At 30.1% G+C, this 107,620-nt stretch carries 89 protein-coding genes; 43 read left to right on the top strand and 46 right to left on the bottom strand.

The annotated features are described in order from the left end of the window. Nucleotides 1-260: 260 nt before the first annotated feature. The 12 genes from FP421_RS00035 to FP421_RS00090 all read right to left on the bottom strand — a co-directional run bounded on the left by FP421_RS00035 (nt 261) and on the right by FP421_RS00090 (nt 12,625). The gene (locus tag FP421_RS00035; protein ID WP_159946304.1) at nt 261-1,124 is read right to left on the bottom strand and encodes a hypothetical protein; all 864 of its coding nucleotides are present in this window, start codon (nt 1,122-1,124) and stop codon (nt 261-263) included. Nucleotides 1,125-1,238: 114 nt separating this feature from the next. After that, the gene (locus tag FP421_RS00040) at nt 1,239-1,700 is read right to left on the bottom strand and encodes a phage tail protein (protein WP_159946306.1); all 462 of its coding nucleotides are present in this window, start codon (nt 1,698-1,700) and stop codon (nt 1,239-1,241) included. Nucleotides 1,701-1,837: 137 nt separating this feature from the next. Then, nucleotides 1,838-2,701 (bottom strand): sigma-70 family RNA polymerase sigma factor, encoded by an 864-nt coding sequence (locus FP421_RS00045; protein WP_159946309.1) that lies wholly within the window; start codon nt 2,699-2,701, stop codon nt 1,838-1,840. A 21-nt stretch (nt 2,702-2,722) separates the two neighbouring features. Continuing rightward, on the bottom strand, nt 2,723-2,914 hold the full coding sequence (locus tag FP421_RS00050; RefSeq protein WP_159946311.1) for a hypothetical protein: 192 nt from the start codon (nt 2,912-2,914) through the stop codon (nt 2,723-2,725). A gap of 291 nt (nt 2,915-3,205) precedes the next feature. Next, nucleotides 3,206-5,629, bottom strand: a complete 2,424-nt coding sequence (locus FP421_RS00055; protein ID WP_159946313.1) for a TonB-dependent receptor — start codon at nt 5,627-5,629, stop codon at nt 3,206-3,208. Between the two features lie 206 nt (nt 5,630-5,835). Beyond that, nucleotides 5,836-8,598, bottom strand: a complete 2,763-nt coding sequence (locus FP421_RS00060; protein WP_159946315.1) for a S9 family peptidase — start codon at nt 8,596-8,598, stop codon at nt 5,836-5,838. A gap of 57 nt (nt 8,599-8,655) precedes the next feature. Continuing rightward, nucleotides 8,656-9,054: an alternative ribosome rescue aminoacyl-tRNA hydrolase ArfB gene (gene arfB, locus FP421_RS00065; RefSeq protein WP_159946317.1), complete on the bottom strand. Its 399-nt coding sequence runs from the start codon at nt 9,052-9,054 to the stop codon at nt 8,656-8,658. Between the two features lie 2 nt (nt 9,055-9,056). Next, on the bottom strand, nt 9,057-9,983 hold the full coding sequence (locus FP421_RS00070) for a phosphatase PAP2 family protein (protein ID WP_159946319.1): 927 nt from the start codon (nt 9,981-9,983) through the stop codon (nt 9,057-9,059). Nucleotides 9,984-10,022: 39 nt separating this feature from the next. Next, complete coding sequence (locus FP421_RS00075; protein ID WP_159946321.1) at nt 10,023-10,625, bottom strand: AAA family ATPase; 603 nt, start codon at nt 10,623-10,625, stop codon at nt 10,023-10,025. Beyond that, nucleotides 10,586-11,218 (bottom strand): nicotinamide riboside transporter PnuC, encoded by a 633-nt coding sequence (pnuC, locus tag FP421_RS00080; protein WP_159946323.1) that lies wholly within the window; start codon nt 11,216-11,218, stop codon nt 10,586-10,588. The genes FP421_RS00075 and pnuC overlap by 40 nt, the downstream gene beginning before the upstream one ends. Next, the gene (locus tag FP421_RS00085) at nt 11,219-11,944 is read right to left on the bottom strand and encodes a geranylgeranylglyceryl/heptaprenylglyceryl phosphate synthase (RefSeq protein ID WP_159946325.1); all 726 of its coding nucleotides are present in this window, start codon (nt 11,942-11,944) and stop codon (nt 11,219-11,221) included. A gap of 54 nt (nt 11,945-11,998) precedes the next feature. Beyond that, nucleotides 11,999-12,625, bottom strand: coding sequence for a 4'-phosphopantetheinyl transferase family protein (locus FP421_RS00090; protein ID WP_159946327.1), 627 nt, complete (start codon nt 12,623-12,625; stop codon nt 11,999-12,001). Between the two features lie 64 nt (nt 12,626-12,689). Between FP421_RS00090 and ahcY the strand changes: the two genes are divergently transcribed. Continuing rightward, nucleotides 12,690-14,003, top strand: coding sequence for an adenosylhomocysteinase (gene ahcY, locus FP421_RS00095; protein WP_159946329.1), 1,314 nt, complete (start codon nt 12,690-12,692; stop codon nt 14,001-14,003). A 336-nt stretch (nt 14,004-14,339) separates the two neighbouring features. Continuing rightward, nucleotides 14,340-15,770, top strand: coding sequence for an SLC13 family permease (locus FP421_RS00100; protein ID WP_159946331.1), 1,431 nt, complete (start codon nt 14,340-14,342; stop codon nt 15,768-15,770). Nucleotides 15,771-15,773: 3 nt separating this feature from the next. On the opposite strand, the gene FP421_RS00105 is transcribed toward FP421_RS00100, so the two are convergent. From FP421_RS00105 to FP421_RS00145, 9 genes are all read right to left on the bottom strand, one after another. Beyond that, nucleotides 15,774-16,916, bottom strand: a complete 1,143-nt coding sequence (locus FP421_RS00105; RefSeq protein WP_159946333.1) for an AEC family transporter — start codon at nt 16,914-16,916, stop codon at nt 15,774-15,776. A 3-nt stretch (nt 16,917-16,919) separates the two neighbouring features. Beyond that, nucleotides 16,920-18,110, bottom strand: coding sequence for a pyridoxal phosphate-dependent aminotransferase (locus FP421_RS00110; RefSeq protein WP_159946335.1), 1,191 nt, complete (start codon nt 18,108-18,110; stop codon nt 16,920-16,922). 181 nt (nt 18,111-18,291) lie between these two features. Next, nucleotides 18,292-19,827, bottom strand: coding sequence for a YifB family Mg chelatase-like AAA ATPase (locus FP421_RS00115; RefSeq protein WP_159946337.1), 1,536 nt, complete (start codon nt 19,825-19,827; stop codon nt 18,292-18,294). Between the two features lie 50 nt (nt 19,828-19,877). Beyond that, a complete protein-coding gene (locus tag FP421_RS00120; RefSeq protein WP_159946339.1) occupies nt 19,878-22,457 on the bottom strand; it encodes a phosphoenolpyruvate carboxylase in 2,580 nt (859 codons plus the stop codon). 216 nt (nt 22,458-22,673) lie between these two features. Next, nucleotides 22,674-24,050, bottom strand: a complete 1,377-nt coding sequence (locus FP421_RS00125) for a TlpA family protein disulfide reductase (RefSeq protein ID WP_159946341.1) — start codon at nt 24,048-24,050, stop codon at nt 22,674-22,676. Nucleotides 24,051-24,100: 50 nt separating this feature from the next. Next, nucleotides 24,101-25,429 carry a tRNA lysidine(34) synthetase TilS gene (tilS, locus tag FP421_RS00130; protein ID WP_159946350.1) on the bottom strand — a complete coding sequence of 443 codons (1,329 nt, stop codon included), beginning with the start codon at nt 25,427-25,429 and terminating at the stop codon, nt 24,101-24,103. A gap of 22 nt (nt 25,430-25,451) precedes the next feature. Further along, nucleotides 25,452-25,691: a hypothetical protein gene (locus FP421_RS00135; RefSeq protein ID WP_317163302.1), complete on the bottom strand. Its 240-nt coding sequence runs from the start codon at nt 25,689-25,691 to the stop codon at nt 25,452-25,454. A 1-nt stretch (nt 25,692) separates the two neighbouring features. Then, nucleotides 25,693-27,009 (bottom strand): anthranilate synthase component I family protein, encoded by a 1,317-nt coding sequence (locus FP421_RS00140; RefSeq protein WP_159946352.1) that lies wholly within the window; start codon nt 27,007-27,009, stop codon nt 25,693-25,695. 29 nt (nt 27,010-27,038) lie between these two features. After that, entirely contained in the window at nt 27,039-28,265 is a 1,227-nt protein-coding gene (locus FP421_RS00145; RefSeq protein ID WP_159946354.1) for an acyloxyacyl hydrolase, read from the bottom strand. Nucleotides 28,266-28,356: 91 nt separating this feature from the next. On the opposite strand from FP421_RS00145, the gene FP421_RS00150 reads away from it, so the two are divergent. Continuing rightward, nucleotides 28,357-29,073 (top strand): 3'-5' exonuclease, encoded by a 717-nt coding sequence (locus FP421_RS00150; RefSeq protein WP_159946356.1) that lies wholly within the window; start codon nt 28,357-28,359, stop codon nt 29,071-29,073. On the opposite strand, the gene FP421_RS00155 is transcribed toward FP421_RS00150, so the two are convergent. Further along, entirely contained in the window at nt 29,074-30,936 is a 1,863-nt protein-coding gene (locus FP421_RS00155; RefSeq protein WP_159946358.1) for an ABC-F family ATP-binding cassette domain-containing protein, read from the bottom strand. 290 nt (nt 30,937-31,226) lie between these two features. Between FP421_RS00155 and FP421_RS00160 the strand changes: the two genes are divergently transcribed. From FP421_RS00160 to FP421_RS00175, 4 genes are read left to right on the top strand one after another with little or no spacing between them, the layout of a single operon-like run. Continuing rightward, nucleotides 31,227-32,243 (top strand): sugar phosphate nucleotidyltransferase, encoded by a 1,017-nt coding sequence (locus tag FP421_RS00160; RefSeq protein WP_159946360.1) that lies wholly within the window; start codon nt 31,227-31,229, stop codon nt 32,241-32,243. Between the two features lie 2 nt (nt 32,244-32,245). Beyond that, nucleotides 32,246-33,226, top strand: coding sequence for a tetratricopeptide repeat protein (locus FP421_RS00165; protein WP_159946362.1), 981 nt, complete (start codon nt 32,246-32,248; stop codon nt 33,224-33,226). A 2-nt stretch (nt 33,227-33,228) separates the two neighbouring features. Further along, nucleotides 33,229-33,999, top strand: coding sequence for a DUF4292 domain-containing protein (locus tag FP421_RS00170; protein ID WP_159946364.1), 771 nt, complete (start codon nt 33,229-33,231; stop codon nt 33,997-33,999). After that, entirely contained in the window at nt 33,999-35,234 is a 1,236-nt protein-coding gene (locus tag FP421_RS00175) for a murein hydrolase activator EnvC family protein (RefSeq protein WP_201288770.1), read from the top strand. The genes FP421_RS00170 and FP421_RS00175 overlap by 1 nt, the downstream gene beginning before the upstream one ends. A 1-nt stretch (nt 35,235) precedes the next feature. On the opposite strand, the gene FP421_RS00180 is transcribed toward FP421_RS00175, so the two are convergent. The 3 genes from FP421_RS00180 to FP421_RS00190 all read right to left on the bottom strand — a co-directional run bounded on the left by FP421_RS00180 (nt 35,236) and on the right by FP421_RS00190 (nt 37,299). Further along, nucleotides 35,236-35,739 carry a mechanosensitive ion channel domain-containing protein gene (locus FP421_RS00180; protein ID WP_159946366.1) on the bottom strand — a complete coding sequence of 168 codons (504 nt, stop codon included), beginning with the start codon at nt 35,737-35,739 and terminating at the stop codon, nt 35,236-35,238. Nucleotides 35,740-35,804: 65 nt separating this feature from the next. Next, nucleotides 35,805-36,314 (bottom strand): acyl-CoA thioesterase, encoded by a 510-nt coding sequence (locus tag FP421_RS00185; protein WP_159946368.1) that lies wholly within the window; start codon nt 36,312-36,314, stop codon nt 35,805-35,807. A gap of 73 nt (nt 36,315-36,387) precedes the next feature. Further along, nucleotides 36,388-37,299 (bottom strand): HU domain-containing protein, encoded by a 912-nt coding sequence (locus tag FP421_RS00190; protein WP_159946370.1) that lies wholly within the window; start codon nt 37,297-37,299, stop codon nt 36,388-36,390. Nucleotides 37,300-37,479: 180 nt separating this feature from the next. Between FP421_RS00190 and dprA the strand changes: the two genes are divergently transcribed. Further along, a complete protein-coding gene (dprA, locus tag FP421_RS00195) occupies nt 37,480-38,580 on the top strand; it encodes a DNA-processing protein DprA (RefSeq protein WP_159946381.1) in 1,101 nt (366 codons plus the stop codon). Nucleotides 38,581-38,613: 33 nt separating this feature from the next. Continuing rightward, nucleotides 38,614-39,681 (top strand): hypothetical protein, encoded by a 1,068-nt coding sequence (locus FP421_RS00200; RefSeq protein ID WP_159946383.1) that lies wholly within the window; start codon nt 38,614-38,616, stop codon nt 39,679-39,681. Between the two features lie 122 nt (nt 39,682-39,803). Here the strand turns inward: FP421_RS00200 and FP421_RS00205 are convergent, their stop codons facing one another. From FP421_RS00205 to mutY, 6 genes are all read right to left on the bottom strand, one after another. Beyond that, on the bottom strand, nt 39,804-40,661 hold the full coding sequence (locus FP421_RS00205) for a DMT family transporter (protein ID WP_159946385.1): 858 nt from the start codon (nt 40,659-40,661) through the stop codon (nt 39,804-39,806). A 112-nt stretch (nt 40,662-40,773) separates the two neighbouring features. Next, entirely contained in the window at nt 40,774-42,345 is a 1,572-nt protein-coding gene (locus FP421_RS00210; protein ID WP_159946387.1) for a hypothetical protein, read from the bottom strand. A gap of 98 nt (nt 42,346-42,443) precedes the next feature. After that, complete coding sequence (gene gldD, locus FP421_RS00215) at nt 42,444-42,992, bottom strand: gliding motility lipoprotein GldD (RefSeq protein WP_159946389.1); 549 nt, start codon at nt 42,990-42,992, stop codon at nt 42,444-42,446. After that, complete coding sequence (gene gldE, locus FP421_RS00220) at nt 42,985-44,313, bottom strand: gliding motility-associated protein GldE (RefSeq protein WP_159946391.1); 1,329 nt, start codon at nt 44,311-44,313, stop codon at nt 42,985-42,987. Before gldE ends, gldD begins: the two co-directional genes overlap by 8 nt. Nucleotides 44,314-44,332: 19 nt before the next feature. Further along, complete coding sequence (locus tag FP421_RS00225) at nt 44,333-44,767, bottom strand: single-stranded DNA-binding protein (RefSeq protein WP_159946393.1); 435 nt, start codon at nt 44,765-44,767, stop codon at nt 44,333-44,335. Nucleotides 44,768-44,807: 40 nt separating this feature from the next. Next, on the bottom strand, nt 44,808-45,851 hold the full coding sequence (gene mutY / locus FP421_RS00230; RefSeq protein ID WP_159946395.1) for an A/G-specific adenine glycosylase: 1,044 nt from the start codon (nt 45,849-45,851) through the stop codon (nt 44,808-44,810). 129 nt (nt 45,852-45,980) lie between these two features. On the opposite strand from mutY, the gene FP421_RS00235 reads away from it, so the two are divergent. Continuing rightward, nucleotides 45,981-46,271, top strand: a complete 291-nt coding sequence (locus FP421_RS00235) for an HU family DNA-binding protein (RefSeq protein WP_087521132.1) — start codon at nt 45,981-45,983, stop codon at nt 46,269-46,271. A gap of 283 nt (nt 46,272-46,554) precedes the next feature. Then, nucleotides 46,555-48,087 carry an Rne/Rng family ribonuclease gene (locus FP421_RS00240; protein ID WP_159946397.1) on the top strand — a complete coding sequence of 511 codons (1,533 nt, stop codon included), beginning with the start codon at nt 46,555-46,557 and terminating at the stop codon, nt 48,085-48,087. 83 nt (nt 48,088-48,170) lie between these two features. On the opposite strand, the gene FP421_RS00245 is transcribed toward FP421_RS00240, so the two are convergent. After that, nucleotides 48,171-49,223 (bottom strand): endonuclease/exonuclease/phosphatase family protein, encoded by a 1,053-nt coding sequence (locus FP421_RS00245; protein ID WP_159946399.1) that lies wholly within the window; start codon nt 49,221-49,223, stop codon nt 48,171-48,173. Nucleotides 49,224-49,367: 144 nt separating this feature from the next. On the opposite strand from FP421_RS00245, the gene FP421_RS00250 reads away from it, so the two are divergent. From FP421_RS00250 to truB, 7 genes are all read left to right on the top strand, one after another. Beyond that, entirely contained in the window at nt 49,368-52,118 is a 2,751-nt protein-coding gene (locus tag FP421_RS00250) for a carboxypeptidase-like regulatory domain-containing protein (RefSeq protein ID WP_159946401.1), read from the top strand. Nucleotides 52,119-52,132: 14 nt separating this feature from the next. Next, on the top strand, nt 52,133-53,545 hold the full coding sequence (locus tag FP421_RS00255) for a DUF5689 domain-containing protein (protein WP_159946403.1): 1,413 nt from the start codon (nt 52,133-52,135) through the stop codon (nt 53,543-53,545). 71 nt (nt 53,546-53,616) lie between these two features. Next, on the top strand, nt 53,617-54,018 hold the full coding sequence (gene mce, locus FP421_RS00260) for a methylmalonyl-CoA epimerase (RefSeq protein ID WP_159946405.1): 402 nt from the start codon (nt 53,617-53,619) through the stop codon (nt 54,016-54,018). Between the two features lie 75 nt (nt 54,019-54,093). Beyond that, entirely contained in the window at nt 54,094-54,972 is an 879-nt protein-coding gene (locus tag FP421_RS00265) for a cell division protein FtsX (RefSeq protein ID WP_159946407.1), read from the top strand. Between the two features lie 3 nt (nt 54,973-54,975). Then, entirely contained in the window at nt 54,976-55,218 is a 243-nt protein-coding gene (locus FP421_RS00270; RefSeq protein ID WP_159946409.1) for a DUF3098 domain-containing protein, read from the top strand. Between the two features lie 2 nt (nt 55,219-55,220). Further along, nucleotides 55,221-56,015 (top strand): undecaprenyl-diphosphate phosphatase, encoded by a 795-nt coding sequence (locus FP421_RS00275; RefSeq protein WP_159946411.1) that lies wholly within the window; start codon nt 55,221-55,223, stop codon nt 56,013-56,015. A 23-nt stretch (nt 56,016-56,038) separates the two neighbouring features. Further along, entirely contained in the window at nt 56,039-56,734 is a 696-nt protein-coding gene (gene truB, locus FP421_RS00280; protein WP_159946413.1) for a tRNA pseudouridine(55) synthase TruB, read from the top strand. 9 nt (nt 56,735-56,743) lie between these two features. Here the strand turns inward: truB and FP421_RS00285 are convergent, their stop codons facing one another. Further along, nucleotides 56,744-57,571, bottom strand: coding sequence for a universal stress protein (locus FP421_RS00285; protein WP_159946415.1), 828 nt, complete (start codon nt 57,569-57,571; stop codon nt 56,744-56,746). A 171-nt stretch (nt 57,572-57,742) separates the two neighbouring features. On the opposite strand from FP421_RS00285, the gene rimP reads away from it, so the two are divergent. The 9 genes from rimP to FP421_RS00330 all read left to right on the top strand — a co-directional run bounded on the left by rimP (nt 57,743) and on the right by FP421_RS00330 (nt 69,279). Next, nucleotides 57,743-58,207, top strand: a complete 465-nt coding sequence (gene rimP / locus FP421_RS00290; RefSeq protein WP_159946417.1) for a ribosome assembly cofactor RimP — start codon at nt 57,743-57,745, stop codon at nt 58,205-58,207. Between the two features lie 12 nt (nt 58,208-58,219). After that, nucleotides 58,220-59,476 carry a transcription termination factor NusA gene (gene nusA, locus FP421_RS00295; protein ID WP_159946419.1) on the top strand — a complete coding sequence of 419 codons (1,257 nt, stop codon included), beginning with the start codon at nt 58,220-58,222 and terminating at the stop codon, nt 59,474-59,476. 59 nt (nt 59,477-59,535) lie between these two features. After that, nucleotides 59,536-62,355, top strand: coding sequence for a translation initiation factor IF-2 (infB, locus tag FP421_RS00300; RefSeq protein WP_159946421.1), 2,820 nt, complete (start codon nt 59,536-59,538; stop codon nt 62,353-62,355). Between the two features lie 188 nt (nt 62,356-62,543). Then, nucleotides 62,544-62,957 (top strand): hypothetical protein, encoded by a 414-nt coding sequence (locus tag FP421_RS00305; RefSeq protein WP_159946423.1) that lies wholly within the window; start codon nt 62,544-62,546, stop codon nt 62,955-62,957. A 162-nt stretch (nt 62,958-63,119) separates the two neighbouring features. Continuing rightward, complete coding sequence (locus tag FP421_RS00310) at nt 63,120-66,098, top strand: leucine--tRNA ligase (protein ID WP_159946425.1); 2,979 nt, start codon at nt 63,120-63,122, stop codon at nt 66,096-66,098. A gap of 97 nt (nt 66,099-66,195) precedes the next feature. After that, nucleotides 66,196-66,450, top strand: coding sequence for a SemiSWEET family sugar transporter (locus FP421_RS00315; RefSeq protein ID WP_159946427.1), 255 nt, complete (start codon nt 66,196-66,198; stop codon nt 66,448-66,450). A gap of 90 nt (nt 66,451-66,540) precedes the next feature. Beyond that, nucleotides 66,541-67,002: a hypothetical protein gene (locus tag FP421_RS00320; RefSeq protein WP_159946429.1), complete on the top strand. Its 462-nt coding sequence runs from the start codon at nt 66,541-66,543 to the stop codon at nt 67,000-67,002. A 51-nt stretch (nt 67,003-67,053) separates the two neighbouring features. Continuing rightward, nucleotides 67,054-68,463: a sensor histidine kinase gene (locus FP421_RS00325; RefSeq protein ID WP_159946497.1), complete on the top strand. Its 1,410-nt coding sequence runs from the start codon at nt 67,054-67,056 to the stop codon at nt 68,461-68,463. A gap of 42 nt (nt 68,464-68,505) precedes the next feature. Beyond that, a complete protein-coding gene (locus FP421_RS00330; protein ID WP_159946431.1) occupies nt 68,506-69,279 on the top strand; it encodes an enoyl-CoA hydratase/isomerase family protein in 774 nt (257 codons plus the stop codon). Nucleotides 69,280-69,387: 108 nt separating this feature from the next. Here the strand turns inward: FP421_RS00330 and FP421_RS00335 are convergent, their stop codons facing one another. Continuing rightward, nucleotides 69,388-69,972 (bottom strand): DUF3244 domain-containing protein, encoded by a 585-nt coding sequence (locus FP421_RS00335; protein WP_159946433.1) that lies wholly within the window; start codon nt 69,970-69,972, stop codon nt 69,388-69,390. 259 nt (nt 69,973-70,231) lie between these two features. Further along, the gene (locus FP421_RS00340) at nt 70,232-70,825 is read right to left on the bottom strand and encodes a hypothetical protein (protein ID WP_159946435.1); all 594 of its coding nucleotides are present in this window, start codon (nt 70,823-70,825) and stop codon (nt 70,232-70,234) included. Nucleotides 70,826-71,029: 204 nt separating this feature from the next. Here FP421_RS00340 and FP421_RS00345 point away from each other — a divergent pair, with 204 nt between their 5' ends. Further along, the gene (locus FP421_RS00345) at nt 71,030-71,905 is read left to right on the top strand and encodes an AraC family transcriptional regulator (protein ID WP_159946437.1); all 876 of its coding nucleotides are present in this window, start codon (nt 71,030-71,032) and stop codon (nt 71,903-71,905) included. A 1-nt stretch (nt 71,906) separates the two neighbouring features. Continuing rightward, on the top strand, nt 71,907-72,080 hold the full coding sequence (locus tag FP421_RS15065; protein WP_201288771.1) for a hypothetical protein: 174 nt from the start codon (nt 71,907-71,909) through the stop codon (nt 72,078-72,080). Here the strand turns inward: FP421_RS15065 and FP421_RS00350 are convergent, their stop codons facing one another. The 3 genes from FP421_RS00350 to FP421_RS00360 all read right to left on the bottom strand — a co-directional run bounded on the left by FP421_RS00350 (nt 72,081) and on the right by FP421_RS00360 (nt 73,482). Then, nucleotides 72,081-72,740, bottom strand: a complete 660-nt coding sequence (locus tag FP421_RS00350) for an HD domain-containing protein (RefSeq protein ID WP_159946439.1) — start codon at nt 72,738-72,740, stop codon at nt 72,081-72,083. Between the two features lie 2 nt (nt 72,741-72,742). After that, entirely contained in the window at nt 72,743-72,982 is a 240-nt protein-coding gene (locus tag FP421_RS00355) for a hypothetical protein (protein WP_159946441.1), read from the bottom strand. Nucleotides 72,983-73,071: 89 nt separating this feature from the next. After that, complete coding sequence (locus FP421_RS00360; RefSeq protein ID WP_159946443.1) at nt 73,072-73,482, bottom strand: BrxA/BrxB family bacilliredoxin; 411 nt, start codon at nt 73,480-73,482, stop codon at nt 73,072-73,074. Nucleotides 73,483-73,639: 157 nt separating this feature from the next. Between FP421_RS00360 and FP421_RS00365 the strand changes: the two genes are divergently transcribed. The 10 genes from FP421_RS00365 (at nt 73,640) to FP421_RS00410 (ending at nt 86,100) form a co-directional block, all read left to right on the top strand. Next, complete coding sequence (locus tag FP421_RS00365) at nt 73,640-74,398, top strand: TerB family tellurite resistance protein (RefSeq protein WP_159946445.1); 759 nt, start codon at nt 73,640-73,642, stop codon at nt 74,396-74,398. Nucleotides 74,399-74,406: 8 nt separating this feature from the next. Continuing rightward, nucleotides 74,407-75,000, top strand: coding sequence for an FAD-dependent oxidoreductase (locus FP421_RS00370; RefSeq protein ID WP_159946447.1), 594 nt, complete (start codon nt 74,407-74,409; stop codon nt 74,998-75,000). 34 nt (nt 75,001-75,034) lie between these two features. Continuing rightward, nucleotides 75,035-75,622, top strand: a complete 588-nt coding sequence (locus tag FP421_RS00375) for a geranylgeranyl reductase family protein (protein ID WP_159946449.1) — start codon at nt 75,035-75,037, stop codon at nt 75,620-75,622. A gap of 90 nt (nt 75,623-75,712) precedes the next feature. Further along, the gene (gene ileS / locus FP421_RS00380; RefSeq protein WP_159946451.1) at nt 75,713-79,120 is read left to right on the top strand and encodes an isoleucine--tRNA ligase; all 3,408 of its coding nucleotides are present in this window, start codon (nt 75,713-75,715) and stop codon (nt 79,118-79,120) included. A gap of 4 nt (nt 79,121-79,124) precedes the next feature. Next, a complete protein-coding gene (locus tag FP421_RS00385) occupies nt 79,125-79,502 on the top strand; it encodes a TraR/DksA family transcriptional regulator (protein WP_159946453.1) in 378 nt (125 codons plus the stop codon). Between the two features lie 162 nt (nt 79,503-79,664). Beyond that, a complete protein-coding gene (locus tag FP421_RS00390; RefSeq protein WP_159946455.1) occupies nt 79,665-83,648 on the top strand; it encodes a T9SS type A sorting domain-containing protein in 3,984 nt (1,327 codons plus the stop codon). Next, on the top strand, nt 83,641-84,300 hold the full coding sequence (locus FP421_RS00395) for a hypothetical protein (protein WP_159946457.1): 660 nt from the start codon (nt 83,641-83,643) through the stop codon (nt 84,298-84,300). Before FP421_RS00390 ends, FP421_RS00395 begins: the two co-directional genes overlap by 8 nt. 43 nt (nt 84,301-84,343) lie before the next feature. Beyond that, nucleotides 84,344-84,952 carry a lipoprotein signal peptidase gene (locus FP421_RS00400; RefSeq protein ID WP_159946459.1) on the top strand — a complete coding sequence of 203 codons (609 nt, stop codon included), beginning with the start codon at nt 84,344-84,346 and terminating at the stop codon, nt 84,950-84,952. A gap of 131 nt (nt 84,953-85,083) precedes the next feature. Beyond that, nucleotides 85,084-85,437, top strand: coding sequence for a hypothetical protein (locus FP421_RS00405; protein WP_159946461.1), 354 nt, complete (start codon nt 85,084-85,086; stop codon nt 85,435-85,437). 60 nt (nt 85,438-85,497) lie between these two features. Next, nucleotides 85,498-86,100, top strand: a complete 603-nt coding sequence (locus FP421_RS00410) for a DUF4230 domain-containing protein (RefSeq protein ID WP_159946463.1) — start codon at nt 85,498-85,500, stop codon at nt 86,098-86,100. 36 nt (nt 86,101-86,136) lie between these two features. On the opposite strand, the gene FP421_RS15070 is transcribed toward FP421_RS00410, so the two are convergent. From FP421_RS15070 to FP421_RS00435, 6 genes are all read right to left on the bottom strand, one after another. Continuing rightward, a complete protein-coding gene (locus tag FP421_RS15070; protein WP_201288772.1) occupies nt 86,137-86,304 on the bottom strand; it encodes a hypothetical protein in 168 nt (55 codons plus the stop codon). 26 nt (nt 86,305-86,330) lie between these two features. Then, complete coding sequence (locus tag FP421_RS00415; RefSeq protein ID WP_159946465.1) at nt 86,331-91,727, bottom strand: LamG-like jellyroll fold domain-containing protein; 5,397 nt, start codon at nt 91,725-91,727, stop codon at nt 86,331-86,333. 168 nt (nt 91,728-91,895) lie between these two features. Beyond that, complete coding sequence (locus FP421_RS00420; protein WP_201288773.1) at nt 91,896-92,471, bottom strand: phage tail protein; 576 nt, start codon at nt 92,469-92,471, stop codon at nt 91,896-91,898. Nucleotides 92,472-92,635: 164 nt separating this feature from the next. Next, the gene (locus tag FP421_RS00425) at nt 92,636-93,316 is read right to left on the bottom strand and encodes a response regulator transcription factor (protein WP_159946467.1); all 681 of its coding nucleotides are present in this window, start codon (nt 93,314-93,316) and stop codon (nt 92,636-92,638) included. A gap of 1 nt (nt 93,317) precedes the next feature. Then, on the bottom strand, nt 93,318-94,121 hold the full coding sequence (locus FP421_RS00430) for a sensor histidine kinase (protein ID WP_159946477.1): 804 nt from the start codon (nt 94,119-94,121) through the stop codon (nt 93,318-93,320). Between the two features lie 792 nt (nt 94,122-94,913). Beyond that, a complete protein-coding gene (locus FP421_RS00435; protein ID WP_159946479.1) occupies nt 94,914-95,315 on the bottom strand; it encodes a hypothetical protein in 402 nt (133 codons plus the stop codon). Between the two features lie 180 nt (nt 95,316-95,495). Between FP421_RS00435 and uvrC the strand changes: the two genes are divergently transcribed. Beyond that, nucleotides 95,496-97,295, top strand: coding sequence for an excinuclease ABC subunit UvrC (gene uvrC / locus FP421_RS00440; protein ID WP_159946481.1), 1,800 nt, complete (start codon nt 95,496-95,498; stop codon nt 97,293-97,295). Next, the gene (locus FP421_RS00445; protein WP_159946483.1) at nt 97,292-99,493 is read left to right on the top strand and encodes a patatin-like phospholipase family protein; all 2,202 of its coding nucleotides are present in this window, start codon (nt 97,292-97,294) and stop codon (nt 99,491-99,493) included. Before uvrC ends, FP421_RS00445 begins: the two co-directional genes overlap by 4 nt. A gap of 53 nt (nt 99,494-99,546) precedes the next feature. Here the strand turns inward: FP421_RS00445 and FP421_RS00450 are convergent, their stop codons facing one another. Together FP421_RS00450 and FP421_RS00455 are read right to left on the bottom strand one after the other, a co-directional pair. Then, on the bottom strand, nt 99,547-101,793 hold the full coding sequence (locus FP421_RS00450; RefSeq protein WP_159946485.1) for an inorganic phosphate transporter: 2,247 nt from the start codon (nt 101,791-101,793) through the stop codon (nt 99,547-99,549). A gap of 79 nt (nt 101,794-101,872) precedes the next feature. Next, nucleotides 101,873-103,099, bottom strand: coding sequence for a porin (locus FP421_RS00455; RefSeq protein WP_159946487.1), 1,227 nt, complete (start codon nt 103,097-103,099; stop codon nt 101,873-101,875). Nucleotides 103,100-103,435: 336 nt separating this feature from the next. Between FP421_RS00455 and FP421_RS00460 the strand changes: the two genes are divergently transcribed. Together FP421_RS00460 and FP421_RS00465 are read left to right on the top strand one after the other, a co-directional pair. Then, nucleotides 103,436-106,141 (top strand): TonB-dependent receptor, encoded by a 2,706-nt coding sequence (locus FP421_RS00460; RefSeq protein WP_159946489.1) that lies wholly within the window; start codon nt 103,436-103,438, stop codon nt 106,139-106,141. A gap of 110 nt (nt 106,142-106,251) precedes the next feature. Further along, on the top strand, nt 106,252-107,427 hold the full coding sequence (locus tag FP421_RS00465) for an autotransporter outer membrane beta-barrel domain-containing protein (RefSeq protein ID WP_159946491.1): 1,176 nt from the start codon (nt 106,252-106,254) through the stop codon (nt 107,425-107,427). The last annotated feature ends 193 nt before the right edge of the window (nt 107,428-107,620 follow it).

Genomic DNA, 107,620 nt, shown 5'->3' on the forward strand with positions numbered 1-107,620 from the left:
GCTAACAAAATAGGCTATAAAACCGCTAAAAGAAGATTTAAAATGGAACTCAGAAATTTAGCTATTGCCTTGATAGTTCTAAAATGTGAAGGAAATTTAGACCATTTTGAAACCTAAAAAAATGGCCAGAATTTCTTCCGACCATGACTAAGCATATTGCTCCCTTTTTTTATGATTTTATTAAAGGTTGTTTTGAAATATTTTTATTTTACTTCGGTTTTAGGTTAATTACAAAACAGAGCAATTAGTCTTACAAATTGTTATTTTTCTAAGAGAACGCAGATAGAACCTGCTAAAATTTCTTTTTCACTAAATTTATGATAATCAGGATGAAGTTTTAATTCTTTATACTTTAGGTATTTATCTGAATTTTTATCTACTGTGTCATATTCGATATGAGTTATTTTAAAACCTGAATTTTCAAAAATTGCAATATACTCAGGAAGTCTAAGTCTATTATGGTAATCGAATTTTGTTTGAATTCTATTCCATTCTTTTTTAGAGTATTTCAAAAAATCATAAAGAGATAAAGTTTTATCAGAATAGGCTCTATGATCTGAAGGAGAAATTAAATGAAGTATTTTTATGTCATTATTGAGTTCGTTATAAAATTTTTTGTGCATATTTTCAATATCGATAGGAGTAACATGTTCTAGAACAAATCTTGAATAAATTAGTTTAATATCTTTTTCAATAGATGCGTTAATTATATTTTTTTTTGGATGGTAATCTATAAAATTTGGTAAATTCAAATTATTACATTTTCGGGTCTTGAAATTTGTTTTTTTAAAGTGTTTTAATGTTAATTTAATTCTCTTATTACTATAGTGTTTATTTATATCGTATGTAATAATTTTTGAAACCATAAATTTCAATTTTATTAAAATAGGCATAATTGGAACCCATCCTGAACCAATTTCAATGATTTTTTGATTTTTTAATTCAATATTAGATTCATTTAAAATAGATTCAATCTTTTTTAGGCTTTGAAAATTAGAGTTAACTTTTGTTTCAATTTCATTGAATGATTTTTTTTGAAGAGAATGATAAATTGAATATCCTAATTTATTAGGTAGTTTATCAAGAATTTGTAGAATAATAGTTTTTTTCTGATGATATTTCATTTTAATATTTTACTTACTTACGTCTATAAAAGGGTATAATGTTTAATAAATGCAGTTAGTAAAGTTAGTTTTTTAATATTAAAAAATCAATAATTATAAATACTTGTTTTAAAGTTAGCCATTTGTAATTGTTAGTTGTTCATGAGCAATTTCTAGAGTATCTATAGCAACTTTATTTCCATCAGATTTTAAAGCTGTACTTGTAATTTTTGTAGGAAATGCATTGTCCAATTGCCACTGCATGGTTACTTTTCCTGCTTCATCTAAGAGTTTAATAAGAACTGTACGCCTTGTAATGGTGTTCATTTTAATTTCGCTATACCAATTCCAAAAGGTATTGTCATTTACAAAAACACCTCGTTTTAAGGTAACATTTCCATATTTTGCAATCCTAGGCATTTTAAGTGTAGAGAATAGTTTGCTATTGCTTTTTCGGTATTCTATATTTTGATTTTCTACATCCATTCCAGACACTTCTTGAAAAGGAACACCTTTCAATTCAGTTCCTAAATCAACTTCAAATCGAAACTTTGGCATTGGCCAAGATACCTCTTCTTTACTTTCGTCATCTGCCATATTATGCGTTTTAGTAGTGATTAAACATTCTGAGCTAATTTATTTGATTAGACAAAGAAAATCAATGCGTGTAAATACTTGTTTACAAAAAAACCAAGCGTTAACTTGGTTTTATCAATTGTATTTTTGTGGCTGTATTATCCTAAATAAGATTGTAATACTTTTGTTCTAGACTTTGTTTTTAAAGTTCTAATAGCTTTTTGCTTTACTTGCCTAACACGCTCTCTAGATAAATCAAACTTTTCACCTATTTCAGTTAAACTGTAAGCATTTTTGCTGTTAATTCCATAATACATTTTTATAACTTTAGCTTCTTTATAAGATAAGGTTGCTAGGGCTCTATTAATTTCTGTAGATAGGGATTGTTGCATTAAATTCTTGTCTGGTTTTGGAGATTCACCAGATTGCAAAACATTATACAGATTAGAATCTTCACCTTCTCTAAAAGGTGCATCCATAGAAATATGTTTTCCAGAATTTTTCATGCTTTGTGCTACACTAGTTACGGTAGTATCTAGCTCATTGGCAATTTCTACATAGGTAGGCACACGTTCATTCTTTTGCTCTAATTTAGAGTATATTTTATTTATTTTGCTAATGCTACCAATCTTATTTAGTGGTAAACGTACAATTCGAGATTGTTCTGCTAGAGCATTTAAAATGGATTGACGAATCCACCAAACAGCATAAGAAATGAATTTAAAACCTCTAGTTTCATCAAAACGATTTGCGGCTTTTACCAAACCTAGATTTCCTTCATTAATTAAATCAGATAATTTTAAACCTTGATTTTGATATTGCTTAGCTACAGAAACCACAAATCGTAAATTTGCTTTCACCAACTTGTTGAGCGCTCTATGATCTCCTTGTTTAATTTTTATTGCCAATTCAACTTCTTCATCAGCAGTAATTAAACCAATCTTGCTTATTTCTTGAAAGTATTTTTCTAAAGATTTAGCGTCTCTGTTGGTTACTTGTTTTACAATTTTTAGTTGTCTCATATAGTATATCTAGTTTTAATGTTATATAAATAAGTTACAATCGTCACAGTTTTTAATATTACCATTATAGGTTTCACGATATTGATGAATAGTTTGTAGCGGAATAAATAAAAAATATTTCTTAATAGTTGTAACTCTTGAGTTTAACATCCCCATTGCTGAAGAATAATATTTTTGATATTTTGTTTTTCGTTTTATATGTATAATTTTCATAAACGCAGATTTTTATAAGCACCAGTAGATATGGAACTTGTAGTAAATAATTCTTTAATTTTGGATGGGTAATTATTTTCTTTGAAAAGAAATGAGGAAACTAGAAAACAGGAGGTATAAATTTATCAGATTGATTTTTGAAGACTGTCAAATCAAAATTATAAACCCTTATGTTTCTTTTACAGTAAATTGAGGAATTTCTCATGTGCTGCAAAAATACAAAAAAACAGTCATTTTTACTAAAAAATGACTGTTTTTGTTTGGTTTTTATTGATTTTTAATCAAAAAAAATTAAAATTTTAGGGTAAGACCAACTAAGAAATTTCTAGTGGCTTGAGGGTAATATCCAGCACCGTCAACTGTAGTTATTGTTCCTGGGTTAGACCAATTATCATCATATGTATAGTAATATCCTCTGTCTACATATTCTGCATTAAAAATATTATTGATTAAAGCGGTAATGGTAATGGTATCAAAAATCTTGTTTGGTTCTATTTGATAAACAATGTTTAAATCACTTGTAAAAAAGCTATCTAAAATATCATCATTTGAAATTGCACTACTAAAATTGCTCATTAATTGCTCGCCAACATATTTAGATAAGAATGAAAACTGTAAATTTTCTGCAGCATTATACGTAAAGATATTACCTAAAACTATACTTGGAGAAAAAGAAATATCAGTATTGCCTAAAGGTGTAGGAGTTGGGTTTCCATCTCTTGTAATAAAAAAGTTTCTGTTTTTATTCTGACTAAAAGCAGCATTTGGTCTAATAGAAAAGGCGTCAGAAATGGTAATGTCTGCATCCATTTCTAAACCTAGCCTGTAACTACTTCCAGAAGTTGCTCTCACTGGCGCTCCAACATTATCAATAGCTCCTGTTAAGACCAATTGATTGTCATAATCCATGTAATAGATATTGGTATTTAGTTTGATGTTTTCTGTCTTTAAACGCCATCCAAATTCGTAATCAAATAAGGTTTCTGGAGTTGTAACTCCGCCTTCAAAATCGCTTCTATTTGGTTCTCTATTGGCAACTGCAAAAGAAGCATATAAGTTATTGCTTTCATTTAGATTATAGGTAAAACCAAATTTCGGATTGAAAAAATTGAAATCAGCATCTACATCAATAGGTATTAAATCTGAAGTAATTCCAAGGGTTTGATAGTTTACAAAACGTCCTTGTAAATCTAGATAACCAGATAATTTCTCACTGATTGCAAAATTTGCTTTTGCAAAGATTGAGAAGTCTGTCTTTTTAGCATCAGAAAAATAATAACGATCTCTAATACTAACATTAGGTGCTAGATCTTCTCCCCAAATAACTTCACCAAAGTGATCTCCTTTGTAATTAGAATAAGAGATTCCTGAAATAAAATTAATTTTATCTGTTTTGTAGTTGGTGTTAAAGTTTACTACATAAAAATCATTATCAAGCCAACGTCTTACAATTACATCTGTTCCATCTGCAATTAAATTGTTAAAATCAGCAGCATCTTCATCATCTTTATATTGCTCAAAGAAACCTGAACCTTTGGTATAGTTTAGACCTAAATTGGTGCTCCAATTTTCACTCCATTTTTCATTCCAATGCAATTGATAATGGTCTTGTTGATAATCATCAACTTCGTTATCATATAAATAATGGTTGTATCTTCTATCAGAATTTCTAATATTGTTTGCTTGTTCTGCATTTAGACCTTCGTTTATGATAAAATCTTCAATACCTTGTATGTCTCCTGTTAATCTTACCTCAGGAGTGCCATACCATGCTTGATACGTTTTTTCTTTTCCTCCAAAAGTGATGGCTTTTATCAACGTGTTTTCATCAGTATAACTTGCTTGTAAATAATACGATTTCATATCAGCAAAGGCTCTATCGATATAACCATCAGAATAAATATTAGACAAACGACCTGCAATTTCTATGTGGTCATTAATTTTTCCTGTGCTAAACTTTACAGTGTGTTTTCTTGTACCAAAAGAACCAAATGAGTTCGAAATTTCACCATAAGCTTTATCAGCAACAGCATCTGTTAAGATGTTTAAACTCGCACCAAAAGCACCAGAACCATTGGTTGATGTTCCTACACCACGTTGCAATTGTAAATTTTGAGTAGAAGAAGCAAAATCTCCTAAATTTACCCAAAATGTTCCATGACTTTCTGCGTCATTATACGGAATTCCGTTTACGGTTACATTAATTCTTTCTCCGTTAGAACCACGTACGTTCATGTAGGTATACCCCACACCAGCACCAGCATCTGATGATGAAACTACGTTTGGTAAATAGTTCATTAAAATAGGAATGTCTTGCCCCAAGTTACGTTTTGCAATTTCTTTTTTAGATAAGTTAGAAAACGTTACAGGAATCTCTGCACTTACACGAACTGCAGAAACCAAAACTTCTTCTAATACTGTAGATTCTGAGTTTAGCTGAATAACAAAATAAGTGTCTTTTGTAATTTCAACCTTTTTAGAAATGGTTTTGTAACCAATAAAAGAAACTTCTATGGTAAATGTTCCTTTAGATAGTGGTAAACTGAACTCGCCATCAAAATTTGATGTGGTCCCTTTTTTGATTTCCTTTGCCAAAATACTTGCTCCTGGTAAAGGTTCTTGATTTTTATCTACAACTTTTCCTGAAAGTGTAAATGTCTGGGCGTTTGCAAGAATACTTACAAACAAGAATAAAAAAAATGATATTTTTTTCATTTTAAAAAAATTTAAAACGAATAAAAAGAGGCAATTATTCTTGATGTTATTATTGAATAATTAGATTTTACAACTTAAAAAAGTTGCGTTTTCCTAAACAGCATTACCTGTTCTAGGTTCAATGGGTATGATCTCAGCCTTTTACAGCACCCCTTTATGAGAACGCTGCAAAATTAAGTAGGAATTTTTTAATGAGAAATAAAAAACTAGTTTTTTTCTTCAATTAATTCATAACCTTGGTTGATCCCTTTTTCTATGGCAGGAACACCTTTATCCATCCAAACTGGTTTTGGAGCTCCTTTTAAATAATAATCAAAAAATTGTGCCATTCTTATGTTAAAATCTTTTCTGTTTTGAGTTTTTAATGGCCAATGAGGTTCCCCATTATAATTTAAAAACCAAGAAGGTTTTTGTAATCTTCTTAAAGCTGTAAAAAACTCAATTCCTTGATACCAAGGTACATGTCCATCAGCATCATTGTGCATGATTAGTAAAGGTGTGTTAATTTTATCAATATTAAATATGGGTGAATTTTCGATATAACGTGCTGGATATTGCCAAGGAGTTCCTCCAATTCTACTTTGTGTATGTTCATATTGAAATTGTCTGCTCAATCCTGTCCACCATCTTATTCCGCCATAAGCACTAATCATATTTACTACAGGAGCACCAGATTCTGCTGCTTTAAAAATATCTGTTTTCGTCACCAAATACGCTATTTGATAACCTCCCCAACTGTGTCCTTGCACCCCAATATTATCTTTATCTATAAATCCTTTTTCAATTAAAGAAGTTATACCAGGAATTACACAATTAAACGCACTTTCACCAGGATAACCTTCTCTATAATATACATCAGGATTAAAAATTACATAACCTCTACTGGTGTAAAAACTATAATTTATGGTTGATCTCCCAGGAGAAGGAGCAATGTGTCTGTGCAATCTGTCTGAGCTTTTTTCATAGAAATTTACAATCATTGGGTATTTTTTGTTTGGATCAAAATTTTCTGGTTTTACTAACATTCCTGTTAGTTTTTTACCATCTAAAGATGTCCAATTTACCAATTCATTTGTTCCCCAATTGTATTCTTTTTGCTGAGGATTTGCATCACTTATAACTTTACTATTTTTAAAATTAATATCAGAATAACGAATATTTGGGAATTCAGTAAAAGATTCTCTTGTATATATAATAGCATCATCTAGAACTGCTTTTTGTATTCTAGAATAGTTGTAATCACCCTCTATGAGTTGTTTTCCTTTTTTGTTTTTTGGATTATATTGATAGTATCCAGAAGCTTTAGTTTGCTCATTAAAAGTAGAAAATAACCATTTACCTTTTGGATTCAAAAATTGTTCTTCACGATCTAATTTAACATATCTATAAACAGTATTATTTTCTCTTCCGTTTGTAATTTTTGTTGATTTTCCTGTGTCTGGGTTGAACTCCCAAATGTCAAATCTATCATATAAAATAAGAGAATTGTCATCTTTTGTCCAGCCAGCAGTTCCGTAAGCTCTAGGAGTAGAAGGTGAGTCATGCAACTCATTATAAAAAACTTTGTTAGCTGTTAATTCCTTAAATGTTGAAGTCGAAATGTTGTATGTAAACCAAGTTTTATCAACATTGTTATACCCAAAGACGTATTGTCCATTTGGACTTAATCTTACGTTTCTAGAAGAAATTTTTGTCAATATTTTTTTTCTATTCCCTGTTTTTACATCAACAATTGCAATATCTCTTAAACGTAAAGCATCCCACTGACTTTGTATTTGATAGGGTTCAGGATTTTCTACCAAAGCATGAGCAGCATTTCCTTCACTTCCTAATCTAGCACTAGGATATTTGGTATTAGCAATTTGAACTATTTTGTTGTTTTTAAGATGAATTACAGTTTGATATGATTTCTTTTTATCGTTTTTTACTTGCAATTCTTGGACAGTATACAAACGAGGTTCGTTGTATGTCCAAACTTCTACATTTACAATTTCTTCAGCAATTAAAGTAGTGTCTTTTACAATTTCTGGCGTGGCCAAACCAAAAAACAATTTTGTTTCATCTTTCGAAAAACTGATTCTTCCGTAAGCAGAAACTTTATATCCTTTAGGGCTAGAACTATTATCTGCAAGTTTTTGAGCCGTTTTTAAACCTTCTTTCCAATGGTATAATTCGTTAGGTCTTCTTTGAGTTTTTGTAGTGTCTTTATCTACAACAAAAGCCAAATTTTTACCAGTTTCACTAAAATTAAGTTGATAGTATTTTGCTTTTTCATTTTGATAAATAGTATTGAGTGTATTATTTTTTAAGTTGTAAACCTGAACACTAGAGTTGTCTTTTTTAGTATCACCTGTAGTTGTAAAAGCCAGAAATTGTCCTTTTTCAGCAAAAGTATAATGTGTCACAAATTTAAAAGTATCTTGTTTTTTGTTTGCTAAATTTTTTAAAACAAGGTGATATCCGTTTTTAGCACTCGCTTTTTTTTCTTTCTTTTTTGAACCTTTTTTCTTTGCAGTTGTTTCAAATTGATAAGCGATGAAGCCACTCCATTTTAAGGGAGTTTTATACGATTTAATATTTCCGATTTTTGTAAGTGATTTAGATCTTATATCATAAATACCAATAGAGTCTTTTGGGAGTTTGTTCTTTTTCACCTTTCTTCGCTTTAACTCTGTAATACTATCTTTCCAAGCTTTAATGATGAAAACAGCAAATTTAGAATCGTATGAAAACACTCCTTTTGATGCACGATTGTAAGTAAAAACAGTATTAGCTTTACGATCTTTTATTTTTAAGAAATTGTCTTTTTCTCCTTTTTCTAAAGAATACATAATATAATCTCCATTAGGAGAAATTGTGGTGTTTTTAATACTGTTCCAGATGTCAAAATCTGCATGATCTAGTACTTTTTTTTGAGAAAAAGAAAGAAGTGTACAACAGGTAAAAAGAATAGAAAGTAGGGTTTTCATAAAAAAGAAATTTAAAGACTAAATATACTATAAAACAGCAACTTCTTTTAGAGGAATCTACAATAATTTTTTTCGATTGTTTTTCTTTTCAGAGTGTTTCTTTTTAGAGTCGAGTCTTTTTTTAATTGATGCTTTGCTAGGTTTAGTTTTCTTTCTTTTTTTAGGGCGAATAAGACTTAGTTGTATTAATTCTATAAAACGTTTAATGATTATTTCTTTATTTCTGTGTTGAGATCGAGATTCATCACAAAATAAAATCAATACATTTTCTTTGGTGAGTTTTGAAGAAAGTTTGGTTTTTAAACGCTCTTTTTCACTTTCTGAAAGCGAGGTAGAATTTTCTAAATCAAAAGAGAGTTCTATTTTAGAAGATACTTTGTTTACATGTTGACCGCCCGCTCCAGAGCTTCGAATCGCTTTAAAGTTGAGTTCTTTAATAATTTTAGAAGAATTCAAAATTAAAAACTACCTACTATTCTTACGCCTGTAAATTCAGGAGAATATTGAGGTATTATATTATAACTAATATGCTTTTCTTTTGTTGGAGCATCAGAAATCCCTCTTTTTTTCCAACTACTTAGAACTATAGATTTTCCAATAATAGTTCCTACAATTCCACCTAAAACAATATCACTTATCCAATGATTATGACTTTTTATATCAGATAACCAAGCAATACCCATTAATCCATACGGTATCCAGTAATTATTATATTCCATTTGAAAAACTTTTGCTAAAGCAAAGTAAGTTGTTGTATGAAGTGAAGGTAATGCAGAACCTTCTGGACTTGCAAAAAATAATTCTTTTCTTGCATTAAAGAAGTCCCAATTATTATTTGTAAAAGGGGCTACAGCAGGTTCAGAAAGGGGTCTGTTTGGTCTATTTCTACCGAATAAAGTTTTTAATCCTAACTGAGTGATTAATCCTGAATATTGTATCGCTTTTAAACTATTTATAGCAGCATATTGTCCTCTTTCTTTATTCATTAAGAAAGCACCAAAGTAATTTATTATAATTGGATAAGTCAAATAAGCATTATCTCCAGAAATCCATTCTTTTCCTCTGCCTCCTCCAAAAACACCTATCCTTGGTAACCTATAGTCTATATTAGGTTCAATGTGATTGTGATAAAATTTGGTTGTTATTTTATCTACGGCAATTAACCCAATAATACCAGCAGCATAGTATCCAGTTTTTTTCCAATCATTAGAAATCTCATTGCCCATAAAAACAAAATCACCCGGAATTGTTAGAATACTATTTTTTATAACTTTACCTGACGTTTGAAATATGTTGTCTTTTTTTACTTTTTTATTATTTTGAGAATTAAGACTATAAAATGATAAAAGGATTATAATTAATAGTGTTATTTTAATAGTTTTCATAGTTGTAGTTTATTTATTTTTGAATTAAAAAAAGTGTATTTATGTATTTAAAGTATCAGAAAACAACAATAAATTTTCTCTTTTTGCAATGATTTTATCAATGGCATTTGCGGCAATTTTTAAACGTGTTTCTTTATCGCCTTTTAATAAAATATAATTCTTATTGTGTGCTCTTAAAGCGTTTTCAAAAGTAGTAAACATTTCTAAACGCTGTTCTGGTCTGTCTCTTAAATCATCTTCTTCCCATGGAGTATCAATATAAGTTAGTAAATACAAGTCATATTGATTTTTACGAGCAGCTTCATCTAATTGTTCGTCTACAAAACCACCATAGAATTCTTGAGAATAGACTTTAGTTTCTAATAAATCAGTATCACAAATTAAAAGTTTATCTGCTTTTTTGGCTAATTTATTTTCTAATTTCATTTGTCCAATTGCAATGGGAATTAAATCTTCTTGTTCACAAGTTTTACGTTCGTTATTCCACTTTTTTTGTAAATATTCTCTTGCGTACTCAGGAGCCCAAACAGTATTGTAATGACGGGCTAAGTGACGAGAAAGTGTTGTTTTTCCTGTAGATTCTGGTCCAAATAAAACAACTTTTACAATGTTGATTGGGTTTTGTCTAAGCTTTTTTTCCACGCGATATATCCTTGTATGGCTAAAATAGTGAAAATTAAGTATTGTAACGATAACATTCCTAATCCTCTATAAGCATAAAGCGGAACTGTGATAAGATCTGCAAAAATCCAAAGAGTCCAATTTTCTAACTTTTTGTTGGCCATATACCACATGGCAGTAAAGAAAATACCTGAGGTAAAAATATCTATATAGTTTTCTGTTTTAATTTCTGTACCAAAATAATTGTAAACTCCATAAGTAACTACCATTGTAAGAACAACTAATAAAATTCCAATAATTTTTTCTTTAAAAGTAGTTCTAGAAATTGGTACAACAACTTTGTCATTTTTCTTTCTAGACCAGTTCCACCAACCATAAATACTCATAATTGAGTAGTAGAAGTTCATCATCATATCACCAAAATATTCCGCTTTGTAGAGTAAGTATACTGTAATGATAGTTGCAATTAAACCAGTTGGATAAACTAAAATATTTTCCTTTTTTGCATACCAAACACTTGCAATTCCAAATACAAAAGCGATGGCTTCTAGAACAATAAAACTTGTGGGTGTATTTTGATACGTATTTAAAAAGAAGTCTACAATTTCTGACATTTATTGTTTTTTAAGTTGATTAAAAAAGGTTTCATCATTTTCAAAAGCAGTTCCAATAACAACAATATCTGCTCCAGCAGCAAAAGCATTTTCGAGTTGTTTTTTAGAACGAATTCCCCCACCAGCAATTAAAGGAATATTCAAATTGTTTTTTACAACAGAAATAATACTTGCGTCTACAGGCACTTTAGCTCCTGAACCAGCTTCTAAGTAGATGAGTTTTTTACCTAACAATTCTCCTGCTTTTGATGTGTTTTTAATCAATTCTTTATTGTTTTGAGAAATAGGTTTTGTATTACTAACTCTTAGGGTGGCAGTTTCTTTTCCACCATCAATTAAAATATATCCTGTTGGTAAAATCTCTAAAGTAGTTTTTTGTAAAATTGGAGCAGCCTTAATTTGTTGTTCAATTAAATACTCAGGATTTCTGCCTGACAATAAATTTAAAAATAGAATTCCGTCTGCTGTATTTGTGATTTGCGTAACATCACCAGGAAATAGAATAACAGGCAGTTTTGTTACGTTTTTTATAGCAATTACAACATTTTTAGTTTGATTGTTTTTATCAGTACTTCCACCAACAAAAATATGAGTTGCAATAGATTGGTGAACTTTTTCAAAAAACAAAGGAATGTTTTCAATATCAATCTTTTCAGGATCAATTAAAACTGCAAGAAGTTTTTTACCCTCTTTTTTTGCTTTTAAAATGTTTTGGTAAATACTCACGGTTGCGAAAATACAAACTTTGTAACTTTGTAACTTTCAACTTTGCAACTATTTTCAATACGCAAACACACAAGTAAACCCCTCAAATTCTAAAAATTTAATGTTGTAAGAAGATTCTTCACCATTAAAACGAATTTCTCCTGTAGTTTTTTCATCAGCAAATTTGAAATCTTCAACATAAATATGATGTAAGAATAAGAGTTTTTTCTTTCCATAAATCTTATACAAACTCTCTTTTGCTCCCCAAACAATCGTCAGTTTCAAAATTAATGCATCAACATTAGCGATTGTTTTGTACTCTTCAATTGGTGTAAATTTATGGGCGATTCTTAAAATTTTTTCACGCTGTTTTTCAATATCAATACCTACTTCAGTTTCGTAAGAGAAAATGATAGCTGTAAAATTAAAAGAATGGGTAATCGAAATAAAACGACCATTATTTAAATGAGGTTTTCCAAATTTATCATACTGTAAGTCGTCATCTGTTAATCCTATTTCTTTTAACAAGTACCTGATGGATAAAAAACCTTTTTGATGGATTTCAGATTTCATCGAATTTAATCGTGATTCACTATTTGTTGTTAGTGTAATTCCTGATTTTAATTCGTCAATTGTTTCTTCAATCTTCCAAATCAAGACTTTAGTTGCAGGGTTAACCGTTAAAGTTATATAAAGTGCCATACTATTTTAAAAAGGATGTCGTATCTTTGCAGTCGCAAAAAATAGATTTTAAATATACAAAAATATGAGTGCAACAACAGCTTACGTACCATTTAAAGTTAAAGATATTTCTTTAGCAGACTGGGGAAGAAAAGAAATTGAATTGGCAGAAGCAGAAATGCCAGGGTTAATGAGTTTGAGAGAAGAATATGGAGATGCTCAACCTTTAAAAGGAGCAAGAATTGCAGGATGTTTGCACATGACAATCCAAACTGCAGTTTTAATTGAAACATTACAAGCTTTAGGAGCTGAGGTTACTTGGAGTTCTTGTAATATTTTTTCTACCCAAGATCAGGCTGCTGCTGCAATTGCTGCTACTGGAACTCCTGTTTACGCTTGGAAAGGAATGAACGAAGAAGAATTTGATTGGTGTATTGAGCAAACCTTATTTTTTGGTGAAGATAAAAAGCCATTAAATATGATTTTAGATGATGGTGGAGATTTAACAAACATGGTGTTAGATAAATATCCAGAATTGGCTGAAGGAATCAATGGATTATCAGAAGAAACAACAACTGGAGTTCACAGATTGTACGAGCGTGTAAAAAACGGAACGTTACCAATGCCAGCTATCAATATTAACGATTCTGTGACAAAATCAAAATTCGATAATAAATACGGTTGTAAAGAATCTGCGGTAGATGCGATTAGAAGAGCAACAGACATTATGTTAGCGGGTAAAAGAGTTGTGGTTTGTGGTTATGGTGATGTTGGTAAAGGTACAGCTGCTTCTTTTAAAGGTGCAGGCTCTATTGTTACTGTTACAGAAATAGACCCAATTTGTGCGTTACAAGCAGCTATGGACGGTTTTGAAGTGAAAAAATTAGAAACTGTGATGGGTAATGCAGATATTATTATCACAACAACAGGAAATAAAGATATCGTAAAAGCGGAACATTTTCAAGGCGTAAAAGACAAAACAATCATTTGTAATATTGGACATTTTGATAACGAATTGGACATTGCTTGGTTAAATGATAATTATGGCGATACTAAAGTAGAAATCAAACCTCAGGTTGATAAATATACCATTGATGGAAAAGACATCATCATTTTAGCAGAAGGACGTTTGGTAAACTTAGGTTGTGCAACTGGGCACCCAAGTTTTGTAATGTCTAACTCATTTACCAATCAAACGTTGGCGCAAATTGAACTTTGGAACAATGCTGATGCTTATGAAAATAAAGTATATATGTTACCAAAACATTTAGATGAAAAAGTGGCAAAATTACACTTGGCTAAAATTGGTGTAGAGCTTACTGAATTACGTAACGATCAAGCAGAATATATTGGTGTTACTGTAGAAGGTCCTTATAAACCTGAGCATTATCGTTACTAATTAGTTATGGCTTTTGGTTGTTAGTTATTAGTAGCAACTTGAATTTAAAAGCTAAATGTCATTTCGACCTTGTGGAGAAATCTCATAAAACTTGAAAACCTTTCCATTAATTTGGGAAGGTTTTTTTATTTGGGCGCCTGCCTGCTGCAGGCAGGTTTTAACAGACTGGAATTTATATTGAGCGAAGACGAAAAACTATATCTTTTTTTCGTTCCTCAAAAAAGGATGTCGTTTCTATCCTTAACGCGGGTATCGTCTGCTAAAAAAAATGAGAATAATTTATATATTGTTTTACAATATCAATTTTCTTATTTTGCACTAGATTAATCAATCAAAATGCAACCCACCAAAAAAATAGGTCTATTCCTAGGTCCTTTATTATTTTTCATTATTCAGTTTTTGCCAATAACCTTTGTATCTCAAAAAGGAGATGCAGTAATTGCAGTAGCTGTTTGGATGGTCATTTGGTGGATAACAGAAACTGTAAACATTGCAGTTACGGCCTTGTTGCCTTTGATTTTATTTCCGCTATTAAAAGTAATGCCTATTGCTGATGTAGGTGCAAATTATGGTAGTCCAATTATCTTTTTATTTTTTGGTGGTTTTGTCTTGGCATTGGCTTTAGAAAAAGTGAATTTGCACAGAAGAATTGCTTTAACCATTGTAAAATTCACAGGTGCTACTCCAGAAAAAGTAGTTTTAGGTTTTATGTTAGCCACTGCTTTTATGAGTATGTGGATTAGCAACACAGCTTCTACAGTAGTAATGTTACCAATCGCAATTTCAGTAATTAAACTTTTGATAGATGACAAAGACGGATTTACAAAAGGCGATAAAAACTTTGCATTAAGTATCATGTTAGGCATCGCTTTTGCAGCTAATGCTGGTGGAACTGCAACTGTAATTGGTACACCACCAAACTCAGTTTTAATTGGTTTGTTAGAAAATCAGTATGATATTCAAATTTCATTTTTAACTTGGATGAGTTTTGGTTTGCCTTTTTCACTAATTATGATTGTTGCTGTCTATTTTGTGTTAGTAAAATGGATGTTTCCTTGCAAAGGAATTTTGTTTACATCTTCAGCAAATTTAATTCATCAAGAATTAGAGAAACTGGGTAAAATTTCATCAGAAGAAAAAAGAGTACTCACTATTTTTGCAATTACTGTTTTTTTATGGATTACAAGAACATTAATAAATTCTTTTTTTCTTGGATTAAAATTATCTGATACAATTATTAGTTTAATAGGTGCTTTAGCTTTGTTTGCAATTCCACTAAATTTAAAAAAAGGAACTTTTATTCTAGAATGGAAGGATACTAGCAAATTGGCTTGGGGAATTTTACTATTATTTGGTGGCGGTTTAGCCCTTGCCAAAGGAATGGCTTCTTCTGGTTTAGTAGATTTGATTACAGATACTATTGCAGCAGGAGAGTTTAATATTTTACTCACAGTTTCATTACTCATTATTCTAATGTTATTTATGACAGAATTGATGAGTAACGTGGCTTTAGTAGCTGTTTTAGCACCTGTTGTAGCTGGAATTGCAATTGGGTTAAATATCCCAATTTTGAATTTATTAATTCCTGTAACTATGGCAAGTAGTTGTGCTTTTATGCTACCTATGGCAACACCACCAAATGCTATTGTTTTTGCAAGTGGTTATGTAAAAGTGAATCAAATGGTAAAGGCAGGAATAATTCTAAACTGTATTGCTGTTGTATTATTGATTTTGTATTATCAGTTTGTAATCCCTTTATTCTTTTAGGATTTATTTATCACTAGAAAATTCTAAAGAACTATTTTTAGAAGATTTAAGTTCACTTTTTCCTACTTTAAAACTAGAGTTTATTTTCAATAAAACAGGATAAACAAGACCTATTGAAAATAAAACTCCACCTAGAATCAGCAGGTTCTTAATTTCGGTAAATGTATTTCCTGCAGTTAAGATTCCTAAAATTAGAATTACAGAAATAGGTAATGACAATGCTAAAATGGACAAAGCAAAATTGGCGTCAAAAGTTTTATCACTAGTGTTTTCTTTTTTCTCTTTAAAGTTCACTGCAGAAATATGAGCAAAAGGCCAAAAACTACATGCACTTAAACTAAAAGCAATCATCACTAAAATATCTTTTTTGATATTGATATCTGCGAAGAAAATAATTCCTCCAATAAAAATTAAAGTAAAACCAGCTCTTAAAAGTAACAAAGAAAATAATTGAAAGAATTGACGTTTCTTTATTTTAACAGCTAATCCAATAAAAATCAGTACCAAGGGAGTCATGATATAACTTAGACGCGTTAAGGTAATTGACAAATAATTAGGGAGTTTTTCTAAGGTAATTCCGAAAGAAACTAATGTTAAAGCAACAATTATAAACAAGTTTACAGGCTCATATAATAAGGTTTTAGCTAATGATTTTAGTTTAGTTTTAAGTGAGTTTGCTTCGAAATCAGCATGTTTATAATGCCATTTTAACGCTACCAAATAGAGTAGAAAAAGTACAAAAAATTTATTTCCTAGATCTGTCATGGCAGCTTTTGCTAGAGATCCATCACCTAAAAACTCTAAAATAAAAGGGAAACAAGACAAGCCAGGAGCTAGAGAGGGGATAAGTATACGAGCACTTCTCCCTTTTTCAGAATTGATATTGATGCCTATTGCAGTAAGTAAAAGAGGCGTGATAGCAAATAAAATTACATTGAAACCTAATGCTAGAAAAGGAAACAACACTAAATTGCTGTCTATTTTTACTTTTAATAATGCTATAAAAATTGTTGCTGGTAAAGCAAGTGTTAAAATTAAACTTTTTAAACCATTTGTTTCATCTCCAGTAGAAATCTTCTTTTTTAAGAGGATTCCTATGAAAATAAAAAGGAGAAAAGAAATGGTTTTTTCTAAAGCACCATCCATAGACTATGCAAAAATTTCAGAAATGGCATTGGTAAATGTTTTCATTTCATCTAAAGTACCAATACTAACTCTACACCAATTTTTATCCCAAAATTTAAATGCTCTAACAGCAACATTTCTTCCGTAAATTTCTTTTAAAAATTTTTTTCCTGTCATTGGGATTTCGAAAATGACAAAATTGGTTTGAGAAGGTAAAAAAGAAAAATTATTTTCTTTTAAATACCCCATTGTATATTCTCTAGCTTCTGTAATTTTTGTTTTACAATCGTCTAAGAAATCTGTATTTTCTAAACTAGTAGTTGCTGCAGCGATTGATGGACCAGTAATCCCCATTCCACCACGTGTAATTTCAGAAATGATGTCTAGTGTTTCTTTTTTACCAATAACATAACCAATTCGTAAACCTGCCATTCCATGAATTTTAGAAAAAGTTCTGGCAACAATTACATTTTTACCTTCAGCTACTAAGGAATTCATGGAATCTTTAATTCCGTTTTTAGACAATTCAATGTAAGCTTCATCCACAAAAACAGGTACTTTTTCTGACACTCTGCTACAGAAATCTTTTAGTTTTTTTGCATCAGTAATTGATCCTGTTGGATTGTTAGGATTACAGATGTAGACTAATTTTGTGTTTTCATCAATACCTGCTTCCATAGCATCTAGGTCGTGCTGTGAATCGTCTAATAATTTGTAAGATTTCCAGTTTCCACCAACAGATTTAGCGACAACAATTAAAGACATATAACTTGGGTCTGCACTCACAACATTACCCCCATTTTGGAAGAATACCATTGCTACTTTTTCTAACAAATCTGATGAACCAGGACCCATTAAAATCTGATTGGGATTGATGCCTTCATTTTTGGCAATCTTTTCTTTTAAGTTGTTTAGTGTTTTCCAAGAATATCTATTTCCAGAAAAGACTTCTTTTTGAAAAGCTTTTGCTGATTTTGGTGGTGGTCCATAAGGATTTTCGTTAGCTCTTAAAATAGTAAGTGGAGTTTCTTCTTTTAAAAGTGGAGGAGTATACTCATTGAAATAATTATTTGAATTGTATAAAAAAGTACGATTCTCTTTTTGAGCAGTGAGAACATTAGCACTCCAAATTTCATGAGGAACAAGTGCCATAGCACCTAAAGTTAGTGTTCCTTTTTTTAACCATTCGCGTCTGCTTAAATTTGTTGATTTCATTAGTTGGTAGTGTTAAGATTTTACATCAACTAAGTTATAAAACAATTTGTTTTTTGAAGTATAGATTTTTCAATAAAAATCATAAATATTTAGGTTTTATTGAAAAATAACTTTTAAATATGATTAATTGATATTTATATTTTATTATAAATAAGGTTTTAGTGATAATTATGCAATTCAGTTAACCCAACCAACCATCACGATCTAAACTTCTGTATTGAATAGCTTCTGCAATATGATCTGGAGAAATATCTGAGGTATTAGCCAAATCTGCAATTGTTCTAGAAACTTTTAAAATTCGATCATAAGCTCTTGCAGAAAGATTGAGTTTTTCCATCGCAGTTTTTAAAAGTGATAGACTTTCTGGTGATAATTTACAGAATTCACGAATCTGCTTTACACTCATTTGTGCATTGTAATGAATGTTTTCAAAGTCCTTAAAACGTTCTGATTGTAATTCTCTAGCAGCAGTTACACGTTTTCTAATTTCTACTGATGATTCTCCTTTTCGTTCTTCTGATAATTTTTCGAAAGGTACAGGAGTCACTTCTATATGAATATCAATTCTATCTAATAATGGTCCAGAAATCTTGCTTAAATAACGTTGCATTTCTTGTGGTGATGAGGTCATTGGAGAATTTGGATCATTAAAAAAACCAGAAGGACTTGGATTCATACTCGCAACCAACATAAACGATGATGGATAAGTAACCGTAAATTTTGCTCTAGAAATGGTAACTTCTCTATCTTCTAAAGGTTGACGCATTACTTCTAAAACTTCTCTTTTAAATTCTGGTAATTCGTCTAGAAACAAAACCCCATTGTGTGATAATGAAATTTCTCCTGGTCTTGGATATTGTCCTCCACCAACAAGAGCAACATTTGATATGGTATGATGAGGACTTCTAAATGGACGCGCATATAACAACCCTTCATTTTTAGTTTTTCCAACCACAGAATGAATTTTTGTTGTTTCTAAAGCTTCATGAAGCGTCATTGGTGGAAGTATAGAAGGTAATCTTTTGGCTAACATTGTTTTTCCAGATCCTGGAGGACCAATGAGAATAATATTATGACCACCAGCAGCTGCAATTTCCATACAACGTTTTATAGATTCTTGACCCTTCACATCAGAAAAATCAAATTCAGGGAAGTCTATATTCTTATAAAATTCTGCTCTTGTATCTACTATTGTATGTACAATTTTTTCATCATCATTAAAATGATTGATGACTTCTAAAATATTATCAACACCTAACACTTCTAAGTTATCTACAATAGCAGCTTCCTTGGCATTTTCTTTAGGCAGAATAAAATGTTTAAAACCTTCTTCTCTCGCTTTTATAGCAATAGGCAAAGCACCTTTTATAGGTTGCAAACTTCCGTCTAAAGAAAGTTCTCCCATAATAATATAATCCTGAATATGATTTGATTCTATTTGATTTGAGGCTGCTAAAATTCCCATAGCCAAAGTCAAATCATAAGCAGCACCTTCTTTTCTGATGTCAGCAGGTGCCATGTTAATGATAATCTTTTTACCAGGAAGTTTGTAATTATTATTGTTTAATGCAGCAGAGATTCTATAAGAACTTTCGCTCACGGCTTTATCTGGTAAGCCCACTAAATGGTAACCAATTCCTTTATCAATATTTACTTCAACTGTAATCGTGGTTGCCTCAATGCCAAAGACGGCAGAACCATAAACTTTAACAAGCATTCTTTTTTCTTTAAAAGTAAAGAAAAAAAGAATGCTATTAAAATTTTATTTTAAGCAGAATTTCTACTTGCATTAATATTACCAAATAAAGAACGCATTACCATTTTTTCATAAACTTCTATCTCAGATATTGGTGCATCAGACTTTTGAAGTTCTTGAATCTTCTTTAATGCATATTGCTGGATGGTTAACAACGGCAGTACAATTTGTTCTCTAATTTCTATAGATGCTTTTCCAACAGGGAAGTTTTCCATCAATTCTGCATGACCTGTTAATTTTAAAAGCAATCTTTTGGTTGTTTTATATTCTTCGTATATGAGTTTCCAAAATTCACCATATTCCTCATCATCCGCCATATAAGCTGTTAAGCCAAAGAAAGATTTGGTTAAACTCATTACACTGTTTTCTAACAATGTTCTTAAGAAATCTGATGCATTGTAGAATTCTACAATTTCATCAAATCTACCTGCTTCTTCATATTTTTTTAGCGCAGTTCCTACTCCGTAAAAACCAGGAACATTTTGTTTTAATTGACTCCAACTACCAACAAAAGGAATTGCTCTTAATTGAGAAAAATCTAAAGTATCAGAATTAGAACGTTTACTTGGTCTACTACCAATATTGGTTTTAGCATAATATTTTAGCGTACTCATTTTTTCTAAATACGACAAAAATTTAGGATGTTTTTTAAAGTCAACATAGGCTTGATAACTGGTGTTAGCCATATCGTCCATTAACTTTCTGTGTTCTTCATTCAGCTGGTCTTTATTAAAAATATCATTTTTAATACCAGAACTTAACAGTTGTTCTAAATTGTATTGAGATGATTGTACAGTACCAAAGTTAGAGCTAATTGTTTGTCCTTGAATAGTTAATTGAATTTCTTTGTCTTCTATAGTAGGACCTAAAGAAGCATAAAATTGATGTGTTTTTCCACCTCCACGTGCTGGTGGTCCTCCACGTCCGTCAAAGAAAATTACTTCGATATCAAATTCTCTAGAAACTCTGGTTAATGCCTCTTTTGCTTTGAAAATTCCCCAGTTTGCCATTAAATACCCACCATCTTTAGTTCCATCAGAAAAACCACACATTATAGTTTGTTTGTTTTTTCTCTTTGCTAAATGATGTCTGTAAACTCTGTTAGAATACAAAGTACGCATCACTTCCTCTGCATTTTGTAAATCTTCAACAGTTTCAAAAAGAGGAATTACATCTACTGGTAACTCGTTTTCGAATCCACAAAGATTTAACATTGCAAAAGTCTCCATAACATTTAACGCAGTTTGGTTGTTACTAATAATGTAACGGTTTGCACCACGTTCTCCATTTCTTTGTTGTATGGTTTTTAAGGCATAAATAGACTCAATAGTTTTTACTGAAATCTCATCAGTTAAAATATTTGGATCAATACTGCCTTTTACTACAGATAATACTTTAATCTGATCTTCTTCTGTAAGATTTAAATAATTTTCTGGGAAAGTAGTATCTCCTTTAGCTTGTAAATCTTTTACAATCTGTACAAAAGCTTTGTGATGAACTCTACTGTCTTGTCTAATATCTAAAGATGCAAAATGGAAACCAAAAATTCTTACTTTATTAATAAAATCGTTGAGTTCTTCTACAAATAAAGATTGATGTTCTTTAACAATAATTTCTCTTGCAGCATATAATTCTTCTAACAATATCTTTTGAGAGAAATTTACTTTTGTATAACTTCTAACAACGTGCTTGTATAATCTTTTTTCTATTCTTGCTAAAATTTCTTGAACCCCATCAAAAGTAAAACGTCTTTTTAAACGCCTCACATCTCTGTAATAATTTCTTAAAATAGTTTGACGTAGTCTTTCAGCAACATTTAACGTAATTTCTGTGGTTACAAATGGGTTTCCATCTCTGTCTCCACCTGGCCAAAATCCTAAATCGATAATTTCATTATCAATAGGTTTACCATCGTAAATATGATGTTGAATATAGTTGTAAATTTTTGGAACAGAATGATAAAAAACATGCTCTAAATACCAAACTAAACTTACAGCCTCATCAAATGGGCTTGGTTTTGCTTTTTTATAAAATGGTGTTTTGCCCAATTGAGCTAATAACTTTTGAATTAAAAGTAAATCATCATTTTGAATGGCTTTGTCTAAGTCTGTAATAATTCCTAAAACACTACCAGGATAAAATTGTGTTGGGTGCGCAGTTAATACAATACGAACTTTAAAATCTTCTAAATAAGCTTTTAATTCATTTTTTTTATTACTCAAAGTTGCAGATTCTTTAGAGCTTCTTAAAGTACCAAAACCATCCATATTATTAACAATAGGGAAAGCTGCATCTTCGATAGCATCAAACAAAACTACTTGACGTTCTATAAATTGTATAAAACGAAACAATAGATCTGTCTTTTCTTTTTCTGATGGATTTTCTTGATATTTTTTAAAGAAATGCTCTACAATTTCTGTAGGATTTTTTTCTAAGTCAAAACCTTTTTCACAAACTTTATGCAATAATGGTAATAAAACACCTGTATCATCTATAGTGTCAAAAGGAAGTGTGGTAAAAATACTATTGTAGATTTGATATTTAGAAAGTACATTTTCATTAAATCTATCTAATTTCGGTAAATTGCTCATAATCGATTGATTTTACGAAATAAAATTACAAAAAACGAAAATCATAGAACCTACCTTTTTAAGAATAATCACTTAATTATTTACGAAAACGATATAAATTATGTTCTTTTTTTTAGAAAAGTTTAATTTCTGATTCGATTTGTTGATTTTGTAATTTTTTAAACTAAAAAACCTCTTGTTTTTAGACAGGAGGTTTTTTCTTCTAACTAATTTAGTTTATAAATTTAACGACTTTAATGTCTCTACCAATTTTTTATTTGATGGTCTAGGAGCATTAGCGTTTACAATATTTCCTTGTGGATCAATTAAAATAAAACGCGGAATTCCTTTTATCATATAATTTTGTATAAATTGAGATTGCCAATTGTTATCTGCAAATAATTGCATACCACCTAAACCTCTATCAACAATCATTTTCTTCCACTTTTCATGATCTTTTTCTCTATCTATAGAAATACTTACAAATTCAATATTTTTACCATGAAATTGTTCTTCAACCTTTTTTAATGAAGGAATTTCAGCAATACAAGGACCACACCAAGTAGCCCAAACATCAATATAAGTATACTTTCCATTTAAGTCTTTAGAAGAAGTTTTTCCACCTGCATAATTTTCATAATCTTTAAATTCTGGTGATGGGTTTCCTTGTGCTAATGCTTTAATTTTTTGGTAATCTTTTTCTATTTTACTATTGTTTGTTGCATCATTAGAATATTTCGAAAAAATACCATAATAATCTTCTAGATTTTCTGTGTATGTGATTCCGTATTTTGCATCATCAAACAATAATTTATTTCTAATCAGATCATTTTTTACGTTGGCAATTGCTTTTAAATACGCAATATCACCTGCTATAGAATCCTTTTTAATCAATTCTTGAGACTGATTTCTTAATATTGAGCTTACCACATTTCTATATTCTTGTGAAAAAAGAAAATCATTTTCATTTTCAATATCAACATCTTTTAGTTCTGTTAAAAAACTTTTAGAAACTTTAAAATTTCTATCCTTTAAGTAATATCCATGGTAAGATTGATATCTGCTCAAAGTAGATAAATATTGATAATTGATGTTTTTGATTTCATTAGTTGCAAACTCTTCTTGAATTCCATCTGTTTTAGATAACAAATCTTCTTGAGCTGTTTTTATTTTTAAAAGGTGTGCTTTAAAGTCACTTTCATTTTTTAAAAATAACTCCTTTCTGTCTCCAGTTAATTCTTTAGAAAGTTTTGCTTTTTCTATGATGTATTCGTTAACAGTACTAACACTTCCAGCCATCTGTAAGGTAGCATCTTTTTGTGCTGCATTATAATTTACAATTAGTTCTTCACCTTTAGGTAGATAAAATTCAACAGAATTTCTGTCTTGTCTAAGAAAATAGAAATCAGAATCCATTCTTAAGGTGTCTTTAAAACTTCCGTCTTCATTTATGGAGACCTCAATTTTATGATCAGAATTAAAACTACTGTAAACTGTAATTTTATCAGATTTTGAATTGGTTATTTTTCCTGAAATTATAGCGTAATCTACTGAAGCTTCTGGTGTACACGAAATTATGGTTGCAATGATTAAAAAGAATATATGTTTTTTCATAGTAAGTGGAGATTTTTCTATTTTTTTGTAAGGTACAAAACCTTTTTGAATTAGATAACCAGAGAGATTTTTAAAACTGAATTGGATTCTTTTTTGGTTATAAAACGATTGTCAGAACGATGTCCTATAATCCAAATGATAGAATCGTTATTATTACACAATAGCCAAGTGTTTTGCTTATCGATTAAAGAAAGTTTTTCGTCTTTAAAATATTTGCTAATTTTCTTTTTTCCCTGCATTCCTGATGGATAAAAAACATCTCCATTTTGCCATTTTCTTAGTTTTAATGGAAATTCTAATTCGTTTTTATCTAAAAAAATAATTTCTTTAGAATGTAAAGATGGATTTTTTACAGTTTCAAACTTGAGATGAATAGGACTTGTAATTTCAGTGGTATTTTCTACAATTTCAACTATTGTTTCTTGTTCAGTTGAAAAGCCCTTTTTTGTAAGAATTAAAAAATTTCTATCCTTTAATAAAACGTGAGTTTTAGAAAATACTTGTTTGCCAGATTGTGCAGAAAGTAAGTTGTATACATCATTCCATTCTGTAAAATTATAATCTTTAAAAAACTGATACAGATATGCTTTTGGATTAGACAATTGATTAATTTTATCAATATTTAATTTTGTCATTTCAAGTGAAGTCGAGAAATCTTTTTGAATAATTTCTTTAGAAACTTTCTGGATTCTATCCTCAATAATTTGCTGACTTTCTTTTAAGTGATTTGTAGTTTTAGCAAAAGTTTCTAAAACACTTGGGTTAATTTCTTTTAAAACAGGAACTACCTGATGTCTAATTTTATTTCTAATATATTTGGTAGACGCATTGCTTTGATCTTCTCTCCATTTGATATCATTTTCTTTGGCAAAATCAATAATTTCATTTCGAGAAAAGGGGATAAGAGGTCTAAGAATATTCCCATTAGTTTCAGGAATTCCAGTCAAACCATCCAATCCAGTTCCACGAGTTAAATTGATTAAAAAAGTTTCTAAATTATCGTCAGCATGATGAGCAGTTAATACATACTCAAATTGATGTTTATTTACTAATGATTCAAACCAATTGTATCGTAGTTTTCTTGCAGCAATTTGTGTAGAAAGTTTATTTTTTTGAGCAAATTTGTTAGTTTCAAATTGTCTAGTAAACGTTTTTATATTGAGTTTTTCTCCAAGTTTTAAAACAAAGTTCTCATCTAAATCACTCTCTTTTTTACGTAATTTAAAATTACAATGAGCCAAAGAAATATTAAAATTTAAAATTGATAAAAGATGTGTTAAAACGACAGAATCAACTCCTCCAGAAATGGCAATCAATAGTTTTTTATCCTTTAGAAAAGGAAATTTTGTGTTGATGTGATTTGAGAATTTTTGCTGCATTTACCCCTCAAAAATACCATTTTTATTTTTGAGATTTTAACCAAATACGAATCTCTTTTTTTAACGAAACTTCTGGCTTTGGTAGTGGAATAGTTTTTCCAAATTGCTTGCTTCTATTAAACTTAGAAAATGTAGTTTTTAGTTGTTTCCATTCTTCTGGATATAATTTAATAAAAGCACTAAACATAGTCTGTTCAGTTACTTTTTCTTGTAAAGTTTCTAACGTTTTTTCAAAGAGTTCTTCTTGATTGATAATCATCATTTTATTTAGAATTTAACAACACATGTTTCATTGCTTTTGCTTTTAACAAACACTCTTCATATTCTTTTTCTGGAATCGATTTTGCTGTAATTGCACCTCCTACAGAATACGATATGTATTTTTTAGCTTTATTATATAAAATACTTCTGATGATTACATTAAAATCAAAATCATTATCAGGTGTAAAATATCCAATTGCCCCAGAATACAAACCTCGTTTTGTTGCCTCTAAGTTTTCTATAATTTTCATCGCAGAAACTTTTGGAGCGCCAGTCATACTTCCCATTGGAAAAGTATCTTTAAGTACATCAATTGGATTTGTTTTAGATTCATCAATTTCTGAAACTACAGTAGAAATCATTTGATGTACTTGCTTAAAAGAATACACTTTGCACAATTCTTCTACTTTTACAGTTCCTTTTTTGGCAGACTTAGACAAATCGTTTCTTACCAAATCTACAATCATCACGTTTTCTGCACGTTCTTTCTCATCACGCATTAAATCATTGGCAATTTGAGCATCATCAATTGTGCTAATTAAGCGTTTTGCGGTTCCTTTTATAGGTTGAGAAATAATTTTCTCACCTTCTTTTCTGATGTATCTTTCTGGTGATGCACACAAGGCATACTGCTCGTCAACTTTTAAAAATGAGGCAAAAGGAGGTTCTGAAATTTGATTGAGGTGTTTGTAAACTTCAACAGGATTTATGCTGCTATTTTCAGCATAAAACTCCTGACAAAAATTGGCTTCATAAATATCTCCTCTATGAATGTGATCTAATACTTTTGTAACTTTAGCTTTGTATTCATCCTTATGAATTCTAAGTTTTATTTTGATATCATTATTTGGGTTATCAAGGTTTTTCGATTGCGCTCGAAATGAAAAATTAGCAATTGCATTAAAATCATCATCAATTTCATCATCAATAAATTTTAAATAATGAAACTCTGCAGTCTCACCTTTAATAAAAATTAGTTTTTTAGGCTGAAAAAAATACAAATCAGGAAAATCTAATCCGTCAAAATTTGTTGAAGAAAGGTTTTCTACATCATTTTTAACATCATAAGTTATGTATCCAAAAATATAATCTTTGGTAGTAGTTTGATATTCTTTTAGCTTGTCAAACGCATTGGTGTAATCTGTTTTGATAGAGGTAAAATCATCAGCAGCCAAAGCACAATCAAAACTTGTGTATTGTTGTTGGTAATTGTTAGAATCTAACCAAATAACGGTTTCATATTGTTGAGACCAACACAAAAGATTGTGCTTGAATTCACTAATATTATCAACAGAAAAAGTACATATGGTTCTTTGCATAGAATTGTCAAAAATACAAATTGTATGTGTTAAAAAGTCTTTCCGAAGGTAAATTGTATAGGTATGGCAACTCCTGCGTTTTTAGCAAAAAAATTACCGTTAGAATAGTGCATAATTCGCAATTCAAAATTGTACTTTCTTTCTTTACCCAAGAAAAAACCGAGACCCATTGTATCTTGGTAAGTAATATTTGGACCAGTATTTATTCCGTCAATATCACTTTTGGTGATGTAAGTTGGGCCAATTAAAGAATAATTGGTGTACATGTCAAAGTTTTTTCTGCGTAACAGATAAAATCGTAATACAGGAAAAATAGAAAAAGCATAAATGTTTTTATGGCTTTGTTGGGTTTGAAAAGCAGTAGCGCTCACGCCCCAATCTAAAGAGAATATTTTTTTAGAACGATAAGCTAATTTCTGATACGTAACAGAAAAAGAATGTGTTGTTTTTAGTTCACCTAACCAAAAAATTGGAATTCCAAAACTCTCGAAATTACCCACTTTTGTGTTCATGCTTAAAAACTTGTTAACGCCATAACCAATTTTACTGGTTCCATAACTTACTTGTAAAATATGATCTGGGAAATAATACTCAGGTTTTTCTGCCAATTGAAAAGCTTCTTCATCAGATTTTTTTTGAAGATGATATTCAAAACCAACTGAAACCTGAGAAATAGAAGGTTGATTTTCTTTTTCTGATTTAGGAATAAATGTGGAGTTTAAACCTAATCTCCACTTCTCACTCAACTTGTAATTCAACCCAAAACCATATAATAAACTCACAAAACGAGTGTCAGGGTAAATTATTTCATCGTTAATTGGAAAACCACGTCTGCTCACATTTGCAGGTCCAGCTTCAGCATATAATGATAGTTTATCATTTAAAGGAAAACTCTTTTTTAGTGATAAAGACCAAGCATTTATCCAAACACTTCTTTCATAACCAATATTATTTACATTGTTGTATTTGAACCAAGAGGCAGGTCTTATCACACCAAATTGAAGCGCTAAATTTGGTTGAATTTTGTAACCTAAAAAAATAATTCTTCCAGAAAAAGCATTTTTGCTAAATGTTTCTGTAGCAAATCCAGGTTTTAAATTATCGTTTGAAAACGGATAAAAAATTCCTCCGAAATTAACACTGTAATAGGATTTCGATAAAAAGTCTGAAAGTTGTGTTTTGGGTATTTCTTTTTCTTGACTAAATAAGTTGATGGAAAGGAAAAAGATAAGTAAGAGTGCAACTCTTTTTTTCATGTGATAAAAGTACATCAAAGTTTAAAAAGAAAAAAGTGGTGTATGTTTTTCGAAATTATTATATTTAGTCAAGAAAAAGAAAATTAAAGCTATGAATTTATCAATTAAACTTAATAATATTCTGTTTTTAGATATTGAAACAGTTCCGCAAGAAGAAAAATGGGAAAATCTCCCTAAAGCAACCCAAATACTTTTTGAACAAAAAACGCAATATCAAAGAAAGGATGATGTTACCGCATCAGATTTTTATGATCGTGCAGGGATTTGGGCAGAATTTGGAAAAATCATTTGTATTTCTGTGGGTTATTTTGTTGATGTTGACGATAAAAAACAATTAAGAGTTACTTCTTTTTTTGGTGATGATGAGCATCAACTTTTAAGCAATTTTAAACAGTTGTTAGACAAGCATTTTACAAATAGAAATAATGTATTGTGTGCTCATAATGGTAAAGAATTTGACTTTCCTTTTATTGCTAGAAGAATGATTATTCATCAAATTGAACTCCCTAAAAAACTAAATTTATTTGGAAAAAAACCTTGGGAAGTTCCGCATTTAGATACTTTAGAATTGTGGAAATTTGGAGATTATAAACATTATACCTCATTAAAATTATTGACATCGATTTTAGGAGTTCCATCACCAAAAGATGATATCGATGGAAGCGAAGTTGCCAAAGTATATTATGAAGAGCAAAACTTAAAAAGAATTGTAAATTATTGTGAGAAAGATACAATTGCTGTTGCTCAAATTCTATTGCGATTTAACAATCAAGAATTGTTAAGTGATGTTGATATTGTTAGGGTTTAATTACTCTTCTAATTTCATAGATAACTCTAACCAACGTTCTTCTTTTTGTTCTAAACTATCAATAATTTCTTGTAATTCTTCTGATTTTTTTGGGATGTCATCAGGAGCAATTTCAACATTTAAAAACTGTTTTTCAATTCTTGTTTTTTGATTCTGTAATCGTTCAATTTCAGCTTCTAAAGCACCAAATTCTCTTTTTTCATTATATGTTAAGATGTTTTTGGAAGTTTTTTTCACTTCTTTTTCAACTTTCACCTCGCTTAAAGCTTCTTCTTTATAAGGGTTTGAACTTTCGTAAGCTCTAAAATCAGAGTAATTTCCAGGAAAGTTTTCTACAATTCCATCACCTCTAAAAACAAATAAAGCATCTACAATTTTATCCATAAAATAACGATCGTGAGAAACTACAATTAAGTTTCCTGGATAATCTAATAAGAAGTTTTCGAGCACATTTAACGTTACTACATCTAAATCGTTAGTAGGTTCATCTAAAATTAAAAAATTAGGATTCTGAATTAAAACGGCACACAAATACAATCGTTTTTGTTCTCCACCAGATAATTTCTCTACAAAATCGTATTGTTTCTTTTTATCAAATAAAAAGCGTTCTAATAATTGAGAAGCAGAAATTCTTCTTCCTTTTGTTAACGGAATTTCTTCACCAAATTCTTTAACAACTTCAATAACCTTTTGTCCTTCTTTTACGTTGATACCTTTTTGAGTGTAATACCCAAATTTAACGGTTTCACCTACAACAACTTTTCCTCCATCAATAGGAATTTGTTGTGTAATAATATTTAAAAAAGAAGATTTTCCTGTTCCGTTTTTACCAATTATTCCAACACGTTCTCCGCGTTTAAAAACATAGTCAAAACCATCTAAAATTACTTTATCATCAAAAGATTTGTGCAATTTATGTAGCTCTAAAATCTTGCTTCCCAAACGCTCCATGTTAATTTCTAACTGCACTTCATGATCTTTTCTACGTTGATGGGCTTTTTGTTTGATTTCAAAAAAATCATCAATTCTAGATTTTGATTTGGTGGTTCTTGCTTTGGGTTGTCTTCTCATCCAATCCAATTCTTTTTTAAACAAACTCTTTGCCTTACTTAGATTGGTTGCTTCTAAGGCCAAACGCTCTTCTTTATTTTGTAAATAATAAGAATAATTTCCTTTATACTTATAGATTTTTCCTTGATCTAACTCTAAAATTTCATTGCAAACACGTTCTAAAAAATAACGGTCGTGAGTTACCATAAAAAGTGTGATTTTCTCCTTTGCAAAAAATGCTTCTAGCCATTCTATCATTTCCAAATCTAAGTGATTTGTTGGCTCATCTAGAATTAATAAATCTGGTTTATTGATTAAAACAATAGCCAAAGACAACCTTTTCTTTTGTCCACCAGAAAGGTTTCCAACTTTAAGTGTTAAATCGTCTAGTTTTAATTTGGATAAAATCTGTTTGTATTGCGTTTCAAAATCCCAAGCATTGTATTGCTCCATTTTCTCAAAAGCAACTTGATACGCTTCAGCATTTTCTGGATTTTTTAGAGCTTTTTCATACTCATTAACAACCGATAGAATTATATTATCGGTCGCAAAAATGGTTTCTTCAATCGTTAAATTTGGATTCAAGACATCATTTTGAGCTAAATACGCAATAGAGATGCCTTTTCTGCTTACAATTTGTCCACTATCAGCAACATCTAAACCAGCGATAATATTTAAAATGGATGTTTTTCCACTACCATTTTTAGCAACAAAGGCAATTTTTTGATCTTTATTGATCCCAAAAGAGATGTTTTCAAATAAAACACGTTCTCCATAAGATTTAGAAATGTTTTCTACAGTTAAATAATTCACAGAAATATAATTTGGCTACAAAGAAACAAAAAACCCAAGAAGGATCTTGGGTTTTTGAAATCATTTAACCATTTTGGGGGATTTTTAGGGGATTAAAATTAAATGATGCTATGACATTGTAAACATATAGCAAATTAGAGTACTTGTCAATCCCTGAAAATGGTGAAATTTTCTCCTCACTGTTTTCAGTGAAGTACCTCACTGTTTTCAGTGAGTTTTATTCAATTCTAAATTTTTAGAATCTTTTAATTAATGCTATATTGCGGCTTTATAGTAACTAAAATTTTGACATGAAAATAATAGTACCAATGGCAGGAATTGGGTCTCGTTTAAGACCACATACTTTAACAGTTCCAAAACCTTTAACTGTAATTGCAGGAAAACCAATTGTACAGCGTTTGGTTGAAGATATCACATCTGTAGTTGATCAAAAAATTGATGAAATTGCTTTTATTATTGGTCCATCTTCAAAAGGATTTCCTTCTAATACATCAGAAAAATTGATAAAAATTGCTGAAGAATTAGGAGCTAAAGGTTCTGTATATGTTCAAGAAGAAGCTTTAGGAACAGCACATGCTATTTTTTGTGCAAAAGAATCATTAAGTGGTCCTTGTGTGGTTGCTTTTGCTGATACTTTGTTCAAAGCTGATTTTAAATTAGACGCTAATGCTGATGGTGCAATTTGGGTAAAACAAGTAGATGATCCTAGTGCATTTGGTGTGGTAAAATTAAAAGACGGATATATCACTGATTTTGTAGAAAAACCTAAAGATTTTGTTTCTGATTTAGCAATTATTGGTATTTATTACTTTAAAGACGGAGGAAAAGTTCGTGAAGAAATTCAATATTTGATTGATAATGATTTGAGAGAAAATGGAGAATACCAATTAACAAATGTTTTAGAATCTTTAAAGCAACAAGGTGCTAAATTTATTCCAGGAACTGTAAATGCTTGGATGGATTGTGGAAAAAAAGATCCAACAGTAGATACCAACAAACAGGTTTTAGGTTTTGAGCAAGAAGCTGGTAATAATTTAGTTGCTGATGATGTAGTATTGAATAACTCAGAAATTATTCAGCCTTGTTTTGTAGGGGAAAATGTAGTGTTAAACAATACCAAAATTGGACCTTATGTTTCTATTGGTGCAAATAGTATTGTTGATGATTCTACTATTGTAAATTCATTAATACAAAATAATGTTGTAATTTCTAATGCAGATTTAGATAATGCAATGATTGGTAGTCATGCAAAATATAATGGTAAATATACTTCAGTAAGTATTGGAGATTATACCGAATTAACATAGAGATGTTTAGAATAAAGAGACAAGAAATTAGAAAAGAGAGACAATTTACCAATACAAAGTTGTCTCTTTTATCTTTGTTCTTTATTCTTATCTCGATTAATATTTTTTCTCAAGATAGTATTCCAGAAGCTAAGGATTTAACAGAGGAAAAAGAATTGAAATTTCAACAATTTTTTTTTAAAGCATTATCAGAAAAATCAATAGGAAATTATCAAAAAGCTATTGAAAATTTAGAAAGTTGTAATCAGATTTTAGCTAATGATGCTGCAGTTTTTTTTGAGTTTTCTAAAAATTATTTACAGCTAAATAAATCATTACTTGCAAAAGAATATATCAGTAGAGCATTAGTAAAAGATCCTGAAAATATCTGGATGCAAAAGCACTTGATAAAAATTAATATTAAGACAAGAGATTATGCTGATGCTATTACAATCCAACAAAAATTAGTAACTAAAAACCCAAAAGAAAGAGATTTTTTAGTGAGGCTCTATTTGCATAATAGAGAATATAAAAAAGCAGTTTCTCTAATGAATGAGATGGAAGCAGATAATGCACTTTCATCAAACTTAAAAAGATTAAAAAGTAGTTTAGAAAAACGAAAAGGAAAATCTGTTATAGAAGAAAAGCAAATAAATACTCCAGTTTCGTTAAAAGAACAATTTAAATCAAATAAATCTTATACAATTTTAAAACAGATTTTAGAGATTTCAGTTGCTGATTCTGAACAACTTTTAAAATATGCAACAGAAGGAATTTCACTTTTCCCAGCGCAACCTTATGTCTATTTAATGCAAGGAAAAGCATTGAATTATCAGAAAAACTACAAAAAAGCGTTAACTACTTTAAATAATGGTATCGATTTTGTGATAGAAGAAAATATGGAAGCAGCATTTTATAAAGAAATGGCAATATCTTACAGAGGTTTAGGTAATCTTAAAGACGAAAAAAAATATTTAGAAAAGTCAAAAAAAATTAAAAGTTAGGTATGAAGTGGGTAAAATATATCGCTGTTATTGTTATTGTTTTTACTTCATGTAAAACCAAAAAAAACTTAATGAGTACTAGTTTGGTAGCTAAAGAAATGTCTGCAAAAAAAGTGGCTAGAAAACATATTGCATCTGGTTTTGATAAAAAAACTGTTTCTGCAAAAATGAAAGCTAATTTTAATAATGGAAAACTAAACCAAAGTATTTCAGTGAGTTTGCGAATGAAAAAAGATGAAGTAATTTGGTTAAAAGGAACTAAATTCATTACAGTTTTTAAAGCTAAAATCACACCAACTTCTGTAAGTTATTACTCACCTTATGCTAAGAACTACTTTGAAGGAGATTTTTCTATGCTTAAGAAACTATTAGGTACAGATATTAATTTTGAACAACTTCAGAATTTGTTACTTGGTCAGTCTATACTGAATGTAAAAGAACAGAAACAAAATATATCTATCCAAGATAACTCTTATATTTTATCACCAGAAAATCAAGCTAGTTTGTTTGATATTTTCTTTGCTGTAAATCCATCACATTTTAAATTAGACAAACAATCTATTGTAAACTCACTTAGAAGTCAACGTTTGGACATAATTTATCCTTCCTACAGTTTTTCTGATGATGAAATTTTTCCATCAGAAATAAACATAAAAGCAAAACAGCCAGGAAAATTTACAAATATTAATTTTTTTGTAAAATCTATAGAGTTTGATACTAGTTTTGATACTCCTTTTTCAATACCAAAAGGGTATAAGCAAATTAAATTATAGTGATTCATAAACATTTTTACATATCAGTTTTTCTTATTTTGATTGCTGCTTTTTCTGTCTCAGCACAAACCAGAAAACAGTTAGAAGCTCAGCGAAAAAAACTGAATTTAGAAATGAAGCAAGTGAATAACTTGTTATTTAAGGAGCAAAAAAAGGAAAAGAACGCACTTGATGATTTAAAAGACATTAACAAAAAAATAAACGTTAGATCAAAACTAATTGCTACTATAAATTCTGAAGCCACAATTTTATCAAAAGAAATTTCTTTAAATGAATCTAAAATTAAAAAGTTAGATAAGAAGTTAATCGAATTAAAGAAAGATTATGCTGATATGATTTTAAAATCATACAAAAGTAAATCACAACAAAGTAGAACAATGTTTTTGCTGTCTTCTAAGAACTTTTATCAAGCATATAAGAGATTAGAGTATATGAAACAGTATACCAAATTTAGAAAAAAGCAAGGAGAAGAGATTACTATTCAGGCTAATGTTATTCAACAACTAAATGATTCTTTATTGTATCAAAAAAGAGTAAAAGACACTCTAATTCAATCTGAAAAACAACAAAAAGAAGAAATTGAATCCGATAAGAAGAAACAAGAAAACTTAATATCTACGATAAAGAAACGTGAAAATAAGTACAAAAGAGATTTACAGAAAAAAGTAAGAGAAGAAAAAAGAATTGCTGCCAAAATAGATAAATTGATTAAAGCAGAAATAGCTAGAGCCAATAGAATTGCAAAAGCCAAATTAAAATCAAAAGCAAAAAATACTAAGAAGAACGAATTTTTATTAAGTCCAGAAGCAAAAGCATTAGCAGCAAAATTTGAGTTGAATAAAGGTAAACTCCCTTGGCCAGTAGACGAAGGTTTAGTGGTAAGACGTTTTGGTAAACAACCTCATCCTACTTTTCCTGGAATTACAATTAATGGTACAGGTTTGCATATTGTAACTAAAACTGGTAATAATGCAAAAGCAATTTTTGGTGGTAAAGTATTGAATGTTCTGGTAAGTTCAGAAGGAAGAAAAAACGTGTTAATACAACACGGAAATTACATATCTTCTTATAATAATTTAGAAAATACTTACGTAAAAAAAGGTGACGCTATCAAAACGGGTCAAAATTTAGGTCAAATATTTACAGATAAAGTTACTAAAAAGACCAAGCTTATCTTTGTACTGTTTAAAAATACAACTCGATTAAATCCTTCTTCATGGATTTTAAGAAGATAATTTATTCTTTAGAATGCGAGGAATATTCTATGTTTTTTTGAAGAATTACAGCATTAGGTATGGTAATCAATGCGTTTTCAGGAGTTTTTAAGGTGATAAAAAAAGCACCAATATCTTTTATTTCTCCAGTAGTATTGTTGTCTTTTTCTAAAATAGTAATGGTGTCACCAATCTTTACTGGATAGTTTATAAACAAGATAATTCCAGCAGTTATATTAGAAAGTAGAGACCATTGTGCAAAAAAAGCAATTCCTAAAACAGTTAAAAAAGAGGATACAAAAAGTAAAAACTGTTCATCACTCACCCCCCAAATAAAGGCAATTATGGTAATTGCGGTTCCATAAACTAAAACGCTAATAATTTTATTGGTTACAATAATTCTAGCTTTTTGGAAACCAAATTTAGATTGAATTCTTTTTAATGAACCTGTTACAAATAATCTCAGTAAAATTGAGACCACAAAAATTATTATTGAATATATTACTTTATGACTGTCTATTTCCATAACTAAAACTTTTTATAAAATTATTAAAAATAAGATGGATACCAGAATAACAAAGTAAGAATATGTTAGCTAAATAACGCTTTTAGTTCAGTTGCTTCACTTGGATTTAACTTTTTTGCTAATACTAAACTTAATTGTTTTCTTCTTAAAGCACCTTCAAAACGCTCTTTTTCTAAATCTGTTTCTGGTATAATTTGAGGTATTTTAACAGGTTTCCCAGTTTCATCTACAGCAACAAAAGTGTAAATACCTTCATTCACTTTTGTTTTAGAGAGTGATTGTCTGTCTTCTATCCAAACATCAACATAGATTTCCATAGAGGTTTTAAAAGCTCTAGATACTTTTGCCTCGATAGAAACTACACTTCCTACAGGTACAGATTTGTTAAAAGCCACATGGTTCACAGATGCAGTTACAACAATTCTTCTAGAGTGTCTTCTTGCAGCAATGCTACAAGCTCTGTCCATTCTAGCTAACAATTCGCCACCAAAAAGATTGTCTAAATAGTTTGTTTCACCAGGTAAAACTAAATCTGTAAGAACCGTTAAAGATTCTGAAGGAGTTTTTGTTTCCATCAAAAATGTTTTTGCAAAGATAGGAATCGCTTGTGGAAAAGCGAAGGCAAATCAACCGAAAGAAAAGAGAAGTTTAATCTACTTTTTTAATCAATAACCAAGCGTCTTCAGAAACTGTATCTTGTATTTTATACAATTGATTTGTAGCTTCATAACGATTGGCATAACTATTAAAACTAACTTGAGTTAATCCCCATTTGTTAACTCCAATAATTTTAGAGTCGTAACCTTTTGCCTTTAGTTGTTTCACTTTTTTTGCAGCATTTTCTGGAAATTGAAAAGCACCAGCAACAATGTGAAAAGGTTTTGAGATTGCTTTAGATACATTTAATTCTAAGGTTGGTAACGGATTTGAAATGACAAAAGTCGCAGTTTGAATTTTTTTCTCTAATGCTTTTTCTTGGCTTGCAAGAATTTCTTTTTGTTGATAATTTTCATAACCATTATAACCAGCAAATCCTAATGTTAATAAAATTGCAGCAGTAGCAGCATATTTTATAAACGCAGGTACTCCTTTTTTGGCCGCTTTTTTTGCAACAGGAATTAAAGGTTTTACTTGTGTTTTAGCTCTTGTAATATTTGCAGTTTCAAAAGATGATAAACCAAATGAAGTTGTAAGATAATTTACTGCTGTATTAGGCTCAAAAATAATTTGTTTCTCTTCGTTTAAAGACAAAACACCTAAATTATCAATCTCAATAGCAGAAGATTGTAATTCGTTTTTCCACTTAATTACAGATAAAGATATGGCTGTAGCTGCTTTTTCAAAAGAAATATTTTCTGAAGAAGCAATATAATTTGCCAATAAACCATCATTATGTTTTAGATGACTATTAAAAGTAATCTGTTTTGTAGGTGGATAAAATGTATGCGATTGAGCATTTATTTTTGCACCAATTCTATTGGTTACAAAACCTCCAAAATCAGGCACAATTACACAGTCGTATCTGTATAATAAATCGTTGATGTAATTAGCTATTGTCATTATAACAAAATTAAAAAAATAGCAACACCATATTGTAAAATTGTAAAGAATTTATTCACAATTTTCAAATCATTTTTTAAAAGATTAAAAATCAATAATTTATTATTAGAATGTTTTAATATAAATCTAAAACTTAGATTTATATTTCATTTTTTATATCTTGTAAGCAATTGTTACAAGATGAAAGAAGAAAAATTACTTGCGGTTTTACGGCTGCAAAAATGTAAGGCTATTGGTGATATTTTAGCTAAAAAACTCATCGTAAATGTAGGTGATGTTGAGCAAATTTTTAAAGAAAGAGCGGCTATATTGTCTAAAATAAATGGTATTGGATCTCATGCTTTAAAACATCTTTTTGATGTTGAAAATTTAAAATCTGCAGAAGTAGAATTACAATATATTCAGAAAAATAATATTGAATACTCTTACTTTTTAGAAGAAGATTATCCAAAAAACCTTCATAATTGTATTGATAGTCCAATTTTACTTTTTAAAGATGGGAATTTAGATTTTACTAATCAAAAAATCATTTCTATAGTAGGTACTCGAAATGTGAGTTCTTATGGAAGAACTTTTTGCAATCAATTGATAGATGAACTCAAAGAATATAATCCAATTATTGTTAGCGGATTTGCATATGGAGTTGATGTTTGTGCTCACAAAGCAGCAATTCAAAATAACTTACAAACTATTGCAGTGTTAGCGCATGGTTTTGAACAAATTTATCCGAAAGTTCATAAAAAATACATTCATCAAGTAAATGAAAATGGAGGTTTTTTAACTGAGTTTTGGAGTGAAGAACAACCTTTACGAGAAAATTTTTTAAAGAGAAACAGAATTGTTGCAGGAATTTCAAAAGCAACAATTATTATAGAATCTGCAGAAAAAGGAGGCTCTTTAGTTACCGCAGATATTGCCAATTCATACAATAGAGATGTATTTGCTGTTCCTGGAAGAACTTCAGATATTTATAGTAAAGGGTGCAATAACTTAATCAAAAATAACAAAGCACATTTGTTAAATTCTGCTTCAGATTTGATTACAATGCTCAATTGGGATCTTCAAGAAAAATCAACTCCAATTCAAAAACAACTCTTTGTTGAACTTGATGAAAATGAGCAGAAAATTTATGATGTATTGCATGAAAAAGGAGCACAATTGCTAGATGTAATTTCTTTAGAGTGTAATCTTCCTATTTTTCAATTATCATCCATTTTATTACAAATGGAACTCAAAGGTGTGCTAAAACCTTTACCAGGAAAGATGTTCGAAATCGCTTAATTATCGCTATTTTTGTAGTATATCTGCTAACAAATGGCTACAAATCAGAAATTAATATCTAAGAAAAAACCCACTTTTCCTATTAGTGAAGAGCTTAATGCGTTTTTAACCAAATATAAAAGGAGTACAAAAATTAGCATTTTGTATAATGACTTGTTGCGTTTTCAAGGTTCAGTGAATGTCTATGATAAAAATGATGAGGACACACTTTGGATAAGAACGTATTATTCTGAATGGGATAGAGAAGAAATAGACAGGAGTTTAAAAAAAATCTATACCATTTTGCATTCAGATGGTAATGATAGTACCATTCCTTTTTTAAATGTTGATGCAATAGACTACTGTACCTTTGGAAATTCAAAACCTTTTAGAATAAAAATCAGAAATATTTTAAATGATAACTTTACCTATTTCTATGTCAAAAAAGCAGATGCCTCTCGTGTTTATGGTTTAGAGCTAGAACATTTATTATCACCTTATAACATCAATTATTTAGTCTATAAAGACACTTTAGTTGAAGAGCATATTTCAGGAATTCCAGGAGATGATTTTATTACCAATATTCTGCCTAATTGTACATCCTCAGAAAAATCTCAAATCGCAAAAGAATTTGTAAAATTTAAAGAGCGTTGCATGATTCGTCTTTTAGGAGACATGCGTTCTTACAATTATGTAATTACGCCTATTCACGATTTCGATAAGATTATTTACAAAATTAGGGCAATAGATTTTGATCAGCAATCTTACGAAGGCAGTCTTAAAGTTTACAATTTACAGTTTATGAAAGAAAACTTTAAAATAGTAGAAATGGTGGGTAGAAAGTTGCAAAATAGCTCTATAGAACAATATAAAATAGAAGAACGATCTTTTATTGCAAAACGAATGATTACAACACCTAATAGAACTACAATGTTGGTTAATTGCATGAAAAAGGATGTTATTTCTAGTCCAGAAAACGTAACAAAACTCAAACAAGACTTAATTTCTTATGTAGGTGATGTAGAGTTTAAAAAGTGCGAAAATATGGGTGAAATTTTAGAAACCATTTTGGCATTTGTAAAACGTAATTATTTAGATATTAGAAATAAAGATTTGTTTTAGAAGCTATTTCCTGCTTTCGCTACTCGCTTTTTTCGTTCCTCAAAAGAGCTTAAACATACCGCTCAATCAGGGCTAAACTTGTTTGAGAATAAAAGTCATTATTTTACTGTTGTAACTTTAAATTATTTTTTACTTCTTATGCTTTCAATAACAACGGTTAATAAAATTAAAGAACCTCCAATAAATGTATTTTTATTGGGAACTTCATTTACAAAAATATAAGCAATAATAATTCCAAAAATGGGTTGAATACTACCAATAATACTTGCTGTAGAAACAGAAAAATATTGCAGGGAATTTACAAGCATTGTATGTCCAATAGCAGTTGTTAATAAAGCAATAAGTATCAATAAAGGTAATTGACTTTGAAAATTAGAAATATCACTAAAAAACAATACAGGTATAAGTAAAACAGAAACAATTATTAATTGATAAAGCATAATGGCACTACTATTATAATTAGTTACACTTTTCTTTGTAATTAAATTCCGTAAAGAATAGCATAATGCAGAAAATACACCAAACAATATACCTTTAACTTCATCATTTTTAATAGAAAAATCAGGAACCAAAAAGTAAATACCTACCAACACTAGCAAAGCTAAAAATACGTGTACAAGACTCAGTTTTTGTTTAGAAAAAAAAGGCTCTAATAAAGCCGTCATTACAGGAAAAGTAAACATTGAAAGCATACCTATAGCAACGTTAGAAAGTTTGAGCGCGTAAAAGTAGGTTACCCAATGGGCTCCCATAAAAAAACCACTTATTAAAAAAGAAATTTTATCTTTTTTAGAATGTATTGATAAGTTAACCTTTTTAACTCTACAAAATACATAGATAATTGTTGCAGCAAACAAAGCCCTAAAGAATATGATAGCTTCAGCAGGCATTGCAATATATTTACCTAAAACTCCAGAAGTACTAATAAAGAGTGTAGCTAATAAAAGTAACGATAAGTTTTTTGTGTGGTTTTTTTGCATGCGATAAAAGTAAGTAAAAAGAATTTTAGAATGTTTAAAAAGTTGAATACAAAAAAAAGTAGCCTTAGTAATTATTAAGACTACTTTTAAATATTAAAATGCTAAAAAAAATCTAAAATTGTTGCTTTAAAGTAACTTTCCAAACTTTATTAGAAGCTCTAGATTTTGTTCTTCCATAAGTTCCAGGATGAGAACTAAATGCTTCTATTCCTCCAAAAATATAACCAACTTCAACACTCTTTTTTGTTTCGCCAAAAACAGAACTAGTATCTAAAATGTCTGGAGATACTGTTGTGCTTATAAAATTAGAAGAAGGAAAGAAAATAGCTTCTGCTCCGTAAAAAGGTTTTGAATTTGTTGTGTTTTTTGCAAATAAATTTTGACTAAAAGTTGTGTTTGTACTTTTTAAAGGATTACTTTCTACATACAATTTAATATGAGTTCCTGTATTTGTAAATCCAGATAAACGCACTTCTTTAGTTGTGTTTCCATCTCCAATTCCACCTAATAAAAAAGTATGTAGAATTTTTGAATTAGCATCATAAGCTACTAAATTAGGACAAGAATATACGTTTAAGTTTTTCTGATTGTAAGTTTTATCGTGGGTATATAGTTTGTTATTGTTATTTGTCCAGTTTGGATGAACATATATTGCATCATTCCAAGCTTGTAAATCTTCACCAGGTTTAAAAACACCTGCATAAATTGCAATACTTTCTTCTAACGTGTTTTCTAGAGAATTATAGTATAAAGAAGGTGTAATTGGGCCATCTCTTCTTCTAAAGATTGAGTTGTTATCAGAAGAAACGCCATTTGGATCACTAACATCAGAAATAGGTTCACTTACAGAGATAGATAAAACATGTTGAATGGTATCTTTATTTATCACTTCAGGACCAATAGTGAAAGGATATACTGCATCAACATACTTTTGACCTTGAGAAAAACCTGGAGCACTGTTTCCAAAATTATGTCCTCCTGCTAGATAAAAACTCCCTTTTTTAATAGTGCTTCCACCAATATAATGTAATTCTCCACCAGTACTAATTAGATTTTTATTTTGAGCAAAAGCAAATAGTTTAGCTTCTTTAACTTTAGAATATTCTTTTTTTACTAAATGTACCATAGACGGAATATGAATACGCGCAACATGATTGTAGGTTGTGTATCCATTTTTTGGATTTTTAAAATCTGCAGGACCAAAACCACCAACAATAAATAGATAATCATCAACTTGTTTTACTAAAGCATTTGTATTTTTAAAAACTGCAGTGTATTTAGTTATGGTATCTAAATTGTAAGAAGTAAAATTTTCTGCAATGGCAGCTATCATTTCATTAATAGTAATGCTTTTTGGAGCTTTGTTTGTTGACGGGTTGTAAACATAAATATTTTCATTAAATGAAGTGGGAGGAAAAGATTCCTTTGCATAATCACTGTTTTTTCTCATGTCATGCAATCCACCATCATCATCTTTTTTATTAGTTCTTCCTGCAAAAAGTAGCCATTCATCATTATACAAACCATGTGTAAAAGATTGTAAAGCTGGAGCTTTTGAACTTATTACAGAATCTATAGAAATGGTATATTTTGGTGCTACAACTATTTTCTCTTTTTTATCACAAGAATAAAAAAAGCTAAAAGATATGCTTAAAATAAGGGTATAAAAAACACTTTTTTTCATAATTAAGTATGTTTGGTTAGTAATTTGCAATAACCAAAAAAACATGAAATATTAAAAGCGTTAGTTTTTCTATTTTGAAAAACAGGTAGTTGTACTCATTATTTCCACTGTAAAGTTTCTATCAAATGCAAAATATCTTCTTTAACATATGCTACAGCTGGTAAAATAGAATCGTAATTGGGTTTTGCATAAAAGTATAAACTACCTTTTATAAAGTTTTGTGTACTATCTGTAATATGAAATTGCAAATGCGAAGCTGCATTTCCTGTAATTTCGTACAAACTTCCAAAAACTCTTTTTTTAGGATTTACAAAATCTTTAGGAATGATTTCTTCTGCTTTTACAGTGTGTTTAAAAACTAATTTTTCTGCTTCAGTGAGTAGTTCTTTAAGGTTGTTTTGAATAGGTCTGTAAGTAATATCTATTGATGCTTTTAAATTAGGATATTTAATTTTTAACCAATTATTGGTTTCATCTACAAGGGTAGCATTTTTAGAAACTTTAAATGTGTAGGGTCTTTTTAATGGTAAATTTTGATAAGAATTCTCAGGATATTCTAGACTTAAATATGCTTTTGGTTTTGGTAAAATAGCATCTTTACAACCAATAAACATCAATACAAATAGAAAGATAAAAAGATTACGCATTTCGAGTTGCTTTTACTTGTTTTATACGTTTTTTGTCTAACGCTTCTATAGTAAACGTATAGTTCTTGAAGTTTATTTTCTCGCCCTTTTTAGGAAATTTTCCAGAAATCTCTAAAATGAATCCTGCTAAAGTTTCTGACTCCCCTTTTTCTTCCTCAAAAATATCTTCATCTTCATCATCTAATACTCTACAAAAATCTTTGATGGTAGTTTTACCATCAAAAATATAATTATTGATATCTATTTTAGAATAGGATAAATCGTCATCATCAAACTCATCATTAATATCACCTACAATTTCTTCGATAACATCTTCTAAAGTTACTAATCCGCTTGTGCCACCATATTCATCAACTACAATTGCCAAGTGATTTTTCTTCTCTCTAAAATCGCCCAATAAATCATCTAGCTTTTTGTTTTCAGGAACAAAAAAAGGTTCGCGAACTAAATTTTGCCATTTAAAAGTTTTCTTATTTAAATGAGCTAATAAATCTTTAGCATACAAAACGCCAATAATATTATCGATATTTTCCTTGTAAACAGGATTTCTTGAATATCCGTTCTCTAGAATTTTATTCAGAACATTTTCATAAGATTCCTCATCAGAAAGTGAAAAAATATCAATACGAGGCTTCATAATTTGTACGGTTTCTGTATTCCCAAAATTTACAATGCCTTCTAAAATTTTTTGTTCATCTTTTGTAGTTGCGCCTTCAGAAGTTAGTTCTAATGCTTGAGATAAAGTTTCAACAGAGAAATTAGAATTTTTATTTCCTAACTTATTTTCAATCCATTTGGTTAAAGTGATTAAGGGCAAGCTAAAAGGAGTCAATATAACACTAATACTATGTATGAATTTTGACATTGCTTTCGAGAAACGTAATGCATTTCTTGATGCATATACTTTAGGTAAAACCTCGCCAAACAATAAAATTAAAAAGGTAACTAAAACAATTTCTAATAAAAAACGGACAGAAACTGAGAATAAGGAAAAGTCCATTTGATAATCAAAATCACCAAAAAGTGTATCTGATAATGAAGCAAAAAGCAACACAATCAAAATATTTATAAAGTTATTGGTAATAAGTATTGTGGCTAATAATTTTCTTGGTTTTTCCAATAAACGAACTACAATATTTTCGTCTTTTCCGTTGTTAGAAAGCTCTTTGATATCGGTTTGTGAAAGTGAGAAAAAAGCAACTTCTGTTCCAGAAACTAAAGCAGAACTAATTAATAAACCAATAAGCACAACAAGGTTAATACTTGTTAAAAAATCGATAGAAGCAAAAAGGATAAATAAAAGTTCGGGATCTGGATCCAAGTCTATTAATTTTTATGAATTAAAAAGGTAAATCATCATTCTCTTCTGGTTCTGGAGTAACAGATTTTGCAGGAGTAGCTGGTTTATTTTGATGATCATTATTAGAATTTTCAGCATTCTTTTTGGTGCTTAACATTGTCATTTCTGTAACTTGAACTTCTGTTGAATAACGTTTTACACCATCTTGTTCCCACTGACGGTTTTTTAGTTTTCCTTCTACATAAACTTTATCACCTTTGGTTAAATATTTTTCGCAAACTTTAGCCAACCCATTTCTAACTACAATATTATGCCAGTCTGTATTGGTTACTTTTTCTCCAGTTTGTCTATTGGTATAACTTTCGCTTGTAGCTATAGGAAACCTTCCAACACAATTCTGATCATCAAAATAATGCATTTTTACATCATCGCCTAAATTCCCTATTAAAATTACTTTGTTTATTGTTCCTGCCATAGCTTGTGTATTTGTATACCAAAAGTACTAAAAATATCCATTACTTTGTAGGAAGAAATTCGTCCAAAAAATTAGCAATCAATATAGGAACTGGATATTTTTTTACGCTAGTCCAGTCTATTAAGGCTGATATAGTTTGTTTTGTTTCAACAATCCAAAATTGAGTATATAAATGTTGATGCGATAATTTATGAACAATTTCTTTTTTGTTGTGCAGTGATATTGTTGCTTCTTCAGGGAATAAATCTTGAAATTCTTTTGATGATATTAATTCGTTTTTATTGATGATAGCATCTGTTTCAATTAAAGGAAATTGATACAAACCTTGCCAAATTCCCTTTCCTTTTCGTTCTGATAAAATGGTTTTATCATCGTCTGTTTTTACAACGATATAATTAAAATACCTTTTTTTAATTTTAATTTTTTTCTCTTTAACGGGTAGTTTCTCAATTAAATTCTTTTGAAGAGCAACACAACTTTCAGCAAAAGGGCAAAACATGCATAACGGTTTTTTGGGTTTGCATTGTATGGCTCCAAAATCCATGATTGCCTGATTAAAGGTTCCTGGTTGAGATTCATCAATTAAAGTTTGGGCTAATTTTTTAAATTCTTTAATTCCTGCAGATGAGTTTATTGGAGTATCGATTCCGAAATAACGAGATAAAACACGATACACATTTCCGTCAACAACTGCAGTTGGTTCATTAAAACAAATTGATGCTATTGCAGAAGCTGTATAATCACCAATTCCTTTTAATTTAATAATCTCTTTAAATGTTGATGGAAACTCTCCATTAAGTTCATTTACGATATGTTTTGCAGTAAAATGTAAGTTCCTTGCACGAGAATAATATCCTAAGCCTTGCCACATTTTTAATACGGTACTTTCATCTGCTTTTGCAAGGTCAAAAACCGTTGGAAAAGCGGTTGTAAATTTTAAATAATAAGACAAACCTTGAGCAACTCTAGTTTGTTGTAGCATGATTTCTGATAGCCAAATAAAATATGGGTTCTTTGTTTTACGCCAAGGTAATTCGCGTTGGTTTTGTAAATACCAGTTTATGAGAATGTTAGAGAATTTCATTGTTAAAAAATCGAATTGCGAAATTACATTATAAAATTCATATAAATTTACTCTTTATTGTTTTTGGAATTGATTAATTATCATATATTTGCATCCGCATTTTTGAAATTAAATAATAAAAATATAGACATGACGAAAGCAGATATCGTATCAAAAATCTCAGATAAATCAGGAATCGAAAAAACTGATGTTTTAGCAACTGTTGAAGCATTTATGACTGAGGTTAAAGATGCATTAGAAAATGGTGATAACGTTTATTTAAGAGGTTTTGGTAGTTTCATTATCAAAACAAGAGCAGAAAAAACTGGTAGAAATATTTCTAAAAATACTACTATTAAGATTCCAGCTCACAACATTCCAGCTTTTAAACCAGCTAAGACTTTTACAGAAGGTGTAAAAAGTAAAGTAGCGGTTAAGTAATAAAACATTAATCTAAACCTTATAGGTTTAAAAAACATCGGAACATTATGCCAAGTGGTAAAAAAAGAAAGAGAGCTAAGATCTCTACACACAAAAGAAAGAAAAGAGCTAGAGCAAACAGACACAAGAAAAAGTAAGCATTCGCTTACTTTTTCGTTTATAGTTTAGCGAAAGACAAAAAGTTCATTGACATAGAGGTTAAACTAACCTCGCATGGTATTACAAATACCTGACAATATTAATCCATCTGCACAATACTGTGCAGTGTTAAAGCCAGTTCAGTATGAAAACAGAATTAATAATTCGTTCAAATTCATCTGATATTGATTTTGCCTTATTAAGAGATGGAAAACTTATTGAATTAAATAATGAAACAACCGATAACAAGTTTTCTGTTGGCGATATTTTTTTAGCCAAAATAGGAAAAGTGTTAACAGGTTTAAATGCATGTTTTGTAAACGTTGGTTATGAAAAAGACGGATTTTTACATTATCATGATTTAGGCGCGCAAGTTAATTCATTAAACAAGTTCATTAAGAAAGTAAGCACAGGTAAGTATAAAGAGTTCACTTTAAAAAACTTCCGAAAGGAAGATGACATTAACAAAGACGGTAGTATTAACCAAGTACTAAAAACAGGGCAAAACCTGTTGGTGCAAATTGTAAAAGAACCCATTTCTACAAAAGGTCCCAGATTAAGTTCTGAGTTATCTATTGCAGGTAGGTTTTTGGTTCTAGTTCCTTTTTCTAATCGAGTTTCTGTTTCTCAAAAAATAGCAGATCCAAAAGAAAAAGAACGTTTAAAAAGATTAGCTAAAAGCATTAAACCCAAAGGTTTTGGAGTTATTCTAAGAACTGTTGCAGAAGGTAAAAAAGTAGCAGAATTAGATAAAGACTTACAAAACTCTTTAGAACGTTGGAAAACAATGTGTAAACGTATTCCTAATACAAATACACCAACCAAAATTTTAAGTGAGTTAAACAGAGCATCTTCTATTTTAAGAGATGTAATGAATGAATCATTCACTAATATTGTAACAAATGATGATAGTTTGAAAGTAGAGATTAAAGAGTATTTGCAGGAAATTTATCCTGAAAAGGAGAAAATTGTAAAGCTACATAGATCTCAAGTTCCTATTTTCGAAAAATATGGAATTGAACGTCAAATTAAAACATCGTTTGGTAAAACAGTATCTATGAGTAAAGGTGCTTATTTAGTAATAGAGCACACAGAAGCTTTACACGTTATTGATGTAAATAGCGGAAACCGTTCTAACAAAGCAGGTTCTCAAGAAGAAACAGCATTAGAAGTAAATTTAATTGCAGCATCAGAAATTGCACGACAGTTACAATTGCGTGATATGGGTGGAATTATTGTAGTTGATTTTATTGATATGCACAAAGCTGAAAACAGAAATAAATTGTATCAGCATCTAAAAGAACAAATGGCTTTAGATAGAACAAAGCACAAAATATTACCTCCAAGTAAATTTGGATTAGTTCAAATTACAAGACAAAGGGTTAGACCAGAGTTGAGTATAAAAACTACCGAAGACAATCCAAATAAAAATGGACAAGTAGAAGCTCCAATAGTTTTGTTAGAGAAAATTGAAGCAGATTTAGAGAAATTTATGTCAAACTCTAAAGGAAATAAAAAGGTTCAGTTACATGTACACCCTTTTATTGCTGCTTATTTAACAAAAGGAGTAAATTCTATACGTTTTAAATGGTATTTAAAACATAAAAAGTGGATTACAATTATACCTCGTGACGCTTACACATACTTATATTACAGATTTAAAACTTTTAAAGCTTAAACTGTACTATAAAGGCAATAATTTTTTATCAAAAAACCCCGCAACTTTTAAGTTTCGGGGTTTTATATTTTATAAGAACAAGTTTATTGTTTTTCTTTAATTAAATAAATATAAACAGGAAAGTGATCTGAATACCCACCTGTATAGCCTCCATAAGAAAAGCTTCGTAAAGGGTATCCTTTAAACTGACCTTTAGTTTGCATCATAAATCGTTTGTTAAATATCATAGCTCTAAATAATTTATAGCTAGAGAAATCTTTTTTGCCTTTATCAACTAGTGTTGATGACAGTAAAATTTGATCAAACAAACTAATATTATCTCTGTAAGCTCCTGTATTTAATCCTCTTTTAAACATTTCTTCATAAGGATTATAAATATCTCCATCATTTAAATTTTTCTTTCTCTCTTTAGTTTTTAAAACTTTTTTAAAGCTAGATTCTATTGGGTCATCGTTAAAATCTCCCATAGTTAAAATCTTTGCTTTTGGATCTTTTTCTCTTATTTGAGCTATAATTTTGGTGTTTTGATATGCTGCTTTTTCTCTAAAAGGTATACTTCTAGAGCCTCCTCTTTTTGAGGGCCAGTGATTTACAATAACATGAATTAATTCATCATCTAAATAACCAGAAACTAATAATTGATCTCTTGTGTAAACAGGGAAGTTGTTGCTGTATATTTTAGGATTAAATACCTCATGATGTATGGGTTTAAAATATCTTTTTTGATATAATAAAGCAACATCTATACCACGTTTGTCTGGAGAATCATAATGTATAATTCCATATCTTTTTTTTATTAAATGTTTCGATTTTATCAAATCTTCTAAAACACTTAAATTTTCAACTTCAGCTACACCTATAATTGCAGGACTTGTATTTGCTTTATCTGCACCAATTTGAGAGATTACACTACCTAACTTATCAATCTTATCCCAATAGACTTTTGATTTATTTGATTTTAACTCCATTATTGGGCTAGCTTCATCATTTTTATTTACATCATTAATTGTGTCAAAAAGATTTTCTAAATTGTAAAAAGCTATAGTTCTTATATTGTATTTTTTTCCTTTTTTTTGAGAAAAAAATAAAGTTGAAGTGAGTAAAAAAAGTATGAAAAAGTATGAATGTCTTCTCATTGTGGTATAATTTATTTCACAAAAATATAAAACAAAAGTTAAGCCAAGAATTATATAATGTAACGTTAACACTATTATTTGTTAAAAATCGTTAATTTTGTTTGCAATTTACAATCAAATATTATAAAAATTCAAGCAAGATTTATGAAAAAAATTGGATTATCAATATTTATGTTTTTCTTCCTTTTTTTGGGGGTTAAAGCTCAAAATATTGTAAAGGGAATTGTTTCAGATGGCGATTCCGATAATCCTCTACAAAATGTTACTGTAAGTGTAAAAAAAACAAGCGTTAGTCAGGTTACTGGTATTGATGGTGTGTTTTTATTGAAAAACTTATCTAATGGTTCATACATTGTAGAGATTAAGTTAAAAGGGTATGAAACTCAAAACTTTCCGGTAGAACTTTCTGGAAAAGCTGTTGATTTAGGTAGCATTCTATTGTATCGAGACATCAGTGTAGATCAAGATTTGAGTTTAATAACCATTACAGATGATGAGTTAAATGATGATGCAAGTGCCGCAGATAATATTTCGGGTTTGTTACAAGCAACCAAGGATATTTTCTTAAGAACTGCAGCCTTTGAGTTTAGTTCTTCTTTCTTTAGAATAAAAGGTTTAGATTCTGGAAATGGTAAAGTTTTGATTAACGGTATTGAAATGAATAAACTTTCAGATGGCAGAGCACAATGGAGTAATTGGGGTGGTTTGAATGATGTTCTAAGAAATCAAGAATTTAGTAACGGTTTAGCACCATCAAACTTTACGTTTGGAGGTGTGTTAGGTTCTACAAACATAAATACTAGAGCCTCAGAACAAAGAGCAGGAACTAGAATCTCTTATTCTTCTTCAAATAGAAGTTATGTGCATAGAGTTATGGCAACTCATTCAACAGGTATCTTAGATGGTGGTTGGGCATTTACTTTCTCAGGAAGTAGAAGAGCAGGTTTAGAAGGTTTTAATGAAGGAACAACTTATAATGCGTATTCTTTATTTGCATCAGTAGATAAAAAGTTTAACGAGAACCATAGTTTAACTTTTACATCAATTTTTACTCCTAACAGAAGAGGTAAGTCATCACCTAATACTCAAGAAGTTTTTAACTTAAAAGGTATTGCTTACAATGATTATTGGGGATATTTAAATGGAAAAAAAATAAACTCAAGAATAAAAGAAGTTTCAGAGCCTATATTGATGTTAAATCATTATTGGAACTGGTCTGAAAAAACCTCCTTGCTGACCAACGTAGCTTATCAGTTTGGTAAAATTGGTAATAGTCGTTTAGATTTTAATGGTGGTGCTAATCCTAGTCCAACTTATTATCAATACTTACCAAGTTTCGAATTAAGAAATCAAGATTTGGCTTCAGCATATGAGTCTCAGCAAAGATTTTTAAATGATGGTCAGTTAAATTGGAATAGAATATATGATGCAAACTTAACAAACAAAGCAGTAGGTTTAGACAATGCATATGTTTTATATGAAGATAGAAACGATGATAAACAATTAACAATAAATTCAATTTTAAATTCAGAATTGAATAGTAACATTACCTTAAATGCAAAATTAGAGTACAAACGTTTACGTTCTAATGCATTTGCAGAAGTTATAGATTTATTAGGCGGAACAGGTTATTTAGATATCAATCCATTTGCAGATACAGCAAATCAAAAGCAAAATAACTTATTAGATCCTAATAGAGTTGTTGGTGCTGGAGATAAATTTAGATATAATTACAATTTAAATTCTGATGTTATAGGAACATTTATTCAAACTCAGTTCAAGTATAATAAAGTTGATTTTTATGCAGCACTAAATGTTTCTCAAACTAGCCATCAAAGAGAAGGGTTGTACCAAAATGGTAGATTTCAAAATAACTCTCTTGGAAATTCAGACAAGTTAAGTTTTACCAATTTTGGTGCAAAAGGAGGATTAACTTACAAAATAACAGGTCGTCATTTAATAGATGCTAATGTTGGGTATCTATCAAATGCACCAACTATTAGAAATTCTTTTTCTAATGTTAGAGAAAATAACAATACTGTAGAAAACTTAAAAAGTGAAAAAATATTCACATCAGACTTAAGCTATATTGTTAGAAGTCCAATCATTACTTCTAGGTTAACTGCGTATTACACAAAAATTCAAGACGCAACAGAAATATCTTTCTATTTTGCAGACGGAGTTGGTGGTGATAATACTGCATTTGTGCAAGAAGTATTATCAGGAATAGATAAAAAACACTTAGGATTAGAGTTGGGTATAGAAGCGCAAGTTACTTCTACAATTAAATTAAAAGGAGCTGCTTCTATTGGTCAATTTACCTATGACAACAATCCTGATTTATATCTTACTTCAGATGTTGCAGATAATGGTGGTTTTGATTCTGATTTTAGATCTAAAGACTACATAGCATTGTTAAAGAATTACAAAGTAGCATCAGGTCCACAAAACGCATATTCTGTTGGTTTCGAATACAGAGATCCTGAGTATTGGTGGGTAGGAGCAACTGCTAACTTTTTTACAAATACGTATGTAGATGTAGCACCTTTAAATAGATCTTCAAATTTTTATGAAGATGCAGATGGTTTACCTTTTGTAGATTATGATCCTGATTTAGCAAGAGAATTATTACAACAAGAAAAATTTGATGACTATATGGTTGTCAATTTAATTGGTGGTAAATCTTGGAAAATTGGAGAAAAATACATCAGTGTTTTTGCTACAGTAAACAACTTGTTCAATAAAGAATACAAATCAGGTGGATTTGAGCAAGGAAGAAACGCAAACTTTAGACAACTAAGAGATGATAAAGCTCTTGATACACCAGTTTTTGGAAATAGATACTGGTATGGTAGAGGTACAACCTACTTTTTAAACGTAAACTTAAGATTTTAAAAAATAAACGAATTATGAAAACTAATAAATTAATCATCATTTTACTAGCTTTAGTAACTAGTATTTCTTTTACATCTTGTGTAGAAGATGGAGATTTCTCCATACCTAATTCTCTTGGAGGTGAAGAAACCCAAGCATTACAAAAACTTCAAGAAGATATTACAGCAGGAACAATTAATGAAATTTCTGTATCTAATCTAAAAGGATTATTTGTTAATGGACAAGCAACAGAAATTACTTCAGACATTGTTGTTAAAGGATATGTAACTTCTTCAGATTTTTCTGGAAATTTTTATAAAGAATTTTTTATTCAGGATTCTCCAACTAGCCCTTCTGCTGCGGTAAAAATAGTTTTAGAATTAACAGATTCTTACAACAAATTTAATGTAGGTAGAGAAGTATATATCAATTTAAAAGGTTTATACATTGGTGAGGTTAGATCTGGAGATGGAGTTGTAGCTATTGGAGGAGCAATGAATATTGATAATGAAGTAGAAAACTTATCTCTAGCACAGGTGGATGATCATATTTTAAGAGGCGCTACTACAGAAGAACTTACACCTTTAATGGTAAGTTTATCTTCAATAAATGACAGTCATGTAGGTTTATATGTAAAAATTGATAATGCTCAATTCCCAACTACCTTAGCAGGTAAAACATATGTAGATGCTAATGATCAATTTGATACACAACGTTTATTAGAGAGTTGTGAAGGATTTGGCTACACAAACTTTATTTTAGAAACTAGTGCTTTTGCAGATTTTAAATTTCAAGTGCTACCAGCAGGTGGAGGTAGTATTTCTGGGGTAGTTTCAAAAACATTTAACGGTAGTGATTTAGTGTTAGCTCTAAATAAAGTTGAAGATGTAGATATGACAGGAGCAAGATGTGAGCCTCTAGATATCAATGATTTTACACTTGTTTTAGGAGAAGATTTTGATTCTGGTACAGATAATACAAATTTAGATTTTCCAAATTGGACTAATTTTGCAGAAACAGGAAGTGAACTTTGGACTGAGCAAATTTTCAATGGAAATGGTTATGCAGAATTTAGTGGATTTAGAACAAATGATCCTGTAAATGTTGGTTGGCTAGTGTCACCAAGTGTAGATATGAGTGCTCATAGTCAAGTGTTTGTTAATTTCCAATTAGCACAACACCATTTAGATTCAGACCAAAACACTTTAGAAGTTTTTGTCTCTACAGATTTTGATGGTACAAATGTAACTGCTGCAACATGGGAAAAAATTAATGCCAATATCCCTACCATGAGTGATTCTTGGTATGCTTTTAAAGATGGAGGTTTAATAGATCTTTCAGGCTACACAGGTACATTGTATGTCGGTTTTAAATTTGTTGGTTCGGGAACAGATACCACTTTAGATGGTGCTTATATGGTAGACGATTTTAAAGTATTAGCTAAGTAATTTATTTACTTAAAGCATAAATAAAAAAGCCAGTAAAGCATTTCTTTACTGGTTTTTTTTATTTTTACACTATGGATAAAATAGAGCATATTGGAATTGCTGTTAAAGATTTAGAAAAATCGAATGATGTATTTGCATCGTTGTTTGGTGAAGCCCATTACAAAATGGAAGAAGTAGCCTCAGAAGGAGTTAAAACATCCTTTTTTAAATCTGGGCCTAATAAAATTGAACTGTTGCAAGCCACAAATCCGGAAAGTCCTATTGCAAAATTTATAGCAAAAAAAGGAGAAGGAATTCATCATATTGCGTTTGCGGTTTCAGATATTCAATCAGAAATAAAAAGGCTGAAAAATGAAGGTTTTATTGTTTTAAATGAAACTCCAAAAAAAGGAGCTGATAATAAGTTGGTGGCATTTTTACACCCAAAAACTACTAATGGAGTCTTAATTGAATTATGTCAAGAAATCAATTAGTTAAATTACTATTAACAAATACGGTCAACTGTATACTTATTATTATCTTGCGACACATAAAACTAGTTTCAATTTATGTCTAAATCATTCGATTCTTATCAAAAAAGACGTCTAAGATCCTCTTACTTTTCTGTTGTAGTAAGTATTGCTTTGGTGCTGTTTCTTGTTGGAGTTCTAGGTTTAATTGTATTAAAATCAACAAAAGTAGCTAACACCGTAAAAGAAAAAGTAGCGATGACTTTGTTTTTAAAAGATGAAGTATCAAATGAGAAAATATTTACTTTTAAAGAATCACTAAAAAAAGAAATCTTTACAAAAAAAGTGATTTATATAAGTAAAGAAAAAGCAGCAAAACAATATAGTAAAGAGATAGGAGAAGATTTTTTGAAGTTTTTAGGTAAAAATCCGTTAAAAAACGGGATTGATATCTATATAAAAGCAGATTTTGTAACTCCAGAAAAAATGCAAGAACTAGAAACTCGTTTTCTAAAAAACGCTTTTGTAGCAGATGTTTCTTATGATAAACCACTAATTAATTTATTAACAAAAAACATTCAAAGAATTAGTTTTTGGCTGCTAATTATAAGCGGTTTCTTTGGTTTGGTAGCTATGGTATTAATCAATAGTTCTATTAGATTGTCAATACACTCAAAAAGATTCAATATCAAAACCATGCAAATGGTTGGAGCTACAAAGAATTTTATTAGAAAACCATTCATTGTTCAGAGTATAAAATTAGGAATGATAGGTGCATTTATCGCTTTTTTAGGATTGGCAGTAATCATTTTTTATGTTGATAAATACATTCCTTCTTTAGAGTTAATCAAAGATTATATCACCATCATTTATTTGGTAGCTGGTGTGCTATTATCGGCAATATTAATTACTTGGGTAAGTACATTTTTTGCTACTCAACGTTTTTTAAATTTACAAACAGACGAACTTTATTATTAGAATATGGAAAACGAAAAAACAGAAAAACCAGAATTCTTATTTGGTAAGAAAAATTATATATTTATGATTATTGGAGTGATGGTCATAGGTTTGGGTTTTATCTTAATGTCAGGTGGAGGAAGTGATGATCCAGCAGTTTTTAACGAAGAAATATACAATTGGCAAAGAATTAGACTAGCGCCAACTTTAGTGATTATTGGTTTAGGTATAGAAATTTATGCCATTTTATTAAATCCTAAAAAATAAATATGGATATTATAGAAGCTATTGTTTTAGGTATAATTCAAGGATTAACAGAGTTTTTGCCTGTTTCTTCAAGCGGACATTTAGAGCTTGCAAAAGCAATTTTAGGAGACACCTCTGTACCCGAAGAAAGCTTAACTTTTACTGTTGTTTTGCACTTTGCAACAGCATTAAGTACGTTAGTAATTTTTAGAAAAGAAGTGCTTGATATTATTAAAGGATTATTGCAATTTAAATGGAATGAAGAGTTTCAGTTTTCATTAAAAATTATTCTTTCTATGATTCCTGCTGTCTTTGTGGGTTTACTTTTCGAAGAGCAACTAGAATCTTTTTTCGGAGGAAAAATATTATTAGTAGGTGCAATGCTTTTAGTAACTGCTATCTTGTTATTGTTGGCTGATAAAGCAAAAAACACCAATAAAAATGTTTCTATTAGTAATTCAATCATCATAGGTGTTTCTCAAGCAATTGCAATGCTTCCAGGAATATCAAGATCTGGAGCTACAATTTCTACATCCGTTTTATTAGGTGTAGATAGAACCAAAGCTGCCCGTTTTTCTTTCTTAATGGTTGTTCCGTTGATTTTTGGAAAAATAGGAAAAGACATTCTAGGCGGAGATTTAAATTTTCAATCTTCAGAGATAATGCCAATAGCCATTGGTTTTATTGCTGCTTTTGTTTCTGGTTTATTGGCTTGTAAATGGATGATTGCTTTAGTTAAAAAAAGTAAATTATCTTACTTCTCATTATACTGTGCAATTGTTGGTTTGGTAGCAATTGGTTATGCTTTGATGAATTAAATACTGAAATAAATTCATCATAAATGACAGAAGAAGATTTTAAATCTGGACAAGTTTTATTGATTGATAAACCATTAAACTGGACATCTTTTCAGGCCGTAAATAAGCTTCGTTGGCATATTAAACAACGCTTTAATATTAAAAAAATTAAAGTAGGTCATGCAGGTACTTTAGACCCTTTAGCTACTGGTTTGTTAATTATTTGTACTGGCAAACAAACAAAACAAATCAATATTTACCAAGGTCAAGTAAAAGAATACACTGGTACTTTTACATTGGGAGCAACTACTCCAAGTTTCGATTTAGAAACAGAAATTGATAAATCATTTCCAACAGATCATATTACTGATGAATTACTTCATCAAACAACTCAACAGTTTATAGGAGATATTCAACAAAAGCCACCTATTTTTTCAGCAATTAAAAAAGACGGAAAACGTTTGTATGAGTTGGCTAGAAAAGGAGAGACTACAGAAATCAAATCTCGAGAAGTAACAATATCAGAATTTGAAATCACCAAAATAAACTTTCCAGAAGTTGAATTTAGAGTTGTTTGTAGTAAAGGTACTTACATCCGCTCTTTAGCAAATGATTTTGGAAAAGCACTAAACTCAGGTGCACATTTATCCGCCTTAAGAAGAACAAAAATTGGTGACTTTTCAGTAAAAAAAGCAGTTTCTATTAATGAGTTTATCAATAGCTTAGTCGAAAAAGACTAATGTTTTAACCTAAACCTTAATGGTTAACATAGGTTTTAAAGCATTTTTAGATAAAGTTTTTGTAACACTTCCTGTAAATAAATGCGCAATACCACTTCTACCATGAGTTGCCAAAGCAATTAAATCTGCATTAATTTCTCTTGCAAAATTTAATATTCCTTTTTCTGCAGAGACATCGCTATAAATGTGTATTTTCTTATTAGACAAATCAAAGTCTTTAATAAAATCTTTTACTTTTTGTTTTGCAGCTACTGTGCTTTCAAAATTAGAAGGAGTATTTACTTTTAATAAATGTACCCTACTGTTAAATAAAGATGCAATTTCAATAAACTTTCCAAAAACAACTTTATTTTCTTCTTTAAAATTCGATGCAAAAACAAGCTGTTTTAATTTAAACTTTTTACTATCCTTTTTCACAACAATAACAGGTCTGTGAGAACTACGTACTACTTTTTCGGTATTTGAGCCAATAAAAATTTCCTCAAATTCAGAATGACCTTTAGAACCCATTATAATCAAGTCGGCATCAATTTTATCAGCATATAACTGTATGCCCTCAAAAGGATTACTCAACTTTATAATGTATTTTACATCGATCTTTTCGCTAAAAACAGCTTCTTTAAAATCCAATACTTTTTCTCTTACTTTTCTTAAATACAACATACTTTCAGGTATGCTAAACCTACTTCTAGCACCCATGTCTACAACTCCTTTTGGGAGTTCAATAAGGTGAAGTAAATAAATAGTCGCATTGGTTTTTTTTGCAATTTGTGCAGCCATTTGAGCAGCATATTTTGAAGGTTTCGAAAAATCTATAGGAACTAAAATTTTTTTCATAATACAAAATTTTTTAGTGATTGAATTGTAATCCTAAGTTACAAAAAATAAATGAATTAAACTAAGTTTGGTAAATCATAAAGTATTCGTATATTTGCACCGAAAATAAAGGATAAATGATAAGGAAGGGGACTTGAAAGTCCCCTCTTTTTATACTTTTTTTTAAGATTTATGAAGCAGGCAACAAAAGTAAAAGATTTAGTACATGAAGCATTAGCCTTGAATGAATCGTTATTTTTAATAGATTTATCTATTTCAGCGAATAACAAAATTCAAGTTACTGTAGATGGTGATAATGGTGTTCCGTTAAGTGAATGTATCAGAATAAGCAGAAATGTTGAGCACAACTTAGATAGAGAAGTAGAAGATTTTTCTTTAGAAGTAACAACACCAGATATTTCTCATCCTCTAAAAGAAAAGAGACAATACAAAAAGAATTTGAATAGAATTCTTAAAGTGAAAACTCAAGAAGAAGAGTTAGAAGGGACTTTAGTAGAAACAAATAATGATAATATCGTTTTAAAGTGGAAAGCTAGAGAGCCAAAACCAATAGGAAAAGGTAAAGTTACAGTTGAAAAAATAGCAACTATAGCCTATACAAATATTAAAGAAGCAAAAGTGAAGATTGTATTTTAAGCAAAGAATGAAATGGAGAATATAGCATTAATTGATTCGTTTTCAGAATTTAAAGATAACAAAAGCATAGACAGAGTAACATTAATGTCTATTTTAGAAGAAGTATTCAGAGCTGCCTTAAAACGTAAGTTTGGGTCTGATGATAATTTTGATATTATTATAAACCCAGACAAAGGAGATTTAGAGATTTGGAGAAATAGAGTAGTAGTTGCTGATGGTTTTTCTGAAGATGATAATGAAGAAATCGAATTAAGTGAAGCCAGAAAAATTGAGCCAGATTTTGAAATTGGCGAAGACGTTTCTGAGGAAGTAAAACTAATCGATTTAGGGAGAAGAGCTATTTTGGCATTACGTCAAAACTTAATTTCTAAAATTTACGAGCACGATAGTACAAACATCTTTAAGCAATTTAAAGATTTAGAAGGTGAGTTATTCAGTGCAGAAGTACATCATATACGTCATAATGCAATCATTCTTTTAGATGATGAAGGAAATGAAATTGTATTGCCAAAAAGTGAGCAAATTCGTTCTGACTTTTTTAGAAAAGGAGATTCAGTAAGAGGTGTAATAAAATCAGTAGAGCTAAGAGGTAACAAACCAGCAATCATTCTATCTAGAACATCTCCTGTTTTCTTAACAAAATTATTTGAACAAGAAATTCCTGAGGTTTTCGATGGATTAATCACAGTAGAAGGTGTTGCAAGAATACCTGGTGAAAAAGCAAAAGTAGCTGTAGATTCGTATGATGATAGAATAGATCCTGTAGGAGCTTGTGTTGGTGTTAAGGGATCAAGAATTCACGGAATTGTACGTGAGTTAGGAAACGAGAATATTGATGTAATCAATTATACAAAAAACGAACAATTATTCATTTCAAGAGCATTGAGTCCTGCTAAAGTGACTTCAATGGAAATTGAAATGTATGAGGAAGAAAAAAATGGTAAAAAAGGACGTGTAAATGTACTTTTAAAACCAGAAGAAGTTTCTAAAGCCATTGGTAGAGGTGGTGTTAATATTCGTTTGGCAAGTGAGTTAACTAAATACGAAATAGACGTTCAAAGAGAAGGTTTAGAAGAAGAAGATGTAGAGTTAACAGAATTTGCAGATGAAATCGAAGATTGGATTATTGCAGAATTCAAAAACATTGGTTTAGATACCGCAAGAAGCGTATTAGAAACTTCTGTTGCAGAATTGGTAAAAAGAACCGATTTAGAAGAAGAAACAATTATAGACGTCCAAAGAATCTTAAAAGAAGAATTCGAGGACTAATTGTAGTAAGAAGTTAAGTAAAAATCATATTTTTACAAGTAATAAGTTAAAAAGAATATATGTCTGTAGGCAAAACAATGAGGCTTAATAAAGTTTTAAGAGAGTTAAATATTTCTCTTGATAGAGCTGTCGAGTATTTAGCAGGTAAAGGTCATGAAATAGAAGCAAGACCAACTACTAAAATTACTGGAGAGGTATATCAAGTGTTACTTGACGGCTTTGAAACAGACGCAAACAAAAAAGCTGCGTCTAAAGAAGTTGGAGAAGAAAAACGTAAAGAGAAAGAAGCAATTCGTTTAGAACTTGAAGCTAAATTAGAAAAGAAAAGAGCAGAAGAAGAGAAGAAAGAAGAAGTTTTAAAAGCCAAAGCAGATAAATTGGAGTTTAAAACCGTTGGTAAGATTGATATTGATGGAACTACCAAAAAAGCTGCTGAAAAACCAAAAGAGGTAATAGAAGAACCAAAAGAGGTTAAGGAAGTTAAAGAGGTAAAAGAAGAACCTAAGAAGACAGAATCTCCTGTTGTTGAAGCAAAAGCTCCAAAGCTAGAGGGATTAAAAGTGGTTAAAAAAATTGCTCAAGAAAAAAAGGAAGCTCCTAAAAAAGTTCAAGAAAAAGCGCCAAAAGAAACACCAAAAGTAGTTGCTAAAGAAACTAAAGAGGCTCCAAAGGCAGAAGAAAAGAAGGAAGAAGTTACTCCAGAAAATGCTGAGGCCATTAAAACTCAATATAAAAAGTTAGATGGACCAAACTTTACAGGTAAGAAAATTGATTTAAAACAATTTGAAAGACCTAAGAAGAAGAAAGAGGAGAAAAAAGCTACTTCTAAAACTTCCGATACTAAGAGAAAACGTAAGAGAATTAGTAAACCTGGTACTGGAAATTCTAACAACAGAGGAAACCAAAATAATAGAGGAGGAAATAGGTTTAATAAAGGAAGAGGAAATCAAAGGCCAGCTGTTAAAAAAGAAGAGCCTACAGAAGCAGAAATCCAAAAACAAGTAAGAGAAACTCTTGAAAAACTTCAAGGGAAATCTTCTAAAGGAAAAGGAGCAAAATACAGAAGAAGCAAACGTGACGCTCACAGAGAGCAAACTGAAGCTGAACAAGAAGCACAAGCATTAGATAACAAAATCTTAAAAGTTACAGAATTTGTTACGGTAAGTGAAGTTGCTACAATGATGGGTGTTCCTGTAACAGATATCATTTCCTCTTGTATGATGTTGGGTATGATGGTAACAATGAATCAGCGTTTAGATGCAGAAACATTAGTTATTGTTGCTGAAGAATTTAACTATAAGGTAGAATTTATAGGAGCAGAAGTAGAAGAATCTATAGAAGAAACGGAAGATAAACCAGAAGATTTAGAAAAACGTGCGCCAATTATTACTGTAATGGGTCACGTAGATCATGGTAAAACTTCGTTGTTAGATTACATTAGAAACGCAAATATTGTTGATGGTGAAAGTGGAGGAATCACGCAGCACATTGGTGCATATTCTGTAAATGTTGGTGATGAAAAAATTGCATTTTTAGATACACCAGGTCACGAAGCCTTTACAGCAATGCGTGCACGTGGAGCGCAAGTTACAGATTTAGTAATTATTGTTGCAGCTGCAGATGATGATGTAATGCCACAAACAAAAGAGGCAATTTCTCACGCTCAAGCAGCAGGAGTTCCAATTATCTTTGCAATTAACAAGATTGATAAACCAAATGCAAATCCTGATAATGTAAAAACACAACTTTCTTCAATGAATTTATTGATAGAAGAATGGGGTGGTAACATTCAATCTCAAGATATTTCTGCAAAAACAGGTCAAGGAATTGATGAACTTTTAGAAAAAGTGTTATTAGAAGCCGAAGTTTTAGAACTGAAAGCAAATCCTAATAAAAATGCAGTGGGTGCAGTTGTAGAAGCACAATTAGACAAAGGGCGTGGTTATGTAACTACCATTCTAGTACAAGCTGGAACATTAAAAATAGGTGACTATATCTTAGCTGGTAAAAACAGTGGTAAGGTAAAAGCAATGTTTGATGATAAAGGAAACAAATTAAAAGTTGCTGGTCCATCAACACCAGTATCAATTTTAGGTTTAGATGGAGCACCACAAGCAGGTGATAAATTTATCGTTTTTGATGATGAAAGAGAAGCTAAGCAAATTGCAACAAAACGTTCTCAATTACAACGTGAGCAATCTGTTAGAACTCAGAAAACATTAACACTTGATGAAATTGGTCGTAGAATTGCGTTAGGAGACTTTAAAGAATTAAACATCATCTTAAAAGGAGATGTAGATGGTTCTGTAGAAGCGTTAACAAACTCATTCCAGAAATTATCAACAGAAGAAATTCAAGTTAATATTTTACATAAAGGTGTTGGAGCCATTACAGAAAGTGATGTGTTATTAGCAACAGCTTCAGATGCAATTATTGTTGGGTTTAATGTACGTCCGCAAGGAAATGCAAGAGCAGTAGCAGATAGAGAAGAAGTAGATATTAGAACATACTCTATTATTTATGATGCCATAAATGACTTAAAAGATGCCATGGAAGGAATGTTATCTCCTGAAATGAAAGAAGAAGTTACAGGTAATGTAGAAATTAGAGAAGTTTATAAAATTTCTAAAGTGGGTAACATTGCAGGTTGTATGGTAATGTCTGGTAAAATCTTTAGAAATTCTAAAATACGTGTAATTAGAGACGGAATTGTTGTTCATGACGGAGTGCTAACTTCATTAAAACGTTTTAAAGACGATGTTAAAGAAGTAGCAAAAGGTTACGATTGTGGACTTCAAATCAAAGGATACAATGACATTGAAGAAGGTGATGTAATTGAAGCTTATCAAGAAGTTGCCGTTAAAAAGAAATTAAAATAATATTTTATACCATTAACGAAAAGGAGATTTTTTAATAGAGAAAATCTCCTTTTTTTTGTTTTAAATTTATTTATTCAATGATTTTCTTTCCCTTTTAATGTTACTTTTTCCTTCTGAAGAAGATTAACTGATAGAAAAATATAAATAAGTTGTTGATTTATATCATTAATAATCCTAAAACTATAATCATGAAAAAAATCATCATAAATACTTTAGCTTGTTTAATTTTAATTGGAGTATTTTCAAATTGTACTAATAACAATGAAGATTTACAATTAGAATTAACTATGCAAGAAAAAGTAGCAATTTTAGAAACTGGAGAATGGTTATTAAAAGATTTTGAGGAAACCATTATGCATACTTTTAAAGATGGCGAGGAGTTCACTTATTATGGAGACAAAGGAGAGTTTAAAGCAGCTATCCCAGGAACCAAAGATTATTGGATTGAAGATGATAAACTATTTATAGACTTCAATTTTGGAAATGTTTTTTCGTATCATATTAAGATGTCTTGTAATAATAATATTATTGAGTTAATCAAAGATGGAGAAGTTAATAAAACCTTATTGAAGAGAAGTTCTAATTATAAGGAGTGTTTTTAGTGATACCTTTTAATTATAAAATATTTTAAGAATTTTTTTGTTAAACTTTAATAGAGGCATAGTAATCTTTAAGTTACTATATTTTTAACTTAAGATATGTTTCGATAATTCCAAAAAAAATCTAAAATAACCTTAAATTTGCACCCTCTAAAAGCAAAGATGATGCAATACAATCACCAAGAAATAGAAAAGAAATGGCAAGAGTTTTGGGCTAAAAACCAAACATTCAAAGCCAGTAATGAAAGTGACAAACCTAAATATTATGTGTTAGATATGTTTCCTTATCCAAGTGGAGCAGGTTTACATGTTGGGCATCCTTTAGGTTATATTGCTAGTGATATTTATGCGCGTTACAAACGTCATAAAGGCTTCAATGTATTGCACCCTCAAGGTTATGACTCTTTTGGTTTACCAGCAGAACAATATGCTATTCAAACTGGGCAACATCCTGCAAAAACGACTGAAGAAAATATAAAAACCTACAGAAGACAGCTAGATCAAATTGGATTTTCTTTTGATTGGAGCAGAGAAGTACGTACTTCAAATCCTGAATATTATAAATGGACTCAGTGGATTTTTATTCAACTTTTTAACTCTTGGTACAATAAAGATACAGACAAAGCAGAAGATATCTCAACCTTAGTTTCAATTTTTGAAAAAGAAGGAAACACAACTGTAAATGCAGTTTGCGATGAAGATATTGTTTCTTTTTCTTCTAAAGATTGGGCCGATTTTTCATCAACAAAAAAACAAGAAATTTTATTACAATATCGTTTAACATTTTTGTCAGATACAGAAGTAAACTGGTGTCCTGCTTTAGGAACAGTTTTAGCTAATGATGAAATTGTAAACGGAGTTTCAGAACGTGGAGGACATCCTGTTGTTCGTAAAAAAATGACACAGTGGTCTATGCGAATTTCTGCTTACGCACAGCGTTTGTTAGATGGTCTACAAAATATAGATTGGCCACAACCTTTAAAAGACTCTCAAACCAATTGGATTGGTCGTTCTCAAGGAGCCATGGTTTCTTTCCAAGTAGATGAAACCACAACCCATAACCAACAACCAAAAACTATAGAAGTTTTTACAACTCGTCCAGATACCATTTACGGAGTAAGTTTTATGACTTTAGCTCCAGAACACGAATTAGTTTCACAAATTACAACAGATGCTCAAAAAGCCGAAGTTGAAGAATATATTACTGCAACAGCAAAACGTTCTGAACGCGATAGAATGGCAGATGTGAAAACCATTTCTGGTGCGTTTACAGGAGCGTATGCAATACATCCTTTTTCTGGCGATAAAGTACAAATTTGGATTGGAGATTACGTGTTAGCAAGTTATGGTACAGGAGCTGTTATGGCTGTGCCTTGTGGTGATCAGCGTGATTATGATTTTGCAAAACATTTTAACATTCCTATTCCAAATATTTTTGAAGGTGTTGATATTTCTGAGGCTGCTCATGCAGATAAAGAAGGCACTGTAATTGCAAATTCCGATTTCTTATCTGGATTGAAATATAAAAAAGCATTAAAGTTAGCCATCTACGAAATGGAAAAACGTGGTTTTGGTTACGGAAAAATAAACTACAGATTACGTGATGCTGTTTTTAGCAGACAACGTTATTGGGGTGAGCCATTTCCTGTGTATTATAAGGATGGAATGCCTCAAATGATTGACGCAAAACACTTACCAATTGTATTACCAGAAGTAGAAAAATATTTGCCAACAGAAGATGGAAAACCACCTTTAGGAAATGCAGAAGTTTGGGCTTGGAATATAGCAACAAATACAGTTGTTTCTAATGATTTAATAGATAATGAAACTGTGTTTCCATTAGAATTAAACACAATGCCTGGTTGGGCAGGAAGTTCTTGGTATTTTAATAGATATATGGATGCTGATAATACCAAAGAATTTGCAAGCAAAGAAGCTTTAGATTATTGGCAAAATGTAGATTTATACATTGGTGGTTCAGAACACGCAACAGGGCATTTATTGTATGCGCGTTTTTGGCAAAAGTTTTTGTTTGATAAAAATATTGTTCCTGTAGATGAGTTTGCAAAAAAACTAATTAACCAAGGAATGATTTTAGGGACGAGTGCTTTTGTTTACAAAACTTCAGTATTTGTTAAAAATGGTTGTGCTATAGATAAATCTAATGATGATGTTATTGAGAACATACCAACACTTTTTGTTTCTAAAAATTTATTTAATTCTGATGATGAATTTGAAACACTTGTTAAAAATTATTTGTTAGATAAAAAGCTTTTAAATCCAAATTATGCAGATTTGGTAATGATTACTAAAAACGCAATTCACGCAGATGTTTCTTTAGTGAATGCTTCTGATGAATTAGATATCGAAGGTTTTAAAAATCATCCATTAAATAATGAGTATAAAAGTGCAGAATTTATAACTGAAGAAGATGGTTCTTTTAAAGTTTCTAGAGAAGTAGAAAAAATGTCTAAATCCAAATACAATGTGGTAAATCCAGATGATATTTGTGAAGAATATGGTGCAGATGCTTTGCGATTGTTCGAAATGTTTTTAGGACCTTTAGAACAAGCGAAACCTTGGAAAACCTCTGGTATTTCTGGTGTGTATTCTTTCTTGAAGAAATTGTATAAGCTGTTTTATAATGGAGAAAACTTTGAAGTTTCTGATGCTACTCCAACAAAAGATGAGTTAAAAACGTTGCACAAAACCATCAAAAAAGTAGAAGAAGATATCGAGAATTTCTCTTTTAACACATCTGTTTCTACATTTATGATTGCTGTAAATGAATTCACTGCTCAAAAATGTAACAAACGTGAAATTCTAGAGTCATTATTGGTGTTGATTTCTCCTTATGCTCCTCATATTGCTGAGGAATTATGGAGTCAATTAGGACATACAGAAAGTATATCAACTGTTCCTTTTCCAAAATTTGATGCAAAACATTTAGTTGAAAGTTCTAAAAATTATCCGATTTCATTTAATGGAAAAATGCGTTTTACTCTAGAGCTTCCTTTAGATTTATCTAAAGATGAAATTGAAAAAACAGTACTAGCACATGAAAAAACTCAAGCACAACTTGCAGGAAGAACTCCTAAAAAAGTGATTGTAGTTCCTGGTAAAATTGTAAATATAGTAGGTTAAATACTAACTATTTTTAAGAAAACGTTTTAGTATTTTTGATGTATAATTTTATTGTTTTTTTACGACCAATAAAACAAAATGATAAAGAAAAAATACAATGAATATTTTTGAAGTTTTAGGGATGTTAGCAGCAATTATAACAACTGCTGCATTTTTGCCTCAAGTGTACAAAACTTGGAAAACAAAAGACACTAAAGCACTGTCTTTAACAATGTATGTTTCATTTTTTATTGGAGTATCATTGTGGTTAGTATATGGTTTCTACTTAAATAGTTTACCAATGATTTTGGCAAATGGAATCACTGCAATATCTACTTTAATTTTAATTGGACTCAAATTAAAATATAAATAAAAGTAAACCTTAAATAATAGTAAAAGTCGTTACAGTATTTGTAACGACTTTTTTATTTGAGTATCTTGTGAGACATTAAGTAAAAATAGAATGAAACTAAAATATATTTTACCATTTATTGTTTTCGGTATGTTATTTGCAGCTTGTTCAAAAGAAAAATCAATCAAAAATTTTATGGTAGATTCGTGGCAAACTACGTATTTAAAAATTGAAATGCATACCGTAAATAACACAGATTCATTACAAGTTTATGAAGATAAATTTGAAAATAATCCTGAATTAGTTGCTCAATCTAAATACAATAAAGACGGTACTTTTTTTGCTTGGTTTAAAAATCTAAAAGGAGAAAAAATATCACCTTCTAAGGGAACATGGAATGTAATTAATGATTCGCTTTTTGTTGAGTTTTATTACAATGGTAGAGATATGAAAGTGGGGTATCATATTACAGCAACTCAAGAGGGATTTATTGGAAAAAGTTTATATGACTGGGATGAAGATGGTTTTTTTGATGATATCTTAACAATGAAAACTAAAAGAATAAAACAATAAGGCTTGTTTAGATTTAAAAATATTTCTTTAAGAATACGTATCTTTTTATCAATGATTTTATTGGTATTATTGGCATCAGTGTTAATTGTTGTTGTTACCATTTATCAATATGATGAACAAACCAAAGACTACAACATACAACGATTTGAGCGTAAAGAATCTACCACAAAACAAATTATTGAACTTGAGCTAAAGAACAAAACAACTTACCCAATAAATACAAGCAATTTATCTAAAATTTTTAAAGAACGTATTTACGAAATATCATCAATAAACAAGTTAAATATTTCTATTTATGACTTAGAAGGAACCTTATTAAAATCATCAGTAGCCAGTGCATTTGAAAAAATACAAACAAAACCAATACCAGAGGAGGTATTGATAGAATTGGCACAAAACTCTAATCACAGAATTTTAAAAACAAGAGAAGAAGATGGAATTGGATATCAATCTTCATACTCCTACATAAACGATCCAAAATTTAAAAGAATTGGTGTTTTAGAACTTCAGTTTACCCAAGACAATTCAGAAATAGAAAAAGAACTTAAAGAATTTATTTCTAGATTAGGGTTAGTGTATATTTTAATGTTCTTAATAGCCATTGTTTTTGCGTATTTTTTATCTAGTTACATTACGAGATCTATTAAAAGAATTTCTGATAAAATGGAGCAAACTCGTCTCAATGAAAGAAACGAAAAAATCATTCTTAAAAAAGCCAGTTCTGAGATAGAAATTTTAGTAGACGCTTATAATAATATGATAGATGAGTTAGAAGAAAGTGCTGCAAAATTGGCAAGAAGTGAACGAGAACAAGCTTGGAGAGAAATGGCAAAACAAGTAGCACATGAAATAAAAAATCCGCTAACACCCATGCGTTTAACTGTGCAAAGTTTTGAGCGAAAGTTTGATCCTAAGGATGAAAAAGCCAAAGAAAAATTAACAGAATTTAGCCAAACACTTATTCAGCAAATAGATGTAATGAGTTCCATAGCGTCTGCATTTTCGGATTTTGCTAAAATGCCGACTCAAAAAAGAGAGGAAATAGAAGTAGTTAATGTGGTAAAATTTGCTTTAGATATTTTTACAGAAGAATATATTCATTACCTACCAAAAGTAAAAAAATTAAATGCCAATTTAGACAAAACACAATTGATTAGAATTGTGACCAATTTGGTTAAAAATGCAATTCAGGCTACAAATAAAGAAGAGAATCCTTCTATAGATGTAAAAGTAACTTCAGAACATAATACTGTAAAAATCTCGGTTTCTGATAATGGAAAAGGTATAGCAGATGATTTAAAAAATCTAATTTTTGAACCTAAATTTACAACAAAATCAAGTGGAATGGGTTTAGGTTTACCAATGATAAAGAATATTATAGAAGCTTATGAAGGCTCTATCTCATTTACATCAACAGAAGGAATTGGAACTGAATTTGTAGTGATATTACCAACAAAATAAACAAGAAATTCTCTTAAAACATAAATTTAAAAAATAATTAATATGAGTTTTGATAATATTTTACTTGAAAAGAATAATGGTTTAGCAACTGTTATTATTAATAGACCTAAAAAGTTAAACGCTTTAAATAAAGCAACAATAAATGAATTGCACACAGCATTTAAAGCTATTGAAGATGATGAGAGTATCAGAGCAATTCTTTTGACAGGAAGTGGCGAAAAAGCTTTTGTTGCAGGAGCTGATATTTCCGAATTTGCTGATTTTTCTGTTCAAGAAGGAGGGGATTTAGCAAGACAGGGGCAAGAAATGTTGTTTGATTTTGTAGAAAATTTATCAATTCCTGTAATTGCTTGTGTAAATGGTTTTGCTTTGGGTGGAGGTTTAGAACTGGCAATGGCTTGTCATTTTAGAATTGCTTCAGAAAATGCAAAAATGGGATTGCCAGAAGTTTCTCTTGGTGTAATACCTGGTTATGGTGGCACACAACGTTTACCCCAATTGGTAGGAAAAGGAAAAGCCATGGAAATGATTATGACTGCAGGTATGATTACTGCAGATGAAGCAAAAGGTTGGGGTTTGGTAAATGAAGTAGTTCCGCAAGAAGAATTATTGGCTTTAGGAGAGAAAATAGCTTCAAAAATTATGCGAAACTCATCAACAGCTATTAGTGCTGCAATTAGAGCAGTTAATGCTAATTTTGCTGATGGCATTAATGGATTTGATATTGAAATTGATGCGTTTGGTGAATGTTTTGGTACAGAAGATTTTAAAGAAGGTACCACAGCTTTCCTTGAAAAAAGAAAGCCCAATTTTTAAACTTTAAAGTTCTTATATTATTATAAATAAAAAAGCGAGTCAATTAAGACTCGCTTTTGTTCATCAAATTTATAGCAGTAGCTTGATGAAAAATTAACTAAACTATTTTTAAATGTCGAAGTTTTTAATGTAATTTCTATTGTCGGTATTAATAACAACTTTATAGTCCCCTCTATATATCTTAGATAACTTGTAAACTCTATTTATAAGTTTTTCTCCTTTAAGAGTTTCAGAAAGTATTACTTCATTTTCATAATATAAAATTACTTTAACAGGTTGTTTATTAAAAGTAATTTTAGAGATTAATATTAAATCACCTTCATTTCTAATTACTGGTTTAAAAACTTTTGCGTTTTCTTTTTCTAAAAATTTAACATTTCCATTTTTAACTTCGATTTTTTTAAGGACAATTTCAAAGTCTTTTTCAAGCTCAGTGGTATAAATTCCGTCTTTTAAAGCGGTTAAATCAAATATTTTTGAATATACTCCTGAGTTTTGAATAGTTTGCTCATAAATTGTTGTTCCGTTTTCATCTTTGATCTTTAAAGTTTGTCCTTTCTTTACAGTTTTAAACTCAACTTTAACTTTCTTTCCACCTACTAAATTTGTAGGGCTAGGATTTTCTTTTGCGTAACCTAATAATGTTCCAAACATTAATGCTACTAATAGATTCTTTTTGATAGATGTTCTCATTTTTTTCTCATTTAATGATTAATAACACTGCAAAGTTATATACAGAATCAAGTTTTAAAAACAACAGAATTGGTAACTTTATATGTTATTTTAATCAGTTAACTAATTGTTAACACAGTGTTAGGTTAATATAGAATATATTGAAGTTAAAAATATATACTGTGCATGCATAATAATTTTTATTACAAAAAAAAAGCGAGTCAATTAAGACTCGCTTTTGTCAAACGTACCAATAGTTCGACGAAACAATTAACTAAATTTATTTTCTAAATCTTTTAGTATAATATCTGCTGTTCGAGTTTATTACAATTGTGTAATCTCCAGATTTACTATCAGAAAGTTTGTATGCTCTTTTTAAAATTTCATTTCCATTTCCTTTTAAAGTTTCAGATAATACAATTTCATCATTATAATATATGTCAACTTCAAGAGGTTTGTCATTAAATTCAATTTTAGAAACATAAATAAGGTTTCCTTCAGATCTAATAACAGGTTTAAATATTTTTTCTGAATTTGAATCAAAAAATGTAACCAAGCCATTTTTTACTTCAAAGTTTTTTATTTCAATTTCAAAATCTTTTACTAATTCAGCACTATAGTTTCCATTTTCTAAAGCTGATAAATTAAATATCTTAGAGAATGTCCCAGATTTCTTAACTTCTTTTTTGTAAACTACTTCACCGTTATCATTCTTGATATTTAAAATGTGACCTTCTTTTACATTTTTAAATTCTACTTTAACAGTATTTTTACCAACTGTTGTTTCTGTAGTGTTTGTTTTGTTGTTTGCGTAACTAACTAATGTTCCAAACATTAAAGCCACTACTGCGAAATTCTTAATCGTTTTTTTCATTTTTATTGATGATTAAATCCACTGCAAAGATAGAATGGAACTAAAGTTTTGAAAACATCAATATTGGCTACTTTGTATACTAAATTATCTGTTATATTAATGTTAAATTATTAAAATGTTAATTTAGTATATAAGTTTGGTAATTTTATGTATTTTATCAATATATTGTATCGTAATTTTGTTAAACAATTAGATATAATATATATGAAGAATGTTAAACCAACTTTAGAAAAAATAAGTCCAGATTTTGGAAGTTCTATATTGGTCAAAAAACATACAGAATTCTTAAAAGAAATTAAAGCTTTTTGGCATTTTCACCCAGAAATAGAATTAGTATACGTAAATAAAGGTAAAGGAAAGAGGCATATAGGTAATCATTTGTCTTACTTTAATAATAGTCAATTGTTGTTAATAGGTTCTAATTTACCTCATAATGGTTTTACAGACAGACTTACCACAAATGGTTCAGAAACATTAATACAATTTAAACCTGAGTTTTTAGGAGAAAACTTTTTTTCTGCACCAGAGATGAAACCGATCAGTATTTTATTTGAAAAAGCAAAAAAAGGAATCTTATTTGGTATTGAAACCAAAAAGAAACTTGGTCCAAAAATTGAAAAAATTGCCGAGAAAAAAGGTTTTAAGCAAATTTTAATCTTATTAGAGATTTTACACACACTCTCAAAATCTGAAGACTATACAATATTAAATGCTGATGGTTTTGCTTTTGAAACGCAACCACAAGACAGTAGTAAGATTGATATTATTTTTAAGCATATTAATGATAATTTTAATCAGCATATAAGTCTAGACGAGATTGCAGATTTAGTTAGTATGACTGTTCCTGCATTTTGTCGTTTTTTTAAAAAAACAACCGGAAAAACATTTACAAAATTAGTAAATGAATACAGAGTTGTTCATGCAACTAAGCTATTAGCAGAGAGTCAAACAAGTATTACAGATATTTGTTTTGAATGTGGTTTTAATAATTTCTCTCACTTTAATAAACTGTTTAAAGAGTTTACAGGTAAATCAGCTTCAAAATATAGAAGTGAAATGATGAATTTAATTCAACAATAAAATGAGTTCACAGATAGATAAAGCTATAGAGTATTATACTTTTAAAAGTAATGAGTTGCTAAATTTTGTGAACTCTAATAGTAATTTATCTGTGGATAAAATTATTGAGTGCGGATCAGAATTAGCAGTTTTAGAAAATAAAATTACAGCCTTAGAAGTAGCGAAAGAAAATTAGTTATTTAACACCATTCCATTCATTATAAAACTGTTTTAGAAAACCTTCCATATAGCTATGTCTTTGATTAGCTATTCGTTTTCCGGTTTTGGTGTTCATTTTATCTTTTAAAAGCAGAAGTTTTTCATAAAAGTGATTGATAGTTGGCGCAGTAGAATTTTTATATTCCTCTTTTGTCATATTTAAATTCGGTAATATTGATGGATCGTACAAAGGTCTATTTTTAAAACCTCCATAATTTAAACATCTAGCAATTCCAATAGCACCAATTGCATCAAGTCTATCAGCATCTTGCACAACCTCTAATTCTATTGAGGTAAATTTTTCACCTTTTTTTTCTAAAGAATTCTTAAAAGAAACGTTTTTAACGATTTTTACCACATGCTTTCCTATTTCTTTTGGAACTTTTTGAGAAATCAAAAATGCTTTCGCTTTTTTTGGACCAATTTTTTCATCTCCGTTATGAAACTTTGGATCAGCAATATCATGTAACAATGCCGCTAAAGAAACCACAAAAACATCAACCTTTTCTTCTCTAGAAATTAAAATGGCATTTCTAAAAACACGTTCTATATGAAACCAGTCATGACCACCTTCAGCATTTTTCAATTCCTCTTTAACAAATTCTATGGTGTTCTCTATGATTTTTTCTTGGTTCATTCCTAATTTCTCGTTTTTAATTCCTTTTTTATTTTTTTCAACTCAATTAGCATAATCACTTCCATCGGAATAAAAAATAAAGGCAAAAAGGTTTGAAAAGAAATTCCATTTTTAATAGTGGTGAAAATTGCAAAAACAATCATCAATAAAACAATAAAACCGTGAACTATTGCTCCTGTTTTTTGTTTTTTTAATTTTTTTAAAAGTTCTTCTTTGGTATATGTAGAAAATTGCGAAGCCATATGTTGATATGTTTTTTTAAATAACAAATCCACGTAAACTTACGTGGATTTGTCTTAGTTCTTTGTTCAAAAACCTTTTTTGTAAGAGATTAACAATACTCTTCGTAAGCTTGTGCTAAGTTTTGAGCAATCATTTGTGCAGATCTTCCTTCTATATGATGACGTTCTAGCATATGTACTAAATTACCATCTTTAAACAAAGCCATTGCTGGAGAAGAAGGTGGAAACGGAATCATAAATTCTCGAGCTTTTTGTGTAGATTCTTTCTCAACACCTGCAAAAACAGTAGTTAAGTTATCTGGAGTTTTATCTGCACCTAAAGAAGCTATAGCTCCTGGTCTTGCAGTACCTGCAGCACATCCACAAACAGAATTCACAACTACTAGAGTTGTACCTTCTTTTGCCATTGCTTTCTCAACATCTTCACTTGTATATAATGCTTCAAAACCAGCGTTAATTAACTCATCACGCATTGGTTTTACTAATTCTTCTGGATACATAATTTTTAACTATTTAGTTTGCAAATATAAAAACAAATCTAACAGATTTCAAGTTACAGAACATACTTATTTCAATAGATATATCAATAAAATTGATATGTAACAAATGCCTTTAAAAAGCTACCTATTTATGTATATTTGAAAAAAATTAAAGAATATGGGAAATTTTACCAAGTGGCTGGGAGCTGGATTAGGGTTTAGTTTTGGAGGTCCTATTGGTGCAGCAATTGGTTTTGCTATTGGTAGTTTTGTAGATGGTTTTTCTGATGATGATTTAAAAGAAGAGCAAGAAGAATATCAACGTAGCGTAAAAGGTGCAGAAAGAAATAGAAATACACAATCTGGCGATTTTGAAATGAGCCTATTAGTGTTGGCTTCTATTGTAATAAAATCTGATGGAAAAGTTGACCAAAGAGAATTAGATTACGTACGTGCCCAATTTGTGAGTATGTATGGTAAACAAAGAGCCAATAATGCTTTCAAGCTTTTTAATGGAATTATAAAAAAGAAAGTTTCTGCACGTCAAGTTTGTATTCAAATTAGACAAAATATGTCTCATGCTTCTCGATTACAGTTGGTGCATTTTCTTTTTGGTATTGCTAAAGCAGATGAATTTGTAACAGAAATAGAGGTAGAAGAAATTAGAAAAATTTCTAGTTATCTATACATTAATCAAAGAGACTTCGAATCCATAAAAGCAATGTTTTTTGATGCTTCAGATAATGCATACAAAATTCTAGAAATAGAAAAATCAGCTTCAAACTCAGAACTAAAAAGTGCCTATCGAAAAATGGTAAAAAAATACCACCCAGATAAGTTAAGAGATTTAGGAGAGGAGCATTTGAAAGGTGCAAAAGACAAATTTCAAAGCATTCAAAATGCTTACGAAAAAATAAAAAATGAAAGAGGTTTATAAAATTAGTAATGGAAGAATTTGATGTAGTTGTTATAGGTGGAGGACCAGCAGGAGGTCAAACAAGTAGAACCTTAGCTAAAAAAGGATTAAAAGTAGCATTAGTTGAGAAGTATAAAAGTTTTGCATTAAACAATTTTTCTAGTGCAGGTATGACTTTAGAACCGTTAGAAGAATTTGATATTCCAGAAAGTTGTGTTGGTGCTTATTGGTCAGATTTAGAGATTCAATGTACAAAAAAGGCTTATTTATGGAAAGGAGATTCAGTTAAAGGTGTTGTTTTAAATTTTCAAAAACTAAAAGAATTTTTAGCTAATGAAACTAAGAAATTTGGAGGTAAAGTTTTTATGGGGCATCGCTATGAAAGTAAAAATAATGTTGAGGATGGTGTTATTGTAACTTTGTCAACATCGTCTAAAGAATCCATCAAAATTAAAACGAAACTCTTGGTAGATGCTACTGGTCCACTGAGAAAAGTGATGTATGATGCAGACGAACAACAGCCAGAAATGGTATTAGGAAGCGGAACAGAATATGAAATTGAAGTTTCGCAAGAAATCTATGACAATTACAAAGATAAATTACTTTTTTTTCCTAGGTCATAAGTGGGCTATTAAAGGGTATTCTTGGATTTTTCCTATGGAAAATAAAATTTTAAAAGTTGGTGCAGGTAAAACACACATTAAATCTAAAGATCAAGAAAAGACCAACCAAACCACAAAAAAAATTACAGAAAAAATTATTGATGAATACCTTAAAGCCAAAGAATATAAAATTATCGATAAACATGGCGGTATCATAAGATATAGCATTGGCTTAAAGGATAAATTTTATCATAATAAAGTTGTTGCTGTTGGCGATGCTGTTTCAGCTATAAATCCTAGAGGTGGAGAAGGTATTCGATATGCAATGCAAACAGCAGAGTTAGCTTCTAAATATATCTGTAAATACATAACTACCGGAGAAAATAATTTTGATGAGTATCAGAAAAAATGGAGAAGAAAAAAACTTTTAAAGTGGAAGTTAAGTGAATACTCAGGAAGAAGAATGTATAGCAGATATACAGATATTCAAGTAGAGAATAGATTGCAATTTTTTCACAAAAATTTCTCTACAGAAGATATGATTCAGAGCTTATTCAATTTTAAATACAATAAAATTTTTGCCAGAGTTTTTCAGTATGGTTTCCTTAAATTATCATTCTTATTTAAAAAAGAGAAGTTTTAGTTAACGCAAACTCTTTAATTTATAAGCTTTTCACACTATAAAATTTCAAGAAATTCCTTAATTTCGCATCCTTATTAGAAAAGACTAAAAATGAGCGTTAAATTTCCTGAATATAAAGGACTTGACTTACCAAAAGTTGCAGACGAAATCTTAAATTATTGGGAGGAAAATAACATCTTTGAAAAAAGTGTTACTACCAGAGAAGGAGCAAAACCTTATGTGTTTTTTGAAGGACCTCCTTCTGCAAATGGTTTACCTGGTGTCCACCACGTTTTAGCAAGAGCGATTAAAGATATTTTTCCTCGTTATAAAACGATGAAAGGCTATCAAGTAAAGCGTAAAGCAGGGTGGGATACTCACGGATTGCCAATAGAATTAGGTGTTGAGAAAGAATTAGGAATTACCAAAGAAGATATTGGAAAGAAAATTTCTGTAGAAGAATACAATGCAGCTTGTAGAAAAGCAGTAATGCGTTACACAGATATTTGGAATGATTTAACTCAGAAAATGGGTTATTGGGTAGATATGGATGATCCATATATTACCTATGAACCTAAATATATGGAGACTGTTTGGTGGTTGTTAAAACAGATTTACAATAAAGAGTTACTGTATAAAGGATATACCATTCAGCCTTATTCACCAAAAGCAGGAACAGGTTTAAGTTCTCACGAATTAAATCAACCAGGAACCTACCAAGATGTTACAGATACCACTATTGTAGCACAATTTAAAGCAATAGAAAATACCTTACCAGAATTTCTTAAAAAATTCGATAATTTAAATTTTATCGCTTGGACAACTACTCCTTGGACATTGCCAAGTAATACAGCGTTAACGGTTGGTCCAAAGATAGATTATGTTGTTGTTGCAACATATAATCAATATACTTTTGAGCCAATTCACGTTATTTTGGCTAAGAATTTAGTAGACAAACAATTTGCAGGAAAAAACAATGTACTTACTGAATCTGTAGAAGAATTAAGTGCTTACAATAAAGGCGATAAAAAAATTCCATATTTAATTTGTACAGAATGTAAAGGAACAGATTTAGTAGGGATTAAATATGAGCAAATCCTAGATTATGTATTGCCAAACGATAATCCTCAAGATGCATTTAGAGTTATTGCTGGTGATTTTGTAACAACAGAAGACGGAACAGGAATTGTACATACGGCACCAACTTTTGGAGCAGATGATGCTTTGGTTGCCAAACAAGCTACTCCAGAAATTCCGCCAATGTTGGTAAAAGACGAGAACGATAATTTAGTTCCGTTAGTAGATTTACAAGGTAAATTTAGACCAGAAGTTACTGAGTTTGCAGGGAAATATGTAAAAAATGAGTATTATACTGATGGTGAAGCTCCAGAAAAATCTGTAGATGTAGAAATTGCCATCAAATTAAAAACAGAAAACAAAGCCTTTAAAGTAGAGAAGTACAAACACAGTTACCCTAATTGTTGGAGAACAGACAAACCAATTTTGTATTATCCATTAGATTCTTGGTTCATTAAAGTAACAGAAGTAAAAGACAAAATGCATAGTCTAAACAAGACCATCAACTGGAAACCAAAATCAACTGGTGAAGGTCGTTTTGGAAACTGGTTGGCAAATGCAAACGATTGGAACCTATCACGTTCTCGTTATTGGGGAATTCCATTACCAATTTGGAGAACAGAAGATGGTAAAGAACAAATTTGTATTGGTTCTGTAGAAGAATTGAAAATAGAAATGCAAAAAGCTGTAGAAGCTGGTGTTTTAGAAGCGGATATTTTTGCTGATTTTCAAGTAGGCGATAACTCAGATGAAAACTATGCAAAGATTGATTTGCATAAAAATATTGTGGATGAAATTACATTAGTTTCTCCATCAGGAGAACCCATGAAACGTGAGTCAGACTTAATTGATGTTTGGTTCGATTCTGGATCTATGCCTTATGCACAGTGGCATTATCCTTTTGAAAATAAAGAAAAAATCGATGGTAATACATCATATCCAGCAGATTTTATTGCAGAAGGTGTAGACCAAACACGTGGTTGGTTTTATACATTACACGCAATTGCAACAATGGTTTTTGATTCTGTTGCGTATAAAAACGTAGTTTCAAACGGATTAGTGCTAGACAAAAACGGACAAAAAATGTCCAAACGTCTAGGAAATGCAGTAGATCCTTTTGAAACTTTAGGGAAATATGGTGCAGACGCTACGCGTTGGTACATGATAGGAAATGCAAATCCTTGGGATAATTTAAAATTTGATGTGGATGGAATAGAAGAGGTAAAACGTAAGTTCTTTGGAACCTTGTATAATACCTATTCATTCTTCTCTTTATATACTAATATTGATGGTTTTTCTTACGATGAAGCAGATATTCCTTTAGCAGAAAGACCAGAATTAGACAGATGGATTCTATCAGAATTACATACATTAATCCATAAAGTTGATAAATTCTACGCAGATTATGAGCCAACAAGGGCTGCAAGAGCAATATCAGATTTTACACAAGAATATTTAAGTAACTGGTATGTGCGTTTAAGTAGAAGACGTTTTTGGAAAGGCGATTATCAAGCAGATAAAATTTCTGCCTACCAAACTTTATATACATGTATGTTAACTATCGCAAAACTAGGTGCACCAATTGCTCCGTTTTTTATGGATAGATTGTATCAAGATTTAAATGCTGTTACCAAAAAAGAAACTTCAGAAAGCATTCACTTATCAGAATTTCCAAAGTTTGATGCCTCTTTTGTAAACAAGAGTTTAGAGCGTAAAATGGAGAATGCACAAATCATATCGTCTTTAGTGTTATCATTAAGAGCTAAAGAAAAGATTAAAGTGCGTCAACCTTTACAAAAAATTATGATTCCTGTTGATAATCAACAACAAAAGGAAGAAATTTTAGCAGTAGCTAATTTGATAAAACACGAGGTAAACATCAAAGAAATACAATTGATGGAAGATGCTTCAGATATTTTAATTAAGCAAATAAAACCTAATTTTAAGACTCTTGGACCAAAATTTGGTAAGGAGATGCGTTTTATAGCAGCAGCAGTTGGTAAGTTTACCAAAGAAGATATTAACAAAATTGAAAAAGTTGGCAACATTGCGCTTGACATTAATGGAAAAAACATTATTTTAGAACGCGCAGATGTAGAAATATCATCAAAAGATATTGAAGGCTGGTTAGTAGCCAATGAGGGCTCGTTAACAGTTGCTTTAGATGTTACGATTTCTGAAGATTTACGTAAAGAAGGAATTGCCAGAGAGTTGGTAAATAGAATTCAGAATGCACGTAAAGACACAGGTTTAGAAGTAACAGATAGAATTAAGTTAACGATCTTAAATTATGAAAACTTACAGCAATCTATTACTGATAATAAAGAATACATTATGAGCGAAACTTTAACCAAAGATTTGGTTTTTGTAGACGAGTTAACTAATGGTACAGAGGTTGAATTTGATACCATTAAAAGTAAAATATTAATAGAAAAAATGTAAGATTATGTCAGATATCAAAGTAAAATACTCAGAAGAAGACTTACAAGAGTTTAAAGAAATTATCGACAAAAAAATAGCAAGAGCAGAAGAAGATTTAGCTTTGCTAAGAGCTGCATATAAAAATGATGCAAACAATGGTACAGATGATACTTCACCATCTTTTAAGTCTTTTGATGAAGGTTCTGATGTGATGAACAAAGAGGCAAATGTTCAATTGGCAATTCGTCAAGAGAAGTTTATTAGAGATTTAAAAAATGCCTTGTTACGTATAGAAAATGGTACGTATGGTGTGTGTAGAGTTACTGGTAAGTTAATTCAGAAAGAACGTTTAAGATTGGTACCTCATGCTACGTTAAGTATAGAAGCTAAACGTAAACAATAAGATTTTATAGTTTTAAAAACTTACAAAAGGCTTTCAGGTTAATTAAATGTTACTTGAAGGCCTTTTTTTAATTCCTTTTAATCAGATTATTATCTTATTTTTGGAACAATGAAAAAGATAATTACTTTCTTCTTATGTTCAATTTTTGTTGTTTGTTTTTTGATGATAAAAAATCAAAATAAACTTACTAATCAGCAACAACATTCTAATTTTGTAAAGCATCATTCATTACAAAAATCGCTTCAACTTTCTAAAAAGGAAAGGTTAGAAAAAGAAGTACCACCTAATAAATATCTAGAACAAAAGTACCTATTAGAAATCAACCCGTATACAGGTAGAACACATCCAGAAGAAATATATAAAGTTCAACAAGAACTAAAATCTAAAAAGCAATTTCAACACAGAACACCTGGGGATGCAATTGATAACCAATGGGTTGAAAGAGGTCCTAATAATGTTGGAGGAAGAACAAGAGTAGTGCTATTTGACCCTAATGATGCGACTCACAAGCGAGTTTTTGCTGGTGGAGTTAGTGGAGGACTTTGGGTGAATAATGATATTACTGATGCTAATTCTTCTTGGACTAGAGTTGGTATCGATGAAAATCTTTCAGTTACTTGTATGGCAGTAGATCCAAACAATTCTCAAATAATGTATTTAGGTACTGGTGAGCTATATTCTCCACAACAAGCATTAGGAAATGGAATTTGGAAATCTACAGATGGTGGAGCAACTTGGACAAATATTTATAAACTTAGAGGAACTACTGTTTCAGGGAATGTTCCTGGTACATATTTTATGACTGATATTATAGTAAGAGATAAAGATGGAGATAGTAATACAACAAACGATTCTGAAGTTTTTGCAGCTATTGGAGCAAGTTTTTATAGCTCAAATCCTATAAATACCTTTGTAGGTACAAGTGATTATGGAATTTTTAAATCTACTGATGATGGGGAAAATTGGTTAAAAATAACGTTAGATGTAGAAGGTACAACAGTAGCACCGAATAAGTTTGAAATAGGTACTGATAATACACTTTGGTTAGGTACCAATAGAAATGTTTATGGTAAAGGAGGAGGTCTTATTTATAATAGTTCAGACGGAATAACATTTACTCTAAAACATACCATCACTAATGGAAGAAGAACAGAAATTGCAGCATCTAAAATAAATGCAAATACTGTTTATGTATTGGCACAAGTTCATACAGAAAACGTTTCTGAAGAATTGATTGCTCCTTTTGTATCACTTCTAAAAACTACAGATGCATTTGCTACTTCACCATCAATTTTATCACTTCCTAATGATGCAGATACAGGTATACCAGCAGATGATTTTACTAGAGGTCAAGCATTTTATGATTTGGTTATAGAAGTTGACCCTACAAATGATGCTATAGCATATGTAGGAGGAATAGATTTATTTAGAACTACTGACAGTGGAGCAAATTGGACACAAATTTCAAAATGGTCTAATAATAATGATTTGGCTGCGTTAACAGTGTCTTCTGTACATGCTGATCAGCATGGTTGGATGTTTCATCCAACAGATGCTAATAAAGCAATTATCGGAAATGATGGAGGTGTTTTTTATGCAAACTCACTTTCTACTGCAGCAACCTCAACTTCTGCAATAGAAGTTAGGAATAAAGATTATAATATTACTCAATTTTATAACGGAGCTTTTGGGCAAAATTCTACTACAGAATATATTCTAGGTGGTTCTCAAGATAATGGAACTCAATTTTTTAATAATGCAACATCTGGTATTAATAGTACAATAAGTGTTTTTGGTGGTGATGGCACACAATGTTTTATAGATAAAGATGGTGCATATATGATTGTTACTTATCTGTACAACAGAATTTTGAGGTTTAATTTGCCATATACTAATTCTTATAAAATAATACAAAGTGATAAAAATTCAGGTGATTTTGTCAACGCTATGGCATTAGATGACAATTTAGATATTTTGTATTCAAATGGAAGTACACATTTAGCAAGATATACTGATATCACTACTGATTCTCCAGTTAGAACTAATATAACTGATGCTTTATTAAATGATATAACAGCCTTAAAAGTCTCACCTTTCACAACAACATCATCAAAAGTTTATGCAGGAACTAGAACTGGTAAATTGGTGAAAATTGAAAATGCAGAAACAGAAACTCAAACCATAACTGATATTTCTGGAGCATCTTTTTTAGGAAGTATTTCATCAATAGAATTTGGGGCTAATGAAAATGAAATTATGGTTACTTTCTATAATTTTGGAGTTGAAAGTATTTGGTTTACAGATGATGGTGGTGCAAGTTGGGCAAATAAAGAAGGAAATTTACCAGACATTAACGTAAGATGTATTTTAATGAATCCATTAAATACTAATGAAGTTATTATTGGGACTGAATTAGGAGTTTGGAATAGTTCTAACTTTAAAGATCCATCACCAACCTGGAATCATTCTTATAACGGAATGTCTAATGTAGCTGTAACATCTTTTGATTTAAGAACTGTAGACAATACTGTTTTAGCATCTAGTTATGGTAGAGGAATGTATACAGGTAAATTTGAAGATAATAAGCTTACAATCTGGACAGGAACTATTGATTCTGACTGGACAAATACTAATAATTGGACAAATGGTTTACCAGCTATAAATGTTGATGTAAAAATACCAGATACAACAACAAAACCCATTTTAAATACTAGTGTAACACTTGATAATTTATCAGTAGAAACTGATGCAGCATTAACCTTAAACACATCTGCAGCATTAACCATCAAAGAAGATTTAACAATTAACGGAACACTAACTATCAACAGTACATTATCAAACTCTGGAAGCTTAATTGTAGAAGGGAATTCTACAGGAAACCTAACATATAATAGATATGTAAGTTCAGATTGGCATTTGGTAAGTTCGCCATTATATGGTCAAAATTATGATAATAATTGGGTTTCATCAAATTCAATAGCTTCAGGAACTGTAAACCCAAATCAAAGAGGAATTGCAACGTATAGTAACGATTCTGGTAGTTGGAATTATATGCTTGCTGGTGAGACAGCACAATTTAATCAAGGAACTAGTTATTCTATGTTAAGAACAGAAACAGGAAACCTTTCTTTTACAGGAACTTTAGTAACTGAAAATGTAAGTAAATCAATTGATAAAGGATCAAATAATGCGTTTAATCTCTTAGGAAATGTTTTTACTTCTTATATTCCTTTAAACCCAAATGCAAACAGTACAAATAATTTTTTAACAACTAATTCAGCTGTGCTAGATGAGTTTACCATTTGGCTTTGGAATGGCACAAGTTACACCCCTACAAACCTAGTATCTACTTCTCAGTTTGCTGCTCCAGGTCAAGGATTTTTTGTAAAATCGAAACCAGAAGGAGGTCAGGTATCTTTTACAGAACAAATGCAAAGTCATCAGAATAAAAATTTTTTAAAAAGTAGTAATTCTAGAACAGAAATTAAAGTCATTGCTAATATGGGTGATGTAAAAAAACACTCAGATATTTTTTATATAGATAATGCTACAACAGGTTTTGATAATGGATTTGATAGTACATTATATTCTGGATTATCAAGTAATTTCGAAGTTTTTACAAAATTGGCAAATGGTAATGATGAGTTAAAATTGTCTATACAATCCATACCTCAAGATTATAGCATTGTAATACCTGTTGGTATTATTGCTCCAGCTCATCAAGAAATTAAAATTAGCATTGATGCAAATAATATTTACAAAGAAAAAGATGTTTACTTAGAAGACAAAAAAACAGGAAAATTTATTTTAATGAATTCTGTAGAAACAGTTTATAAGTTTACAAGTGCTACACTAGATAATGAATCAGAACGATTTTTTATCCATACAAAATCAAAAACGTTAGCTGTAAATGATTCTTTTCTTTCATCACTTCATATTTTTACAAGTGATACTAAATTACAATTTGTAAATTTACCATCAGGAAAAAAATCAGTTAAAATTTATAATCTTTTAGGGAAATTAATTTTAGAAGATACTTTAGAAAGTAAAGATTTTATATCAACTAAAAATTTACCAAAAGCAATTTATATTATTAGTATAGAAACTGAAAAAGAAACAATAAATAAAAAAGCACTCCTTGAATAGATCATCTCTAGAAATAGGTTTCTTATCTGTTTTTTTATTGATTTCTGTGATTACTTTTTCGCAAAAGAAAGTCAGTAAAATATTTGAGACTTCATCGAAAGAAATCAACATTTATACAGCAGGTTTAGATAATATTATCTTAGAAAATTCTAGTTCTAATTTTGTAGAGGTTTTGTTGGATGCAGAAAGTTATGATAAACAATTAATTAACATAGAAGACTCAAATAACATTGTTAACATAAAATTTGAGTTTGAAGGAACAGAAACCAGAGAAGTAATATTTAGAAAATTTATCACTAAAAGGTTGCAAAGAGCAAATGCAATTGTAAAAGTACCTAAAGGTAAAGTAGTGTATATTTTTGGTGAAAATGTAGATATAACTGCTAAAGATGTTGAGAATAAAGTATCAATTTATATTGATAACGGAATTGTAAAACTGAATGAAATAAAATCAAAAACAATAGTAAAGTTATATTCAGGAAACGTGTATGCTTCCATAAAAAACTCAAATATAGAAGCAATTACTAAAACAGGTATCATCCAGGTTGATAGTATCAACTATACCAAAAAAATTCAAAAATATTTTAACGAAAACTCAACCGAGTTAAGTATAGAAACTATAAAAGCTAATATTTTTTTAACTACCCAATAAACACAATAATATTACTATTTTTGTGAGCACAAATTTTAACCTTATGTCAAAAAAGAAGCTTGCCATATTTACCATTATAATCGCGATTATTTTAGATCAGATTATTAAAATTTACGTCAAAACACATTTTGTTTTGGGTGAAGAAGTTGTTGTTTTCGATTGGTTTAGAATTCATTTTACAGAGAATAACGGTATGGCTATGGGGTTTGAATTTGGAGGTAAAAGTGGGAAACTTTTTTTAACCTTGTTTCGATTAGTTGCTGTAAGTGCAATAATTTATTGGTTAGTACAAAATATTAAAAAGAAAGTTCATAATGCAGTTATTATAGCTATTTCATTAATTTTTTCTGGTGCTATTGGCAACATTATCGACTCAATTTTTTATGGTGTAATTTTTAATCATCCAAGACATGAAGTTGCAACATTATTCCCAGAAACTACTGATGGAAAGTTGTTTTTCGGGAAAGTTGTAGACATGTTTTATTTTCCTATTTGGGAAGGAACTTTGCCTAATTGGTTTCCTTTTATTGGAGGAGAACCGTATACTTTTTTTCAATATATCTTTAATCCTGCAGATGCTTTTATCTCTGTAGGTGTTGTGTTGCTTTTTATTTTTAGCAAACAAGCTTTTCCTAAAGAAGAAAACGTATAATTTACCCTCCTAAAAATTAAGTATTTTTACTTAAGTATATAGTCTTATTTTACGAAACAGCTGTTAATACTCTAAGATACATGAGTTCACTAAGCTAGTTTTGCTGTAATATTAACTTAAACTTATTTATTATGGCAGTAACAATTCATAAAGAAGATGTGTTGACTCACATTAACGGATCAGAAACTTTAGCAGGTCAAGTAGCAACAAGTCATTCTTGTATAACTCTCTTAGACGTTTTAAAAATTTGTGCAGACGTTCAAGGAGACAATGTACATATAGAAGTAACTTTGATGGGTATTAAAATTGGTGGAGGCACCATCAATAAAGATCATCCTTCTATAACTATTGGTGGAGGTGCTTTAGGTTTTAAAGCCGAAGTAACTATTACTCTAAATTTAAATCCTATTTCATTAAAGTTCTGTGGTAAAGTATGTGCCCCATTAGCAGGATGTAAATCTGGATGTACAACTCTACATCTATAGTATAAATGTGCTATCTTTAGAGCCTGTTATGTTTACTCATAACAGGTTTTTTTGTTTGATATGATGAATCGCTTTCTTAAATATCTTTTTGTTTTTCTAATTGGTTTTTTTATCGCTAAGTTTTGCTATTATAAAAAAGAAAAAAAATATCAAAGAGAAGAAATACAGGTTGTAGTAAATGCTATTAAGAACTTAAGTAAATTAGTGGTTACAAAAGGTAGTTTTTCTGAAACCTATAATTATTCTGATTCTAAAAAATATTTTTACGATTATCTTTCTTTTGATAAAAAAGCAATTGTAACTATACATGCTGATGTTGAAGTAGGTTATGACTTATCAAAATTAGAAATCCAAATAGATTCTATAAAGAAACAAATCATCATTAATAAAATACCAAATCAAGAAGTTACCATTTCTCCTGATATAAAGTATTTTGATTTACAGCAAAGTAGCTTTAACTCTTTTTCTAAAGAAGAATTGAATAAAATCAATAAAAAAAGTATTGAAAAAATAAAGCAAACTATTAAAATTACAAATTTAAAGGATAAATCTAAAGATAGATTGTTTCAAGAGTTGTCTAAAATTTATCAGCTATCTGTAATTTATAACTGGGAAATAATAGATAATACGAAATCTGTTGTATTAGAAAAGTTTAAAGAATAAAAAAGCGAGACCAATTGATCTCGCTTTTATCTTGAATTAAAACCCTGTTCCAGGCGCTTCAGGGCTTTGTGCCTGCGCTTTTTGAGGATTTAGTACCATATAGGTTCCTAAAGCAGTTAACGCTGCATACTTACCGTAGTTTCCTATTTTTTTGATCGCTTCTTTACGAGTAATTTCTTGAGTATTCTTTATGTTTTTTTTCATGATGTTATGTCTTTAAATTCTAGTTATTATTCTAATATTATTTTCTTGGTCAATTTCCCAGAATTGTTTTTCAGTTGAACTAGATAAATACCATTAGAAAGATGAGGTAATTCAATGTCTTTTAGTTTGTTAGCTTTAAAGGTTGTGTTGAGTACCTTTTTACCTAAGATGTTAAAAATAGTAACCTCAGTTCTTTCTTGAGATAACCCAGTAATTCTAAGTGTAGAATTATTTAGTTTATAAACATTAATGTTTTCTAAAGTTAATGATTTATCAACGCTTAACGCGCTGCTAGTTGTATGTAAGTAAAATCTTCCAATACCGTTTTGGGCATTATTTACTGTAATTTTATATTTACTACCCTCATCCAAACCAAAGAATCTGTTATGCGCTCTATCTTCTAAAAATACCTTTACACCAGAAGGAAAGTTAGCAATGTTAGCAGAAAAAGAAATTTCTTTACCAGCTTCTGCATTAATACCAATAGGTACAATCATGTTTTCGTAATTGCTGTTTGGTAATGCTTGAATTGCAAAATCAACACCTTGACTATCTTGTAATAAGTGTGAGAAGATTCCAAAATTAGAACTAGCTCCCGTAAAAGTACCAACATCAGAGCCTACATCTAAACCTATGGTTTTATTTTGAATATATCTTACCTTAGTTAAAGAATTTGCTTTACCATCTGTAAGATTTAAAATAATCTCTGGATAATTACTTGAACTACCTTTAGAAAAGATATTACCAGTTTGATGTGTTTGCATCGCTTCTGTAAAAGAAGCTGAAGTACCTCCACCATCAGGAGCATGAACAAAAAATGCTTGTCCAGGAGCAATATAAAAAGCTCCATCATCTAAAGATTTTATATCGTAAGGAGCACTACCTGTCCAGAGATAAAGACCTGCTCTTGAAGGATCTAAATTTCCTGCATCTATGTTTACTTTTAAAAAGTTGTTTGTAGCATCTGCTGTATTATTTCCATTTATAGCAGCTGTGTAAGGATTTGCAATTAAATTCCATCTGTTTCCAGTAGGATCATCTCCACCATCTGTAATTGCAATAGATTCACCAGCGTTATCAGTATTTAAAGTCCCTGTAAAAGAAATTGTACCTGCAAAACTGCTTTTTTGAATGGTATATCCTTTTCCAGAAATAAAATTTCCTGAGTTTGCAATATCATTAGTTCCTGCTGCAGTGGTGTAATAGTTCCATCTTAAAAGAGTTGTAGTATTGTTTTTATACGGAGCAATGGCATATTTTGTATCACTAGTATTTACTTGACCAGATAACGCACTAATACTTTGTCCTTCAACTGGGGCACCAATTAAATGCCAATTTGTACTAACGTATCTAAGGTAAGATACATTTCCTGTAGATGTTCCTTTCACAATTAATGATGCGTTAGCACTAGCACTTGAAGCTATATTAAATGTTCCTGTTTGAGATAAATCTCCATCTAAGGTTAATGCATTACCAGCTACCATGTTTAAGGTTCCTGAGCTGATATTTAAGTTGTTTATTGTTGCACTAGCTACATCAAAAAGAACTGTGCTACCAAAGTTTATGGCTACATTATCAGAAGCAATAGGTAATCTGCCTAAAGACCAATTAGCAGTAGTAGACCAATTACCAGAACCAGAATACGTGTTGGTTTGGTTTGCTTGTGAAGTAAAACTTAGTGATGTTTTATCTGAAATTCCAGTATAAGCATTGAGTGCTGTGTCTGTAAATACACCAGCAGCAATTTGAACATAATACTCTGTATTTAATTCAAAATCATCAGTAGGGTTTATAGTTGCTGTTGTGGTTGTAATCGAAACTAAACCAGAAGTAACATCAATAGTTTCGACAACAGAATCATCAGAAGTTTTAAATATGGTGATATTACCAGATCCTTTACTAATGTTTTCTGAGAAAGTTAATTCGATATTTTGAGTTAAAAGAACATCAGTAGCATTATCTGTAGGGTTAGTAGAACTTAATGTTGGTGCTGCAGCATCAATTAAAATACTAGTAGTTGTACCAATGCTGTTTAATTTTACATTGGCATTGTTGTTATTAGAATCTTGTAAAGTACCTCCATTAGCACTTAAGCTTGCAATTGTAATTCCATCAGAATCTTCATCTCCAGGTTGTACTGTATATCTGAAAACTAAAGCAGATGTTCCAGAACCACTTTCAAATTCTGCTTGACGAGTATTAGCGCCAATAGTTATTGCTATTTGAGGTGTACCACCAATTTCTGAAACAGTTACGTCTTCGCTATAATTAACTGTAAAATCTAAGTTTTGTCCAGAAATATATGTTGCATTAGATGGAACTGCAACACTTTGAACAACAGGTATTGTTTCTACAGGTGTACCTACAACCCAATTTGATGAAGTTCCAGTTAAATCAAAATTAGAAACTGTACCATGGTTATTATTAGTACTTAAATCTAGTAAAGTGGTTTCTCCTGTATTGGTTCCATTAGGGATACCTTTATTAAAATTATAGTAACCTAAAAGGTTGTCTTCAGCACCATTTAGTTCTGTGCTTTTAAGATTATTAATTTCTGTTACATTTCTAACATCAGACCAAATACGTACTTCATCTATATCTCCATCAAAATTTTCATTAACATTATTAAACCCTATACGTATTGGATTTGCAGTTGTTATAAAACTAGCTCCAGTAATTCCTGTTGTTGTACCAGATAAAACACCGTTAACATATATTCTTGTTTGAGAACCATCCCAAACTCCAGCAATATGTGTCCAAGTACCAATGTTTACAGCTCCTGTAGCTGTAACATTTTTGAAACCAGTGCTATCATCTACCCAAAAGGTATAATTAGCATTATCTCTTCGTAATAAGAATTGCATATTACCAACTCCATTATGATAATTACCCACAATAACACCTAGTCCTGTATTGGTTTCTGGTTTTACCCAAGCTTCTACTGTAAATGTGTTTAGATTATCTAACGTGCTATTTAGGTTATTACCCAAATCTACTTGGTCATTTGCTCCATCAAAATTTAAAGCATTGTTAAGAGGTGTATCCACTAAAACACTTGTAGTGCTTGCAACAGAATTTAATGTTAAGTTAGCATCATTACCAGCTGCGTCTTTAAAAGTTCCTCCATTTAAGGATAAACTTCCAATAGCAATACCATCTGAATCATTATTTCCATTTTGTACAGTATACCTAAATGTTAGGGCACTACTACCAGAACCACTTATGTAACTCGCTTGATATGAAGTTGAGCCAATAGTAAGTGAAATTTGAGGAGTTCCACCAGTAGTGACAACTGTAATATCTTCATTAAAATTAACAGTGAAATCTAAATTTTGTCCTGCCAAATAGGTTGCATTAGCAGGTACACCTACACTTGTAATAGTTGGTGCAACAGCATCCACTAAAACAGAAGATGTACTTCCGACACTATTTAAGGTTAAGTTTGCGTTATTACCAGCAACATCTTTAAGAGTTCCTCCATTTGCAGAAAGGGTTCCAACAACGATTCCATCTGTATCTAATTCGTTAATTTGTAGAGTATATTTAAAAACTAAAGAGCCACTACCAGAACCACTTACATAAGCAGCTTGTCTTGTAGTTGCTCCAATAGTAAGTGAAACTTGAGGAGTACCACCTGTAGTGACAACAGTAATATTTTCGTTAAAATTAACTGTAAAATCTAAATTTTGTCCTGCCAAATAGGTTGCATTAGCAGGTACACTAACGCTTGTAATATTTGGTGCAACAGCATCCACTAAAACAAAAGTTGTATTACCAACATTATTTAAAGTTAAGTTAGCATTGTTATTTGCAGCATCTCTAAAAGTAGCACCATTTGTAGTTACTGTTCCAACAGAAATACCATCTGTATCTAAGTCACCATTTTGTATTTGGTACCTAAATGTATAACTATTACCTGATCCGCTAGAAAAATTAGCTATTTTTGAACTTGACCCAATAGTAATATTAATGTATGGTGAACCACCACCAGTATTTACAGTAATGTTTTCACTAAAGTTTACAGTAAAATCTAAGTTTTGACCTGAGATATATGTTCCATTAGCAGGCACAGTTACGCTAGTAACTGTTGGTGCAACAGCATCCACTAAAACTAACGTTGTGTTACCCACACTATTTAATGTTAAATTAGCATTTGCACCACCACTATCTCTTAGTGTTCCACCATTTAAAGCTAGATTACCAACAGAAATACCATCATTGTCGTTATCACCATTTTGCAAAGTATATCTAAAAACCAAAGAACCACTACCATTACCACTTACATAAGTAGCTTGTCTTGTTGTTGAACCAACAGTAATACTTATTTGTGGTGAACCACTTACAAGAACATTTTCACTAAAGTTTACAGTAAAATCTAAATTTTGTCCTGTTGTGTATGTTGCGTTTGTAGGAACTGAAACGCTTGTTACAGCAGGTGCCACAGCATTAGAAATTACTGTAGTTGTAGTGTCTGTATTTGTATCTGTACCGTCATTGATAACTACTGTAAATGTTGTTGTTTCTGAGGCAGATGTTCTGTTATCTGTAGGGTTAAAAGACAAAGCTCTTAATTTTACTTGTAAATCTGATGGTGTAGTACTTGTAATACTGTAAGGGCCACTTCCAGAAAGACCAGTCCCTGTTAAAACACCTTTAAAGTTATTATCTAAAGTAATGGTTGCTGATAAATTATCTCCATCTGCATCTGTGGTTGTTATTGCAGAAAAAGGTTGTATTGTTGCAGTATCGTTTACGGTTTGACCTGAAGAAGTACCTGCTATTACTGGGGCAGTGTTAGCTGTACCAAAATCCCAAGTAAAAGCATCTAAACTCATATAATCTAAATTGCCAGTACTTATAAATTCTAACTCGTTTATACTTGTATTAGAATAATCTGTACCTGAAGAAAAATCTATAAAATTATGGCCATTAAATACTCCAAAATTAGTGTTAAATCCAGAATTTTTTGTTATTGTAAAAACCGTACTTCCAGAATTTTTACCATTAATTGTTAAAGTACCACTATGGTTTAAACTAGCACCTTTATGTGTTGCAGTAAATAAGTATAAACTTTTAACTGTTATTGGTGATCCATCACTTGTTTTTATAGTAAAATTACTACCATTTCCAGTTCCATTTGTATTTATTGTATTATCTAAAAATTTACCATCTGCAGAAGTGCCATTCCAACCACAAACACTACAATTGTTTGTTGTTTCTCCTCCTGTTGATGTATTAAATTCTTTTTGACCATTTACAAAAATATTATACACTTCGCCAACACTTGTTACATTAAACGTTTTTCCGTTATTAGTAAATGATGTTGAGTTGTTTGTTTCATCTTCAAAAGTTTCTGTTGTTTGAGAAAAACTAACAGTTCCAATGAAACTAAATATAAATAGTAGTAGTGTAATTTTTTTCATTATTTCTTGGTTTAAAGTATAAAAAACTGAGATTTTTTAAGTTATTAATTTACTTCAAATATGATAATTTGAGATTATAAATAAAAGAGTATAAATACCTGTTTTTTAAACAAACTAAAAAAGCCAGATTTTTAAATCTGACTTTTTATTGATATGGTTGTTTTAAAATTAACTTCTAGAAGGAAAAACACCTTGTAAAGCAATAATATAATTAACAACTAAAGAGGGTTGCATATTATTTACCGGTAAATTACCCCCTGTATTCCCAATTGTTATGGGTGTTGAAGTACCAGACAATGTAATATCTGGTGTTTCTGTGTTGTACATGCTTACAGGTGTTGAAGTTCTTCCTTCGGTTTGAACACCAGCTGCTAAAGAAGATCCTGCAATTGGTGTTTCTAAACTAGCTGTAGCAGAACTTACTTTTATATCTACGTTTACATTAGAAGCTAAGTGATTATGACTTGGAAGTTGTGTTACATTTAAATAATCTTCTTGTGTACCAAATTTTTGCCCTATTTTACGAGTAGATAAACCTGGGCCAGTTCCAGCGTGTATTGGAGCTCTACCTCTTAAATCGGGTAAAGCAAAAGTGGTTCTACCATCTCCACCATAAGTGGTACCTATAATTGAAAATAAAGCTGTGTATTGACTAATAGGTAATAATTGCCCATCGCAAAACGCCCAACCTCTTGGTGCAAAATTTCCGCCAAACATCATAATTTGTGCTAACATTGGATCCATAATAATTAAATTTTTAAGTTAATAAGTTTAGTTTGTATACTTTATACAATCCAAATGTATGGTGAACCTTTGATGTGTTTAAGAGCGTAACTTCTTAAAAAGTAAAAAGGGTATATATACTTAAATAACAAGTATATATACCCTAAAGAAAACTTTTACGAAGTTTATAGGTGAAAATCGGGTGAAATTTCTATCAATTTCTTTTGTATTCCATAAATAACCAAACCAGCCACATTTTTAGAATGTGTTTTTAATAACAAATTGTTTCTATGGCCTTCTACAGTTCTTGGGCTAATAAAGAGTTTGTCTGCAATTTCTGCAGTGGTGTATTGTTCGCAAATCAGTTCTAAGACATCAATTTCTCTTTTAGACAATAACTTTTTGTCTAGATCGCTTTTAATTCTTTTTCCACTAGAAGAAATGATATTTTCGTGTATAATTTTTAATACTTTATCATCATAATAAAACCCTTTTTCAAATACTTCGTTTACAGTATGAATTACCATTTTAGGACTGGTGTTTTTTAATAAATACGAAGATGCACCAACATCTATCATGTTGGTTATAAATGATTTACCATCGTAACTGGTTAGCGCAATAATTTTAATATCTGGGTGTGTTTTGTGAATTGCTTTAGTTGCTTCTACACCATTAACTTCTGGCATTTTTAAATCCATTAAAATAACATCAGGAAATTCTTCTGTTGTGGTCATAAAATCGATTAATTCTTTACCGTTTTCGGCTTCGAAAATCACATTAAAATTTGCTTCTCTTTCTAGTAAAAAGCGAATTCCTTTTCTGAATAATTGTTCGTCATCTGCAATTGCAATGTTAATTTTTTTCATATTATAGGGGTTTTATGATGGTGATTTTAATTTTAAAACCGTTATTTTTTTGACTTTCTATCTGATAATTTCCATTTAAAAGAGCTACTCTACTTTCAATATTTTTCATACCTAAGCCTTTTTGATGATTCAGGTCATTTTGGTTAAAACCTACACCATTATCAGTATACATAAAAAGTAAATTATCATTTTTAGAAGTAAAGGTTATTGTGCTATTTTTTGCTTTACCATGTCTAATAGAGTTGTTGATCAATTCTTGGGTAATTCTAAAAAGATGCAATTCGTTTTGAGGTGAAAGGTATTTTTTAGGATACTCAATGGTATAATCGATATTAATTTTTCTACTATTATTAAAAGAATCTGCCAATTCTTCTATGGCATCTTTTAATCCAAATTTATCTAATATTGGTGGTAGTAAGTTATGAGCAATTTTTCGAGCAATCTCTAAAGTTTTGTCTGTTGCATCTAGTATAGAATCGTTTACTAATAGGTATTCTTCAGGCTTCAATTCTCCATCTTTTAAAAGATTAGCATTTAAATTAATAACGTTTAATTTAGAGCTTATATCATCATGCAAATCTTGCGCAATACGTTTGCGTTCTTCTTCTTGTGTAACTATTATAGATTGTATCATTTCTTTTTGATGCGTTATTTCTAGATTTTTTTTCTCTAGTTCTTTTTCCACTATTTTTTTTCTTGAAAAAAAGAAAAATAGCAGTAGAGAAACTCCCATTAGTAGGAGCAATAAAACACCAGTTAAAACAATTATTATCACTTGATCTTCTTGAGCAAAGAATTCCTTCATTTTGGGGTTTTGAAAAGTAAAACCAAAATTACGGAAAAATATTTTTACACAAGATAATGGTAACTTATTGAAAAAAAAAGCCTAAAGTAAAAATCAGGGGTTTATACTTGGTTTGTTAATATTCGTATAAAACACTGATTTTTATTTTTTAAAGTTAAAAGGTTTTCTAAAATTTTTATACCATTCTATAAAAATTAATATTTGAAAAGTCAAGTACAGAAATTGGTTGATATCCCAAACAAATAACTTTAGTTCTCTGCTACCAATATTTCCTAAAATGAAAATAAGTGTGCTACAAAGTGTATAAACAAAAAAGCCAGAATTAAAATAAATATATTTTTTGTCTTTATTATTATCTATCTTTTTTATAAAAAAATAAAAGCTATAAATTAATAGCGGAATAGAAGTTAAAGCAATTTCTAATTCACTCCATTCTCTATATGCTTCCTCGTTGCTAAAAAAGTAAATTATAAAACTAAGAGGTATTGTAATTGTTATGAATAAAATTAGTTTTTTTATTTTTTTTAAATGTAATATTTGTAAAAAAAACAGGTTTAAAAAAATAAACTGACCCGTAAAAAAATAATGACTTAAATAAAGGTTATTTTCTCCTTGATCATGTAAATGTCTTGAATACAACTGTACAACAAGACAAAGCGTTAAATACATAATAAAGTAGTTTAATGCTTTGTCTTTTTTATTATAATTAAGAATAAAAACTATGGTATTTATTATTAAAAATAAATAACCAAAATTTCCTATTAAATAATCAAATAAATCATCAAAAGTCATCTAGTTAGTACCATTCAAAGGACTATTGGGATCACAATGTTCTGGGCATGGTCTGGTAAAATCATAAATATCGCCACCTTCATCATCTAATGTAAGTCCATCTTCAGAAGAAATCATGTCTTTACCATTTTTGTCTACACCAACCATCATTAGTTTTTCTACGTATACTTTTTCTCCTTCAACCATCATTTTTTCTACACCAATATAGGCTCTAACACTAACAGCACCTTCTTCTATAACTTCTTGTAAATCTATCAAAGGAATATTAAAAGCTCTACAGTCGTTATAATTATTATAACTGCTTTCTAGTTTGCGCCATCTTTTTGCCCAATCTTTTGCAATTTTTAAGCTAATTGTGTTTTTTTTGTTTGGTTTTGGTACGTCATTTGGTTGTTGTTCCATGTTAAGTAGTTTTATTTAATATAATATTTTGGGTTAGGGTATAAAACTAAATAAAAAAAATACAAAAGAAAGTAATAATACTTGTAAAATAAATTAAAACACGTGTTTATACTTATTATGTAAGACTTGTTTTTACTTTTTTATTTAATTAAGTGATTAAAAAAAGTGTATTTTCGTTTTATGCCTACAACCTTAGAACTACAAATAAAAACGTTGCCAAATGAACCTGGTGTATATCAATATTTTGATAAAGAAGATGTAATTATTTATGTTGGTAAAGCTAAAAACTTAAAAAAAAGAGTTGCTTCTTATTTTAATAAAAACCATGAAAATGGTAAAACTAGAGTTTTAGTAAAAAAGATTGTTCGTATAAAGCATATTGTGGTGAATACAGAAACAGATGCTTTATTATTAGAGAATAATCTTATTAAAAAATACAAACCACGTTACAATGTTTTATTAAAAGACGATAAAAGTTATCCTTGGATTTGTATTAAAAAAGAACGTTTTCCAAGAATTTTTATGACTCGTAGAGTGATTAAAGATGGTTCTGAATATTATGGACCTTATACTTCTGTTAGAACTGTAAGAGTATTGTTAGATTTAATAAAAGAACTCTACACCTTACGAACTTGTAATTACGATTTAAGTCAGAAAAATATTAATGAAGGCAAGTATAAAGTTTGTTTAGAATATCATTTAAAAAATTGTAAAGGTGCTTGTGAAGCTTTAGAAACAGAGACGAGTTATAACAGTTCTATTTCAGAAATTAGAAGCATTATAAAAGGAAATTTTAAAGAAAGTTTAGAGCGTTTTCAAAAGAAGATGATGCGTTTTGCTGAACAAATGGAGTTTGAAGAAGCGCAAAAAATTAAAGAAAAGTTAGATTTATTGACCAATTATCAATCTAAAAGTACTATTGTAAATCCGTCTATAAACAATGTAGATGTATTTTCTATTATTTCTGATGATACACATGGTTATGCAAATTTTTTAAAGATTTCTAACGGATCAATCATTCAATCTCATACTACAGAAATTAAAAAGAAATTAGATGAAACTGATAAAGAGTTATTGGAGTTGTTTATTGTAGAAATTAGACAAAGATTCGATTCTCAATCGCCAGAAATTTATGTGCCTTTTAAAGTAGATTTGGGCGAAAATTTAAAAGTTACCATCCCTAAATTGGGAGACAAAAAAAGAATTGTTGAACTCTCTGAAAGAAATGCGAAATATTATAGACAAGAGCAGTTTAAGCAAATTAAAATTGTAGATCCAGATAGACATACTAAAAGAATTATGGCGCAAATGAAAAAGGATTTGCGTTTAAAAGAAGAACCAAGACACATAGAGTGTTTTGATAACTCTAACATTCAAGGTACAAATCCTGTTGCAGCTTGTGTGGTTTTTAAAGATGGAAAACCAAGTAAGAAAGAATACAGACATTATAATATAAAAACTGTTGATGGTCCAGATGATTTTGCATCTATGGAAGAAGTGGTCTACAGAAGATACAAACGTTTATTAACAGAAGGTGAGTCTTTGCCACAATTAATTATTATTGATGGAGGAAAAGGACAATTATCATCCGCATTAAAAAGTTTAGATATTTTAGGTTTACGAGGAAAAATTGCAATTATAGGTATCGCAAAACGATTAGAGGAGATTTATTATCCAGATGATCCTATTCCTTTGTATTTAGATAAAAAGTCGGAAACCTTAAAGATTACTCAGTATTTAAGAAACGAAGCACACAGATTTGGTATTACATTTCATAGGAATAAACGTAGTAAAAGTGCCATTCAATCTGAATTAGAACAAATTCCTACAATAGGAAAGCAAACCATTACAACATTATTGCGTAAATTTAAATCGGCAAAAAGAGTTAAAGAAGCCTCTTTTGAAGATTTAAAAGAAGTTATCGGAAATTCTAGAGCTACAAAAGTGTATCAGTATTACCACTCTCAACAAGAAAAATGAAAAAGTTTCTAGCAATCCTATTTGTATTATTTTCAATTGTTTTTTACAGTCAAGAAAAGCAACCAAAAGTTGGTTTGGTGTTAAGTGGTGGTGGTGCTAAAGGGTTTGCTCATATTGGTGTCTTAAAAGAAATAGATAAGGCTGGTTTACAAATAGATTATATTGCAGGTACAAGTATGGGCGCTATTGTTGGTGGTTTGTATACTATTGGTTATTCTGGAGAACAAATAGAACATATTATTGTAAACACAGATTTTGTGTCTCTTTTAAGAGATGTACTTCCAAGAAGTTCAAACCCTTTTTTTGAAAAAGAAAATGGCGAAAAAACAGTAATTACGCTACCTGTAAAAGACGGAAAAATCAATTTACCAAGGGGAGTTTCTAGAGGGCAAAATGTGCTTAATTTACTTACAGAATTATTTGCATCCGTAGAAAAAACAAAAGATTTTTCAAAATTACCCATCCCATTTTTTTGTATCGCAACAGATGTTGAAACTGGAGGAGCAGTGGTTTTAGAAAAAGGCAATTTACCTTTAGCCTTAAGGGCTAGTGGTTCTTTTCCAACTTTATTAACACCTGTAGAAATTAACGGACGATTATTGGTTGATGGAGGAATAGCGAATAATTTTCCAGTTTCGTTACTAAAATCTAAAGGAGCAGATATAGTTATAGGTGTTGATGTAGAAGGTAGGTTATTTGAAAAAGAGAAACTAAATTCTGTGGTAGCTATTATGAATCAGATTGTTAGTTATCAAATGTATCAGAAAACAGATAAAGAAAAAAAACATTTAGATATTTATATTCATCCAGATATTTTTGAGCATACTGTTGTTGATTTTGATAAAAAGGATGTAATTCTTAAAAAAGGATTGGAGGAAGGTAAAAAGTATCGAAAAGTATTTGAAGAGTTAGCCTCAAAACAACAAAACAAACGAAGTATAAAAAAACAAACCTTAGTAAAAAAGAAGTATTTAATTTCAGATTTTGATATTACAGGTTCTAAATTTTATACACGAGCTTTTATTTTAGGAAAATTAAAGATTCGTTATGGAGATAGTATCAGTAGAAGTGAAATTTCTAGACGTATCGATTTGCTTTCATCAACTAGAAACTATGAAAGAATAACCTATAGTTTAGATAAAAAAGAAGACAATAGCTATCTATTAAACCTTAATTTAATAGAAACTAAAGATTTTGCAAATTTAAAGTTAGGAGCCCATTACGATTTATTATACAGATCTGGAGTATTGGTAAATTACCATCAAAAACATTTAATAACCAATAATGACCTTTTCTCTTTAGACCTAATTTTTGGAGATAATTTAAGGTATAGTTTAAATTACTTTGTAGATAACGGTTTTTACATCAGTTATGGTATTACATCCAGGTACAATCATTTTAGAGCTAATTCAAAATTTAATCCTATTGTATCTAACTACTCAAATGTAAATAGTATCAATTTAAAATATACAGATATTACCAATCAACTCTTTGTGCAGACTACATTTGGTAGAAAATTTGCTATAGGTTTAGGCCTAGAACACAAACATGTAAAAGCTACAACAGAAACAATTATACCAAATAATAATGAGGAGTTTACTTTTGATAATAGTAACTACCTAAATGCTTATGGTTATATAAAGTTAGATACTTACGATAAAAAATATTTTGTAACTAATGGTTATTTTGCCGATTTAAGCTTTAGATGGTACTTAACATCATCAGATTACAACAATACCTTTACACGTTTTTCACAAACAAAAGGAACTTTAGGTTTTGCAAAAACTTTTGGCAAACGATTTACGTTTCAATTAACCAATGAAGCAGGTTTTACCTTAGATGCACCACAATCTGACGTGTTCGATTTTTACTTAGGTGGGTACAATCAAAATTACATCAATACTTTTGTGTCTTTTTATGGATACGATTTTGCAGAACTTTCGAACAACTCTTTTGTAAAATCAGAATTTAATTTTAGATATCGAATAGGAGAAAAACATTATGCATCTTTTATTGCTAATTATGCCAGATTAGACGATAATGTTTTTAAGGATATAGATCTATTCAAAAATATCAGATCAGGTTATGCAGTAGGATATAGTTACGATACATTTATAGGGCCTTTAGAAATTAAATACAGTTGGACACCGGATAGAAAACAACAATATTGGTTGTTTAATTTAGGTTTTTGGTTTTAATAAAAAAGCCAGTAAAATAATTTACTGGCTTTTTAAATATATGTGCTAAAGTTTTATTGTTTTGTGGTTAAATAAAACTCTTCGTAAGTCTGTAATAAGTTCATTAAAGCACTCACTAAATCTTTAGTTTCTAATAATACACTAAAATACAAGGTTGTGTTTTTAGGACTTGTTTCATCAGTTCTAATTCTTGCCACTTGATTTTCTACAGAGTTAGAAACTTTTACAAACAATTCTTGTTTCTCTATTAAAATATCGCTTAAATTATCGAAAGTTCTGTTTTCAAAAATTTCTGACACTTTGTTTAAAAGATCAGATAAATCCTCGTCTATATGTTTTAAATCTTTTAATTGTCCTTTCTTTAAGTTTTTATGATTGTTATTTACATGCTTGTAACTGGCTCTAGAAATGTAACTAATAGATTGTGCTACATCTTGTAAATAACCTAAAACTATAATGTAAAATCTACTTGCTTCTACAGAAGTTTCATCTAAAGATTTTATAAAATAGAATACACCATCTTTTAAACCGTCAATTTCATCATTTAATTTTCCAACGTGCTTATCTGTTTTACGCAGTTTATTTAAATCGTGATTTGAAAGGTCATTAACTACATTTGTGTATAATTTATTAATGCGTGTTGCAACTTCTGCAATATGGTCAGCACTCTCTTCTATAACTCCGTTTATAGTAATTAATTCAGCTCTTTCTATGTATTCTTGTTTTTTAACTTCTTTGCTTTTATTTCTGTGTACTAAAGTATTTCTACCAATTAATATCGCAACAACAGCTAATAAAATCGGAATCATTACCATATCCCAACTAATTAAGTATGCAACAATAGCTGCAGCTAAAAAGGCAGTTATAGCAGTTAAAAACCATCCGCCAATTACATTAATTACACCTGCAACTCTATATACAGCACTTTCACGACCCCAAGCTCTATCTGCCAAAGAAGTACCCATAGCCACCATAAAAGTTACATACGTTGTAGAAAGTGGTAGTTTCATAGAAGTTGCAATAGATATTAAAATACCAGCAACAATTAAGTTTACAGCAGCTCTAACTAAATCGAAAGCAGGTAACTCGTAAGTTTTAGATTTTGGTAAATCTATAACTGGTTTTTGAAATTTAGAATCTATAAATACTAATGTCTTTTTTGGTACAATATAACTAATGCCCTTATTTATAGACATAGAAGCTCTAACAACAATTCTAGATAATGGGTTTGGTTTAAATTTTTCATGACCTTCTCCTTGTCTAGATAAATCAATTCCTGTTTTTATTACGTTTTGCGCTTTACTAGATGTCCATAAAGTAACTACCATAATAGCACCAGCAATTAATAATAACCAAACATTAGAAGGTACTTTCTTTGCTAAAATACCCATAGAAAATGAGTCAGCAGCAACACCAGAAATTTCCCAGGCTTGGTAAGAGTTCCATGCAGCAATTGGTACACCCACAAAGTTTACTAAGTCGTTACCTGAAAAAGCCATTGCTAAAGAAAACGTACCAACTCCAATAATTAACTTTAAAATATTAACTTTAAAAGCCTGAATTAAAAGTTGAGAAATCATAGACCATGCTACAAAACTTGCAGCTATAATTGTAACCGTATTTCCTTCAATTAAAAATTTTATATTACTATAAAAAGGAGTTCCTTTTAAACCTTTAATAATGATAAAATAGGTAATTGCAGTAATTGCAAAACCACCAAAAAGTGCATTTATATAAGTGGCTCTTTTTTCAAAATTAAAAGAATAAATTAACCTAGATATAAATTGAACAATGGCGCCAACAGAAAAAGCAACTACTACAGAGAGTAAAATTCCGTTAATAATTTGTATGGCTTTTTTATGGTTGATATAATTCCAAATGTCACCCAATGAATGTGCATCGTTTGCAGATATTTTTAATAATGAAATACAAACTGCAGCACCTAACAATTCAAAAACAATAGAAACTGTGGTAGAGGTAGGCATTCCTAAAGAGTTAAAAATATCTAATAATAAGATATCTGTAATCATAACCGCCATAAATATGAACATGATGTCTTGAAACATGAACATACTTGGGTTAAAAATTCCTTTTCTTGCAACTTCCATCATACCACTGGAAGTAACTGCGCCAAAGAAGACTCCTAAACTAGCAATAATCATAATTTTCTTTACAGAAATTGCTTTAGAGCCAATGGCTGAATTTAAAAAGTTAACAGCATCATTACTAACGCCAACAACTAGGTCTACTATGGCTAAAACAGCCAAAGCAACAAGCATTAAAATATATGGATCTCCCATTTTCTTTATTATTTAGATTTGCAAATTTACAAACACGATAAATTGTGAATGTTACCTTTATGTTATATAATTTAATATTTTAAAAATGAATATCTACTTGAAATCTATACATTAGTTGATTGGTTTTAAAACCAATATCTGTATAGCTTACATCTGTTTGTACTTTTAATTTATGACCAACAATATACTTAGATAATCCTAAAGTATACATATTTTCTGCACCTTTACCAGTAATGTTTTGATCGAAAGTAATATTTGTATAACGAACTGAAAGCTCAACTGTTTTAGAAAGTAAATAACCTGTTTGTAAATTTAAACCATTCCCTACTTGAACAATGTCTCCTGTTAAAGTTCCATCAGAATTTTTAGCAAATGCATCTTCGGCTGTTCTTTTAGCATATTCTCCCATAAAAGAAAAACCTTTGTGTTTATACATAGCATCTATGTAAAATGTGGTAATATCTGTTTGATAAAATGCTGCACCAGAACCTTCTGATGTGCCATCTATATACATATAAGAACCTTGATTACTTCGTGTTTTAGAAGCATCATTATTTAAATCGTAGTTAAAAGCCAAAGATAGTTTTGGTGTTGGTTCAAATTTTAAATCACTTCCTTTATAATCTCCCTTTCCAGTAAAATCTCCAAAAGGAAATAATTCTACTCTTGCTGTGTATTGATATCCACCTTGGTTTCCTCTTGTAATATTTCTACCTTCACCTTGTGAAATTGCATAAATATGTTTTATTAAAAATTTATCAGACAATTTAAATTTGTGCCTTAACTGTACACCTATATCTCTATCAATAGTAAATCTACTATTTAGTAAAGAACGATCTACCATTTGTAAATCTCCAGAAGAAATTACACGTTCTCTGTTACCTGGTAATTTTGTTTGACCTAACCAAACAACCCAGTTTCCAGAAAAATTCCATTTTAAAACGGCATCTAAAATTTGTCTTGGTGCATCATGTGTATAGTAAGAAGCGCCAGATTTATCTCTATTAGATAAACCCAACTCTAGTTTATATTTTAATTTGGGTGAAAAAGCCCAACCATCAAACTTTAAACGAGATCTTCTAATTAACATAGAAGAATAAGGATTTGATAATCCGTTTTCTGCATCCCAACCAGCAATTGCTAATGTTTGAAATCTTGCACCTATTTTCATAGTCCAAGTACTATCTTTTCCAACTAGGTTAAACAAACCTTTTCCAAACTTAGGTGCATTTGATTTTTGAGCATAGGTATTTAAACATACCATTACCATTATACTTATAGATATAAGTATCGATTTTAAATTCATAATTTATTAATTTTTGACGTTGCAAATAACTAATAAACATGTTAAGGTAATGTTAACGTAATATTATTAAAACAAAAAAAGCTGCCTTATTTAAGGCAGCCTGTCATTTAAATAGTCGTCAAAAACTAATAAATTAAAATGACTAAAAATCTTTAAAGATTATGGCAAATATAGATACATGACTTTGTGTTATTGTTGTCTTAAAATTAATAAAAAGTTAATAAAATAGTACTGCTTAACATTTTGTTAATAATTGCCTAATGCAAAGATAATTTACAACTAACATAGAGTTTACAAAACAACTAGACTTTTGCGGCAGTAAATTATACATTTAAAATGAAGAAATTTTTATTTATTACTTTTTTAGCTTTAGGTCAGATCATAGCTGCACAAAACAAAGGAACATTAAAAGGTTTGTTAACTGATAAAGAAACCAATAATGAGCCATTACCATTCGCAAATGTTGTAATCAAAGGAATAACAATTGGAGCTACAACAGATTTTGATGGTAACTACGAATTTAAAGTACCTGCAGGTACACATACTGTTGTTTTTAGTTTTTTAGGATACAAAAGTGTTGAGAAGACATTCACTATTAAAGCAGGAGAAACTCTTAGAATAAATCAAGTAATGTCTGCAGAAGAAGGTGTTTCTTTAGATGAAATTGTTGTAAAATCATCCTCTAGTAAAGAAAAAACAAGTGCTTTAATTTTAGAGCAAAAGAAAGCAGTTTCTATTAAAACAAGTATAGGAGCTCAAGAATTATCTGTAAAAGGTGTTTCTGATGCTGAGGGTGCTGTTACAAAGACGGCAGGTGTTTCTAAAGGTTCTAAAAATATTGTTGTTAGAGGTTTAGGAGACAGATACAACTCTACAACTTTAAATGGTTTACCATTACCTTCTGATGACCCTGAATACAAAAACATTTCTTTAGATTTTTTTGATACAAGTATCATTAAAAATATAGGTATTAATAAGGTGTTTACGTCTGAAATTGCTGGTGATGTTGGTGGTGCCAATGTTGATATTGCATCAAAAGAATTGGTAAAAAGAAGTTTATTAAACGTAGGGGTTTCATTAGGTGCTAATACACAAACTGTATCTAAAGAATTTTTAACTATTGATGGTACTAATAGACTTGGAACACAAAATTTAGGGATACCTGTTAATAATTTAGGAAATTATTCTTTTGGAAATTCTTTTAAACCAAACAGCCAAAACTTTCAATTAAACAATAGTGTATCTTTTGCAGGAGGAAAAAAATATGATATCAATGATGATACATTTAGCTTTTTTATAGTTGGTGGGTTTGATGCTGGATATAATTTCTTAGAAGGAAACATTAAACAAACTACAAGTGCAGGAACTGTTTTTCAAGACCAAGATTTTTCAAGGTATGATTATAATGTTTCTCAAATCTTAATGGCAAATTTAAAATACAAGTTTGAGGCAGGTCATAGTATTGCTTACAACCACTTATTTATTCATAATAATAAACAATCTATTGGTGATTACTTTGGAGAAGTAAATCCGGAGCAAGATGGAGATTTAGAATTTCAAAGAAGACAACAAACCAATAATAATGAGGTTTATGTAAATCAGTTACTAGCAAACTATAAGTTTTCAGAAAGATTAAATTTTGAAGCTAAAGGTTCTTTAAACTTTATTAGAGGTAATGAACCAGATAGAAGAACAAATAAATACTTACTGAGAGATGGTTTTTATAGCCCTCAAACAAGTTCAGCAGGAGAAAACGAGCGTTTCTTTTCGAAATTAGAAGAAAATGATTATGCTACCAAAGGTAAATTTTCATACAAACTAAAAGAAGATGAAGATGTAAGTGTTTTAGAATTTGGAGGAGATTACAGATATACAGAACGTTTATTTTCTGCAACAATTTTTAATCACGATTTTTCTACAAGGATTGCAATTGATATCGAAAACCCAGATGCAATTTTTAATCAATCTTCTATTGATAATAATATTTTCGAATTAGAAACAGGTAGAGGTAATGCAAGTAATCCTAATGCGTTTACGCCTTTTACATACAGAGGTAAAAGACAAATTTTTGGAGCATTTGGTAATGTTGTGTATCAGTTAAGTGATAATCTAATAGCTTCTTTTGGTGCAAGATTTGAGAAAATTCAACAAAGAGTTACATTTAATACAAACATTGCACAATCTTCTGTAGATGGGCCATCTTTTTTAGATAGAACTTATGTTTTACCAAGTTTTAATGTAAAGTATAATTTTAATGAAAATAGTATCTTTAGATTAGCAGGAAGTCAGACCTATACATTTCCTCAGTTTAAAGAAACTGCACCATTTAAATATCAAGACATTACTTTTTCAAGTCAAGGTAATCCAGATTTAAAACCTTCAGATAACTATAATTTAGATGCTAAATATGAGTATTATTTCTCATCATCAGAACTAATTACTCTTACAGGTTTTTATAAATACATACAGAACCCTATTTCTAGAAGTGAAATTCCATCAGGAGGTAATACACTTACGTATTTAAACGTTGGAAATGATGCAAGTGTTTATGGTATTGAGTTAGAAGCAAGAAAAAAAATCATAAATAAAGATGAGCAAGATTTAGAAGTTTTTGCAGGTTTAAATACTTCGTTTTTAATGTCTAATGTTAATTTAGATGCATCTTCTGTAGCACAGTTTACAAATACTACAAGTAATTTAGAAGGAGCAACACCATTTTTATTAAATGCAGATATTTCTTTAAACAAAAAAATAAACGAGAGTACTTTAATTTCTTCGGTGGTATTTAACTATTTCAGTGAAAGAGTTTATTCTGTAGGAACTAGAGGATTTGAAAACGTATTAGAAAAAGGAATCCCAACATTAGATTTGGTTTCTTCATATCAATTTAACGAGCATTATGCTTTAAAATTAAAAGCTACAAACTTATTAAATCCTGATTTTCAGTTAACAAGAGCTGGATTTAATGGTGGGGACAATGTTGTGTTAAGAAATTATAAAAAAGGTGTTAACCTTAGCTTAGGATTTACTTACGATTTTTAAAAAACACTTTAATTGGTAACAATTCTTTAAAATTTAGATAAAACACATTAAACAAATCACGTATAATTTTGCTGTTAGTAATTAACAACAAAACTTAATCAAATAAAATAATGAAAAAAACAATTTTAGCAATCGTAACAATTTCTTCTTTAATCTTTACAGGATGTTCTCTAAGTGATGATGATAATATAGGAAATGGTAATACAGGAGGAGAAGTAACTTCTCAAAATTTAGCTGGTAACTTAACAACAGATTTAACGTTAAGATCTGGTGTCGCGCACAACTTAATAGGAACTTTATTAGTAAAATCTGGATCAACCCTAACTATAGAAGCTGGTACAACTATCAATGCTTTAGCAGGTGGTACAGATGTATACATTTTGGTAGAAAGAGGAGGTAAAATTATTGCAGATGGTACTGCTAGTAACCCAATTAAATTTACATCTAACGCAACTGTTCCTAAACCTGGAGATTGGGGTGGAATTATCATTAACGGTAATGCACCTTTAAGTCGTCAATCTGGTACAGATAGTAATGCTGCAACAGAAGTAAACAATGGTATTTTCTTTGGAGGTTCAAATGCTACTGATGATTCAGGGATTTTAGACTATGTAATCATAGAATATTCTGGAGCAAGAATTGATGATGAAGCAGAGCACAATGGTTTAACATTAAATGGAGTAGGCACAGGAACAACGATTTCTAACATCGCTATTTTTTATGGTGATGATGATGCAATTGAGTTTTTTGGAGGAACTGTAAATACTGAAAACATATTAGTAGTAAATGCTAAAGATGATATGTTCGATTTTTCTCAAGGTTATGCAGGTACTTGTACAAACTTATATGGTATTAGAGAAAATGGTTATACTGCTGTAACTTCAGACCCAAGAGGTATTGAAGCTGATGGTAACTTAGATGGTAATTCTCCTTCTGATATTAACGAATCTAACTTTACAGTAAATGGTGTAACTATTATTAACAATGCAGATGGTGTAGAAATGTCTGATGGTATCAAAGTAAGAAGAGATGCTACTGCAACAATTACAAATGCATATTTAGCATTAGGTGCTGGAGCTATTTTTGGTGATGTGATCGATTTACAAGATAGTAAAACAGATTCAACTGATGGAACTTCTATAACAGCGGTTGCTAATACTGCTAACGGTTTAGATATTACAGATGTTAAAAATACAACTTCTGGAGGTGCAACTATTAACATAACTTCAGGAGCAAGTGGAGGTGCTGATAAATCAGTATTTACATGGACAGGATACAGTTTCTAAGATAGCATAAAAAAATAGTAAAAAGAAAAGCAGGCTGTTTAGCTAGTCATGGTCGGAAGAAATTCCGGCCATTTTTTTAGGTTTCAAAATGGTCTAAATTTCCTTCACATTTTAGAACTATCAAGGCAATAGCTAAATTTCTGAGTTCCATTTTAAATCTTCTTTTAGCGGTTTTATAGCCTATTTTGTTAGC

Source organism: Polaribacter septentrionalilitoris (assembly GCF_009832745.1).
In the GTDB taxonomy this organism is placed as follows: Bacteria; Bacteroidota; Bacteroidia; order Flavobacteriales; family Flavobacteriaceae; genus Polaribacter; species Polaribacter septentrionalilitoris.

What these genes read in the sequence shown, in the direction of transcription:
- FP421_RS00035 (WP_159946304.1), bottom strand. Translation starts at nt 1,124, where the DNA reads ATGAAATATCATCAGAAAAAAACTATTATTCTACAAATTCTTGATAAA.
- FP421_RS00040 (WP_159946306.1), bottom strand. Translation starts at nt 1,700, where the DNA reads ATGGCAGATGACGAAAGTAAAGAAGAGGTATCTTGGCCAATGCCAAAG.
- FP421_RS00045 (WP_159946309.1), bottom strand. Translation starts at nt 2,701, where the DNA reads ATGAGACAACTAAAAATTGTAAAACAAGTAACCAACAGAGACGCTAAA.
- FP421_RS00050 (WP_159946311.1), bottom strand. Translation starts at nt 2,914, where the DNA reads ATGAAAATTATACATATAAAACGAAAAACAAAATATCAAAAATATTAT.
- FP421_RS00055 (WP_159946313.1), bottom strand. Translation starts at nt 5,629, where the DNA reads ATGAAAAAAATATCATTTTTTTTATTCTTGTTTGTAAGTATTCTTGCA.
- FP421_RS00060 (WP_159946315.1), bottom strand. Translation starts at nt 8,598, where the DNA reads ATGAAAACCCTACTTTCTATTCTTTTTACCTGTTGTACACTTCTTTCT.
- FP421_RS00070 (WP_159946319.1), bottom strand. Translation starts at nt 9,983, where the DNA reads ATGAAAACTATTAAAATAACACTATTAATTATAATCCTTTTATCATTT.
- pnuC (WP_159946323.1), bottom strand. Translation starts at nt 11,218, where the DNA reads ATGTCAGAAATTGTAGACTTCTTTTTAAATACGTATCAAAATACACCC.
- FP421_RS00090 (WP_159946327.1), bottom strand. Translation starts at nt 12,625, where the DNA reads ATGGCACTTTATATAACTTTAACGGTTAACCCTGCAACTAAAGTCTTG.
- ahcY (WP_159946329.1), top strand. Translation starts at nt 12,690, where the DNA reads ATGAGTGCAACAACAGCTTACGTACCATTTAAAGTTAAAGATATTTCT.
- FP421_RS00100 (WP_159946331.1), top strand. Translation starts at nt 14,340, where the DNA reads ATGCAACCCACCAAAAAAATAGGTCTATTCCTAGGTCCTTTATTATTT.
- FP421_RS00105 (WP_159946333.1), bottom strand. Translation starts at nt 16,916, where the DNA reads ATGGATGGTGCTTTAGAAAAAACCATTTCTTTTCTCCTTTTTATTTTC.
- FP421_RS00110 (WP_159946335.1), bottom strand. Translation starts at nt 18,110, where the DNA reads ATGAAATCAACAAATTTAAGCAGACGCGAATGGTTAAAAAAAGGAACA.
- FP421_RS00115 (WP_159946337.1), bottom strand. Translation starts at nt 19,827, where the DNA reads ATGCTTGTTAAAGTTTATGGTTCTGCCGTCTTTGGCATTGAGGCAACC.
- FP421_RS00120 (WP_159946339.1), bottom strand. Translation starts at nt 22,457, where the DNA reads ATGAGCAATTTACCGAAATTAGATAGATTTAATGAAAATGTACTTTCT.
- FP421_RS00125 (WP_159946341.1), bottom strand. Translation starts at nt 24,050, where the DNA reads ATGAAAAAACATATATTCTTTTTAATCATTGCAACCATAATTTCGTGT.
- tilS (WP_159946350.1), bottom strand. Translation starts at nt 25,429, where the DNA reads ATGCAGCAAAAATTCTCAAATCACATCAACACAAAATTTCCTTTTCTA.
- FP421_RS00135 (WP_317163302.1), bottom strand. Translation starts at nt 25,691, where the DNA reads ATGATGATTATCAATCAAGAAGAACTCTTTGAAAAAACGTTAGAAACT.
- FP421_RS00140 (WP_159946352.1), bottom strand. Translation starts at nt 27,009, where the DNA reads ATGCAAAGAACCATATGTACTTTTTCTGTTGATAATATTAGTGAATTC.
- FP421_RS00145 (WP_159946354.1), bottom strand. Translation starts at nt 28,265, where the DNA reads ATGAAAAAAAGAGTTGCACTCTTACTTATCTTTTTCCTTTCCATCAAC.
- FP421_RS00150 (WP_159946356.1), top strand. Translation starts at nt 28,357, where the DNA reads ATGAATTTATCAATTAAACTTAATAATATTCTGTTTTTAGATATTGAA.
- FP421_RS00160 (WP_159946360.1), top strand. Translation starts at nt 31,227, where the DNA reads ATGAAAATAATAGTACCAATGGCAGGAATTGGGTCTCGTTTAAGACCA.
- FP421_RS00165 (WP_159946362.1), top strand. Translation starts at nt 32,246, where the DNA reads ATGTTTAGAATAAAGAGACAAGAAATTAGAAAAGAGAGACAATTTACC.
- FP421_RS00170 (WP_159946364.1), top strand. Translation starts at nt 33,229, where the DNA reads ATGAAGTGGGTAAAATATATCGCTGTTATTGTTATTGTTTTTACTTCA.
- FP421_RS00180 (WP_159946366.1), bottom strand. Translation starts at nt 35,739, where the DNA reads ATGGAAATAGACAGTCATAAAGTAATATATTCAATAATAATTTTTGTG.
- FP421_RS00185 (WP_159946368.1), bottom strand. Translation starts at nt 36,314, where the DNA reads ATGGAAACAAAAACTCCTTCAGAATCTTTAACGGTTCTTACAGATTTA.
- FP421_RS00190 (WP_159946370.1), bottom strand. Translation starts at nt 37,299, where the DNA reads ATGACAATAGCTAATTACATCAACGATTTATTATACAGATACGACTGT.
- dprA (WP_159946381.1), top strand. Translation starts at nt 37,480, where the DNA reads ATGAAAGAAGAAAAATTACTTGCGGTTTTACGGCTGCAAAAATGTAAG.
- FP421_RS00200 (WP_159946383.1), top strand. Translation starts at nt 38,614, where the DNA reads ATGGCTACAAATCAGAAATTAATATCTAAGAAAAAACCCACTTTTCCT.
- FP421_RS00205 (WP_159946385.1), bottom strand. Translation starts at nt 40,661, where the DNA reads ATGCAAAAAAACCACACAAAAAACTTATCGTTACTTTTATTAGCTACA.
- FP421_RS00210 (WP_159946387.1), bottom strand. Translation starts at nt 42,345, where the DNA reads ATGAAAAAAAGTGTTTTTTATACCCTTATTTTAAGCATATCTTTTAGC.
- gldD (WP_159946389.1), bottom strand. Translation starts at nt 42,992, where the DNA reads ATGCGTAATCTTTTTATCTTTCTATTTGTATTGATGTTTATTGGTTGT.
- FP421_RS00225 (WP_159946393.1), bottom strand. Translation starts at nt 44,767, where the DNA reads ATGGCAGGAACAATAAACAAAGTAATTTTAATAGGGAATTTAGGCGAT.
- mutY (WP_159946395.1), bottom strand. Translation starts at nt 45,851, where the DNA reads ATGAAATTCTCTAACATTCTCATAAACTGGTATTTACAAAACCAACGC.
- FP421_RS00235 (WP_087521132.1), top strand. Translation starts at nt 45,981, where the DNA reads ATGACGAAAGCAGATATCGTATCAAAAATCTCAGATAAATCAGGAATC.
- FP421_RS00240 (WP_159946397.1), top strand. Translation starts at nt 46,555, where the DNA reads ATGAAAACAGAATTAATAATTCGTTCAAATTCATCTGATATTGATTTT.
- FP421_RS00245 (WP_159946399.1), bottom strand. Translation starts at nt 49,223, where the DNA reads ATGAGAAGACATTCATACTTTTTCATACTTTTTTTACTCACTTCAACT.
- FP421_RS00250 (WP_159946401.1), top strand. Translation starts at nt 49,368, where the DNA reads ATGAAAAAAATTGGATTATCAATATTTATGTTTTTCTTCCTTTTTTTG.
- FP421_RS00255 (WP_159946403.1), top strand. Translation starts at nt 52,133, where the DNA reads ATGAAAACTAATAAATTAATCATCATTTTACTAGCTTTAGTAACTAGT.
- mce (WP_159946405.1), top strand. Translation starts at nt 53,617, where the DNA reads ATGGATAAAATAGAGCATATTGGAATTGCTGTTAAAGATTTAGAAAAA.
- FP421_RS00265 (WP_159946407.1), top strand. Translation starts at nt 54,094, where the DNA reads ATGTCTAAATCATTCGATTCTTATCAAAAAAGACGTCTAAGATCCTCT.
- FP421_RS00270 (WP_159946409.1), top strand. Translation starts at nt 54,976, where the DNA reads ATGGAAAACGAAAAAACAGAAAAACCAGAATTCTTATTTGGTAAGAAA.
- FP421_RS00275 (WP_159946411.1), top strand. Translation starts at nt 55,221, where the DNA reads ATGGATATTATAGAAGCTATTGTTTTAGGTATAATTCAAGGATTAACA.
- truB (WP_159946413.1), top strand. Translation starts at nt 56,039, where the DNA reads ATGACAGAAGAAGATTTTAAATCTGGACAAGTTTTATTGATTGATAAA.
- FP421_RS00285 (WP_159946415.1), bottom strand. Translation starts at nt 57,571, where the DNA reads ATGAAAAAAATTTTAGTTCCTATAGATTTTTCGAAACCTTCAAAATAT.
- rimP (WP_159946417.1), top strand. Translation starts at nt 57,743, where the DNA reads ATGAAGCAGGCAACAAAAGTAAAAGATTTAGTACATGAAGCATTAGCC.
- nusA (WP_159946419.1), top strand. Translation starts at nt 58,220, where the DNA reads ATGGAGAATATAGCATTAATTGATTCGTTTTCAGAATTTAAAGATAAC.
- infB (WP_159946421.1), top strand. Translation starts at nt 59,536, where the DNA reads ATGTCTGTAGGCAAAACAATGAGGCTTAATAAAGTTTTAAGAGAGTTA.
- FP421_RS00305 (WP_159946423.1), top strand. Translation starts at nt 62,544, where the DNA reads ATGAAAAAAATCATCATAAATACTTTAGCTTGTTTAATTTTAATTGGA.
- FP421_RS00310 (WP_159946425.1), top strand. Translation starts at nt 63,120, where the DNA reads ATGCAATACAATCACCAAGAAATAGAAAAGAAATGGCAAGAGTTTTGG.
- FP421_RS00315 (WP_159946427.1), top strand. Translation starts at nt 66,196, where the DNA reads ATGAATATTTTTGAAGTTTTAGGGATGTTAGCAGCAATTATAACAACT.
- FP421_RS00320 (WP_159946429.1), top strand. Translation starts at nt 66,541, where the DNA reads ATGAAACTAAAATATATTTTACCATTTATTGTTTTCGGTATGTTATTT.
- FP421_RS00325 (WP_159946497.1), top strand. Translation starts at nt 67,054, where the DNA reads ATGATTTTATTGGTATTATTGGCATCAGTGTTAATTGTTGTTGTTACC.
- FP421_RS00330 (WP_159946431.1), top strand. Translation starts at nt 68,506, where the DNA reads ATGAGTTTTGATAATATTTTACTTGAAAAGAATAATGGTTTAGCAACT.
- FP421_RS00335 (WP_159946433.1), bottom strand. Translation starts at nt 69,972, where the DNA reads ATGAGAACATCTATCAAAAAGAATCTATTAGTAGCATTAATGTTTGGA.
- FP421_RS00340 (WP_159946435.1), bottom strand. Translation starts at nt 70,825, where the DNA reads ATGAAAAAAACGATTAAGAATTTCGCAGTAGTGGCTTTAATGTTTGGA.
- FP421_RS00345 (WP_159946437.1), top strand. Translation starts at nt 71,030, where the DNA reads ATGAAGAATGTTAAACCAACTTTAGAAAAAATAAGTCCAGATTTTGGA.
- FP421_RS15065 (WP_201288771.1), top strand. Translation starts at nt 71,907, where the DNA reads ATGAGTTCACAGATAGATAAAGCTATAGAGTATTATACTTTTAAAAGT.
- FP421_RS00350 (WP_159946439.1), bottom strand. Translation starts at nt 72,740, where the DNA reads ATGAACCAAGAAAAAATCATAGAGAACACCATAGAATTTGTTAAAGAG.
- FP421_RS00355 (WP_159946441.1), bottom strand. Translation starts at nt 72,982, where the DNA reads ATGGCTTCGCAATTTTCTACATATACCAAAGAAGAACTTTTAAAAAAA.
- FP421_RS00360 (WP_159946443.1), bottom strand. Translation starts at nt 73,482, where the DNA reads ATGTATCCAGAAGAATTAGTAAAACCAATGCGTGATGAGTTAATTAAC.
- FP421_RS00365 (WP_159946445.1), top strand. Translation starts at nt 73,640, where the DNA reads ATGGGAAATTTTACCAAGTGGCTGGGAGCTGGATTAGGGTTTAGTTTT.
- FP421_RS00370 (WP_159946447.1), top strand. Translation starts at nt 74,407, where the DNA reads ATGGAAGAATTTGATGTAGTTGTTATAGGTGGAGGACCAGCAGGAGGT.
- FP421_RS00375 (WP_159946449.1), top strand. Translation starts at nt 75,035, where the DNA reads ATGGAAAATAAAATTTTAAAAGTTGGTGCAGGTAAAACACACATTAAA.
- ileS (WP_159946451.1), top strand. Translation starts at nt 75,713, where the DNA reads ATGAGCGTTAAATTTCCTGAATATAAAGGACTTGACTTACCAAAAGTT.
- FP421_RS00385 (WP_159946453.1), top strand. Translation starts at nt 79,125, where the DNA reads ATGTCAGATATCAAAGTAAAATACTCAGAAGAAGACTTACAAGAGTTT.
- FP421_RS00390 (WP_159946455.1), top strand. Translation starts at nt 79,665, where the DNA reads ATGATAAAAAATCAAAATAAACTTACTAATCAGCAACAACATTCTAAT.
- FP421_RS00400 (WP_159946459.1), top strand. Translation starts at nt 84,344, where the DNA reads ATGTCAAAAAAGAAGCTTGCCATATTTACCATTATAATCGCGATTATT.
- FP421_RS00405 (WP_159946461.1), top strand. Translation starts at nt 85,084, where the DNA reads ATGGCAGTAACAATTCATAAAGAAGATGTGTTGACTCACATTAACGGA.
- FP421_RS00410 (WP_159946463.1), top strand. Translation starts at nt 85,498, where the DNA reads ATGATGAATCGCTTTCTTAAATATCTTTTTGTTTTTCTAATTGGTTTT.
- FP421_RS15070 (WP_201288772.1), bottom strand. Translation starts at nt 86,304, where the DNA reads ATGAAAAAAAACATAAAGAATACTCAAGAAATTACTCGTAAAGAAGCG.
- FP421_RS00415 (WP_159946465.1), bottom strand. Translation starts at nt 91,727, where the DNA reads ATGAAAAAAATTACACTACTACTATTTATATTTAGTTTCATTGGAACT.
- FP421_RS00420 (WP_201288773.1), bottom strand. Translation starts at nt 92,471, where the DNA reads ATGGATCCAATGTTAGCACAAATTATGATGTTTGGCGGAAATTTTGCA.
- FP421_RS00425 (WP_159946467.1), bottom strand. Translation starts at nt 93,316, where the DNA reads ATGAAAAAAATTAACATTGCAATTGCAGATGACGAACAATTATTCAGA.
- FP421_RS00430 (WP_159946477.1), bottom strand. Translation starts at nt 94,121, where the DNA reads ATGAAGGAATTCTTTGCTCAAGAAGATCAAGTGATAATAATTGTTTTA.
- FP421_RS00435 (WP_159946479.1), bottom strand. Translation starts at nt 95,315, where the DNA reads ATGGAACAACAACCAAATGACGTACCAAAACCAAACAAAAAAAACACA.
- uvrC (WP_159946481.1), top strand. Translation starts at nt 95,496, where the DNA reads ATGCCTACAACCTTAGAACTACAAATAAAAACGTTGCCAAATGAACCT.
- FP421_RS00445 (WP_159946483.1), top strand. Translation starts at nt 97,292, where the DNA reads ATGAAAAAGTTTCTAGCAATCCTATTTGTATTATTTTCAATTGTTTTT.
- FP421_RS00450 (WP_159946485.1), bottom strand. Translation starts at nt 101,793, where the DNA reads ATGGGAGATCCATATATTTTAATGCTTGTTGCTTTGGCTGTTTTAGCC.
- FP421_RS00455 (WP_159946487.1), bottom strand. Translation starts at nt 103,099, where the DNA reads ATGAATTTAAAATCGATACTTATATCTATAAGTATAATGGTAATGGTA.
- FP421_RS00460 (WP_159946489.1), top strand. Translation starts at nt 103,436, where the DNA reads ATGAAGAAATTTTTATTTATTACTTTTTTAGCTTTAGGTCAGATCATA.
- FP421_RS00465 (WP_159946491.1), top strand. Translation starts at nt 106,252, where the DNA reads ATGAAAAAAACAATTTTAGCAATCGTAACAATTTCTTCTTTAATCTTT.